We start from the raw sequence: 115343 nt of genomic DNA on the forward strand, positions 1-115343 counted from the left end.
AGAGATGGCGATAGCAGTAAGTCATGGCAACACCGTACCTGATGGCTCACGTGTTGCACTTGGTCATTGAGACCGCCGATTCATCTATGTTTGAATATGATTTAAGCTGAGCTTCTAGCGTTTTTATTTGATTGGAAAGATAGAATGCCTGGTCATCAAAATCGACTTCTGATACAGCCTGCTCTTGGTACAAAACAATTTGTTGGAAATTAGGCGGTGTTTCTTTCATTTCCTCATTTAGCTCTTTTTGCAAATAATTAATCTCCTCGGTAAAATCCATAATTATATTGGCTTTTTGCCTAATGTTTTGATGAATGGAGTTCATGATTCCATTTCTCACGTCTATATTACTTATTTCAAACGTTAGGTCGCTATTGGTATATACTATTTTGTCACTGCCACAGTCTCCACATTGAACGCCACCCTCACTAAGCTCTCTATTTAGCGAGTTAAGCTCTGTAATAAGCTGTTCTAGCTTAGACTTTCTGTTAATCTCCCTCTGTCGAGATCGCTTAAGTCTTGATATGTTTTTATTTATTTCAGATAGTCTTTTTGTTTTTTCTTGAACAACTTCAGAGTCATATGTTCTAGAAACTATCTCAGCAATATTTGGGTTCTGTCTAATTATTGATATTTTCTTTCTAATGTCTTTAAGCTGTATTTTAAATGACCTAACCTTTTCCTTTGTAGCCTTTATGTCATCAAAATTTAGCTGATTGCCAGATAAGCCGGCTAAATCATAAACCATAAGTTTAAAATCATTTTTATTAAATTGCGCTTTGCTTATAAGTCCAGACGGATTTCTGTTGTCTTGGCCAATAAAAAATAACTCGTATAGTAAGCTCAAATCTACGAGCGCATGTCGACCTTCTTTTTTGATCTTGGGCACTGAGAAAACAAATTTATCTAAAAAATACCTTGCTTCACTAACTGAATTGAATATCTGTATCGCATCCTTAGTCTTTATGGCAATAGAGTTTCTTTTCCTCAAGAACTCATAGTTAACATTGCCTATCTCAACCTCGCAATAGAAATATTTATCTTTATAGTTGAAAGAACTTGGGAAGATAGATTCATAGCCTAATGAAAACATTAGACCTTGCATGACTAGAGTTTTACCCCTGTTGTTATCATCACTAAAGATGACATTCAGGCCATCAGTCAATCTACTTTCCACAAACGCTTCTTCTGAATCGCCAAATGCAATTTTCTTAATGAGCATCTGTCAGCCCTGTCTTTACTAGAGAAATCATATACAGCAAAGTTTCCTTTGTTAAGTGCTCTGTTTTCACATTAATTGTTGACATCAAATTCGAATAGACATCAAAAATATTATCATCGGGATTTTCCTTTAGTAAGCTTATCAATCTTTCTGTTACTTTCCAGAACTCCCTGCAACCATTTTTGTCAAAGAACGCCCGACTTAGATTCTCATTACATTCCTGAATCAGATCCTTTCTTTCTTCTTCATCCTTATCGAGTAAAACGTCAAAGAAGCTCAAAGGTATTCCCGGAAAAGAAAACACGTCAATCCCAACTAGTCTGCTAATCAAAAGAGTGTTTATATCAGCCTTTCTAATATGGCGATTAAATTTAAGAACCTCAGAAGGGTGACTTATTTTTTCGTTCTCAATATATGAGTTCTTAAGAGCTGATTGGGCATTTCTGATTTCTAAAAATATTCGGTTATATATCTCTTCAGGAATAGACCTCTTATTCTTAAATTTAGAGATTTTCTTTATATATGTGCTAACTCTCTTATTGTCTTCAACAAAGCATATCTTCGATAAGAAATCCAAAAATAGAGGCGGAACTTTCCCTGATTTGTCTCCATTTATCTTTTCTTTCAGCTTTTTCTCAATGCCTTTTTTTTGCTCTTTATTAATGTTTTCGTAACTGTAAATATTTATAGAGGGGTTGATTAAATAGTCTCTTTTTAATCTAGGGATGAATAATATATAGTCATGAAAACTAATGGTTGAGATATAATTGTCGTATAGCGTGGATAGGCTCTCACCAATTTTAGAAGGAGGTAGGCTTCTATGGTTCTTACTTTGAACATCCCAGAGCTTGCTGAAATCCGCATTAGACCCTGTTACGTCATTGAAACAATCCACAGTAACTAGTTCAATTTCTTCACTATCGCTTCTCATACCCAGCAAATACAACAAAGACTTGGTCTCAAAGTCTGAAGATTTCTTGTTGTTTATTTCGGTATTTTTAAAGGTATACAAACGATTCTTCCCTGTTTCTAAGCTTCGTTCTTTTACATTTTCTGAATTTAGTTGCAATAGGTATTGCACAGCACGTTAGTATGTTGGCTCGAACGAGTGCGCATGTTCAAGTATGTGATACTTTTAGCATGCAGAGTCTATAAGGCACTAAAAAATTATTAAAAATAACTATATAGAATCGATCATTGTGCATGCTCATACCCTCAATGCTTACTGTCTTACCTGCATGTCCGTTTTGGGTTGGAACCCGTCAGCTTTCTTGAGCCCTATTCGGAATACCTTTTGTATCAATCTGCCACATTCCGTTTCACTTCTCTATCCAGCGTCCTCCCGCCTTTCATCGGACGAGCGGCGAAACGCATCATTCCGCATGATTTTTAGAGGCTACTAAACCGCCCGCAGCCTAGCCCCGACGCGGCTTCTCGCCCTCTGCAGCGCTGCATCAAATCCAACCCATCTAGCGCGCAGGCGGGGCGCAAGGAACCCGAGCCTTTCTCTCCCTATCGGCATGCGAAGGCCAGGCTTGAACGATGCTCGTCCGTTTCAGCCATGAACAGCGCATGGCGCGTCCGGCTAGTTGGCGGGTCTGGTTGCTGTTGGGGCGGGGCTTGGTGGCTTCGGTCTTTCATAGGGTTGGTGGCGTGGTGGTATACGAGGGGAAATCGAACAGGGGGTATTCCCCTGAGCACGCCATCCCCGTATCGGAATCGAGGGGAGATCGGGAATGTCGGGAGCCGAAAACAGGCGTAACGCCATGATTCAGGGCGCTTTATGGCGTTCCAGGGAGTATCGAGAAAGAAAACTTGGTGCCCCCATCAGGATTCGAACCTGAGACCTTCCCCTTAGGAGGGGGACGCTCTATCCAGCTGAGCTATGGGGGCGGGAGGCAGGACAGCACTACCGCTGTTCGTCGAGCGAAGCATGTGTCTCGAGCGGCGCATAGTATAAGCGCCGGATTCGCCGAGATAAACCCGCCGTGGCCATTGCGTCGGGACGCTCTGCGTTGGCGTTGATACAATGCCGCCTTTCCGATTCGAGCCATCCCTATCTCATGCCTAGTTCTGATGACGCTTCCGAGCTGCCCGCCGCGAGCCCGCGACACGGCAACGATATCCCCGTGGGGCAGGACCGGATCTTCGACGGTCTGGCCGACAAGTTCGCCAATAGCCTCTACGCCACGGCGCGCGGCCAGATCCGCCTGGCGGTGCTCGATCAGGTACTGTCGCACGCCTTGCCGCAGGACGGCGCGCCTGCGCTGGATGTGGGCGGTGGCCTCGGCCAGATGAGCGTGTGGCTGGCCGAGCGGGGGCATCGCGTCACCCTGGCGGAGCCTTCCGCGGAGATGCTGGGGCGTGCGCGAGCCGGATTTGGCGAGTTGTCCATCCAAGCGCTGCAGGCGCCGATCCAGGCGTTGCCGGAGCTGGCGCCGGGGCCATGGCCGCTGGTCGTGTGTCATGCGGTGCTGGAGTGGCTGGCCCAGCCGCGTCAGGCGGTTGCCACGCTGAAATCCCTGCTGGCACCGGGCGGTCGCCTGTCGCTGATGGTGTTCAACCGCGATGCGCTGCGTTTTTCCAACGTGGTCAAGGGCAACCTCGACAAGGCGCTGGAGGACCGGCTTTCCGGCACCGGCCAGCGCCAGCGGTTGACGCCGATCTCGCCGCTGACGCATGCCGATATCGAACGCTGGTGCCGGGAAGAGGGGCTGGTGATCGAAAGCGTTGCCGGTATCCGGATCTTTCACGATTACCTGCGGGAACGCTCGCCGAGCGAAGCCCAGCTCGCGACGATCATCGAGCTCGAGAAGCGCTACTGCCAGGTCGAGCCCCACTGGCGCCTGGGGCGTTACCTTCACTACATGATTCGGCACGCCGACAGCGCGGGCCCAGAGGAGAAGTTCTGATGTCGACGCAACCCCCGGCGTGTCAACTGCTTGCCCGCCAGGACGCGGATTATCGCGGCTGGCTGTGGGTGGCGCCGCCCCGAGATGGCTGGCTCGAGTCCGGCGAGGGCAGCGTCTGGAGCGCGGAACTGGATGTCTGCGACGCCTGGCGCCAGACCGGGCGACCGGCCTACGGCGCCCTGAGCGGGCCGCCCGCCGAGGTGCCGGGCGCGGTGCTGTTCTGGCCCAAGAGCCATGCCCTGGGTGAATGGTGGCTGGCGGCACTGAATGCCGCCTTGCCGGTCGGCACGCCGCTGCAGGTCGTCGGCGAGAATCAGGGTGGCATCAAGCGGGTGCCGAAGATACTGGAAGGCTTTCAGCAGGAATGCCGCAAGCTGGATACGGCGCGTCGCTGCACGCTGTTCGCCACCCGCACGGTCGAGCCCGCTCGCGATCCGGATGCGGTCTGGCAGACGTTCACGGCAGAGGGGCTGACGCTTGAGACGCATCCCGGCGTCTTCGGCCATGGCAAGCTCGACGAGGGCACGCGGCTGTTGATGGAGACGTTGCAGCAGTCGCCGTTGCCGGCGCGCGGTGGTGCATCGCTGCGTGCGCTGGACGTCGGCTGCGGCGACGGCATTCTGGCGGCGTGGCTGGCACGGCAGGGCTGCGAGATCACGGCGGTGGACATCAACGAGTTCGCGGTCGAGGCGACGCGTCGCACGCTGGCGGCCAATCAGTTGACCGGCACGGTCGTCCAGAGCGATGTCTATCGCCAGTTGGAAGGCACCTTCGAGGCCATCGTCAGCAATCCGCCGTTCCATCAGCAGCGTGCGGTGGATTACGGACCCGCCGAGCGATTGATCCGCGAGGCGCCGGCGCATCTGGTCGATGGCGGCAGCCTGACGCTGGTCGCCAATGCGTTTCTGCCGTATCCGGACTGGCTCGAGGCCGCATTCGGCAGCTTCGAGATCCTGGCCGACAACCGGCGCTTTCGCGTCTATCGCGCCATCAAGGTGCGGCGTTAGCCTGTAGCTCGCGGACGGCCTGACGGGCGCGCCGATCGGCGGCCCGGACGTCTTCGACCTGAATGCCGATCAACTCCAGCCGGGGCCAGGGAATCTCGTTCCATGACTCGCTTTCCAGCTGGATGGCGGTCTCCAGCAGTGCGCCCACCGGGCCGGCGCGGGTCAGCAGCGCCGTGGTGATCGAGGCGTGCAGCGGCAGCGACTCGACGAGTTCCACCAGCGGGCGATCGAAGAAGGCTTCCAGATAGGAAAACAGCCCCGAGATGAAGGCTTTCTCGGCCAGCGCGGGTTCGCTCGCCGCGAGTTCCCGGCACAGGCAGGCGCGCGCCAGCGCCGATTGCGGCAGTGACGCCGGCTTGTCTTCCACCTCGGAGAGTGCCAGCAGCGTCGCCAGGCTGCGGATGCGCTGCGGGCCGACCAGGGCAACGGCCTGTTCCAGGGAGGTGACGTCGGCCTGGCGCTGTTTGGTGTTGTTGACCAGCCTGAGCAATCGCACGCCAAGCGCGGGATCCCGCTCGATGGCGGCGAAGATGTCGTCCGCGCTCACGTCCGGCTTGCTGAGCGTGGCGATGAGCTCGAGTATGGCGATGCGATCGGCGGCCACGGTGTTGCCGTGGACGAGCTGGGGGCGGGCGAGAAAGTAGCCTTGGAACAGGTCGCAACCGGCGCGCTGGCAGCAGCTGAGTTCGGCTGCCGTCTCCAGCTTTTCGGCCAGTATCTTGAGATGCGGGTAGCGTTGGCGCAGTTGCCGCACGATACGCTCGAATGACTCGTCGCAGTAGTACGGGTACTCGAGCTTGACGATATCCACCAGCGGCAGGCAGGGGTGTTCGATGTTTCCCTCGGCGTAGTCATCCAGGGCGATCATGAAGCCTTGTTGGCGTAGCAGCGCCAGCCGGTCACGGATGGTGTCGTCGAACGGGATGTCCTCGAGTAGCTCGATGACCAGACAGGCAGGGTCGAAGGGCAGATCATCGAGCAGCGTCGCGGCAGTGAAGTTGACGAACAACGGCTTCCCCTGGCTGACCGTCTCCAGATCGCTCTGGGTGAAGGCGTTCAGCAGAACCGTGCTGGTCGCCCGGTTGCCATCGAATGACATCGGCATCGGCCCGCCATCGGTCGGTCGAAACAGCAATTCGAAGGCGAAGACCTCGAGCGAGGCATCGAAGATCGGCTGCCGTGCGAACAACACCGAGGCAGCTTGAGATTCGGAAGCGTTCGGCATGGCTTTCCTTGATGGGTCCCGGTCATTTTGATCTGTCGGGCCAGGTTGGCCGGCCCTTTTTCCCTCTATCGACCGCTTCGCGGATTTGTTGAGTTACCGGCGCGTTTTCAGCGTCTTCTCGTCTCAGTGGTCGGAATCCGAATAGGCGATGTCGGTGACGATATAGTGCGTCTCGCCACCCGGGGCGGCGACCACGACGTCGTCATCGAGCCCCTTGCCCAGCAATGCCCGGGCGAGAGGGGCGTCGACGCTGATCCAGTGCTTGTCGGTATCGGTCTCGTCGTGGCCGACCAGGCGCACCGACAGTTCTTCGCCCTCGTCGTCTTCCAGCGTCACGTAGGCGCCGAAGTAGACCTTGCCGGTATCGGCCGGCAAGCGGTCGACGACCTGCAGCTCGTCCAGGCGCTTGCGCAGGTAGCGAATCCGCGCGATGACGCGATTGAGTTCCTTCTTGTTGTAGGTGTAATCCGCGTTTTCGCTACGGTCGCCCAGGGCGGCGGCTTCACCGACTTTCGCCGATAGCTGGGGGCGTTTGACACGTGACAGATGGTCGTGAATGCCCTGCAGCCGATCGAATCCCTGCGGGGTGATCAGGTTGCTTTTCTTTTCCTGACGCGGGTCTTTCTTGGGGTCGCGCCAGCGCGTCATGTTTCGCCCTTGCATATCACGTCTCTCGATGCCTGAAGATCCGGCTAGCGTAACGCGAATCCGCCGATCGTCACCACGACGATACCCGCAGCCAACGCCGTGCGGCCGGGTCGTTGGCAATGATTGCCAGTGAATGGGCAGCGGGTGAAGCAAACGGCAGCCGATGGTAGCGAAACCCTGGCGACCGGCAGCCGCCGTCGCGGATGGCGTTGTGCATGTGGCGAAGCGTAACGAAAAGAGCGAAAGGATTTTGCCTGGTTAATCCGGATTAACGAGGCGGGGAGGCCGGTCGCTATACTCAATATCGAAATGACAACGAGAGGCGACAATGCAGAATTCGATCCTCATTCCCATGGGAAAAAAGTCGGCATCCATGGCGGCCTTGCGCAAGGCAAGAGGCATCGCCCAACATGATCATACTCGACTTTACCTGCTGCATGTCGTCGAACCCAGAGAGACGGGAGACGTGCTGGGCGCTGCGACAGGCGCTGCCACGCATGCACTGGATAAAGAAGATGTCGCGCGTGCCGAAGCGTTTCTGGAAGAGCGCTGGAATCGTTTGAACGAGCCGATGGCGGCGGTGAATTTTCTGATAAAGGACGGGAAGCTATCCGAAACGATCGCTGAAGAAGCCCGTCGGCTGAAAGTCGATACGATCATCATGGGAACGTCGAAATCCTCTCCGAAATGGGAAGGCATGATCGGCAAGATCAGGAAGTCGACGCCGTGCAAATTGACGATCGTGGATGAAGAGGAGCACGTCGTTCTGGAGTACTCGCCTGGCTCATCTGACACCTGACGCATTTGACTCGCCTGGCTCGCGGAACCGGGACCCATGACGCGGTACCGGCTCGGCAGATTCTCGACAGATTAGTGCATGAACGTATGCTTCGGCATGTGATCGGCATGGAAATGATTGAGAATGTGCTCCAGCCCGTTGGTCAGAAGGGCACCACCGACCGGCGGGCCATGACCCGTCGTCGCCATTGCTGGTGCCAGCTGCGCGAGAAGCTTGATGGACTCGAACGCCTGCCCCCAGTCCTGTGTGAAGTAACGCGGTGGCCCGCTCAGTCTGGTTCGTTGCAGGATGACCTGACCGAGCGATTCCTGTTGTACGGTCACGAAGGCATCCCCCGCGATCAACGTCTTGTCTTCCTGCCTGAATAGCGAAACATGGCCCGGCGAATGGCCTGGTGTCGCCAGCCAGCGCCACGAATCCAGCCCGGGAACCGAGCCGTCTTCCGGCAACGGAGAGAGGACCTCGTTGAAATGGTAAGGGCCTCGCGAAAACAGCGGGGAAAGGCGCGAAATGACGCCGCCTCCCGCCGAGGCGTCCGCCGGTGGGTAAGGTTGCGAGCCGGTCAGATACGGGAACTCCAGCGGATGCGCATACAGCGGCACCTGCCAGTGGCGACTGAGCGCCAGCGCCGAGCCGATATGGTCGAAGTGGCCATGCGTCAGAATGATCGCCGCGGGCGGCCGATCGCCGAAAAGCCGTTTGGCCCAGGCGATGATTTTGCCCTCCTGCCGGGGGAGTGCGGCGTCGACCAGCACCCAGCGATCCTGGCTCGGCTCCGCCACGAAGCAGACATTGACGAACTTGAGCGTCAGTTGCGTCACACCGGGGGCGACCGGCGAACTTTGATTGTCGCGGACGGAGATCAGGCCCAGGGCAAGGTTCTGGCGGGTTTCTTCGTTCATGGCTTATCTCGTGCTGGACGACAGGATGAATCGATTCGATTAGACAAAAGGGCGCCCAACGATTCGCTAGCCGCTTGCCTTGGGGTCGGCCTTGTCGGCCTTCTCGTTGATATTGGCCTTGTGGGCCTTCTTCTCCTTGGCCAACTGGGCGCCGGGAACGGGTGTCTCCTTTACCGTGTCGTTATGGGCTGGCGTGTGTCGCGACTTGGCGGACTTCTGGTTGTCGACGTTTGCATCCGGACGATAGGGTGTCGGCTCCTCGTGATGCGAGCCCGCCGTTTGACGGCTTTCGGCGCCATCAGGGGTATCCTTGCCCATCGCCTTTTTGGCCTGCTGGCGCTCTTTGGCAGAGCCCTCGGCGTTATCTGTTTCACGACTCATCGCGTTGCTCCTGAGCGGAAGGCATTTCCCGAACCAGGCTCGATCCTCGTTTGAATCGAGCCTGATCATCTTGTTTTCCAGTTTAATACCAACGCGGAAGGCGGGATTAACCGGCATCAATGTCGTTCGGGTTTCCCGGCGGATATTCCGTCTGTTGCCTGCCAGATGAAAAGAATCGACCCATGTCGATGAGCCAATGTCCGCGACTGATGCCGCTGAGTGTTGCCTTGTCTGATCATCGCTCGCCGGCTTTTCGTACAAAGCCTAAAAAGCCAAGGATTACGGCTTCGATAAATGGCTCAAGGCTTCAAGAGAGAGCGATAGCTGTAGAGGGTATAAGTCACGATCATGGGCAGGGCTATCGCGAGCCCGACGAGAAGAAACAGCTGGCTAGCATGCGGGGCGATCGCGCCTTCATCCGCCGGGCTGCCAATCACGAGATCGGGATAGACACAGACATAGACGATCGAGGTCAACAGCATCACCGAGCATGCTGCCCATGAAAAGGCTGCTGCGCGGGTATTGGCAAAGCTCTTGATGGCAATGGCGCTCACGATGCCGATGGCGGCGAAACCGGCGATGACGCCGCCTCGTTCTCCCACTCGCGCGGCGAGCAACGGCTGCTCGATCAGGCAGATGACGATCCAGATAACGAGCACGAGAAACGCCACGATGCCCAGTATCAGGCGATAGGTCGACTGCGCATCGGTGCTGGCCCGGGGGAGCGTTATGCGCAGCCAGGCACTGCCCAGCACGGCATAGCCCAGAATGAACACGGCGCCGCCAAGGGCACTTTCATATTGCCAGATGTCGCCATGTCCGGGTTCGTCCGAAAGCCCCTGGCCCATGAGAATCTGCGTGGCGATGGCGCCCTGGAGAAAGGCGGCGACCAGGGCAGCCACGAACAGCAGGGTGTGAAAGCGTTCGGGATGGGAGAATTTTTCATAGAATTCAAACACGATGCCGCGCACGAACAGCAGCATCAGCAGCACGACGATCTCGATGTAGAAGGCTGGCAGTATCGCCGAATAGAGCCCCGGAAAGGCGCCATACAGCGCGGAAACCGCGAAGACCAGCCAGGTCTGGTTGGCATCCCAGAACGGGGTAACGGAATGGACGGCGTGTTCCCGAGTCTGCTTGTGGCCGAGAAAAGGCATGTTCAGACCCACGCCCAGCGTGTAGCCATCCAGCAGGAAATAGAGGGAAAGCGCCAGGGCGATCAGGATGTAGAGTACCGTTGCCAGCGTATCCATCAGGCGGCCCCGTTATCTTTCGCCAGCATGGCGCGCGGTGAACGCCGCGTGAGCTTGAAGAACAGGTAGGTTCCCGCCCCGGACACCAGCGTGTAGATCGTCCACAGCACGGCCAGGCTGGCGATGAGCTGCCAGGTGCCATAGGGCGTCACGGCTTCCCGTGTCGTCATCTCGCCGTAGATGATCCAGGGCTGGCGGCCGGCCTCGGTGGTGATCCAGCCGGCTTCGATGGCGATGAGGCCCACCGGCAGGGTCAGGGTCATCGCCCGCAGGAACCAGCGGGTATCGAAAAGCGACCGCCGATGGCGGAGATAGAGCGACACCGCGACGATGCCGAGCATGGTGAAGCCGGTATAGACCATGAGCCGGAAGGACCAGAAGACCAGCGGCACGTTGGGGCGTTCGGCCTCGGGCCAGGCGGTCAGCGGCTGGATCTTTTCCGTCAGACTGTGGGTGAGATAGAGGCTGCTGAGCCGGGGGATCTCCAGCGCGAAGCGGTTGCTTTCGCTGGCGCTGTCCGGCCAGGCGGCAACCACCATTGGCATGCCGCCTTGCTCTGGCTTGTGCTCCCAGTAGGCCTCCATGGCTGCCACCTTGACCGGCTGGTTCTCGAGCGTATTCAGCCCGTGGAGATCGCCCGCCGCGATCTGCAGCGGCACCACGAAGGTCAGCATCCATAGCGCCATCGACAGCATCTTGCGGGAGACGGGGTCGGTGCGGTCCTTGAGCAGATGCCAGGCCGCGATGGCGGCCACGACGAAGGCCGTGGCGATCATCGCGGCCAGCGACATGTGAACGAGCCGGTAGAGAGACGAGGGGCTGAAGACGACGGCCAGCCAGTCGACGGGCACGAAGGTGCCGGCCTGGTGCAGGAAACCGGCCGGTGTCTGCATCCAGCTGTTGGAAGCCAGGATCCAGAACGAGGAGAGATAGGCGCCAACCGCCACCATGATCGCCGAGAAACAGTGCATGCGCGTACCGATCTTGCCTTCGCCGAAGATCATCAGGCCGAAGAACGTCGCCTCCAGGAAGAACGCCGTCACCACTTCATAGCTCAGCAGCACCCCGTTGATACCGCCGGCGGCGCGGGTGAACCCCTGCCAGTTGAGCCCCAGCTCGAAGGCCATGACCACGCCGGATACCACACCGGCGCCGTAGTTGGCGGTGAAGTGGGGCAGCCAATAGCGGTACAGCGCCATGTAGATGGCATCGCCTTTCCACGCCGCCATGCAGCGCAGAAAGGCGAGATAGGTGGACAAGCCGATGCTCAGTGCCAGAAAGATGATGTGGAACAGCAGGGTACTGGCGAACTGCAGGCGAGCGAGATCGAGCGTGTCCAACGGGAACATGGCTGGTTACCCTTTCAGGAACGGCGCATCGGTCGCCTATCGATCGGTCGCCTATTGATCGGTCACTTATCGATCGGTCGCCTATTGATCGGTCACTTATCGATCGGTCGCTTATCGATCGGTCGGCCACCTATTGAAAGTCGCTGGGTTTGCCCGTGCGATCGGAAACCGGCCGTTCGACATCACGGTCAAGGCCCGCCGTGAATGTCTTCAGCCCGCCGATCAAGGGCGTCAGCGCGTGCCACAGCTCTTCGTCCTTGAGCAGGCGGAAGGCGCCACTGAAGCCGGGCGCCTTGTCATGTTCGCGCTCCGAGCGAATCTCCGTTTCCATGGCGACGAAGGCATCCCGTGCGGCGTAGACCGTCTTGTGGAACTGCCCGGGCGGGATGCTGGAAAGCGCGATCAGCAATGAAGAGAGATTCTGAATGGCATTCAGCGATCCCTCGCGGCTGAGCGCGTTGGTGAGAATCTGCGCCAGTTGGGTATTGCTGCGGACCAGATCGTTGGCGAAGCGCAGGAAGCCATGCTCGTGGAGGCCTTCGAGCAGGCGTTCCCACTCCTGCTGGGCGCTGGGATCGAGATCGCCGTTGGGCGGGGGCGTGTAGTCGATACGTTCTGCCATCAGCTCTTCTCCGGATGCGATTGGTGTTGCGGTGGCTGACGATAGTCCTCCTGCATCCATTTGACCTCGACCGGGACGCCGTCGATCGGCGTGGGATGGCCGTAGCGAAAGTTGTTATGGGGGAGAGGAGGTTCGCCTTTCTCTCGGGGCAGCGGCTCCAGCCTGACGGCGGTTTCCTTGTAGGCCGGCGTATCGACGTCAGGGTCGTGATGTTCGCCCGTCAGCAGATTCAGGCCCGGCTTGCCCTGATGAATCGGCATGAACAAGGTATGACCACTGACCCGGTCAGTGACGCAGACCTTCACTTCCAGACTGCCGCGACGGGACGAGACGCGGACCCAGCTCCCGTCTTCGAGATCCATCTCGCGTGCCGTGTCCACACCGACTTCGACGAACCACTCGGGAACCTGTTTGACGGTGCCTTCCGTCTGGCCGCTCTGGTTCATGCTCTGGAAGTGCTCCAGCAGGCGGCCATTGTCGAGCATGAACGGGTAGTCGTCGTCGTTGGATTCCGCCGGGGGACGCCATTCGAGCGGATAGAGCTTGGCCTTGCCGCCTTCCTGCGGAAAACTGTCGCGGAAGAGGTAAGGGGAGTCGGTGCCGTCGGCATCGACCGGCCACAGCAGGGAGTTCCAGCCGGCCAGACGTTCATAGGTGACGCCGGCAAAGAGCGGCGAGATGGACGCGCACTCGGCCATGATCTCGGCAGGGTGACTGTAGTCCCAGGCATAGCCCATCTTGTTGGCCAGCTCGGTCAATATCCGCCAATCGGGGCGGCTGTCACCCAGCGGCGGCATGACTTCGTAGAAGCGCTGGATGCGGCGCTCGGTATTGACGAAGGTGCCTTCCTTTTCGACGCTGGGGCAGGCTGGCAGCACCACATCGGCGAACTGCGCCGTGCGGCTGACGAACATGTCCTGGACGACGAGGAAATCGAGCTTGCTGAAAGCCTCGTGGACGTTGTTGGTGTCGGCGTCGGAAAAGGCCGTCTCCTCGCCCATCACGTACATCGCCTTGAGCTCGCCTTTCTCGGCTGCCTGCACCATCAGGAAGTTGCCTTCGCCCACCTCGCCGGGAAGTGTCTCCTTGTCGACGCCCCAGCCCTTGGCCCAGCGCTCGCGTACCGACTCTTCGGTGACCGAGTCGTAGCCGGGATAGGTATTGCGCAGGCAGCCGAAGTCGCTTGCGCCCTGCACGTTGTTGTGGCCGCGCATGGGGTAGCCGCCGGTGCCCGGACGGCCATAGTTGCCGGTGGTCAGCAGCAGATTGGCGAAGGCCGAGCTGGTGTCCGTGCCGTGAACGTGCTGGGTGATGCCCATCGCCCAGACGATGCAGAGCCGCTCGGCGCGGCCGACGGTTTCCGCCAGTTCGGTCAGTGTTTCCAGCGAAAGCCCGGTGACCTCGGCGGCGAATTCGAGCGAATAGGGTTCGAGCGAGCGACGAAATTCGTCGAGACCCGAGACGCGGCGTTCGAGAAAGTCGAGATCGGCGTAGCCATGATCGAACTGGTAGCGCGTGATCGCCAGCACCCAGGCGAGATCGGTGCCGGCATGGGGCTGCAGAAAGCGGTCGGCACGTTCCGCCATCTCGTGTTTGCGGGTATCGACGACGATATGCTTCTGCTTGCCCTGCTTGTGCGCCGACTTCAGGCGCGAGGCGATCACCGGGTGGCTCTCGGCGGTATTGCTGCCCACCATGATGACCACGTCGGCCAGTTGCAGGTCCTCGACCCGGCCGGCATCCGCGCCGTAGCCCGTGGTGCGCTTGAGGCCGGTGGAGGCCGGGCTCTGGCAGTAGCGCGACGAATTGTCGATGTTGTTGGTGCCGATGATCTGGCGGGCCAGCTTTTGCGCCAGGTACGCCTCTTCGTTGCTGGCCTTGCTGGAGCCGATGATGCCGATACTGTCCGGGCCGTAGGTATCGCGTACCTCGAGCAGGCGGCGGGCCACCAGATTCAATGCCTCTTCCCAGCTCGCTTCGCGAAAGGCGCCGTTTTCACGAATCAACGGCGTCTTCAGGCGCTTGTCCGAGTTGACGAAATCCCAGGCGAATTTGCCCTTGATGCAGGTCGAGATGCCGTTGACCGGGGCATCCTCCACCGGCTGAATCTTGAGAATGTGACGATCCCGCGTCCACATCTCGAAAGAGCAGCCCACGCCGCAATAGGTGCAGACGGTCTTGGTGCGCTTGATCTCCGGCTGGCGCCATTCCATGTCCATGACCGAAATGCCGGTGATCAGCTGGGCACCGGTGGTCTTCTCGATCTGCTTGGTCAGATCGATCATCGAGCGCTTGAGCGGCTTGGGCATGAACGTGAACGGGCCGGTGTTCTCGTCCATGGTGTTTTCCAGCAGGGCGTTGCACGGGCAGACCGTGACGCAGTGGCCGCAGTGAACGCAGCTCGATTCATCGATAAGTTCGCCGCCATCCCACAGCACGCGCGGATTCTCCATGCTGTAATCGATCGACAGCGTCTCGTTGACTTCGATGTTCTGGCACGCCTCGACACAGCGACCGCAGAGAATGCACTGGTCGGGGTCGTAGGTGTAGAACGGGCTGGAGGTGTCCTTCTGATAGGGCTTGCGCTGATAGTCGTAGCGCTGGATGTCGATTCCCATGTCGGCGACCGTATTGTGCAAGGTGCAGTCGCCGTTGTTGTTCTCGCATACCGTGCAGTAGAGCTCATGCTTCGACAGCAGACGATCCATCCCCTCTTCGCGCGCCGCTCTTGCCTTCGGGGAATCGGTCGCGATCTCCATTCCTGCTTCGCTTTTCACGGCGCAGCTTCGCTGGAGTTCCCCGTTGACCTCTACCCAGCAAGTGTCGCAGGTCTGCAAAGGGCCTAGCGTCTTGAGATAACAAACGTGAGGAATATCGATGTCATGTTGCTCGAGGAAATCGACGAGAGAGACGCCCGATTCTCCCGTCAGCATCTTGTCGTTGACATATAACATGCACTGCGCCATTGCTCGTCCACCCGGTCACGGTCGTTTAGCACTTTTGTAGGAAGAGGAGGCGCTGAATCAATGAGCGGGCGCACAAGCGCAAGGGTACGGATGAATGCCAGATGTACGGAGCGCAGAAACCGGCGCCTGTCGCGGGCGGGCAGGGGCTCCGAGCAAACCCCGCCCCGGCGTCGCTCCCGATCGTACCCTCGATCACTCGTCCGCAGGCATTGACTCAGTGCTTCCTTAGCTACGCTCAGCCTAGTCAGGATTCACTGAGAGGCGAGGATGCGAACGGGCGAACGTTGATCTGGATTAAGGCAGCGTTTGGGTCTGGTCGCCAGCGGAAAAGACTCACGGATCCAGGAACAGATCGCCTGGCGATTCGATGACATCCAGATGCGGATACAGACCGAGAACATGAAAGGCTTTATCGAAGGTAGACAGACGCGTACTGACCGCGATATCGAAGAAATTGTTCATGCTGGAAAGCGTCAATCCCATGGCGCCGGCGAAGTCATCCCGTGACCAGCCTTTCTCGATGAGGCCGTTCGAGATAGCTACCTTGAAGCGAATGCTGATGGGAGGGTGCCAGACATGCCTTGCCTCATCCACCTCCACGCTGTGAGACACGTATTCTGAATTGGCGAGGCAATCCCTGATGATTGCGCTCAGGTTCTTAACGGTGAGCTGAGACAGGTCTTCGAGAATTTTCGAGGTGGCGACGAATCTGGGGAATTCTCGGCATAGCGCGATATAACCAGCATTGTCTTTTGATACTTGGATGGCGTATTTCATGAAAATCTATCAAAAGAGGTTGGGTTAATTGGCAACCTGTAAATGATAGTTTCAAATTATGACATGACCCATAACATGGATTAGTTTTTTTTAATGGAAGGTGAGGGGCTCGACGCGACGGATACGCGCAAGCGCGCCAGGACAGTATCCGTCGCGTTCGCGCCTGGGGCACCGTCGGTTGGCGGATATCGGGCTTCAGTCGATGCGGCCGACCTGATCAATGACGAGCCCACTGCGTGGTCTGGCGGGCATGCGAGTCAGGGCTATCGAAAGGTCCTGGTCGGGGACGCGATAGCTTAATTGGTGGGCGAACTTGTCGATGGTCAAGTCCATCAGCGCCAGCGTGATCCACTCTCCGGGGCAGCGATGGCCGGTCGCATGCTCGCCGCCGCCTTGCGGGATCGTGGCAAAGCGATGGCAGTCTTCGCTTTCCTGCTCGAAGCGCTCCGGCAGGAAGCGATCGGGTTCGTTCCAGCGGTTGGGATCGTGATTGGTGCCGTAAAGATCCAGCACGACTTGCCAGCCGCGATGGAAACGATAGTCACGCCAGACGAAATCCTGCCTGACTCGCGCGATGAGGAAGGGGAAGAAGGGATAGTAGCGCCGAACCTCCTCGATGAAGCCACGGCGATAGAGGCTGCTTCCTGCCGTCTGCTGCAGCTTTGCGAGGCTGTCGGGGTGTTCATGCATCGCCAGCACGGTGAAGACCATATAGCGCGCGACGGCCACGATCGGGCGGATCAGATTGAGAAGCTCGACGGCCACGATACGGCTGGGAAGGGGGGCGCCGGTCTCGTCCCGGAAATCGGCAAAGGCAGGCAGGGGAAGGACAGAATCCGCCGATTCGGGGCGGCGCCGATAGTCGTCGATCATCGATATCAAGGTGTTTTCGGTCTGGTGGCGGGCGCGACGGGCTTTCCAGTACCTGGGGCCGACGCTGCCTCCTCCTTCTATCATCAGCACGAGGTTTTGCGTCATTTCCGCCACATGCTTCTCTTTCAGCGCGATACCGCACCAGTCGCAGGCGGCGCGACAGAGCATTTGATGGAACTCGTCGAGCAATACGAGAGACGCACCGGATTGCCAGTGCGGCATTTGCGCCTGCCAGGTCTGCTCGACGAGATGGAGCAGGTCGTCGATTCTCGCCTGGGACATGAAGGCGAGAAACATCGCCTTGCGCCGCCGATGGGATTCGCCTTCGAGCCCCTGGACGCCGCCAACGCCAAATAGCGTCTTCTGCATCCGTTTGGGGGCCGCCTGCTCTCGGGTCAACCGATTCCGGTCGTAGAACAGCCGGGCGGCTTCCTCGCCCCGCAGGAACAGGGTCTTCTGCAACATGAGCCGGGAGCGGAATACATCGCTGCCCAGCCGGTCACACTGCGATCCGATATAGCCGTACCCTTCCTGTATCAACGCAAGCGTACAGTCCCGGTTTGCCCGGGGAGCTTCCTGGTAACGGCTCATTCATCCATCCCGATCGAGATACCTTGGCTAGGCTAAGAAGCGTTGCGAGAACGGTCAGCCACGGTCCTCGCTCTTGCTGAACCGTGGAGGCTCGTGACCCAACGCCGTCAAGGCGGCAATCAGCGCAATCGACTATCGAATCAGTGCGATTTGGATGCCGTGGCGGCACGTTGCCTGGTGCGACTACAGCTATGCAGATAGGCCGTATGGAAACCGGCCAATGTCAGTAGCGCCGGATAATCGAGAAGACGAATGTTGCGCGAGTCTTTGTCCCGGGTTAGTAGGCCTTTGGCTTCGAGCTGGCTCAGACAGCGGCACACATGGACGTTGGTCATGCCTAACAGATCACCGATGACCTGCTGGGACAGAGGAATAGTCAGATCCCTCATTTCAGAGCGAGAAAAATTGAGTCGTGCATGCAGCTCGAGAATGAAATAGGCGAGCCGTGTCGTTGCATCATGACTGATCAGATTATTGAGTCGATCTGCCATGATGTTGCACTGATGCATGGTAGCGGCAAGCATCGCATTCACCAGGCTGTGATCCTTCTGCATCGCCTGATCGAGCTGGGACTTGTGCATCGGAATGACCAGACCGTCGGTCAGCATGGTGACCTCGTCGAAGCGACCGCCAGTGTGATAATCACGTAGGCCAACGATGTCACCTGGCAGATAGAGATCGATGATCTGGCGCTTGCCCTCTTCTGTGACGCGACAGGAACACGCCCAACCATCTTGAATCGCCAGCAGATATTTGGCATTCAGGCTGTGGTTCTTGATGACGCTTCCCTTTTTGAAGCGGCGAGGTGCCTGCTGTAGCTCGGCCAATGTTTCGCGGTTGCTGATCGACAGCGGTGCATGATGAGAGAAAATTTCGAAATAGAGTGAATAGTCATGCCACAAATGGGAGTTCGCCGAGACTCGTCGGGAAAGCTTGGATGTTCGGCCAGTAACTTCGGCTAGCGAAGACATAGTGATTTACCTCGGCAAATGTTCTGTCAGATGATCCGGCAGGATTGGCTTTAGTCTTTCTTCGAGAATCGTTTTGGCATCGTTGATCCGCTCAATGACGTTCCATGCGAAACGCCGGCACGGCTGATCGTCGCTTGACTTTGCCTCTTGGCGATATGGTTGACAGAACTTCACTATCCGCCACATAGGAAAGAACAAGATGAGTGATTCACAATCCTATTCTTCATCGGGCTGTTCAGAAGACCGTGCCGTACCTTTCAGGTCATCAAATTTCAGGTCATCGCATTTCAGGTCATCAAAAACACCCTGTTTCAAGGCAGAGCCCTGAAGCCCTGCCTATTTGCGCTTCGGCCAAGCTCAATGACCTTGGCTTTTGCCACCCTTGTGGCCAGCCTCGGAGGCCTTCTTCGGATCGTTCTTGAAGTTGCCGGAACTTTCCTGACCGCCCTTATGGCCAGCTTCTGCCGCCTTCTCGGGATCGTTCTTGAAGTTGCCTGAGCTTTTCTGGCCGCCTTTGTGGCCGGCTTCCGAAGCCTTCTCACGATCATTCTGAAAATTACCGGGATTACGGTTAGTCATTTCAACTCTCCCTTTCCTTAGGTTCAGTACAAATGATGGCGTATCGCCGTCAATACTCAAGATAGTGGAATCTGATTAATGGTCGAGTTAATCAGGTTTTTAAATGTTATTAAGTGTGATTAGGAAACGATGTTTCTTTATTTTCCGAGGGTCATGCTCGGTTTAATGCGATGCAAGTGATTGTTTAAAGGTCAGGATTGCGCAGGTCGTTTAAAACATGATCCAGGTTAAATGTTGCGCGAATGAAAAATGGGCGCTATTTAACCATCATGAACATGGAGGGCAACCAGGGAGGAAAACATGAAGGAAGGAGGCGGAGGCTCGTGTCGGCAAGCGACGGCCTCATGGAGACCAACTGAAGCCGAACTTTGCTCGGATGAGCATCGCTGGTGCACGTCGGTGACCGCCTGACAGGTGACGATCACAGTGACCCATTGTCGCACTTGATGTGCATGGCTTGTTCCGAGGTCGGCTTGTTATGATGCCGACTCTCGACGGGAAGGCTGAGGAGTAGGTAAGCATGCTGAGCGTATTGATGTTCTTGCTGATTTTCGTGGGCGTCGCGATTTCCGTCTATCAGGTTTACGACATCTACTATGCCCAGAACTTCGAAGATGACGAGCGCCAGGCGAACAGCGACAGCCCGCTTGGTCAGCTGTCGCGACAGGCGGCGCAGTATGCGACGACGGGAGAGTCCAAGGGGTTTCTGGAACTCGTCGGTCGGCTATTCGGCGCACGCTTCGACAAACGCCTCGTGCTTTCTGCGGCCTCCCGCCCCAATGCATCGCAATATCTGGCGGCGTTGCTACGTCGTCAGCGTCAGATCGTCTCCAATGGTCAGGTCCGTGTGCGTCATCCGCTCTCCTGGAAGACCAGCCCGCCCGCCAGCGACAGTCGCCCCGTGCTGTTGACGCTGGTGCTGATCAATTGTCTGGTGGTGATGTTCTTCGGTGGGCTCAGTCTCTATACGATTGCCTATCAGGTTCCCGTGGCGTCGCTGGCATGGATGAACAGCGAATGGATCCTGATGTTGCTCATCTACGCCGTGATTGCCATGACGCACGGCATTTCCCGGCTCGATGCCTACCTGCACGACCTCTATCTGATCGGTACCTTGAATCGCCCGGTGGGGTAACGGCCTTTTCGATCACGGCGGGCCTGACACCGCTCGCCGGCTTTCCGTACATTCTCTGGCGGACAGTCGGCGAGCGGCATTTTGGCGGCCCGGTTTCTGAGCTGTCATTGTTTGATGTATCCAAATGTATCTCGCTTCAAGACTTATAGCTCCACGTATCGTTCTCCTGGATAGCACTGAATCATTGTTGAACCGTGCTGAAGAGATCCCTGCAATTAAGTGCCTCGAACAATCCCGTTGCCGTATTTACCCTGCTATCTAACCGATGTTATGTAACTCCTTTCGCTAACATGCTGTCATGCTTGAAAAATTTAAGAAGGCACGCGTGAATGGGTCAGCAGGAAGGCTGTATTGCCCACCATTTCAGTCGCTATGCAACACTCTCTGAAAACGATCGTCGCCAGCTCGACGCACTGGAAGGTGCTGCGACTGATGTCACCAAGGGACAGGTGATTTGGCACGAGGGCGACTTCGTACGTGATTTCTGCGCATTGCGACGAGGGTGGGCTTATTCGTTTCGCTACATGGAGGATGGCACGCGGCACATCCTCGACATATTTCTGCCCGGCGATGTCATCGGGTTGCATGAATTTCCGTTCAAATATCGGCTTTCCAGCGTCGCCATGCTGGAAGATGGCGAGATTTGCACTATCGCCAACCGCCAGTTGCTGGGCTTGTTACGTGAGTCATCGAGTCTCATGTCGGTCTGCTTTGCAGTCTGTTCCTATCGGCAGGCTGTGCTGAGCGAGCGACTGGTGCATCTCTCGCGCCGCAGTGCTCGTCAGCGCGTAGCTTATTTGCTGCTCAAGATATTCTGCCGTCTGCAACGTAACGGTGGTGATCCGAGTGAGTGCTTTCGCTTGCCGTTGTCTCAACAGCAGCTTGCCGATGCACTTGGGCTATCGCCGGTTCACGTCAGTCGAACGTTGACGGCGTTTCGGCAAGAAGGGGTGATCAAGCTCGCCCGAGGCTGGGTGACCGTGCTCGATATGCCCACGTTGGCCCGCGAGAGCGGCGTAATGGGGTGCCTGCGGGATCGCGTCGCTTACACTGCCTGATCGATCCTTCTGCCTGCAGGCTTCACTTCGGCTTCGCCTTAACCAATGAGGAGCGAGAAGTGAGGGGCGAAAAGCAAACGCCAGACGACAAAACTCGCCCTCGTGGCTAACGAGAGCGAGCCGAGATGAAGCTGGGCGTCGAGTCCTGCTAGACCGCTGCGCGGCGCGTGGCGCGGCTCAGTGCGCTGGTCATTTCGATCGCCATGGTCAGATCCGCCAGTTCCCGCGGGGAGAACGCATTCAGCGCCAGTTTGCGCGTGGCCGGATTGGCGGGGCGAAAGTGGGTGAAGGACTCACACCAGGCCAATGCGGCTTTTTCACGCTCATCGAATTCGTCGGATTCCGCCCAGGCAGTCAGCGCCTGCAACTTGCTGGGAGAGATGCCCAGTGCTTCGGCCTGTTCGCGACGAAAATGCGTGCAGCTCAGGCAACCGTTGATCTGCGAGGCACGCAGCTCCGCCAGGCAGCGAATGGACGGATCCAGTGAGCAGGCGTGCAGTGATCTCGCTGATTTGTCGATGTTTTTGACATCGATCGTTTGCCACTCGTTAGCGTTCATCTCGGTCTCCTGAGTTCAGGTGTCAAGCGATTAAACGACTATCGTTCTCAAGTTTCCACAGCCTTGATTGGAATGTTTAATAGCAGTTAAAGATTGAAACTATGGTTTAGGCAGGGTCAGGAAACAGAACGCCCCGCCTGGCGGGGCGTCAGACAGGCTAGCGGCGGCCGATCAACAAGCCGATCACGGCGCCAGCCAGCGTGGCTGCCCCGATACTGGACCACGGATGTTCACGCACGTAACGGTCGCACTCGTTGACCGACTGATTGGCGGAACGCTTGACCCGGCGATTGCGCTGGCGGGCCTGGTCCGCCATGCGAGCATATTGCGCTTCGCTCTGCAGTCGTGCCTCTTCGATCGCGTCTTGTGTGTCGTCTCGCAGGTCACGTCCCAGTGCCTGGGCCTGATCGCCGATATCGTCCAGATCGGCACGAATGCGATCGGTACGGGCTTCACGGTCTTCACGCTTGAATAGGCTCATGTTTCACCTCCCTGATGGATTATGGGCCTGAGTGCGTATGACAGCGTAGACGCTGTAAAGTGCCCGTGCCGCCGGAAATCCTGCGATCGCTCGTTGGTCGGTGCCTCGTGGAGTCGGCCGGGCGGCAAGCGTCAGGTATAGTCGATGCGCGGATTTCAATGGCGGAAACAGGAAGTCGACGTGTCGTTGCAACTCTGGTTGTCTCTCTTGGCGGTTTGCGCTCTGGGTGCCATGTCGCCGGGTCCCAGCCTGGCCATGGTCATGCAGAACACGGTCGGTGGCGGCCGCTGGTGTGGCGTGATCGCCGGTGTCACCCATGCGTTGGGGGTCGGTCTCTACGCGGGGTTGACCGTGCTGGGGCTGGCGGCGGTCATCGTTCACCAGCCCTGGCTGTATCGGCTGGTGACCTGGGGCGGCGCGCTCTATCTGGCCTGGATGGGCATTCAGGCTCTCCGGGCCAGCGGTAACGGCGGCTTCAACGTTGCCGAGCGCGCGAGCGACTGGCGCCGCGCCATGCGCGATGGCCTGCTGGTGGCGCTGGGCAATCCCAAGCTGATCGTGTTCTTCGTCGCACTGTTGAGTCAGTTCGTCAGCGCCGATCTGAGTATGGCCGGGCGCTGGCTGATCGTGGCCACCGCCACGCTGGTGGACGGCGGCTGGTACGTGCTGGTGGCGCTGTTGCTATCCCACTCCCGCGTGCTGCCGTGGCTGCAGCGACACGCGGCGTGGATACACCGCCTGACGGGCATCGTCCTGCTGGGGTTGGCGGCTCGTGTGGCTCTGGGCTGAGTCTGCGTCCGGGCGGCTCACTTCATTCAGACGCTTTCCTTTTCATTCAGACACTTTCCTTCAGACGCTCGAGGATCGCGGGCACGGGAGCGTTGGCCGGCAGTACTCCGAAAATCGGCGACGCGCTGGCAAGCCTCGTGGTGCAGAAGGTGTCGGCGATGGCATGAGGGGCATGACGAATCAGCAGGGCGGCCTGCAGCGTCTGCGCCATGCTTTGCGCTAGCCAGCGCGCCTCGGCCTGCAGCCGTTCGGCGCTGGCCGTCAGTCGGTCGCCGAGCGAGTCGACGGCGGCATCGAAGGCGGAATGGTGGCCCCGGGCCAGGTTGAGTTCCCGTTGCAACGCTTCGATGCTGGCCGGGTGCCGTTCCAGGATTCTCAGCACGTCCAGGCAGATGACGTTGCCGGAACCTTCCCAGATCGAGTTGACCGGGGCTTCGCGATAGAGCCGCGCCAGCGGCGTTTCCTCGACGTAACCGATGCCGCCGAGACATTCCATCGCCTCGGCCATGAACGCGGGGCCGCGCTTGTTGTGCCAGAACTTGGCCAGCGCGGGGAGCAGGCGTGCCAGGGCGGCTTCATGCTCGTCGCCCGCGGCGCGGTCCATGGCACGGGCGCCTCGCATCGCCAGCAGCAGGCTGGCCTCGGTTTCGATCTCCAGGTCGGCGACGACACGCTGCATCAAGGGCTGGTCGGCCAGCCGGCGATCGAAGACCTGTCGCTTCTGCACGTGGTTCCAGATTTCTCTCACTGCCTGACGCATCATGCCTGCCGGTGCGGTGGCGGCATCGAGCCGCGTCTGCTGCACCATTTCCAGGATGGCCGGCACGCCGCGACCTGGCTCGCCGACAAGCTGCGCCCAGGCGCCGACGTATTCGATCTCCGCCGAGGCGTTGGCGCGATTGCCGCATTTGTCCTTGAGCCGCTGAATCTCGATGGCGTTGCGCTGGCCCTCCAGCGTGAATCGCGGCGCCAGAAAGCAGGAGAGCCCATCGTCGGTCTGGGCCAGCGTCAGGAAGGCGTCCGACATTGGCGCGCTGCAGAACCACTTGTGCCCCTCGAGCCGATACCATTCGCCGGGGCCGGGCGACGACACCGGCCGCGCCCGCGTGCTGTTGCGGCGCACGTCGCTGCCACCCTGCTTTTCGGTCATGGCCATGCCGAAGGTGTTGGTCGTCTTGTACCAGGCGGGGAGGGCCGCCGGTTCGTACGCTCGGCCCAGCAGCCGGGTCCGCCATGCCTCGCCGTCGCGCAGATGGCGCAGCACGGGCATGGCGGCGTGGGTCATGGTGATCGGGCAGCAGAAGCCGGGTTCGGCCTGGGTCAACAGATAGAGCGCGGCGACATGCGCCTGGTGCCCGCCGTCATGCTCGCGCTCCCAGGCGACGGCGTGCCAGCCCTCGCCAATCGCGAGCGCCATCAGTGCGTGATAGCCAGGGTGGTAGTCGACCTCGTCCAGGCGCCGCCCATGACGGTCGAAAGCGTGCAACTGGGGCGGGAATCGGTTGGCCTGCTCGCCCCAGCGTTCGACTTCTGCCGAGCCCAGGCGCTGGCCCAGCGGGGCCAGACGCTCGCTCACCCAGTCCGGTGCGAAGTGCGACACCGCCTCGCGCAATGGGCGATCGTCTCGCCACAGGTCGCGTTCGGGCTCGGGGGCTGGCTGATTCTCGACCCGGTGCGTGGTCAGTTCGGTGCGGGGTGCATAGTCGGCCATGTGAATTCTCCGAGTGGGCTGACTCGAGCATAAACCGGACATTCGGCGCCGTGGGCTTCCTTCGACCAATGCGGCATGCCGACGGCGCCACTCGTACCGCCAGTGGACCGGGTCGAAGCCACCCGTGATACGCTGCGGTTCCGCTCTTCTACAGGCAGGTTTTCCATGAGCCCGTTTTCAACGAGTCCGTGTTCAATGAGCCCGTTTTCCATGAGCCCGCTTTCCATGAATAAGCGGATCATCGCGGACGAGCAGGTCCAGCTCGTCGATCCGCGCAACCGGCCCTGCGGCAGCGTCTCGCGAGCCACGATGCGGCGGTTGAACTGCTGGCATCGGGCGACATACATCATCGTGCGCAATGGAAAAGGCGAAATCTGCGTGCAGGAGCGAACATCGATCAAGGAGACGCATCCGGGCTGGTTCGACCTGGCCGCGGGCGGCGTGGTGGGGGCGGGCGAGGCGTCCCGGCCGGCGGCGCGGCGGGAGCTGTTCGAGGAACTCGGCATTCGCGGCGTCAAGCTGATGTCCGGTGGCGAATTCATGTTCCAGGAGGCCGGGCTGAATCTCTACGGCAGCCTCTACTGGGTTAATTACGACGGGCCGCTTCGCCTGCAGCCGGAGGAGGTCGCCGCCGTGCGCTGGTTGCCGATCCCGGAGGCGCTGGCGCTGGAAAAGGCGACGCCGGACACGCGGGTGGCATTGTCGAAGGCCGTCTCGCTCGATCACTGGTGAAGTCGCGGCTGGCGTGGCACTCTTTTGGCCGGACCGGCTTCCTGAATCCTTGGCCGGACCGGCTTTCTGATCAGCCACCGTGTTCAGAGGGATGTGCAGAGAAAGCGCGATGCCTTGCGCTCGCGCTTCGGTCCCAACGATTTGACACTAGCGTTTCTCGGGTCGACTCATCGATGTCGTTATATACGCAAGATTGCCGGACACACGCCGGCGAACCCTTCAATCTGCGCGCGCTGCGCGGCCAGGTGCTGCTGGTCGTCAACGTTGCCAGCCGCTGCGGGTTCACGCCCCAGATGGAGGGGTTGGAAAAGCTCTATCGGCAATATCGCGACCAGGGGTTCACCGTACTGGCGTTTCCCTGCAACCAGTTCGGACGCCAGTCGCCGGAATCCTCGGCCATGTTCGCCACGTTCTGCGAACAGCGCTACGCGGTCACGTTTCCGATGATGGAAAAGATCAAGGTCAACGGGCGCGAGGCACATCCGCTGTTCGTGCATTTGCGACGTCACGCCCCCGGCGTGCTGGGAAGTACGCCGATCAAGTGGAATTTCACCAAGTTTCTGGTGGGGCGTGACGGGCAGGTCATCCGTCGCTTCGGGCCGCGCGCCGCACCGCGATCGCTGCGTCATGCCATCGAGGACGCGCTGGAAACGCCGTTCTCGGCTTGAGTCGGCGTACCCTTGGGTATCGCTAGCCGGGCGGGCGTTCGCCTCGGGCCACCATGACCCGGATCGCCAGTTCATTGAAGCGCGGCCGGCTCATCATCGTGGTCAATCCCGAGAACAGCGACCATAGGGCCTTGCGCCAGCCGCCGAGCTTGCGGTTGTGGCGAACCAGCCGCGTCAGCAGCGCCGTTTCGTCGAACGCGCGCCATTCGCCCGCCATGGAGAGCTGATTGCGCGCCATGACCGGCGACATTTCCAGCCGATAGACCCACTCCAGCTGTTGCAGCGTCAGCGCGCTGGCTTCGATCTCGCGGATCATGCGGGCGTATTCGGACTCGCGCGGCTCGCGCTCGAGCCATAGCGGCGACAGCGCCAGCCACAGCGCGCCGCGCCGGAGGACCAGGTCTTCGATTTCTTGCTCGTGGTGCATGGGGCTTTCTCTGCTTTCTGGGCTCTCTGGGCTCTCTGGGCTCTCTGGGCTGGCTCGGCTTGCCGGTGGTTATCTTCGAATACCCGCAGCGGTGAGACAAGCTTGGGCGCTGGTTGTCGAATAACGGCGCGCTGCGAACTGGATCATAGCTGGCCAAGCGAGTTCGTCCCCCTTTTTTACCACCCTGTTAGAATGCGCCCGGATAGCATTCGACCTGCTAGAATTCGACCCATGCCATTTCCCGGCAAGACTCGCCGGGCTTTCCGTTTCGCAGTAGAAGACGAGGTTAGACGTGATCATCAAGCCCAAGGTTCGCGGTTTCATCTGTACCACGACGCATCCGCTCGGCTGCGAGCGCAACGTACTCGAACAGATCGAGACCACCCGCGCCAACCTGAGCGATGGCAAAGCTGGCCCTCGCAACGTGCTGGTCATCGGCGCATCCAGCGGCTACGGGCTGGCGGCGCGTATTACGGCGGCTTTCGGCTACGGCGCCGATACGCTGGGCGTATTCTTCGAAAAGCCCGCGACCGAGACCAAGCCCGGCACTGCCGGCTGGTACAACTCGGCGGCGTTCGACAAGTTCGCCAAGGCCGAGGGGCTCTACAGCAAGTCGATCAATGGCGATGCGTTTTCCCATGAAGTCCGCGACAAGGCGATCGAGCTGATCCGTGAAGACATGGGACAGATCGATCTGGTGGTCTATTCGCTGGCATCGCCGGTGCGCAAGCTGCCGGACAGCGGCGAAGTCAAGCGCTCCAGTCTCAAGCCGATCGGCGAGACCTACACGGCGACCGCCATCGATACCAACAAGGACACCATCACCGAGGCTTCCGTCGAGCCGGCGACCGAGCAGGAAGTGGCCGATACCATCGAAGTCATGGGCGGCCAGGACTGGGAGCTGTGGATGGATGCGCTGGACAAGGCGGGCGTGCTCGCGCCGGGTGCCAGGTCCGTGGCGTTCAGCTATATCGGCACCGATATCACCTGGCCGATCTACTGGCACGGTGCGCTGGGCAAGGCGAAGGAAGATCTCGATCGCGCCGCCGGCGAAATCGACCAGCGCCTCAAGGCGACCGGCGGCGGTGCCAACGTGGCCGTGCTCAAGTCCGTGGTGACGCAGGCCAGCGCCGCGATCCCGGTCATGCCGCTCTACATCTCCATGGTCTACAAGGTGATGAAGGAGCAGGGCGTTCACGAGGGCACCATCGACCAGCTCAACCGCCTGTTCGCCGAGCGCCTTTACGCCGATGGCGAGCCGGAAGTGGACGAAGCCGGGCGTCTGCGCCTGGACGACTGGGAGCTGCGCGACGATATCCAGCAGGCCTGCAAGGATCTGTGGCCGCAGGTCACCAGCGACAACCTGTTCACGCTGACCGATTACGCTGGCTACAAGCATGAGTTCCTCAAGCTGTTCGGCTTCGAGCGCGATGACGTGGACTACGATGCCGAGGTCGATCCGCTGGTGAAATTCGACGTCGTTCAGGTTTGATCGCGCGCGACCTCACCGCATGAAACATCGGTCATGAATCGGTCATGAATGCACAGGGCACCCCGCGCCAGGTGGGGTTCGTCATGCTGCCGGGATTCTCCCTGCTGGCGCAGGCCTGCGCCATGGAGCCGTTGATCATCGCCAATATGCTGGCGGAACGGCGGCTCTATACCGCCACCACGTTCGGGCTCGACGGCCGGCCGGTGAAGAGCGTGACAGAACTGGCGCTCTCGCCGGAGAGCGTGGCCGGCAGCGATGCGCGCCATCTCGACATGCTGTTCGTCTGCGCGCCTACGCCGAACGGCATGGGCGCGGCGGAAGAGGCGGGCGAGCCGTTGATCCACTGGCTGCACCGGCTGGCGAGCCGGGGCGTGACGCTGGGCGGTATCGCCGGCGGCACCCACTGGCTGGCAAGAGCCGGCGTGCTGGATGGCTATCGGGCCTCGATCCCCTATGCCAGTGCCGATGCGTTCATGCGGGCGTTCCCGACGATCCATGTCTCGCATCAGCTGTTCGAGATCGACCGTGACCGCCTCACCTGCGGCGGCGGTACCGCGGCGATGGACATGCTGATGACGCTGATCGGGCAGCAGCAGGGCGCCGGGCTGGCGCAGCGGATCTCCGAGCATTTCGTCTGCGAGCGGATTCGCATGGCCGACGAGCCGCAGCAGTTGCCGCTGCGCTCGCGTCTGGGGCACGCGCCGCAGAGTCTCATCGATGCCGTGGCGCTGATGGAGGCCAACATCGAGGAGCCGCTGACCACGCATGAACTGTCGGCGCACCTGGGCCTGTCGCGCCGCCAGCTGGAGCGGTTGTTCAAGAAGCACCTGCAGGCCGTGCCCAGCCGTTACTATCTGAACCTGCGCCTGCAACAGGCGCGCCGGCTGCTCCGTGAAAGCGATCAGGCGGTGGGGGAGATCGCGCTGGCCCACGGATTCTCGTCGGGGGCGCATTTTTCCACCGCCTATCGCCATCATTTCGGCATCAGCCCGCGCGATGAGCGACTGGGACAGGCCGGAGGCGAACCATGAAGTATCAGGATATCGGGGGCGGCGGCAGCGCCCTGATCGATGGCCATTGGCTGGGCTCCGCTCGCCGGGTGATATCACCCAATGCCAATGAGCGGCCGGCGGGCGAGATATCGGCCGTAGTGCTGCACGGCATCAGCCTGCCGCCGGGGGAGTTTGGCGGCGACGCCATCGAACGGTTGTTCACCAATACGCTGGACCCGGAGGCGCATCCGGCCTTCGCTGCGATCGCCTCGCTGCGGGTCTCGGCGCATCTGCTGATTCGGCGCGATGGCGAGTGTGTCCAGTTCGTGCCGTTCGACCGGCGTGCCTGGCATGCCGGCAAGTCGCGCTGGCTGGATGAAAGGCTGCCGCGCCAGGGGAAGTCTCTCATCCAGCGCCAGAGGCAGCTGCGCGAAGGGCTCAATGACTTTACGGTCGGCATCGAACTCGAAGGCACTGACGAGATACCCTATCGAGAGGCGCAGTACCGTGCGCTGGCGAGGGTTCTGGGCGCGCTGATGCAGCGCTATCCCGCGATCTCGAGCGCGCGGATTACCAGCCACGCGCACATTGCGCCACTGCGCAAGACCGATCCCGGCCCTACGTTCGACTGGGCCTATCTGCGGCGTTGCCTGGCGGAGATCGTTTGAATGCTATGCTTTTGTGGGGGTGTCGTGTGCATGGATTGCCTGCGATCCTGACGTTGGGCATTTGGCTACAGGAACGGTACTCGCTTCCTGTGCGAGATTGACCTTCAAGTTGCTGAAGTTGGGGCATTTACGCGCCGCCTCTAGCACAATCGATGTGTCCGCGAATTGGCAGATGCGGGCGTTTGCGGTATCTTCTTCGCCTGATTTCTCGCGTCACGCACGCCTGCTGTAATTTCATTACGGCCAATAAATCTCGGAAAACGGCCCCAAAAGAGCCGTGCCGGCACCGAAGAGCGCATATTCCCAAGCCCCGCTGCGGCTACCCGCCCCGGTCGGGCGAATGGCAAACCTTTTCCCATTCGGAGAGTTGTCTATGAGTCTGGAGACACGAGAAGATCTCGATCCGGTCGAAACCACGGAGTGGTTGGATTCCCTGGCTTCGGTCGTCGAGCATGAGGGCGAAGAGCGCGCTCGATACATTCTGAGTCGGCTGGCGGACCGCCTGCGTCGCGATGGCTCTTCACCGCCGTTTTCCGGTACCACGCCGCACCGCAACACCATCCCCAAGCATCGTGAAGCCAAGATTCCCGGCGACATGTTCATCGAGCGCAAGATCCGCTCGGCGATTCGCTGGAACGCCATGGTGCAGGTCCTGCGGGCCAACAAGAAGCACAAGGGGCTGGGCGGTCACATCGCCAGCTACCAGTCGAGCGCCACGCTCTACGAAGTGGGCTTCAACCACTTCTTCCGCGCCGACAACGGCGACCACAAGGGTGATCTCCTCTACATCCAGGGGCACGTGACGCCGGGTATCTATGCGCGTTCGTTCCTGGAAGGTCGTCTGACTCAGGAGCAGATGGACAACTTCCGTCAGGAAGTCGACGGCAATTCGCTGCCGTCCTATCCGCACCCCTATCTGATGCCGGATTACTGGCAGTTCCCGACCGTTTCCATGGGTCTGGGGCCGATCCAGTCGATCTATCAGGCCCACGTGATGAAGTATCTGCATTCGCGTGAGCTGGAAGACATGAAGGACCGCAAGGTCTGGGCATTCCTGGGCGACGGCGAGTGCGACGAGCCGGAATCCCTGGGCGCGCTGCACCTGGCGAGCCGCGAGAAGCTCGACAACCTGATCTTCGTCATCAACTGCAACCTGCAGCGTCTCGACGGCCCGGTACGCGGCAACTCCCGCGTGATCGACGAGCTCGAGGGTGTTTTCCGCGGTGCCGGCTGGAACGTGATCAAGGTAGTCTGGGGCGGTCTGTGGGATCCGCTGTTCGAGCAGGACACCAAGGGCATGCTGCAGAAGCGCATGGACGAGGCGGTCGACGGCGAATACCAGAACTACAAGGCGCAGGGCGGCAAGTACACCCGCGACAATTTCTTCGGCAAGTACGAAGAGACCGCCGAGATGGTCAAGGACTACTCCGACGAGGAGATCTTCCGTCTCAATCGCGGTGGTCACGATCCGCAGAAGGTCTACGCGGCCTACCATGAAGCGGTCAACAACGCCAACGGCCGGCCGACGGTCATCCTGGCGCATACCGTCAAGGGTTACGGCATGGGCGGCGGCCACGGCGAAGCCGACATGGAAGCCCACCAGATCAAGTCGATGGACGTCGATGCGCTGAAGGCGTTCCGTGATCGCTTCGGCATCCCGGTCTCCGACCAGCAGATCGAAAGCGGCGACATTCCCTACTACAAGCCCGAAGACGACAGCCCGGAGATGAAGTATCTGCATCTCCAGCGCGAGAAGCTCGGCGGTTTCCTGCCGGCGCGCAGAAACGACTTCGAGGCGATGGAAATTCCCGGTCTCGACGACAAGATGTTCGCCACTCAGCTCAAGGGCACCGGCGACCGCGAAGTCTCGACCACGATGTCCTTCGTGCGCGTGCTCAACGGCCTGGTCAAGCACAAGCAACTGGGCTCCCGCATCGTGCCGATCATTCCCGACGAAGCGCGTACGTTCGGGATGGAAGGTATGTTCCGTCAGCTCGGTATCTACGCCGCGGAAGGGCAGAAGTACGAGCCGATGGATGCCGGCCAGATCATGTATTACCGCGAGGACCGGAAAGGCCAGATCCTCGAGGAAGGCATCACCGAGGCTGGTTCCATGTCCGCCTGGATCGCGGCGGCCACGTCCTATGCCAACCATCATCTGCCGTTGATTCCGTTCTACGTCTACTACTCGATGTTCGGCTATCAGCGCGTGGGCGATCTGGTCTGGGCTGCGGGTGATCTTCAGGCGCGCGGCTTCATGGTCGGCGGTACCGCTGGCCGTACCACCATCAATGGTGAAGGCCTGCAGCACCAGGACGGCCACAGCCATATCCTGATGTCCACCGTGCCGACCTGCCGCGCTTACGATCCGTGCTACGGTCACGAGCTGGCGGTCATTCTGCAGGATGGTCTGAAGCGGATGTTCCAGGACAAGGAAAACTGCTTCTACTACCTGACGGTAATGAACGAAAACTACTCGCACCCGCAGATGCCGGAAGGTAGCGAAGAAGGCATCGTTCGCGGCATGTACCTGCTCAAGTCGGGCGAGAACGCCAGCAAGAAGAAGGCACCGCGGGTTCAGCTCATGGGCAGCGGCACGATCCTGCGCGAAGTCGAAGCGGCCGCCGAACTGTTGGCGGAAGACCACGGCGTCGTGGCCGATGTCTGGAGCGTGACCAGCTTCAACGAACTGCGTCGCGAAGCGCTGGAGTACGATCGCCAGCAATTCCTCGACTACGATGAGAAGCGCGAGAAGCCGTGGGTCGTGCAGCAGCTCGACGGTGTCGAAGGGCCGGTCATCGCATCGACCGACTACATGAAGCTCTACGCCGACCAGATCCGCGCCTGGGTGCCGACCGACTTCCACGTGCTCGGAACCGATGGCTTCGGCCGGTCGGATACCCGTGAGCAGCTGCGTCGCTTCTTCGAAGTCGACCGCTACTACGTGACGATTCAGGCACTGCGTGCGCTGGCCAAACGCGGCGAAATCGACGTCAAGGTCGTCAACGATGCCATGAAGAAGTACGGCATCGATCCCGCCAAGCCCAGCCCTCTGTTGTCTTGAGCCCTGCGGTTGGTCTGGACCGGAGTATCACGTCAAGGCGCTGCCGCCCTGCGGGGCGGTAGCCAGATTGCCTGAGTGAGTCGACCTGCCCCCGGGCAGGTCGACAGATGATAAAGGAGCGCGACCTTGAGTAGCGAAATCATCAAAGTTCCCGACATCGGCGGCAGCGACGATGTCGAAATCATCGAGATCGCGGTGAGCGTCGGCGATGTCATCTCCGCCGAAGACACCATGATCACGCTGGAATCCGACAAGGCCAGCATGGACGTTCCCGCGCCGAAAGGTGGCAAGGTCGTCAAGATTCTGGTGAAGGAAGGCGACACCGTCTCCGAAGGCGACGACATCCTCGAACTCGAAGCGGAAGGTGAGGGTGACGACGCTGGCCAGGACGACGCCGAAGAAGCGTCCTCCGGCAAGAGTGCCGAAGAAGCCGAAACCGACGATGCCAGCGGCGAAGCCGAGAAATCGGAAAGGCCGCACGGAAAGTCGAAAAAGTCTTCCGGCGGCGGCAAGCGTACCGTCGAGATCAAGGTGCCGGACATCGGTGGCAGCGAAGGTGTCGAGATCATCGAAGTCGCCGTCAGCGAAGGCGACGAGATCAGCGAAGAAGACACCTTGATCACGCTGGAGTCCGACAAGGCCTCCATGGACGTGCCGAGCCCCTACAGCGGCAAGATCGTTTCGCTGTCGGTCAAGGAAGGCGATAGCGTCTCCGAGGGCGACCTGATCGGCACCATGGAAATCGCCGGCGAAGGCGACGATGAAGACGACGCCGACCAAACTGCCTCGACAGAGGAATCCGATAGCACCGACGGTTCCGAGGAACAGGGCAGCGCGGAACAGGACGCCGAAGATCAGGGCGAAGAAGAAGGCGGTGACGAAGGTGGCCGCAAGGAAATTCGCGTCCCTGACATCGGTGGCAGCGAAGGCGTCGAGATCATCGAGGTCGCGATCAGCGAAGGCGACGAGATCAACGAAGAAGACACCTTGATCACGCTGGAGTCCGACAAGGCCTCCATGGACGTGCCGAGCCCTTACAAGGGCAAGGTCGTCGAAGTGTCGGTCAAGGAAGGCGACAGCGTCTCGGAAGGCGACCTGATCGGCTATGTCGAGGTGGCCGGCGCTCCGGGGGCGGGCGCCAAGAAGCCGGCGAAGAAGCCGGCCGAAAGCGGTGCCAAGAAGGGCGGTGAATCGAAGCCGGCCCCGGCCAAATCCGACGCCGGCAAGCAGTCCGACGCCAAGCCGCAGAAGGACGTCAGCGGTGAACCGAGCCCGGAAGCCCGTCACAAGCATGGTGACGACAAGACCGAAGGCGCTCACGTTCACGCGGGACCGGCCGTGCGCAAACTCGCTCGCGAGCTGGGCGTCGAACTCAGCGAAGTCAAGGGTTCCGGTCCCAAGGGCCGCATCCTGAAGGATGATGTCGATGGCTTCGTCAAGCAGGTGATGAAGCAGCGCAAGAGCGGCGGCGGTGCTGCGCCTGCAGCGGCCACCGGTGGGGCGGGCATTCCGCAGGTGCCGGCGATCGATTTCAGCCAGTTCGGCGAGATCGAAGAGAAGCCGATGAGTCGTCTGATGAAGGCAGGTGCCAACAACCTGCATCGCAGCTGGCTCAATGTGCCGCACGTCACGCAGTTCGACGAAGCGGACATCACCGAGCTCGAGGCTTTCCGCAAGTCGATGAAGGCCGAGGCGGAGTCTCAGGGTGCCAAGCTGACGCCGCTGCCGTTCATGATCAAGGCGTGTGCCTATGCGCTGCGCAAGTTCCCGCAGTTCAACTCGAGCCTGCATCCGGACGGCGACAAGCTGATCATCAAGCATTACGTGCACATCGGCGTGGCGGTCGATACGCCGGATGGCCTGATGGTGCCGGTGATTCGCGACGCCGACAAGAAGTCGCTGATCGACCTGGCCAAGGAGTCGGTCGAGCTGGCGAAGAAGGCCCAGAACAAGAAGCTGTCTCGCGAGGAGATGAGCGGTGCCAGCTTCACCATCTCGAGCCTGGGCTCGATCGGGGGCACGGCCTTCACGCCGATCGTCAACACGCCTGAAGTGGCGATTCTGGGTGTCTCCAAGTCGTCGATGAAGCCGGTCTGGAATGGCAGCGAGTTCGCGCCGCGGCTGATGCTGCCGCTGTCGCTCTCCTATGACCACCGGGCGGTCAACGGTGCCGATGCGGCACGCTTTACCGCCTTCCTGGCGCAGGTGCTGTCCGATATCCGCCGTATGCTGGTCTGATTCAGCGAGCGGATTCATCGAACGCCAACGGCTCCTTCGGGGGCCGTTGGCGTTTTTCGTGGGCCATTGGCGCTTTTCGCGGGCCATTGGCATTTTTCGTGGGCCATTGGCATTTTTCGTGGATAGCGGCGCGAACATCGATAGGGTGGAATTCGTCGATGCACTCTGTCATACCGCCGTGTCGACAGTGTGTTAGGCCAAGCGAGTCTTGTGCGCCAACCGATCGGCAGGTATCGTCTTGAGCCATTGACAGTGTCGTCTGCGTTGCGCCTTTAACGCCGCTGCCGGTCTGAAAATCGATACCATTCTTCACTTCAAGGAGCTGTATCAATGCGTTTGATCCTCTTGGGCGCCCCTGGCGCTGGCAAGGGTACCCAAGCCCAGTTCATCTGCGAGCATTTCCACATCCCGCAGATTTCCACCGGCGACATGCTGCGCGCCGCGGTGAAGGAAGGCAGCGAGCTGGGGCTCAAGGTCAAGGAGACGATGAACAGCGGCGGCCTGGTGTCGGACGATCTGATCATCGCCTTGGTCAAGGAACGCATTGCGCAGCCCGACTGTGCCAACGGTTTTCTGTTCGACGGCTTCCCGCGCACCCTGCCGCAGGCGGATGCGATGAAGGATGCCGGCATCAAGCTAGACCATGTGGTGGAAATCGCCGTCGACGACGAGGAGATCGTCAATCGTCTCTCCGGGCGTCGCGTTCATCCCGACTCCGGCCGTGTCTATCACGTCGACTACAAGCCGCCCCAGGAAGAGGGCAAGGATGACGTGACCGGCGAACCGCTGATCCAGCGCGACGACGACAGCGAAAAGACCGTGCGTCATCGTCTCTCCGTCTATCACGATCAGACCGAACCGCTGATCGGCTATTACCAGGAGTGGGCGGCGAAGGATGCCGAAGCCGCGCCGGCCTATCATCGCATCGCGGGTGTCGGCAGCGTCGACGAGATTCGCGATCAGGTGCTTGCCGCACTGGAATCCTGAGAGACGAACGCATGATCGTCTGTCTTTCGCTCCGCCTTCTGGCGGAGCGATCGTTTTGATCTCCTGATGGCGATATACTCGCCGACTTCTTTTTGCTGCCACCCTCCGAGAAGCCGATGCCGACGTTACTGGCGCTGGACGCCTCTTCCACTGCCTGTTCCTGTGCGCTGATTCGGGACCAGCTCATCGTTCAGCGTTTCGAAATCGCCCCGCGCGAGCATACGCGCCTGTTGTTGCCGATGGTCGACGAGGTGCTGGCGGAAGCGGGGGTGTCGCTCGGTCAGCTCGACGCTATTGCGTATGGGCAGGGGCCGGGCTCGTTCACTGGCCTGCGGATTGCTGCCGGCATCGCTCAGGGGCTCGCCTACGGTGCCGACCTGCCGCTGATGGGCATCTCGACCCTGGAGGCGCTGGCGCTGGCGGCCCATCGCAAATGGCACGCCCGTCATGTGATCGCGGCACTCGACGCCCGCATGGACGAGATCTATGTGGGCGCTTATCACTGCCTCGATGGCGTTCTGACCGTTGCCCTCGAGGAGCGAGTCATGCCGCCTTCGCAGCTGCGGCTGCCCAAGACCGACCATGCCATCGAGTGGTTGGGGATAGGCAGCGGTTGGCAACTTTTGTCCGGCATCCCTGTCGATGTACAGGCTGCACTGGCGCAAACCCTCCCCGACGAACTACCGGCGGCGGAGGATCTCGTTCGTCTGGCTGCCACGTCATGGGAGCGTGGCGCGCGAGGCAGTGCGCCTCACGAGGTCATTCCCGTCTATCTGCGCGATGAGGTCGCGTGGCGTAAGGCGTGACAGTTCGAGGCCCATTTGAATGGCCTCTTCGTACAAGGATATCGAAAGATAATGGATGCTTTTCAACTGGCAGTGCTTGCCATCATCCAGGGCTTGACGGAATTTTTGCCCATTTCCTCCTCCGCTCATCTCATTTTACCGTCTCAGCTGTTTGGTTGGTCCGATCAGGGGCTGGCCTTCGATGTCGCCGTCCATATCGGTTCTCTGGGCGCCGTGCTGTTCGCTTTTCGTCAGGAGATCTGGCGTATCCTCCACGCCTGGTTCACCCAGTTCGGCGAGCGTGGGCAGACGCCCGAAAGCCGTCTGGGATGGGCGGTCATCGTCGCAACCGTTCCGGCGGTGATCATCGGTCTGCTGATCGAGGATTGGGTCGAGAGCGCAGGGCGATCGGTGCTGGTCATCGCCACGACGACGATCGTTTTCGGCGTGCTGCTGGGGATTGCCGACAAGCGCGGCAGCCGGGTACGACCGATCGAGAAGATGACGCTCAAGACCGCGCTGCTGATCGGACTGGCTCAGGCCATCGCCCTGATTCCCGGCACTTCGCGTTCGGGCATCACCATGACTGCCGCGCTGATGCTCGGTTTCACCCGTCAGGACGCGGCACGTTTCTCGTTCCTTCTCTCGATCCCGCTGATTCTGGCGGCCGGGTCGCTCAAGGGGCTCGAACTGGTACAGTCCGGTACGCCAACCCAATGGCATGAAATTCTGCTCGGCGTGGCATTGTCGTTCATGGCCGCCTGGGTCTGCATCAAGCTTTTCCTAGCCGCGCTGGACAGGATCGGCATGATGCCGTTCGTGATCTACCGCCTATTGCTCGGGGTCGCGCTGTTCGTATGGGCGACGTGAGCGGCAACGTGCCGTTGGTCGTGGTTGGCGAGTCGCTGACCGACCTGGCCGAACGCTATGGGCTGCCCTGGGCGCCGTCGGCGCCGGAGAGCGGGCTGGCCTTGCAGCGCGCCGAGCATGGCCTGGAGATCGCTGGCAACCCCAAGCGCTATGGCCATCCGATACGCGCGGATTTCGTCTCCGGTGCAGCCGCCCATCGCCGCCGCTTCGGTGGCGGTCGCGGCCAGCTCGTCGCCAAGGCATGTGGTTTCGGCAAGGGCGTGGTGCCCCGGATCGTCGATGCCACCGCCGGCCTTGGGCGGGACGCTTTCGTGCTGGCATCCCTGGGAGCCGAGGTTTTGATGATCGAGCGCGTGGCGGCGGTTCACGCCCTGCTGGATGCCGCATTGACGCAGGCAAAGGCTGACGAGGAAGTCGCCGAGATCGCCGGGCGTCTATCGCTACGGCACGCCGATAGCGCAATGGCGCTGGCGGAGGCGGTGCGCGACTGGCCGCACGCTCCCCAGGTCGTGCATCTCGATCCGATGTTTCCGCATCGCGAGAAGTCGGCGCTGGTCAAGAAAGAGATGCGCGTCTTTCGCGAACTGGCCGGGGATGACGACGACGCTCCGCGCTTGCTGGAAGCGGCGCTGGATGTCGCCACGCATCGCGTGGTGGTCAAGCGCCCCCGCAAGGCGCCTCCCATCGAGGGGCCGCCGCCGCAGCACGTCATCGAGGGGAAGACGAGTCGCTATGACCTCTATGTGCATCGTTCACTGAAATCTTGAGGCCCGGCTCGGGCGAGTCCGGCTGGCTCCGATGACGCTTGAACAGGATCAGCCAGAGCGCGATCCCGATGAACAGACCGCCGACAGCATGAGCCCAGGTGACCTGCTCGCCGAGAAAGAGCGTGCCCCACAATACCCCGAACATCGGCACCAGCATGGTGACCGTCAACGGCTTGATCGGCCCCAGCGCTTCGACGAGCCGGAAGTAGAGCAGGTAGGCCAAAGAGGTGCAGGCAAGGCCCAGCGCCACGACGGCCCACCAGACGTTGGCCGACGACCAGAGGCGTGTACTGTCGTCCAGCCATAACTGCGCGACCATGAAAGGGCTCAGCAGCAGTGTGGCACCAAGCTGCGATCCCAGGGCGATCAGGCGGGAGTCGAGGCCGCCTCGCTGCGCGATCCAGCCTTTCACCAGGAACCCGCTGAGTCCGTAGCAGCCGGCCGCCACCAGGCAGGCCCCAGCGCCGATCACCAGTCCACCACTGATCGCCACCGGGCCGGTGCCCACCAGCACACCGACGCCAAGCATTCCCGCCGCAACCCCGATCAGTCGATCTCGTGTCAGTGGTTCATGAAAATGGATGGCGCCGATAACGACACCCATCAACGGTGTCGAGGCGTTGAGCATCGCTGAATAGCCGGCGGGCAGATACTGCGCCGCAATGCAGAACATGCCAAACGGGATGCCGGAATTGATCATGCCGATCGCCAGCGTTGCCTTGAACTTGCCGTCGAAGCGCCAGCTCGTGCGCAGGAGCACCAGGATCATCACCAGTCCCAGCGTCCCCAGGAACACCCGAAAGAAGGCGGTCGGGAACGCCCCTAGTGCTGGCGTTGCGATACGCATGAACAGAAAGCTGGCGCCCCATAGAGCGGATAGCAGCAGCAGGCGGCCAAGCGATGATAATGGCATGTCGAAAGGGTCTCCGAACGTGATCGCGGCTAGCGTAACCGGGTCGTCCGTCGCTGTCTGGTCGTTTTCGGCATTGGTGTCTGGCAATGGGTGCGTAATCGGGTTTGCCGACACGACGCGGTCGGAGAACGGTTCATTGCCGATCGGAGAATTTTGTCGAGATCCCGCAAGACAACTATGCTCAAGGATCAGCGGAACGACTCCGCTGCAATAACCGTGATCAAGGAGCCGAGATGTACGAAGATCAAGTGAAAGGACGCACCGAAGAGCTCAAGGGCCATGCTCAGGAAGCTGTCGGCAGCTTCACCGAAGATGACGACCTGCGTCACGAGGGCAAGGCACGCCAGACTGCGGGGAAGTTGCAGGCCAATTACGGCGAGAAGCTCGACGAAGTCCGTGAAGCTACCGTCAAGAACCCGATCAGCGCGTTGGCGATTGCTGGCGGCGTGGGCGTCTTTCTGGGGATTCTTCTCGGTCGACGTTGAGACCTGCCCCCGAATGGTTTGCCAACAGATGGCTTTCGACCCCGGCGCCAGGCCGGGGTCGCCGTTTGAGTTCATCGTGCACTCGTCGCTTGAAACGGGCAACGACGCGCGAGCTTTTCGCTATCGGTACACCAGCCAACGGAGCTTGCAGGATCGTGAATGAGACTGGAAAGTGTCTTGCTCGTTACCACATGGGCCGTTCGCTGTGTTGACCCCACTCCTTTATCTCGCCGCGGCAGTGGCAGAAATCGCCGGCTGTTTCGCCTTCTGGGCATGGTGGCGGCTGGATCGATCGCCCCTGTGGATGGTTCCCGGCGTCATGAGCCTGATGCTGTTCGCCTGGCTCTTGACCCTGGTGGATAGCGACTACGCCGGCCGCGCTTATGCCGCCTATGGCGGCGTCTATATACTCACGTCGCTATTGTGGCTATGGGTTGTCGAACAGCGCATGCCCGATCGGTGGGACGTGGCCGGTGCGACGATCTGTCTGGTCGGCGCAGGTGTCATACTGTTCGGGCCGCGTGGTTGAGAGGCGCCGGGAGGCATGGCATTGCCCCGACGTTGGCGCTCAATACGGTGGTCACGAGCCGCCACTAAAATCCGCTGACATTTGACGCGAAAAAGTCTTGAGGCCAGTCTCTGACGAGGTCATTATCTGCGGCCTCTCGACGGTCCCCCGTGGATCGGGCGGGGGACCAAGACCGGGGTGGCATCGGGTCGGGGTGCGCTGAAGAGTTGCCCACTTATTTGACAAGCCCTTGACCACTACCGATAAGACCTTATCACTGTTGACTTTTCCCGATCTGGAAGGAATTCATGAGCAAAGTCCTGATTGTTGGTGCCGGCGGCGTCGGTGGTGTCGTGACCCATAAGTGTGCACAGCATCCCGAGGTGTTCAGCGAGATCTGTCTTGCCAGCCGCAACGAAGCCAAGTGCAAGGCGATCGCCGAGCAGTTGCCGCGTCCGATCCAGACCGCCCAGGTCGATGCCGACAGCGTCGAAGCCCTGGTCGCGCTGATCGAGTCGTTCAAGCCGGACATTCTGATCCATGTGGCCCTGCCGTATCAGGACCTGACCATCATGGAAGCCTGCCTGCAGACTGGCGTGCCGTATCTGGATACCGCCAACTACGAGCATCCGGACGAGGCCAAGTTCGAATACAAGGAGCAGTGGGCGTTCCAGGATCGCTATGCCAAGGCGGGCGTGATGGCCACGCTGGGCTGCGGCTTCGATCCGGGCATGACCAACATCTACTGCGCCTATGGTCAGAAGAACCTGTTCGACGAGATCCATCGCATCGACATTCTGGATGCCAACGGTGGCGATCATGGCTATCCGTTCGCGACCAACTTCAACCCGGAGATCAATATTCGCGAGATCACCGCGAATGGCCGTTACTGGGAAAAAGGCGAATGGATCGAGACCGCGCCGCTGGCCGAGAAGCGCAAGTTCGACTTCGACGGCATCGGCGAGAAGGACATGTATCTGCTCTATCACGAAGAGCTCGAATCGCTGTCCCAGAACATCAAGGGACTGGAACGCATTCGGTTCTGGATGACCTTTTCCGAGAAGTACATCACGCATCTGAAGGTGCTCGAGAACGTCGGCATGACCAGCATCGAACCGATCAAGGTCGATGGCGTCGAGATCTCTCCGCTGCAATTCCTCAAGCAGGTACTGCCGGATCCGGCGTCGCTCGGCCCGCGCACCAAGGGCAAGACCAACATCGGCGTCATCCTCGACGGCATCAAGGATGGCAAGCGTCGCAAGGTGTACATCTACAATATCTGCGATCACGAGAAGTGCTACGAGGAAGTCAAATCCCAGGCGATCTCCTACACCACCGGCGTGCCGGCGGTGACGGGCGCGATGCTGATGCTGCAAGGCATCTGGAAAGGCGAGGGCGTGTTCAACGTCGAACAGCTCGACCCCGACCCGTTCATGGAGCGCATCGGCGAGATGGGGCTGCCGTGGCAGATGGTCGAGCTCGACCCCGACCAAGACCCGCTGGCCTGAGCACGAGATGACTGACATTTCCAAGGCCGAAGGCTATCCCTTCGACATTAGCGCTTGCCCGTCACCGGCCTACGTGGTCGACGACGCCTTGCTGCGCCGCAATCTGGAGCTGCTGGGCCGGGTGCAGGCCGACAGTGGCGCCAAGATCCTGCTGGCGCTGAAGGGGTTCGCCATGTGGAACACCTTCCCGCTGGTCAGCCAGTATCTGGTCGGGACCACCGCCAGTGGGCAGGACGAGGCCCGCCTCGGCGCCGAGACGTTCGGCGGCGAGGTGCATGTCTATTCTCCGGCGTTTACCGCGCCGGAAATGGACGTGGTGCTGCGTTACGCCGATCATCTCAGCTTCAATTCGCCGCGTCAGTGGCGCCATTTCCGCGAAACCGTGCAAGCGGCGCCGCGCAAGGTATCGTGCGGGCTGCGCGTCAATCCCGAGCACTCCACCGGCGAGGTCGCGCTCTACGATCCCTGTGCTGCGGGCTCGCGTCTGGGCACGCGGGCGGCGGATCTCTCCCCGGAAGATCTCGTCGGGCTGGAGGGGCTGCATTTTCACGCCCTGTGCGAGCAGAACAGCGATGCGCTGGAAGAGACGCTGGCGGCGTTCGAGGCCAGGTTCGGGCAGTATCTGGGCGGACTTCGCTGGGTAAACTTCGGCGGCGGCCACCACATCACGCGTGCCGACTACGATGTCGAGCGGCTGGTACGGGTGATTCGCGAGTTCCGGTCGCGTTATCCGCATCTGGAGGTCTATCTCGAGCCGGGTGAAGCGATCGCCCTCAACACGGGTTATCTCGTCTGCACCGTGCTGGATATCGTCGAGAACGACGGCCCCATCGCGATTCTGGACACCTCGGCGACGGCGCATATGCCCGACGTGCTGGAGATGCCGTATCGGCCGGAAATCATCGGTGCCGCCAAACCTGGCGAGAAGGCCCACACCTATCGCCTGGGCGGCACGACCTGCCTGGCCGGCGACGTGATCGGCGATTACGCGTTCGATGCGCCGCTCGAGATTGGCGATCGCTTGGTCTTCACCGACATGGCGCACTACACCATGGTCAAGACCACGACGTTCAACGGTATCCGGTTACCGTCGATCTGCCGGATCGACGAAAAGAGCCGGGAGATTCGCACGGTCAAGACCTTCGGCTACGTGGACTACATGCAGCGGCTGAGTTGATCTCGAACGAACGGCACGCCGTACCGACGCCTCGCACCTGAAATGCGGGGCGTTTTTTCATGGCTGGACGGGCGCGTGTTGCGCCGCCGCGAGCGGCGGAGATGACTGGTACTGTGTGATGATATCCAGCAGCTCCTGGCCAAAGCTGGGTAGAACATGATCTTCGCGGATCAGCACGCTGCGTTCCCGGTACGCCCAGGCGTCACTCAAGTGGCGCACGCTCAGTCGCATGTGGTCCCGATAGCGCAAGGCACAGGATTCCGGGAGAATCCCGACGCCGACGCCGGCCTCGATCATGCGGCACGCCGATTCGAAACCGAACACCTGAATCCTGACCGGCAGCGGCTTGCCGAACTCCAGCGCCTTGCTTTCCAGGTAGTGGAAGAGCGTGCTGCCTTCATGCAGCGTGACATGCGGGTAGTCCAGGGCGTCTTCGTAGGTGATTTCCTCTCGCTCGGCCAGGGGGTGGTCGAGCGGGGTCGCCAGTACCAGCCTGTCCCGGCTGAACGGCAGGGTCTTCAGCCGCGAGGGCACGTCGACACCGACCATGATGCCGAGAATACCCATGTCGGCGGTGCCGTCGAGAACGCCGCGAATGATGTCGTTGGTCAGGCGCTCCTGCAGGTCCACGGTGATACCGGGGCGTGACGCGAGGAAATCGGCGAGCACCTCTGGCATGAACTCGATGACGGCCGTCGTGTTGGCGAATATCCGCAGATGGCCGACGGCATCGCTGGCGTAGCCGGAAAATTCGCTCTTGACGCGCTCGACCTGGCGCAGGATGAGGCGCGCATGTTGCAGCAATCGCTCGCCGGCGGGCGTCAGTTCGACCCCTTGGCTGCTGCGGTAGAACAGCCGACTCTCCAGTTGCGCCTCGAGTGACTTGATTCGGCCACTGACCGCCGCCGTCGAGAGATGCGCGCGCTGGGCGCCTGCCGTCAGGCTGTTCTCTTCGGCGACATGAACGAAGATGCGCAGGTCAGCAAGATCGAAATGCATGGGGCGGGTTCCTTCAGCGCTCGGTAGGTCGCGACAGCGACTCGATGATCTTGCACTCGCCGATGGTCTCGGCCCGACAGGCTCCTTCCAGACGATCCAGCTCCTGCTCCAGCGCCTGGAGATCCCGAATGCGGTCGCGGACATGCTCGCGCTGCTGATGGATGATGGCATCCACCTGGTGGCAGGGAGCCTCGCGTTCATCCGAGAGACGCAGCAGCGCTTTGACGTCGTCGAGACCCAGCCCCAGGTGACGACAGCGCCTGATGAAGCGCAAACGGTCCCGTTCGACCGACGAATAGAGCCGATAGCCCGACGCCGTACGCGTGGCGGCGGGCAGCAGATCCGCCTTCTCGTAGTAACGGATGGTGACCGCTTTCACACCGGTCAGCCTGGCAAGCTGGCCGATCGTGTAGGGCTCGGGCGGGGTAGCACAGGCATGATTCATCGGCTTGACTCTATAGCGACTATAACCCCGATCCTATCAGGAGTGATGAATGGGAGTGTAATGATGGATGCCTGCTGCGAAAACAAATCCAGTGAACTGGCCCTGGAGAGAGCGGCGGCCAGCCTGGTGAAGGGCGGCTTCATGCTGATATTCGGTGTCGCCGTGATCGGCGAGGCCATCTACAAGAGCGTAGCGGGCGCCGCACCCACCGCAGAGGCGATGGGAGTCGTCGGGGTGATTGCACTGATGGCGAACAGCATCTGCTTTTTGATGCTCTATCGCTTTCGCAGCGACGATATCAACATGCGTTCGACCTGGCTTTGCTCGCGCAACGATCTGATCGCCAACACGGGCGTGATCATTGCAGCGGTGCTGGTCGGTGCAACCCAGACGCGCTGGCCGGACGTGGTGGTCGGCCTGATCATTGCCGGACTGTTTTTGCATTCCGCGTGGCGGGTGCTTGGCGAGGCATCACGAGAGTGGCGTGCTTCCGGGCCTCGTGCGGTCAAGGCAGAAGGTGAGGGGAGCGAATCAGTCGCAAAGCGCGATACCTGTCAGCAGTCATCGTGCTGCCGCTGACAGATATTGGCTTATTGCCCAGCGTGAGCCGGCAAGCTTTTTCGGCAATCGTGCAGGCGGCGATCCATCGGGGAGCGGTCAACGTAGCTGGCTGTCTTTGCTACCGCGACGATTGTAATTGGTGCGATGGGTCTGGTGGCGGTCCGCTTCAGCCTGACAGGCGATGCACAGCCGAACGCCAGGTACCGCCTGACGTCGAGCCTCCGGGATTGGCGCCTCGCACGCTTCACAGATCGCCAGGCTGGGGCCGTGGTTTTGCAGTCGTTGGCGGGCTTCCTGAATGCCGTCTTCGACGGTGCTGTCGATCTGCTCCTGCACTGCGCCATCTTTCGCCCAGCCGCTAGCCATGAATGCTCTCCTTTTGAATCCTGTCGGCACGCTCTGGTCTCATCGACCATGGCGCCAGAGGGTCATGTTTCGCAAGGTCGCCATGATACCTGCGCGTAGCGCCGGGGGTCAGTCGACATCGACGAACTCATGGGTCGCCCGAGTGGCATGCTGGTGCGGCGTCTCATGTACACAGATGACGCGACACTTGGCAACGTGCGTCACCTTGTGCGATACGCTGCCGATCATCAGGCCTTTGAACTGTCCTACGCCACGGCTGCCCATCACGATGGCATCGACGCCCAGCCGTTCGGCTTCGGAAACGATAACGCGCGCTGGCGACCCCTGCTTGACGAGGAGATCGAACTCGCCGTTATAGCCGGGGAAGGAAGGGAGGGTATCCAGCGCGGCATCGAGAATGGCGCGGCCTTCCCGGTTGGCAGTCTCTACCGAGGCAGCCTTGATCGCCGCTTCGACACTCAACAATTCGGCGTCGTGCAGCTGTGGGTAGGGATCGCGAACGTTCAACAGGTACAGCTTCCCCTGTACCGGTGCCGCCAACTGGCAGGCGACGTTGAGCGCGATGTGGGAATCCTCGGAACCATCGATAGGGACCAGCAGCGACTTGAACATGGGCACCTCACCGTCGTGAAAGCGTCGAGCGAAAGCGCTCGGGTACCGCCTGGTCTCTGATCGTCGACGCGCGGCGGCTCGCCGACTTGCTTTGCGACTATCAACATATGCCATCCACGAGGAATGTCATAGTGAATAAATGTCGCACGACATGACGCGTCTTGACCGGCCTCGAAGCCCCTAGCGGCCCGTGCCGACATGACGCTGCGTTGCGACATCGTCCAGCCAGCTGCGAGGGCCGACGCTGTCGATGACGCGCAGTGACTCGCCACTGCTTTCGGCGGTGAGATGAGCGTCGGTGGCGACCAGCACGGTGCCCGGTTCCAGCAGGGGCAGCACCTTCCGTTTGAAACCCTCCGGCACGATCACCTGATTGACGATGTCGGCCGGCACCGCCTGGCCGGCTTCAGCTTCGTAGCCCGGTACGCCAATCGCAATCCACGTCGGCAGGGGTAGCTTACGCAGATATGCTTCATTCTCTTGAAGGCTCTGCTGCGGGCTCGGGGGCTGGAAATGCCCCTCGACGATATAGGCACGGGTACCCGTCATGATGTCGGGGCGGCCAAGCTCGACGCGCGAGCGTCCGATCTCGACGCCGTTGCGATAGACCACGATCATGCGGTCGCTGCGGCTCAATACCATGGAGACCGGGCCTTGGGTGGGCGGATCCATGACCCAGCGCCAGCTGCTTCCACTGGCCAGCATCGGCATATCGATATCGGCACCGGTGTCGGCATCGATGGGGCTCAACGGGCCCGGATGAACGACGGAGACGGGCGCCTGGCCCTCCTGTGCCACGACAACGGTCATGCCGATATTGGAAGCATCGAACAGCAGGCGTGCAAATTCGCTCGGCAGATGAATACAGCCGTGAGACTCGGGATAACCCGGCAGGCCACCGGCATGTAGCGCCACGCCGTCCCAGGTCAGGCGTTGCTGATAGGGCATCGGCGCGTTGCCGTAGAGATTGGAGCGGTGGTCCTTGTCTTTCTGCAGCACGGTAAAGACGCCGGTCGGTGTTTCGTAGCCTTCGCGACCACTGCTGATCGTGGTCACACCGATCAGAATGCCGTTGCGATAAACATAGGCGCGCTGTTCGGTCAGGCTGACGATGACGGCCATTGGCCCGCCGCGCTTGTCGTCGCCGCCCCAGATCCAGGCGCCCGGCGCGAGGTGGTCTACCGGTATGTCGACGGGGCTGGACTGCTTCTCGCCCCAGAAGGGCACCGCGAAGCTCGTTGACGAGACCAGCAGGGCGGCGGTCAGTAGCAGTATGGTTCCAAGACGCGACATGCTGGCTCCCCCAACGGTCTTCTCTTTCTCGATCTCGTGCGTGTTCTCGAGTCGTACGCTTTATCAATGTCGTACGCGCTAGCCGGTCTGGCAATCCGCTGACGCGAATCGGGTCAACGCGAGCTGAGGAAAGTGTCGTCAGGACTTTCGCGATCGTCGATACGGGCCTGAGCGCACTGCGCCAGTGCCGAATGCATCAGCCACTCCCGCTCGGGGTAATAGGAGAAGACGAACTGGCCTTCCTTGAGAACATCGATGACGTCACCAGCGACATCCGGGCGCAGGGCAGGACAGCCCCAGCTTCGCCCCAGCCGGCCCTGGCGTTCGCCGCTTTCAGGATCGACGTAATCGGCGCCATGGATCACGATGGCGCGACTCATGGCGGCGTCGTTGAAGCCGGGTTCCAGTCCGTCCAGACGCAGCGAGTAGCCGTTCTTGCCTTCATAGGTCTGGCGAGTGACGAACAACCCCAGGCTCGAGGCATGCGAGCCTTCCTCATTGGAGAATCGGTCCGGAATATCGCCGCCCGAGCCTTGGCCGTGCGCCACGACTTCACGGTATAAAAGCTTGTCGTGCTTCAGGTCGAAAACCCACAGACGCGGTGTCAGCGAAGAACGGCTGTAATCGATGACCGCGAGGCGCTGTGCCTGTTCGCCCACGCCGTGGCGCTGCGCGCACTGCATGGTCGCAAGCCCGAGGGCGATGACATCCGGGGCCGCATCCGGAGCGAGACGCTCGAGCGATGTCGCGGTGAGCCGAGACACTGTGTCGGCACGAGCCAGAAGGTCGGATGAGGCTGGTGGTGTCGCCGCGACCGCGGGTGCGGCCAGAATCGACGCCATGCCGCCTACCAGGAAGGACAAGGCAACCGAGCGGGATACCGAAGCCAGTGATCGGGATACCGAGGTCGGCAGGGATAGCGAAAAAGAGAGATTGATCATCGAAGCAGGACGAACCGCGCCGCTGGAGGGTCTTCAGCATGCGGGACGATGCGAAGCCAGGCAAGCACTGCGAGGTGGGGTTATGCCACTAAAGTCTAGATGTCATTACTTAGCCTTCTTCGTAAATTGGCGCGGATAACCAAGCCGCGACCGTTATCGGTCCGCCAAACGTACCGATAAAAGCACCTGCCGAATGCCCACAAGGCGTTCTTTCTGCTCCAGGGACCCTAGATGATCACATTCATTGCATCGATCCTGCTATTGATAGTGGGCTACTTCACGTATGGAAAATTCGTGGAACGCGTGTTCGTGACCGACCGCAAGCGCCGCACGCCTGCGTTCACCATGCGCGACAACATCGACTACGTGCCGATGAACACGACGCGCAACTCGTTGATTCAACTGCTCAACATTGCTGGTGTGGGCCCGATTTTCGGTCCTATTCTCGGCGCTCTCTACGGGCCGGTGGCGTTCTTCTGGATCGTGATCGGCTGTATCTTCGCCGGCGCGGTGCATGACTATCTGACGGGCATGATCTCGATCCGCAATCATGGCGCGCATCTGCCGCAACTGGCCGGCAAGTTCCTGGGCAAGGTCATGAAGCACGTCGTCAACGGCTTCGCCATCCTGCTGCTGCTGCTGGTGGGCACCGTGTTCGTGACGTCTCCTGCGGCACTGCTGGCCAACATGACGCCGCTGTCGATCACGCTGATCACCATGGTGATCTTCGCCTACTATCTGCTGGCAACGCTGCTGCCGATCGACAAGATCATCGGGCGCATCTATCCCTACTTCGGTGCGCTGCTGCTGTTCAGCGCGCTGGGCATCGGTCTCGGCATGATCTTCACTGGCGCGCCGATCCCCGAGCTGTCGTTCCAGAACATGCATCCGCAGGGCGCTCCGATCTTCCCGCTGCTGTTTCTGACCATCTCCTGCGGGGCGCTGTCGGGCTTCCACGCTACCCAGACGCCGATCATTTCGCGGACGACCGAGAACGAAGGCAATGGCCGCAAGATCTTCTACGGCATGATGATCACCGAAGGCGTCATCGCGATGATCTGGGCGGCAGCCGCCATGAGTCTGTTCCACGGCGATCAGTCGCTGTCGGACGTGCTGGCGGCTGGCGGCCCGGCGGCGGTGGTCAGCGAAGTTTCCACCACCATGCTGGGCGCCATTGGCGGTACGCTGGCGGTTCTCGGCGTCATCGTGCTGCCGATCACCTCCGGCGACACGGCATTTCGTAGTGCGCGCATGATCATCGCCGACTACCTGAAGATCGATCAGCGTCCGCTGGTGAAGCGTCTGCTCATCGCTGCACCGCTGTTCGTGGTCTCCTACGGGTTGACGCACATGGACTTCACGCTGCTATGGCGCTACTTCTCCTGGGCCAACCAGACCACGGCCGTCATCGCGCTGTGGGTTGCGACCATGTACCTGGTGCTGGCGCGTAAACCGCATCTGATCACGTCGATTCCGGCGACGTTCATGACCATGGCGACCTTTACCTATCTCGCCTATGCCCCGATCGGTTTCGGCCTGTCGCTGCAGATGAGTTACGTCGTGGCTGCCATCGGTACGTTGATCTGCATCGCGCTGTTCATGAAGCGCGTACGCCGCCTGAGCGGTGGCCTCTTCGCCGTCGACGAACCGGAAGTGCCGACCTTCAAGGATGGCAAGCCGGCCGAGGCGCTGGCGGCCAACTGATTCGACAGGCCGTCTCAGCAGACCGGCTGAAGCAAACGGGCCCGTGCCATTGATTGGCACGGGCCCGTTTCTTTTTGGTCTCGTACTGCTTGGTCTCGTACTGCTTGGTCTCGTACTGCCGAAGCAGGATGAGCCGATGACCGGCTCGGCAACACCGAGCCGGTCAGTCGATCACGACGCCTGGTAGAGCTTGTTCAGCGCAGCGTTGAGCGTCTTGCTGGGACGCATGGCTTCGCTGACCAGTTCGCCGTTGGGGTGGAAGTAGCCCTTGATGTCCACCGGCTTGCCTTGCACGGCATTGAGCTCGTCGACGATCGTCTTCTCGTTGTCGCCGAGCGTCCTGGCGATCTCTTCGAACAGCGACTTCAGCTCGCTGTCCTCGGTCTGCGCCGCCAGTTCCTTCGCCCAGTAGAGCGCCAGGTAGAAGTGGCTGCCGCGGTTGTCGAGCTCGCCGACCTTGCGCTTGGGTGACTTGTCGCTGTCGAGGAATTCGCCGTTGGCGCGGTCCAGAGTGGCCGACAGGATCTTGGCGCGAGCGTTGTCGAAGGTGCTGCCGAGATGCTCGAGCGAGGCCGCCAGCGCCAGGAATTCACCCAGCGAGTCCCAGCGCAGGTGGTTCTCTTCCAGGAACTGCTGGACGTGCTTGGGCGCGGAGCCGCCGGCACCGGTCTCGAACAGGCCGCCGCCGTTCATCAGCGGCACGATGGAGAGCATCTTGGCGCTGGTGCCGAGTTCCATGATCGGGAACAGGTCGGTCAGGTAGTCGCGCAGCACGTTGCCGGTCACCGAGATGGTGTCCTCGCCCTTGCGGATACGTTCCAGCGAGACCTTCATGGCCTCGACCGGCGCCAGGATGCGGATATCCAGGCCACTGGTGTCGTGATCCTTGAGGTAGGTCTCGACCTTCTCGATCAGCTTGGCATCGTGGGCGCGGTTGGCGTCGAGCCAGAAGATCGCCGGAGCGCCGCTTTCGCGGGCACGGCTGACGGCCAGCTTGACCCAGTCCTTGATCGGCGCGTCCTTGGTCTGGCACATGCGCCAGATGTCGCCGGCTTCGACGTCATGACTGAACAGTGTCTGGCCGTTCTCGTCGGTGACGACGACGGTGCCGTCGGCCGGAATCTGGAAGGTCTTGTCGTGGGAACCGTACTCTTCGGCCTTCTGTGCCATCAGGCCGACGTTGGGTACGCTGCCCATGGTGGTCGGGTCGAAGGCGCCATTCTTCTTGCAGTCCTCGATCACCGTCTGGTAGATCGTGGCGTAGCAACGGTCAGGAATCACGGCCTTGGTGTCATGCAACTGGTCGTCGGCGCCCCACATCTTGCCGGAGTCGCGAATCATCGCCGGCATGGACGCGTCGATGATCACGTCAGACGGCACGTGCAGGTTGGTGATGCCCTTGTGGGAGTTGACCATCGCCATCGGCGGGCGCTCTTTGTAGAGGGCGTCGATGTCGCTCGTGATCGCGTCGCGCTGTTCGCTCGGCAGCGACTCGATGGCGCTGTAGAGATCGCCGATACCGCTGTTGGGGTTGAAGCCGGCCGTCTTGAGGGCGTCGGCATGCTTCTCGAGGACGTCCTTGTAGAACTCTTCGACCACGATGCCGAACATGATCGGGTCGGAGACCTTCATCATGGTTGCCTTCAGGTGCAGCGAGAACAGTACGTTGCGCTTCCTGGCGTCCTTGATTTCGCTGTCGATGAAGTTGCGCAGGCGGCGGCTGCTCATGCGTGCAGCGTCGACGACTTCGCTTTCCTTGACCGCGAGGCCTTCTTTCAGCGTGATGCGGGTGCCATCTTTCTGCTGCAGTTCGATCTTGAGCTTGCCTGCCTTGGCGATCACGGCGGACTGCTCGCTACCGTAGAAGTCGCCTTCGTTCATGTGGGCGACGTGAGACTGCGACTCGCTGCTCCACTCGCCCATGCGATGCGGATATTTGCGGGCATAGTTCTTGACCGACTTCGGCGCGCGACGGTCGGAGTTGCCTTCACGCAGCACCGGGTTGACCGCGCTGCCCTTGGCCTTGTCGTAGGCCGCCTTGATCGCTTTCTCTTCGTCGTTCTTCGGCTCGTCCGGGTAGTCCGGCAGGGGATAGCCCTGGCTCTGCAGCTCCTTGATCGTGGCCTTGAGCTGGGGGCCGGAGGCGCTGATGTTGGGCAGCTTGATGATGTTGGCTTCCGGCGTCGTGGCCAGTTGGCCGAGCTCGGCCAGATCGTCGCTGACGCGCTGCTCGTCGCTGAGCAGATCCGGGAACTGTGCCAGGACGCGCGCAGCCAGGGAAATATCGCGAGTCTCGACGGTGATGCCGGCAGTCCCGGTGAAGGCTTCGATGATCGGCAGCAGAGAGTAGGTGGCCAGGGCAGGCGCTTCGTCAGTCAGGGTATAGATGATCTTCGGCGTATTGGACATGTCTATTCGTTAACCTCTCTTTGGCAATGGCACGAAGTGTCGAGCGCTTACGGAAACGTGAATGCGCGTCGCGCTCCCTGGGTGGACCGATGGGTGGTTCGATCCGTGGAGCGCGAAGCACCGCGATGGCGGCCTTCGAGACCTTGGTGAAGGGCGCCATCGCGATCTGAACTCGGTCGCGGCATCGACGATCGAAAGTTGTCGACAACCTGCGGTCGCGCCAGAGTATACCAGCGCCACGTGACCAACGCATTCACGCGGCGCTGCGCGGCGCGTTCCGTTCAGGGGAAGGAAACGATTTCCACCCAGTTGGTCTTGTTGCCGGTCGGCGCGTCGCTGACATGAACCAGTTCGCCGCTGGTCGGCTCGATGCGGTAGAGCGCCAGGTGATCGCTCAATTCCCCGGAGGCCACCAGATAGCGGCCGGTGGGATCGATCTCGAAACCGCGAGGCTGCTTGACGGTGGGCTGGTTACCGACGAAATGCAGTTCGCCGGAATCCGGATTGGCCCGCAACGTACTCAGCGTGCTGCTGGTGCGCTCGGAAAGGTACAGATGACGGCCGTCCGGAGTGATGTGCAGGTCGGCCGCCCAGACGCGTGGCGTCTCGTCGCCGTCAGGAATCTCTTCCTGAGGCATGCCCGGCGCCAGATTCATCCCTTCGGGAAGCCCTTCGCAGATGGCGATCTGGGTCAGGGTTCCGTTTTGCGCGTCGAGTTCGAAAGTCGTGACGGTAGCGCTGAATTCCCCCAGGACATAGACGAACCGACCGTTGGGCGAGAACACGAAATGACGCGGGCCGGTGCCGTCGGCCGTGCTGGCCGCGGGAGGGTCATTGGGGACGAGGGCGCCATCGGCGAAATGGAACTGGGCCAGCCGGTCGTCGCCCAGGTTGGTGGCGAAGACATGGCGATTGTCCGGCGTGGCCTGGATCGCATGGGCGCGGCTGCCGGTCTCCAGTGTCTGCGTGGCATCGCCGGCGACGCCGTTGTCATCGATGGGGCTGACGCTGACCAGATTGCCGCCGTAGGAGGCCGCCAACAGATAACGTCCGGAGCGATCGGTCGCGATGTAGGCCATGCTGCCATAGAGCGCGCCGCTGCCGAGCGGGGTCAGTGCGCCGGTGCCCGCTTCGATGCGATAGCTCAGCACGCGCAGCGGATCGCTGCGGATGGCGGCGTAGAGCGTCTGCTTGTCGGGGCTGATGGCCAACGGCATGACGTTTTCGGCCGCCTCTGTCGTGGTCAGCGGGATCAGCCGTTCGGTCTGGCGATCCAGGCGATAGCTGCCGATGGTTCCGTCGCCTGCGTTGGCGGCGTAGACGACGGTATCGATAGCAGGTTCGGCTGGGTTCATGGCGCTTTCCTTATCTTTATGAACAGAGCTTGATAGACAAACCTTCCTTTTAGCATCGCCGGCGTGCCGGCGTCGATTGCCGATAAGTCGTGCCCGCCGTTACCATCAGCGCTTCGCCTCGAGTCGGCTCTGCAGCAGATTGAGTATCGCGCGCTCGTCCGGCCCGGTCAGCTCGTCGTCCTTTTCCAGTTCGGTTTCCACCAGCTTGCGGAAATGATCCAGCGTGCGTCCATCGAGATAGCTCTCCACGACACGCGGATCGATGTAGCTTGCTTTGGCGATGCTCGGCGTATTGCCCAGCGTCCTGGCGACCCGCTCGACGGCCTGGCGAACGTTTTTCTCGTTGATCTTGTCGTTCTCGCCCGGGCCGACCTCCTCCAGCGCCAATGCGGCGATCGAGGTGCCGGCCCAGGTACGAAAATCCTTGGCGCTGAAGCGTTCGCCCATGACCTCATGGATGTAGTCGTTGAGATCATGACTGTCGACCCGGACTTTGTGGCCGTCTGCGTCGAAGTACTTGAATATCTCGTAGCCGGGAATGTCGTCGAGCTCGGCGACGATCTTCGCCAGACGCTCGTCTTCCACCACGCGGTGCTGTTGCTGCCCGCTCTTGCCCTGGTAGTCGAAGATCAGTTCGTCACCTTCGATGGTCAGGTGTTTCGAGCGCATGGTGGTCAGGCCGTAGGAGTGGTTCTCCTCGCGATAGCGCTCGCTGCCGGGGCGAAAATAGGCGCCATCGATCAGCCTCACCATGCAGGCGAGCACTTTCTCCCGCGGCATGCCGTCGAGCGCGAGGTGCTGGCCGGTCGTTCGGCGCATGGGCGTGAGGCGCTGCGCGAATTCGATCATCCGATCGAACTTGAGTGCCTCTCGTTTCTCGCGCCATTTGGCGTTGTAGATGTACTGCTTGCGACCGGCCGCGTCGCGACCGGTGGCATGGATGTGGTGACGCTTGTCGAGCACGATCTCGACGTCACGCCAGGCCGGTGGAATTGCCAGCGAGCCGATCCAGTCGCGCCAGGCCTTGTCGGTCATCGTCTTGCCATTCTGCAGGCGATAGGTGAAACCCTTGCCGCAGCGATGACGGGTCGCCCGCCGGGGGGAGGTCGTGGTCATGGCAAGCTCCTTTTGCCGGAACCGATCGATGTCGTCCGCCGTCGGTGGCGGAACAGGTTCGAGATCAGAATAGACCAGCCTCGGCAAAAGGGTCGCCGTTGGCCCGTTTGACGTAGACTTGGCGTGATTCGATTCGTGGACAGGGGGCGAGATGACAGGGCGGTTTCAATGGATGTGGCGACGAATGCATCGTTCGCTGTGGTATCGCGCATCACTCTATTCGCTCGCGGGCGTCGTCACGGCGTTGATCGCCTGGGTCGCCACGCCTTGGCTGGGCATCCCCGCGGTGGTCAGCGTCGGGGCGAGCGCGGTGGACAGCATTCTCAATATCATCGCGTCGAGCATGCTGGCGGTGACGACCTTCTCGTTGAGCGCCATGGTCACTTCCTACGGTTCGGCGACCAGCAATGTCAGCCCGCGGGCGACGCTTTTGCTGATCGAGGATCGGGTCACGCAGAACACCCTGGCGACCTTCATCGGCGCCTTTCTGTTCAGCCTGGTCGGCATCGTCGCGCTGGCGGCCGGTATCTACGACGAAGATGGCCGTACGCTCTTGTTCGCTGCCACCCTCGTGGTCATCGTGCTGGTGGTCTACCAGCTCATCAAGTGGGCTGGCTATCTCACGCGCCTGGGGCGGGTCCGAGACACCATCGGCAAGATAGAAAACGCTGCCCGTGGCGCGTTCGAGAGGCGCATGGAAAACCCTTATCTGGGCGGCCAGGCGATGCCGGCGACCCTGCCACCGGATCTGGTGCCGGTGCGGGCGGGCAAGGTGGGTTACGTGCAGCACATCGATATGCCGCTGCTCGATTCGCTGGCGGAGGATGCGGCGGAGTCGATCTATGTCCAGGCGCTGCCGGGCACCTTCGTCGATACCCAGGCGGTGCTGGCCTTGACGCCAAAGCTGGGCGACGAGCGTGCCGAGAAGATCACGAGCGCCTTCACCGTCGGGCCGGCGCGACGCTTCGAACAGGATCCGCGCTTCGGCCTCATCGTTCTGTCGGAGGTGGCTTCCCGCGCGCTCTCACCGGGGATCAACGATCCCGGCACGGCGATCGATGTCATCGGCTGCGGGGTGAGAGTGTTCACCCCCTGGCTGCAGCACGCCGCCGGCAGCATCGAAGAGAAGCCTCGGCCAGTGCGTCATGTTTACGTCGAGGCGCTCGACAGCGCGGATCTGTTCGACGACTTTTTCACGCCCATCGCTCGCGACGGTGCCAGTACGGTCGAGATCGGCATCCGTCTGCAGAAGGCGCTGAAAGCCCTGGCCGCGGTGGGCGACGACCACATCAAGCGTATTGCCCGCGAACACATGACGCTGGTGATCAAGCGATTCGATCAGGGGCTTGTGCTCGAGGAGGATCGGCAGCGCGTCAGAGAAATCGAGGCATCGGCGGCACCGGCGCTCGGGCCCGACCGGTAAGCAGGATATATCGTCCGGCATTTCGAGGGCGCGAAGGCGTCAATCTGTTCTAAAAACGACATCGAACTGTCTAATAGCGTTGTGTCTGTCGCAGAGAGATAAAAACGCATGCGTCCCGACTTCACAGGGCTTACAGTCGAAACGAGACCGAAAAGGCTTCAGGAAAGCCGCTCGAGGTCTTCGTCATGGTCGCTCGCCAACGCGTGCCTCGCCACGTACCGAGACTGACAGGCGCCAGGGAACCGCAATAACAATAACCACCGATACATCCTTGGAGGAGACGTGAAATGGCAACCCATCCCTCTCGAGGCGCCGCCCCCAAAGGTGCTGTGCCGGAGCCCCAGACTCTTGGCTTCCTGCTGCTGGAAGATTTCACCCTGATCTCGCTGGCATCGGCCATCGAGCCGTTGCGCATGGCCAACCAGCTCGCTGGTCGCGAACTGTACCGCTGGTACGTGATGACCATGGACGGGGCACCCGTGCGGGCGAGCGACGGTATGCAGGTGACGCCGGATGCCAGCGCTCACTCACCGCTGAGGCTCGACTGGCTGGTGGTCTGCGGTGGTGTTGCGCCGCAGCGCTCGGTGACGCCGGCGCTGCTGACCTGGCTGCAGGGCCGCCAGCGCCAGCTGCGCCGGGTCGGCTCGGTGTGTACCGGCAGCTGGGCCCTGGCCCAGGCCGGTTTGTTGAACGGTTATGACGCCAGCATCCATTGGGAGTGCCTGGCCGCGATCCAGGAAGCATACCCGCGCACGACCTGGAGCACGCGGCTGTTCTCGATCGATCGCGATCGCTTCACGGCTTCCGGCGGCACTGCGCCGCTGGACATGATGCTCAACATGATCGGGCGCGACCATGGCCGGGAGCTGTCGGCGGCCATCTCCGAGATGTTCATCTACGAGCGGGTTCGTGGCGAGGAGGATCAGCAGCGGGTGCCGCTCAAGCATGTGCTGGGCACCACGCAGCCGAAGCTTCTCGAGATCGTGGCGTTGATGGAGGCCAATATCGAGGAGCCGATCGAGCTCGACGAACTGGCCAGCTATGTCGATGTCTCCCGGCGCCAGCTGGAACGCCTGTTCCAGCGCCACCTGCACTGTTCGCCCTCGCGCTATTATCTCAAGCTGCGGCTGACGCGAGCCCGGCAACTGCTCAAGCAGACGCCACTGCCGATCATCGAGATCGCCTCCGCCTGCGGCTTCGTCTCCACGCCGCATTTCTCGAAGTGCTACCGGGAATTCTTCGGTACGCCGCCGCGAGAGGATCGCGGCGAGACGTTGAAGATTCGTCGCCTCGAACCTGCCGTGATGCCGCTGATGGATAACGACCCACTGATGCAGTCCAGTAGCGCGACGGTCGCGTTAAGTCATGCCCGGGGGGAGCCGACCTACGCCAGCGTAGCGCTGGGGTGACGGGCTTCCTGCAGCTCTAGGTCACGAACGGCGAACCGCCGGGAGGATCTTGCCGGCCGTGTCGGATGCGGCCGCGCTTTCCCTCCAACGGCCTTCTGCTGACTTGCGTCACGCGATCTGTGGTGTGGCCGGTATCCTCTCGCTCCCATATTTCCGCCTGTTTCCACACCTTCTTTCTTGACCGCGACATCAGGCGCGCGTTTCGACTTCTACCCTTTCCTACCTTTCCTGGCCGGTCATGGCGCGGACATCCCAGACCGGCCAGCGACGATTCGACGCGGGCAAAAAACGTGATCCAGCGTAGTATGAAAAAAATGGTCAAGATATATTAAGGAATGTAAATTTTCCTGGTTTTGGCCGTTTCCACGAGGAAGGGATCGAGTCGACCCATGCCCCAGGATTTCGCCAAACCAGGCGTCCGGTAGCCAATTGCCGTCCGCGCATCGGCCCGATGTCGTTCCCGGTGACGGGAAGCCTGCCACTGACGTTCAACGACCGCAAAGGAGCCATTGATGAATCCCTCGACGCTGATAGGCATTTTCGCCAGCATCGTGCTGCTGATCTGCGTCCTGTTCTTCACCGCCGAATCGCCCGAAAGCTTCATCAATTTGCCGGGGCTGGCGCTGGTGATCACCGGCACTTTCGCGGCCACCTTCATCAGCTATCCGCTGAAGGAGGTCTTGCGGGTGGTGCGTCTGGTCGGCGTGGTATTCAAGCGTGAAGACACTCATGTGCGTGCCGATATCGATGAGCTCGTCAGTCTTTCCAGGCTGTGGACCCAGGGCAACGTGCGCGGGGTCGAAAACCAGCTCGAGTACGTGCGCAACCCGTTCCTCCGCTCGGGTATTCAACTGCTCATCGCCAATACCCGGGAGGATGAGATATTCGACGTGCTGCAGTGGCGTATCACCCGGCTCAAGGCGCGAGAGCAGGCGGATGCGCAGATCTTTCGCACCATGGCAACGTATGCGCCGGCGTTCGGCATGATCGGGACCCTGGTCGGGCTGGTGAACATGCTGGAAGTGGTCGACGCCGGGCAGCTCGACATCATTGGCCCGCGCATGGCCGTGGCCCTGTTGACGACCTTCTACGGCATTCTGATGGCCAACCTGGTGTTCAAGCCGATCGCGGTGAAGCTCGAACGCCGCACGGAAGAGCGGTTGATCACCATGAACATGGTACTGGAGGGGATCTCGCTGATGAGCAAGCGCCGCCTACCGTCATTCATCGAAGAGACTCTCAACTCCTTCATTGCCAACTACCACGACGAGCTGAGCGATCGCAACGTGAAGCCGCGCCCCGCCTCGGCACAGGAGGAGTAGCCTCATGCAGAACCGTGCAATGCAGCAGCTGCTGGCGCCACCGAGCACGGCCGGAGGAGAGGAAGAGGGCTGGCTGACCAGCTATCTGGACGTGCTGACGCTGCTGCTGACCCTGTTTGTCCTGCTGCTGGCGATTATTCCCAGGGGGCAGGGAGAGGACGTCACGGCAACCGAGGTTGCCGCCTCGGCGGCGAGTGCGGGCACTGGTATTCAGCCGCAACACGAGGGGTTGAACCCTCGCCTTGCCAATCTCGATATTCCCGGCGTTCACGTCATTCAGGGACAGCGGGGCGTTACCCTGCGCATCGATGACAACCTGCTCTTTCCTAGCGGGCGGGCGACGCTGATCGACCAGGGCCGAACGACGATCGCCAGCCTGATCGGCGAGCTGAAGGCGTTCGACGGCGAGATTTCCGTCGAAGGGCATACCGACGACGTGCCGATTGCGACGCCGCAATTCCCTTCCAACTGGGATCTGTCGGCAGCGCGGGCGATCGCTGTGGTGCGTTACCTGGTGGGGCAGGGCGTCGATGCCTCGCGCCTGCGTGCGATCGGTTACGGCGATACGCGTCCGGCGGCCAGTAACGCGACGGCGGCGGGGCGAGCCTCCAATCGCCGGGTCGATATTCTGCTGACCGCATCGACGTCGCCATGATCTCCGGGCATGACTCGGCCAAGGCAGCGATAGAAAAATGACGATAGGACAATATCGATAGACGGTGGCGATAGAACGATATCGATAGAACGATGGCAATGACCAGCAACAGGCGCTTCCCTCGCCTCGATGGGCGAGGTTTCCGGAGCGATTGCTCATTTGATCATTAAGCATGGTTATAGCGTGACGAGACATTCCCCAGAAGAGATGGCCCATGAACCCAGCATCGCGGAACTGGCCAGTGGCGGGCTGCTGACCTGTGACGTATCGGCAACCCTTGGCGATGCCATTCAGCGCATGCATGCCGCCAGGGCGAGCTGTGTATTGGTGACGCAGGACGATGATATCTGCGGCATCTGGAGCGAAGGCGACGTCCGCCGTCTCGACTTTTCCGATCCCGACCTGCTCGACGCGCCGATCGCGCAATCGATGAGCAGCCCGGTGGTACGTATCGCCCACGGTGCCGGCCTCGACGAAGCCGCCCTGCTGATGAAGCGACGGTGCCTTCGCCGCCTGCTGGTGGAAGATGACGAGGGGCATCCGCTGGGCATCGTCACCCAGTCGGATATCGTGCTCGGCCAGCGCGTCGAGCATTACCTGACGATGCGCGACATCGGCTCGATCGTCATCCATCCGCCGCTGGTACTGGCGGCGTCGCTGCCTCTGGATGCCGCCATCGCGCGAATGCGCGAGGCGAACGTCGACGCGACGGTGATCGACTACGGTAACGGCGCGCTGGGGATTTTCACCGAGCGTGACATGGTGACGCTGCTGGCCGAAAGACGTCTGGGCTGTTGCCTGGGCGAGGCCGGGAGTCCGACCCTGCTGACCAGACCGCGAAGCATGGCGCTGATGCATGCCGTGGAGCTTTTGCGAAAGAAGGCCTTTCGCCATCTCGGTGTGCTCGATGAACAGGGTGAGCTGTGCGGGCTGCTGTCGTTCGGCGACATCATGGCCGGTCTCGAATACGAAGTCGTGCTGCAACTCAAGGAGACACTGAAGGTGCGCGATCATGCGCTGCGTGCCTCCTCTGAGCATCTTCGCCTCGCCCAGCGGGTCATCAACGCCTCGATGGATGGCATCATGATGACCGACGCCCATGGTGTCATCCAGTCGGTCAATCCCAGTTTTACCGTACTGACCGGCTACAGCGCCGAGGAGGCTGTCGGCAATCGCCCCAGCATGCTGAGTTCCGGGCGCCAGACACCGGAATTCTACCGCAACATGTGGAGTACCCTGCTGGAGCAGGACTATTGGCAGGGCGAGATCTGGAACCGGCGCAAGAACGGCGACGTCTATCCCGAGTGGCTCACTATCACTGCGATTCGAGACGACGAGGGCCAGATCCTGCAGTTTGCTGGCATATTCAGCGATATCTCCGACCGCAAGCGCCGGGAGGCGCAGATTCACCGGCTGGCCTATTTCGACGACCTGACCGGTCTGGCCAATCGGCGGCTGTTTCTGGATCGTCTCGAGCAGGCGCGCGCCAACGCCCATCGCCACGGCCATCGCATGGCGGTGATGTTTCTCGATCTCGATCTGTTCAAGCGCATCAACGATACCCTGGGGCATCACGCGGGGGATCAGGTGCTGTCCACCATCGCCAGGCGTCTCCAGGCCACGGTCGGCGAGGGTGAGTCGGTGGCACGACTCGGCGGTGACGAATTCACCATATTGATCCATGAGGTGGAAAGTCTCGACGGGCTCGAATCGCTGTCGGCAAGGTTGATCGAGAGCATCGGTCGTCCGTTCGAAGTGCTTGGCCATCTGCTCAACGTGTCGACCAGTATCGGCATCAGCGTCTACCCCGAAGACGGCCAGAACGGCGAAATGCTGCTCAAATACGCCGATACCGCGATGTACCGCGCCAAGGAAGCGGGCCGCAACCAGTGGTGCTTCTACCAATCGCACATGGGCCAGAACGACCATCAGGCACTGACGTTGGAACAGAGCCTGCGCCGGGCGCTCGACAATGATGCGCTGGAGGTGGTCTATCAGCCCCAGGCGGCGCTGGAAGACAAGCGCCTGGTCGGCTTCGAAGCGCTGCTGCGCTGGAACGACCCTGAACTGGGCGTCGTGTCACCGCAGCAGTTCATTCCGCTGGCCGAGAAGCTCGGCATGATCGATCGTATCGGCCGCTGGGTATTGGAGCGGGTCTGCGCCCAGTTGCACGCCTGGCGGCATTTGCCGCGCGTGCCGGTAGCGGTCAACGTCTCGGCGCTGCAGCTCAGCGATCGCCGCTTCGTCGATGACGTCGAAAAGTGTCTGGAGCGTTATGCGCTGTCGCCCGAACTGATCGAGCTGGAACTGACCGAGAGCGCCTTGCTGCCGAATGCCGAGACGACACATCGGATGTTGCAGCGCCTGCGGGATCGCGGCATTCGCCTGCTGATCGATGATTTCGGCACCGGCTATTCGTCACTGTCCTATCTGCGCCGATTGCCGGTCAGTGCACTCAAGATCGATGCGAGCTTCGTCCGGGAGCTACCTGACAGCTACGAAGACGGCGAACTCATCGGCGCGATCCTCGCCATGGCCAACGCGCTGGGGCTAGATGTGATCGCCGAAGGGGCGGAAACCGACGCCCAGGCCGATTTCCTGCGCGCGCAGGGCTGCAAGATCGTTCAGGGCTACTGGCTGTCGCGGCCGCTGGATGCGGCTGCCGCCGGCGAATGGCTGGATCGCCTTCCTGCCGACGATGTCTCGCCATAGGTGTCGCATCACGATATCGGCGATCGTGGCGCGCCGTGACCACCGGCGCGTCCTTGCATGAAACGGCAACAGCCCCTGAGGCATGAAACGGCAACAGCCCCTGAGGGGGCGGTTCACATCAGTGAGCGCGCCACGATCACCACCACCCCGAAAGTCAGTACACCACCCATCACCGGCCAGCCGAGCGAGCGGGTTCGCCACCAGATCGCCAGTGTCACTCCCAAGCCGATGAGGGTCGCCAGCCAACCGGCGGCATCCGGCGTACGTGGCACCAGCGATACGCCGAGTACCGCCGCGATCATCATCGGCCCCAGGATCACCAGCCATTTGGGCAGGGCATCGACGGGGCCATTCTCACCGCTGCGCGTCAGTCGCCGCTGCATCCAGAGCAGCGGCAGCAGCCGGATCAGATAGGTACCGACTGCGGCAATGAGCATGCCGATCCAGAGTTCGAGGTTCATGATGGACGCCTTTCTTTAGTCGTTCCCTTGTCCGTTCCGAGCGTTTCCGGCAGACGGACCATGTAGAAACAGAGCGCACCGCAGGCGGCGGCCAGCGGGATGCCGATATTGGTCAACCCGACCAGCGTGCAGACGAGCGCCGCGGCGACGCTGACACTCAATGCGGCAGCCCAGCGGCGCGAGGTGAATCGCGGCACGATCAACACCAGAAACAGTGCCGGGAGCGCGAAAGGCATGACCTCGCCAAGCAGCGGCCAGCGGCTGGTCAACCACTCGCCGGCGACCGCACCCAGCAGAGAGCCGGCGATCCAACTGAGCCAGGCCAGCATGGCGGCGCCGAAGAACCAGCCGACACGCTGGGATTCCGGCAACTGCGGCAGCCGGCTATGGGCGAGGGCAAAGATCTGGTCGGTCAGTCCGTGCATCAGCCACGGCCACCAGCGGCTCTTGGGTAGCCAGGGTGCGATGTTGGGCGCGTAGACGACGTGACGCACATTGATCAGCAGCGTCATCGCCACGGTCAGCCACAGTGGAGAGCCGCTGGCAATCATGCCGACGAACAGGAACTGCGAGGCGCCGGCATAGATCAGCGCCGAGATTGCCAGCGTTTCCGCGGTGCTGAATCCGGCCTGTGCGGAAATCAGGCCAAACGAGATCGCCACCGGGATATAACCGCCCAGTAGCGGAATCGCTTCACGCACCCCTGTCAGCCAGCCATGAAGCCGACGTACTCCCCCGATATCAGACATTCGATTCTTCTTCCTTGGCAGGAACGATAACGACCAGCAGCGTTGCAGCCATGTCGCGCAGGCGACAGTCCTCAGCCTGACCGACTGTTCTATCCAACGCGCTCTCGCGCGTCAATCTCGCCTAGCGTCGCCGACACGGTCGGAACCGACCGTCGTGATGAGAACAGTCGGCGTGACGCAATCGGAACACTCGGATTCGCTTTCGGTCGGCGGAGCGGTTGGGCGGGGGGATATGCTGCGCGGAACAGTCGCCCTTGAGGCTTCACCGAGAAGTCTCTTCACAATGCCAATACCGAGGGCGCGCAACCGAGGAGGAGTACCGCATGTCGACGTCATCCCTGCACGACGATGCCATCATCATCGACGGTCTGATCATCGCCAAATGGGATCGAGCGCTGTTCGAGGATATGCGCAAGGGCGGTCTGACCGCCGCCAACTGCACGGTTTCGGTGTGGGAGGATTTCGAATCCACCGTCGATAACATCGTCAGCGTGAATCAACTGATGCGCGACAACGCCGAGCTGGTGCGCCCGGTGATGACCACACGTGACATCACGCGTGCCAAGGAGGAGGGCAAGACCGGCATCATTCTCGGCTTCCAGAATGCTTACGCCTTCGAGGACAAGCTGGGTTACATCGAGATATTCAAGAAGCTCGGTGTCGGCATTACCCAGCTCTGCTACAACACCCAGAATCTGGTCGGCACCGGCTGCTACGAACGCGACGGCGGGCTTTCCGGCTACGGCCGCGAGGTGATCGCCGAAATGAACCGGGTCGGCATGATGTGCGATCTCTCCCACGTCGGTTCCAAGACTTCGGAAGAGGTCATCCTGGAATCGAAAAAACCGGTCTGCTACTCCCACTGCCTGCCTACCGGACTCAAGGAACATCCGCGCAACAAGCGCGACGATGAACTCAAGTTCATCGCCGATCACGGCGGTTTCGTCGGCGTCACCATGTTCACCCCGTTCCTGCGCGCTGGTGTCAATGCCACGGTCGAGGACTACGTCGAAGCGATCGTCTACATCATGAACATCGTCGGCGAAGACGCGATCGGCATCGGCACCGACTTCACCCAGGGCCAGGACGAAGCCTTCTTCGAGTGGCTGACTCACGACAAGGGCTACGCCCGCCGTCTGACCCGCTTCGGCGAGATCATCAATCCCAAGGGCATCCGCACCATCGGCGAGTTCCCCAACCTGACCCAGGCGCTGCTGGATCACGGCCTTTCCGAGCCGGTGGTGCGGAAGATCATGGGGGAGAACTGGGTTCGAGTCTTGAAGGATGTCTGGGGCGAGTAGCAGCGACGAGCTTCGAGCCGCGAGCAGCGAGCAAGTTAGTGAGTTTTTGAGTTTGGTGCTCGATAACGCGAAAGCCCAAAGATCTTGCTCGCACCTTCTGTTTTAGCGTCCGAAGCCGACGATTTCTTGCTCGAAGCTCGAAGCTCGAAGCTCGAAGCTCAAAGAACAATTTCCGAGGTAAACGAGATGACTGCAATGGCCCCCGAACTGCCGATCGATGTCGATAGCGAGACCGGTGTCTGGACTACCGATGCGCTGCCGATGCTCTACGTGCCACGGCACTTCTTCATCAACAACCACACTGCCGTCGAGCAGGCACTGGGCGTCGAGGCGTACGCGAAGATTCTCTATGACGCCGGCTACAAGTCGGCCTGGTTCTGGTGCGAGAAGGAAGCGGAGCTTCACGGTATCGAGGGCGTGGCGGTGTTCGAGCACTACATGAATCGCCTGTCCCAGCGCGGCTGGGGGAAATTCGTCACCGAAGAGATCGATCTCGACGCGGGCACCGCCAAGGTACGTCTGGAGCACTCCTGTTTTGTCTACCAGCTCGGCAAGACCGGCAAGCGCGAAGAGTACATGTTCACCGGCTGGTTCGCCGGCGCCATGGACCAGATTCTCGAGGCCCGCGGCAGCGATATTCGTACCCGCGCGGAGCAGACGCAGAGCGGGGCTGAAGAAGGCCATGACGTGGGCTATTTCGAGGTCACGTCTCTCTAGAAAAGACGTGAAGGCGATAAATAGTTCAGTAAATTCGTGAGTAACGAGATCGACTTGGAAAGCCGGTGAGAAGTCCGCTTTCGAGTCGGTCCATGTGAGGTGATTGCGATGGCATACGAGGCATTGTTCAAGCCGATACAGATCGGCAAGTTGACCATTCGCAATCGCGTGGTCAGTACCGCACACGCCGAGGTCTACGCCACCGACGGCGGCATGACCACCGAGCGTTATGTCAAATACTATGAAGAGAAGTCGAAGGGCGGCGTGGGGCTCGCCATCTGCGGCGGCTCCTCGCCGGTTTCCATCGATAGCCCCCAGCAGTGGTGGAGTTCGGTCAACGTCTCGACCGATCGCATTATTCCGCATTTTCAGAATCTCGCCGATGCGGTGCACAAGCACGGCGGCAAGATCATGATCCAGATCACCCATATGGGGCGCCGCTCCCGCTGGGACGGCCACCACTGGTCGACCTTGATGTCGCCTTCCGGCATTCGCGAGCCGGTTCACCGCGCCACCTGCAAGACCATCGAGGAAGAGGAGATCTGGCGCATCATCGGCGATTTCGCCCAGGGTGCGCGTCGGGTGAAAGAGGGCGGTCTCGACGGCTGCGAACTCTCCGCTGTCCACCAGCACCTGATCGACCAGTTCTGGAGCCCGCGCGTCAACAAGCGCACCGACCAGTGGGGCGGCAGCTTCGAGAACCGCATGCGCTTTGGCATGGAAGTGCTCAAGGCGGTGCGCGCCGAGGTCGGCGACGATTTTTGCGTCGGCATGCGCATCTGCGGCGACGAGTTCCACCCGGACGGCCTCTCTCAGGACGACATGAAGCAGATCGCCGCCTACTACGACGCCACCGGCATGGTCGATTTCTTCGGCGTCGTCGGTTCCGGCTGCGACACTCACGACACGCTGGCCAACGTGATCCCCAACATGTCCTACCCGCCGGAGCCGTTCCTGCATCTGGCGGCGGGGATCAAGGAAGTGGTCTCGGTCCCGGTGATCCATGCCCAGAACATCAAGGACCCGACCCAGGCCGAACGGGTGCTCGAGGGCGGCTATGTGGATCTGGTCGGCATGACCCGCGCCCATATCGCCGACCCTCACCTGATCGCCAAGGTCAAGGCCGGCAACGTCGACCGGATTCGTCAGTGCGTCGGCGCCAACTACTGCATTGATCGTCAGTACCAGGGGCTCGATGTGCTCTGCATCCAGAATGCGGCGACCTCGCGGGAGTACATGGGGCTGCCGCATATCATCGAGAAGACCACCGGACCTCTCCGCCGTGTCGTCGTCGTCGGTGGCGGCCCCGGCGGCATGGAAGCGGCACGGGTCGCTGCCGAACGTGGTCACGACGTCACATTGTTCGAGGCCCAGCCTCAACTGGGCGGGCAGATCACGCTGGCGGCGAAGGCACCACAGCGCGACCAGATCGCCGGCATCACCCGCTGGTACGAAATGGAGCTTGCACGGCTCGGCGTCGATATCCAGTTGGAAACACGCGCCGATGATTCGATGATCCGCGATCGGCAGCCGGACGTGGTGGTTCTCGCCAACGGCGGCCACCCGTTCCTGGAGCAAGTCTCCGAATGGGGCGCGGAGGAAGGGCTGGTGGTCAGCAGCTGGGACATCCTTTCAGGCAAGATCGAGCCGGGCAAGAACGTGTTGATCTACGACACCATGTGCGAATTCAGCGGCATGTCGACGGCGGATTACTGTGCCAGTCAGGGCGCCACGGTGGAGATCGTCACCGACGACACCAAGCCCGGCGTGGCGATCGGTGGCACCACCTTCCCGACCTACTACCGCAGTCTCTACCAGAACGCCGTGGTGATGACCGGCGACCTGGCTTTGCAAAAGGTCTACCGCGAAGGCGACAAGCTGGTGGCTCTGCTGGAGAACGAATACACCGGCGAGCACGAGGAGCGGGTAGTCGACCAGGTGGTCGTCGAAAACGGCGTGCGTCCGGACGAATCGCTCTACTACGCGCTCAAGGAGCGTTCGCGCAATCGCGGCCAGATCGATCTCGAAGCGCTCTACGCCATTCAGCCACAGCCGACGCTTTCCGAAAGTGGCGAATTCGCGCTGTTCCGGCTGGGGGACTGCGTGGCGCCGAGGAATACGCACGCGGCGATCTATGATGCGTTGCGGTTACTGAAGGATCTGTGAGCCACGAGCGGAAGAGCTGTAAGAAAAATCAAAAGCGAAGCCCTTGATTTTGCAGATGAAAGCAGTTGTTCCTGGCTTACGGCTTACGGCTTCTGTAGAGGCGTCCAAACGAGGAGCAGAACATGCTGCAGACGCTACTCCCTATTCTGATCTTTGCGGCGCTGATCGTGGGTGCTATCGGTGCGTCGCATCGCATCCGCCTGTGGCGCCAGGGCCAGCGGACATCGGTCGTGTGGCGGAACATTCTGCGTGTGCCGAAGCGCTACCTGAATGATCTGCACCACATTGTCGCTCGCGACAAGGCGATGGCGCACACCCACGTGGCGACGGCCGGAGGCTTCGTCGCGGCGATGGTGCTGGCAATCGTCGTCCATGGCTTCGGCTGGCGCAATCCGATTCTCGGTGGGCTGCTGCTGGCAGCGAGCGCGGTCATGTTCGTGGGCGCGCTGGCGGTCAATCGCCGTCGAATCCATCCTCCAGCCAAACTCTCGAAAGGCCCCTGGCAACGGCTTTCCAAGAGCTTGCTCGCCTATTCGGTGGGGATGTTCCTGATCAGCCTGCCGCTGGTGGGCATCGGCCCCGCACTTTTTGCCGGCAGCCTGTTCGCCATCGTGCTGATCGCGCTGGTGGGATGGGGCGTGCTGGAGTTGGTCGTCGGCATGGGCTGGGGCGGACCGATGAAGCACGCCTTCGCCGGCTCGATGCACCTGGCGTTCCATCGTCGCCCCGAGCGCTTCGATGATCAGCATCCCGGCGCGACCTTGAAAAAGACGCACGATGTCCATCGCGGCAGCCGGTCGACGGCGCTGTTCCCGCTCGACCTGACCGCGTCGAAGCTGGGCGTGGAAAAGCCGGCGGATTTCCAGTGGAATCAACTGCTGGGCTTCGATGCCTGCGTGCAGTGCGGGCGCTGTCAGGCGGTCTGTCCGGCATTCGCGGCGGGGCAGCCGCTCAACCCCAAGAAGCTGATTCAGGACATGGTCGTCGGCATGGCCGGTGGCTCTGATGCGCACTATGCCGGATCTCCATATCCGGGGATCGAGGTGGGCAAACACCAGGGGGCGCCGGAACAGGCCATCGTGCCGCAGCTTGTCGAGGCAGAGACGCTGTGGGCCTGTACGACGTGTCGAGCCTGCGTCGAGGAGTGCCCGATGCTGATCGAGCATGTCGACGCCATTGTCGACATGCGCCGCTTCCTCACCCTGGAGCGAGGCGAAACGCCGGAAAAAGGCGCGGTGGCGATCGACAATCTGATCGCCACCGACAACCCCGGCGGACTGGACAACGCCTCGCGTCTCGACTGGGCGGCGGATCTGGAGATTCCGCGCATTCAGGATCGCCCCGAGGGCGTCGACGTGCTGCTGTGGCTGGGCGATGGCGCTTTCGACATGCGCAATCAGCGCACGCTGCGTGCATTGGTGAAGATTCTGCGCGCCGGTGACGTCGACTTCGCCGTGCTCGGCAATGAAGAGCGCGACAGCGGCGACGTCGCCCGGCGGCTGGGCGACGAGGCGACCTTCCAGCGTCTCGCCGAGCGCAATATCGCCACGCTCTCGCGCTACCGCTTTCAGCGCATCGTCACGGCGGACCCGCACAGTTTGCACGTCCTGGGTCGCGAGTATCCTGCCTTCGGCGGCGAGTATGTCGTCAAGCACCATTCCACCTTCATCGCCGAGCTGTTCGATGCCGGCCGGTTGAATGTCGCAACGCCCGAACGACGTGAAACGATCACTTACCACGATCCCTGCTATCTGGGGCGCTACAACGGCGAGTTCGCCGCGCCGCGCCAGATATTGTCGGCGCTGGGGCTCGACGTGGCCGAGATGGAACGGTCCGGGTTCCGCTCGCGCTGCTGCGGCGGCGGTGGCGGGGCGGCGCTTTCCGACGTGCCCGCCGATCTCCCAGGTCGCGCGCGCATTCCCGACATGCGCATGGAGGACGCGCGTGCCACGGGGGCCACTACGGTCGCCGTCGCCTGCCCGCAATGCACCGCGATGCTGGAAGGCGTGGTCGAGCCGCGGCCGCAAGTCAAGGATCTGGCCGAGCTGGTGGCCGATGCGCTGGTGACGCCGGCATCGGGCGAGCCCGAAGCGAGTGTCGCTGTCTCGAGCCCGAGTCGCGAGGAGGAACCGGCATGAATGTCAGACGCATCGACCCCCACGCCGAACGGATCCGGCGCAATCGGCTCCACCCGCGCCATCAGGAGTTCGTGCATCCGGCCTGGCGCTGGACCGGCCCCAATGGCGTGACACGAATCGATCCGCATTCGCTCGGCGCCGTCGGCCCCAATGGCATCAGGCGAATCGACCGCAGCGGTGCCGTCGTCGAGGCGCAGCCGCCGACATCATCGCCAATCGAGAGCGGGCCTTCGCGCCGCATGGTAGTGATCGACGATCCGGCCGGCTTCGTCATGGTGGTGCCGGAGTGCCCGGAAGGACGACTGAGCGATCACGATCGGGACCTGTTGGGTCTGGCCAGGCAGTTGGCCGATGGGCAGTCGCTCGCTGTCACGGCGGTCACATTCCAGGGCGCGGTGGCGGGGCTGGAAGACGCCGGCGCCGACCGCTGGATCGACCTGTCGGCATGCGTCGAAGGTGACTGTTACGATCCGGAATCGCGTCTCGCGGCGCTGGTGAGCGTGGAGAGGGCAATGACGCCACGGCATTGGCTGTTCGCGGATAGCTTCCCCGGTGGCGGCGATCTTGGTCGACGTCTGGCGGCGCGGCTTTCCCGCTCTTCCAGTCATGGCGCCAACGCGCGAGCGGCGACGCGGGTATGGCAGATCGCCGAGGGTCTTGGCCTGTCGCGGGCGGGAGGGAGGCAGGATATCCAGCGCGAACTCCCGCTTATTCTGCTGGCACTGCCCGAGTGCGCCGAGCCGGTCAGCGAGACACGGCACGAGGCGCGGCCAATATCGGTCGACGCGGCCGGCTCCATGAGCTCGGACATGACCGCGGTCGGAGTCGTCGATCTCGGCCGGGTCGCGGTGGATCCGCAGCAGATTCCGCTGGCCCAGGCGCCGTTCATTCTCTCCGCCGGTCGTGGTATCGGCGATTGGGCGGGCTTCCATCACGCCGCAGAGGTGCTGGGGGCCAGCGAGGGCGCCTCGCGGGTGGCCGTCGACGACGGCAACATGCCCCGCACCCGGCAGGTCGGGGCGACGGGAACGTTCGTCTCCGCCAGTTGCTACATCGCGGTGGGGATCTCCGGCGCGGTCCAGCATCTTCAGGGCATCGCCAAATGCCAGCGGGTCGTCGCGATCAACCGCGATCCGGGTTGCGATATGGTCAAGCGTGCCGATCTGGCGCTCATCGCCGATGGCGATGCCGTGCTGGCGGCCGTGTGCGCACGGTTGGGGAAGCCGATGGCCGATGTCACCACCACCGAATCTCGCGGGGAGCACTATCATGACGCCGCCTGACGCTGCCGCATGCCCGGTCGTGGCGCTGGTCTCCAGCGGACATCATCCGGTTTCCGGACGGCCGGGACGCGCCCGGGAGGATGCGCGAGCCGTCGAGATGGGCTTGACGCTGGCCGGGGCGCGCCTGCGACTCGTCCACGCAGGCAACGCCGATGAGCCTGCGCTGCGCGACTATCTGGGTATGTATCATGGACTGGACGATTCTGCCGCCCAGGGAGAGCTGGCGCTGCTACCGATGACGACCGCCGACGATGCCGTACCGTTGTTGGCGACATGGCTGGCGAACAGCGGCTGTCGGCTGGTGCTTGCCGGGCAGCGCGCCGAATGTGGCGAGGGCTCCGGGTTGCTGCCCTATCTGCTCGCCGAACGGCTGGGATGGACGATCGTATCCGGCGCCGCCACGATCGAAAGGGTCGGCGCGGATCGCGTCACTCTGCTGCAGGTGCTGCCGCAGGGGCAACGCCGCCGACTGGAGGTGTCGCTGCCTTGCTTGATCACTGTCGATGCTCTGGCACCCCCTCCGCGCCAGAGCGCTTTCGGCCCGGCAAGACGGGGCCGCATTCATGTGGTCGACGGGCTGACCGCCGAAGAGGATTCGGCCAGCGGCGAATGGCAATGGCAGCCGGCACGAGCCCGCCCCAAGCGGCTCAAGGTCGTCAAGTCTGGCAATGCGCGGGATCGCTTCCGGGCCGCGGCGGCCAAGTCATCGGCCGCCGGTGGCCAGGTGCTGACCGATCTGACCCCCGAACAGGCGGCCAATAGGCTAATTGCCTATCTGCGTGAAGAGAAGATACTGAACGATGAGATGTCGTAATCGAGCAGCTTCGGCATTCTCGAGGAGGGCAGCTGGCCAGTGGACGACATGATCGCTCCTTTGCCAGCGCGAGAGGTGAATCAACGACCGAACGGGAGACGAGACATGATGATCGTCGATCTTATCGATGGGGAAGATTTTCGTCAGCGGCTGACCTCGCTGGGCGTGCGTATCCCTGAAGAGGCATGCCCCGAGACCTGTGCCCGGCTGGCGGCGGGTTGCCATCGTGCCAGGGGTGTCGAAGGGCTGGAGCCGGCCATTCGCGACCTGATGCAGCACACCGACGTGATGTTGCCGTCGGTCCGGGAGGCGATAGAGCGCCATCTCTTGCCCGCGTTCAACGGCGCCTGAGCGCGCACCGCGATAGCCGCCGATTTTCCGGTATCGCCGACCCTTGCCTATGCTGAAAGATCGAGCAACGCGATAGAGGATAGAACGCATGGCAATTGGTATCTGCACTTGGACGCTAGGTATCGACGATCTGGATCTGCTGCTGGACAAGGTGGTCGAACTGGGCTTCGACGGTGTCCAGATCAACGAACTGTGGGAGCGCGATACGCCGGCTGCGATCCGAGAAGCGCTCGATCGGCGTGGAGTGGCCCTGTTGGCGGTGGACGCTCAGCGAATCGGGCCGCAGGCGGGCGAGGCGCCAGATGTCGCGCAGGGCATCGATGCCTATCGTCAGGTGATCGACCGCGCCGCCGAACTGGGAGCGCCCATTGTCACGTTACCGATCCTCTCGTTTTGGGTCCAGGGGCATCCGACGCCCTTCGATGCGCTGGTCGAAGCGTGTCGGGAACTGGCTGGCTACGCTAGCGAGCGGCAGATCCAGCTCGTCTACGAAGTCGCCAACCGCCAGGAGGTACCAATGATTCACACGGCGGAAGAGGGCAATCGTCTGGTGCGGGCCATCGATCGTCCCGAACTGGGGCTGATTCTCGATAGTTATCATATGAATCTGGAGGAGTCCGATCCCGTCGCCGCGATCGAATCGAGCCGTGATACGTTATCGATCTATCACGTCTCGGACTCGACGCGCGGCGGCATCGGTAGCGGGATGGTGAACTTTTCGGCGCAATTCGAGGCGCTGGAGCGGATCGGGTTCGAGGGGCCGGTAATCATGGAGTGCTTGCCGCCGATGCATGATCCGGGTTCGCCAGTGGCAAGCGATGGCAATCGCCGTATTTTGGAAGATGAACTCTCCCGCTCGCTGGAGATCTGGCGCAGCTACGCGGCCTAGTCCGTACCTCTTGCGTCGGTGACAAAGGCTCGCGGCCGACGCTGCCCTTCCAAAGCGTTCCCCGTGAACAGCTCTCAGAGCCTCCGCAAACCCCACATGAAGTAGACGCCGCCGATCAGCGCGGCGATCAATCCCGCCGGCAATTGGTAGGGGAAGAACAGGTTCCTGCCCAGCCAGTCGGCGGTCACCATTACCAGCATCCCCAGTAGTCCGGCACCGAGCAGTTGGTGGCGGGCGCCATGGAAGCCCATCAGGCGTGCCATGTGCGGGGCCATGAGCCCGATGAACGAGAGCGGGCCGATCACCAGCGTCGCCGCGACCGTCAGCAAGGCCACCAGCGCGAGCAGCACCAGGCGGCTCCGGTCCACGTCCATGCCCAGCGCCTTGGCGGTGGGGGCGCCCAGCGGCAGCAACGTGAGCCAGCGCTGCAACGGCAGCGCCAGCGCGAACAGCATGATCGCGATGACCAAGATCCAGGCGCTGGAGGTAAGGCTGGCGTAGTAGGTCGAGCCGCCCAGCCAGGAGAGCAGCTGCTGCGCACGCGGATCTTCACTGGCCAGCACGATGGCGCGCATGGCATCCAGCAGTGACGAAATGGCGATCCCGGTCAGCAGCAGCCTTTCCGGCGCGAAGCCACTGCGACGGTTGCAGACGATCAGGACCAGCAGGGCCACGGTCGCGCCGCTGAATCCCATCACGGACCCGCTGAGCGGGGCGATGCCCAGAGGCAGCAGCATCAGCGCGATGACGCCGATCGCCACGCCGGCGCTGATGCCCAGCACTTCCGGGCTGGCCATGGGGTTGCCGGTCATCCGCTGCAGCAGCGTGCCGGCGACGGCCAGCATCAGCCCGGCCGCTGCGGCGGTGGCGACGCGAGGCAACCGCCAGTCGACGATCAGCGCCAGGTCGTCGATACCGGCCAGGCTGAGATATTTCGAGTGGCTGTCAAGCATGAAGCCGACGACGAGGGCCAGTGCGCAGGCGACGAGTGTCATTGCGCCCAGCACCCACAGGCGATGGCGAGGATGCGCAAGGCGCGGCAGCGTCAGGCCCGTGCTGGGTGTCGGCCGGGACCCGCCGACTTTGAGGCGTGGCAGAAGCCAGAGCAGCAGCGGAGCGCCGAGGGCCGCAGTCATTGCGCCCGTCGGCAGCAGGGAGGCGGTGAACGGCGCGAGCTGCTGCACGGCGAGATCCGTCACCGCGAGCAGGAGAGCGCCCAGGATCATCGACCAGACGAGTCGCTGGGGCAGCGTGCGGGCGCCGGACAATCGCGCGATAGCCGGCGAGGCCAGACCGATGAAGCCAATCAGCCCGATCGCGCTGACCACGCAGGCCGTGATGAAGATGCCCAGCCCCAGGCCGGCGAAGCGTAGCTTGCGTAGCGAGATGCCCAGGCTTCGAGCGCCATCCTCTTCCAGATCGAGCAGCGACAGTGGGCGCAGCAGCAGAAGTGCCAGCAGCACCACGATACACAGACGCAGAAGCAAAAACTGCGTGTCGTGCCAGTTGTCCTGAGCGAGCGCCCCCGCTCCCCAGATGAACAGCCCCGACAGGCTCTCCTGATGGAAAAGCAGCAGCGCACTGTTGATGGCGCTGAAGTAGAGGCTGACCACCATGCCGGACAGCACCACCACCATCGGCGCCAGCCGTCGCTTCCAGGAGAGCGCGAAGACCAGCAGCGTTGCCGCGATGCCGCCCAGTAGCGCGATCCATTCGCGTCCGGCCAGCATCCAGCTCGGCGCCCATAGCGTGGCGATGACCAGCGCCAACTGCGCGCCGCTGGTGACCCCCAGGGTCGCCGGGGAAGCCAGCGGGTTGCGCAGTACCTGCTGCATCAGGCAGCCCGCCAGCGCCAGGGCGGCGCCGCCCAGCAGCGCGACCAGCAGCCTCGGGGCGAAGGTGTAGTGCATCACCATCTGCCGGATCTGGTCATCGTCAGGAGAGAGGATCGCCTGCCACCAGTGTCCCGAGAGGTCGGCAAACTGAGTCTGCAACGTGGCGGCCCCCAGGCACACCGCCAACAGCAACAGGGCCAAGGCGAACCAGGCCGGCGAGCGGGCACGAAGCGTCATGGCGCGCCTTCCTCGGTTGCCGGGTCCGCGGGCGGGATCCTGTCGCTGACGGCGACCAGCGAGCGGGCGAGCCGCTGCAGGGAGGTCAACCCGCCGTAGGGCCAGATGGGCTCGATGAAGCTCACGCGACCTTCACGCACCGCCGGCAGGTGCTGCCAGATCCGATTGTCTTTCAGTGCCTCGCCGACACCGCGTGGATACGGTTCGATGACGACGATCCGTGCATCGGGTCGCTCGGCCAGGCGGTCGATCGGGATGCTGGCATAACCCCAGGCATTGGTGGGGCCCGTCCAGGCGTTGGTCAGATCGGTGCGGGAGAAGAGCGTGCCCACCATGTTGCCGTGGCCGAAGACACGCACGTGCTGCGCGTCGCTGAACTGGACGATGTAGAGCGGCGCCTTGAAGCCCTGCAATGCCCGGGCCGTCTCTTCCAGCACCTGATCGGTTTCGGCGATCAACGCCTCCGCCTGCGGCTCGCGATCGGTCAGCTGCGCGATTTTGCGGGTCATGGCCAGCGTCGCTTCGTAAAACGGCGCGTCGGTATAGAAGTTGTCGATCATCCTGACCGGCATCAGCCGTTCGAGACGGGCATTGTCGCGGGAGAACAGCGCGCTGGTCAGCAGCAGATCGGGCGGATTCTGGGCCAGCAGTTCGAGATTGGGCTCGTTGCGCAGGCCGATATCCAACGTCGAATCAGGAATCGGGGGTGCCTTGACCCAGGCGTTGTAATTGGGGATATCGGAAACGGCATAGGGCACGACGCCAAGCGCAATCAGCGTTTCCGCGACCGTCCAGTTGGCGGCGGCGATCCGCAATGGCGGCGAACCGGCATTCGCTGGCGTGCTCGCAAGCGCGGTAGCCAACCCCAGCAGCACGGTCATGGCGAGTGCAAGGAGAGCAGGGATAGGACGGGCACGCGACAAGATGACGGGTTCCTGGCAACGGGAAACGATGACGCAGACGCCCGCTGACTCGAGAGGGCGCTGGAAGCGGCGTTGGGCGGTGATGGTAGATCGAATGACAATCGTTATCAATCGAGGAAAGTGAGCGAAAGCGAATTGCTGATACACATAGTAATGATTGTTATTTACAATGATATGCGAGAATAATCGCCGGTCGGACGCCGCCGGCTTCCACCACGTCATGAACGGGCACTCGATCCGATGAAATCAGGGAACACCTTTGCCGCCGTCGGCGGTTCGTTGCTGTTGATCTACGCCGGAAATGCTCTCGCGCAGGAGTCGACAGTCAACAACGATACGGTGGTCGTTACCGGGACAGCGCTCAAGGTCGATACGCCGCTGCTGGAAACGCCACGCGCGACCTCCGTCGTCAGCGACTCGGAACTGGAGAAACGATCGGTCAACAGATATGACCAGGTGCTGCGTTATCGTTCCGGCGCACTGTCTTCGCCCTATGGTAACGACGCCAAGGCGGACTGGTTCTTTTTTCGGGGGTTCTCGGGCGAGGATTCGACCTATCAGGATGGCTTGCGTCTGTTCCGCGAGGCTGGCTACCTGTGGTGGAAGACCGAGCCGTTCGGCCTCGAACGGGTCGATTTTCTGAAGGGGCCGGCCTCGATTCTCTATGGTGAGGCGCCTCCCGGCGGTATCGTCAACGCCGTCAGCAAGCGGCCGACGGAAGAGACGCAAGGGTTGTTCGAGATCCAGGGCGGTAACAAAGGGCATCGCCAGGTCGGCATCGATACGTCCGGTCCGGTCACCGACAGCGGTGATGTGCGCTACCGTTTTGTCGGTCTGTTTCGAGATCAGGACGGTGAACTCGATGGCACCGATAACGAGCGGGTCTATTTTGCTCCGAGCCTGGCGGTGGATCTCTCCGATGACACCACGCTGACGCTGCTGGCCAGCTATCAGCGCGATCACGGCACGCCCGCCAACGTATTCTATCTGCCTTACGGCTCCGTCAATGATACGCCTTTTGGCAAGGTGGATCGGGATACGGACCTCGGTGACAACGACAACGATCGTCTCGAGCATGAGCAGATCGCGGTTGGCTATGAGCTCGAGCACACTTTCAACGATACCTGGGAATTCCAGCAGAACGCACGTCTCGCTTCCCTGGACCTGTTTCTGCGAACCGCTTACCCCTCGTATATGCTCGATGATCGTACCGCGCAGCGTGGCCTGACCTATCGCGACGGTAGCTACGACGCCTTTACCATCGACAACCGCATGATCGGTAGCTGGTATACGGATAACACCGAAAACACGTTGTTGGTGGGCTTGGATTATCAGCATCTGGATGCCGACTATCTCAGTCGCGACAACTTCGCCTACGACACCATCGATATCTTCGATCCTCACAATAGCGGTGTCGGTGAACCCGGCGATCCGACCTACTACGATCAGGGCAAGGAGCAGATCGGCGTCTATGTGCAGGATCAGTTGCGCCTCTACGATCGCTGGATTCTGCTCGCCGGGGCACGGCACGATAGCGTCGACGTGACCAACAAGCAGGACGGCGGCGAAGACCAGAGTTATGACGATACCCAGATGTCCTACACCGGCGGGGTCATGTATCTGGGCGACTACGGGCTGTCGCCGTATCTAAGCTACAGCGAGTCATTCACGCCCAATATCGGCAATGACCTGAACGGTGATGCCTACCAGCCTAGCGAGGGTAAACAGTGGGAGCTAGGGCTCAAGTACGCGCCCAATTGGCTGGACGGCTATGTCACCGCGGCCGTGTTCGATCTCAAGGAGAGCGACACGCTCTATCCCAGTGGAGGGGCTTCCAGCAACCAGGGCGGGGAACGTCACTCGCGCGGTTTCGAACTGGAGGGCGTGGGCTACGTCACCGACAATCTTCAGGTTACTGCGGCCTATACTTATACCGATGTGACGTTGGATGTCAGCGATACCCAGAAAGAGCTTCGTGCCGGACTGATTCCGCGCCATCAGGCATCGCTATGGCTGGATTACGACTTTGCACAGGGTGCGTTGAAGGGGGTGGATCTGGGTGCTGGGGTGCGTTATATCGGCACCAGCGTGGACTCGCCTCAATACAGTGACACGAAAGTGGCGGCCTACACGCTGTATGACGCGATGGCGAGCTACGATATCGATTCCCACTGGACCGCTCAGGTCAACGTGACCAATCTGACGGATGAAGATTATGTCAGCGGCTGTGACTACTGGTGCTACTACGGTGAGTCCCGCAGCGTTATCGGCAGTCTGAAATATCGTTGGTAATACAGTTTCCGCACCGAACGAGAGCCCGGCCCAACGCCGGCTTTGTCGCCAATCTCAGGCGCCCCGGACGGGGCGCCTTTTTCGTTGGTGAGTCCGTCGGTGGGTCCCGGACTGGACGAGATAGAACTATTGCGAAGCGACCTGCAAGTGGCTCGATGTCTCGATGCCGAGATTGGCCCTCAACGTTTCGCTGTACCAGTCGATGAAGTCGATCACGCCGAATTCGTAGGTCTTCGAATAAGGTCCCGGCTGATACGCCAGCGAATTGATGCCGAGCTGGTTTTCCTCGGCAAGACGCCGGTCCTGGTCGTTGGTGGCATCCCAGACCTGGCGCAGGCGCTCCGGGTCATAGTCGACCCCTTCGACGGCATCCTTGTGAACCAGCCATTTGGTGGTGACCAGTGTCTCCTGCGGGCCCAACGGCAATACGCGGAAGACCACGGCGTGATCGCCCATGAAATGGTTCCACGAATTGGGCAGATGCAGGATGCGCAGCGAACCCATGTCCGCGTTGGGAATACGCCCCATCAGTTTGTTGCAGCCGGGTTTGCCATCCAGGGTCATCGAGACGACGCCGTCGATCAATGGCGTGCGGGTGAGGCGGTTGCGCTTGCCGAATCGCGCCAGTTGCCAAGGTACTTCGCAGGCGGTCCAGTCGGCCTGCTTGCGGGCGACCAGATCGCGATATTCGCCGGTGGAGCGCGGATCGTCGGTGTCGTCGAATTCGATCAATGAGTTGAGCAGTTCCGGGTGCGCGCCATTGCAGTGGTAGCACTCGCGGTTGTTCTCGATCACCAGCTTCCAGTTGGCGCGCTCGACGATGTTGGACTCCACCGCGACCTTGACGTTATCCATCTCGTAGGGCGAGAGGTAGTGTTCCAGCGAGACGAGAAAATCGTCGATCGGTTCCGGGTCGTCGCTCAGGTTGATGAACACGAATCCGCCCGCGCTCCTCACCGCCACCGGTTTGAGACCGTAGGCGCTCATGTCGAAATCGGTGCCCATGTCGCTGCCGGCGAACAGCAGCCGGCCGTCGAGTTCGTAGGTCCACTGGTGGTAGGGACAGACCAGCTTGGCGACCTTGCCCTTGTCCTTCAGGCAGAGTCGCGAGCCGCGATGGCGGCAGACATTGTGAAAAGCGTGGATGCGATTCTCGGCGCCGCGCACCACGATGACGGAGTTGCTGCCGATCTCCACCTTGAAGAAGTTGCCCTTGGCGGGAATCTCGCAGCTCATGCCGGCGAACAGCCACTGTTTCTCGAACACGTTCTGCATGTCCAGTGCGAACAGGCGCGGGTCGTTGTAGAACGGCTGCGGCAGCGAGAAGGCAGGGGCACGCTGGTCCAGCATGTCGGCCACGGCCTGACGGGTACTGGCGAGAGAATCCTCCAGGCTATCGCGTGGAAGTGGTGACATGGTCGCATCCTCATCAATGACAGATATGGGTCGTTTCCGTATGTCGCGGCGGGAACGACATGAATGGCAGGTGGCGGCGATGATTCATCCTTTGGGCGAAGTGTCGCTTAGGTGTCGGCCATGAGATTGTCCACCCGCGACATTCGTCGATGTCAGGCCGACCGGCAGGTACAAATGCTCACTGCGGCATCACCGGTCGATACCGGAGTGCCGATGGCACTGCGTGGGCGTCACGATAGGTAAGTTTTCGTTTCTGCATCGAGGTTTTGGTGGCGGCTGGGGTTGGTTGGCATGCCTGTGTCGCTGATGGGCAAGTCGGCCGGCCTCGGCGTGCGCAGAATCCGCTCATGAGGATAATTCACCGGAAGCGGCGGTGCGGGCCGATGTCGTCTCGCCAGCGCCATCTTCCTCCGATCGAGCGCGGTGACGATGCAATTCTTCAATCCGGTCAATACGCAAACCTGGACCAACGGCCGCCATCAGGTGCGGTGCGTCAAGGTCATTCAGGAAACCTGGAACGTGCGGACGTTCTGTTTCATGGCCGACCAGCCGGTGATGTTCTTCTTCAAGCCGGGGCAGTTCGTCACGCTGGAACTGGAGATCGCCGGGCAGCCGGTGATGCGCTCCTACACGATTTCCAGTTCACCCTCGATACCCTACAGCTTCTCGATCACGGTCAAGCGCCTGCCGGGTGGCCAGGTTTCGAACTGGCTCCATGACAATCTCAAGGTCGGCGACCCGATGGTCGTTCACGGGCCAGTCGGTGATTTCAACGTCATCGATCACCCGGCGGAGAAAGTGTTGATGCTATCGGGAGGGGTCGGGATCACGCCGTTGATGTCGATGACGCGCTGGTTCTTCGATACCAATGCCGCCGTCGACCTGGAGTTCATCCATTGCGCTCAGGCGCCCAACGACATCATCTATCACCGTGAACTGGTGCACATGTTCTCGCGCCTGCCGGAGTTCCGCCTGCATATCGTCTGCGAGCGCAGCGACGAGCTCAGCCAGGCCTGGTCCGGATTCCGGGGCTACCTGACGCGGCAGATGCTGACGTTGATGGCGCCGGACTATCTCGAGCGGGAGGTATTCTGCTGCGGACCGACACCTTTCATGAAGGCGGTGCGTCAGGTGCTGCTGGAAGACGGCTTCGACATGTCGCGCTACCACCAGGAGTCCTTCGGCGCGACGCCGCTGAGCGTCCAGGAGGACGTGCTGGAACTGGCTGAGCAGGCCGAAGCCGACGCCGAAGAGGTCGATACGGCGACGCTGATGCCGGTGGAGTTCACCGGCAGCGGCAAGAGTATCCGCGTCAGCGAGAACGACACGATCCACTCGGCGGCGGCCAAGCTCGGCCTGCATATTCCCAAGGCCTGCGGCATGGGCATCTGCGGCACCTGCCGCGTGATGAAGCTGGAAGGCGAGGTCGAGATGGAGCACAACGGCGGCATCACCGAGGAAGACGAAGCCGAAGGTTTCATTCTCTCCTGTTGCTCGAAGCCGAGAGGCAAGGTCGTGATCGATTTTTGACCCGTTGTGCCGGCGCGGTAAGCCATAAGCTCCAAGCTGAAAGAAGAGCAAATCGTTGGCTACGGGCTACGGGCTACGGGCTGCGGTCTACGGGCTACGGGCTACGGGCTACGGGCTAGAAGAAATTGCGAGCTTTCCGCGGGGGCAATGCGGTTTTTTCCGCTCGCGATTTCGACTATTGGATGCTGGCACTGTCGTCGTTGCGTCACCCGATGGCGCAACGAGAAAGCCTCGGAGCGACGAGCGCTCTTACGCTGGCTACGGCATGCCTTCCTCGAAAGACCGTGATGAGAGAGACCATGATTCGAGCGGCCATCGAGAGGGCATCCAAAGATCAGTCACAGGAGTTTACGCCATGTCTTCACCCGCCAATCGCGGCGTCGTCTTTCGCGGCGCCGGCAAGGTCGCCGTCGAAAGTATTCCCTTCCCCGAGCTGGCCCTCGGTAGCCGCCAATGCCATCACGGCGTCATCCTCAAGGTCGTGACGACCAACATCTGCGGCAGCGACCAGCACATGGTGCGTGGTCGAACCACGGCGCCCGAGGGCATGGTGCTGGGTCACGAAATCACTGGCGAGGTGATCGAATGCGGTCGCGACGTCGAATTCATCAAGGTCGGCGACATCGTTTCGGTCCCGTTCAACGTCGCCTGCGGCCGCTGCCGCAACTGCAAGCGTGGCGATACTCATATCTGTCTCAACGTCAACGGTGACCGTGCTGGCGGTGCCTATGGGTACGTCGACATGGGCGGCTGGGTCGGCGGCCAGGCCGAATACGTGATGGTGCCTTATGCCGATTTCCAACTGCTGGTCTTCCCCGACCGGGAGCAGGCGATGGAGAAGATCCTCGATCTCACCATGCTCTCGGATATCTTCCCCACCGGTTTCCATGGTTGCGTGACGGCTGGCGTCCAGCCGGGATCGACAGTCTATATCGCCGGTGCAGGTCCGGTCGGGCTGGCTGCCGCGGTTTCCGCGCAACTGCTGGGTGCCGCCTGCGTGATCGTCGGCGACATGAACGACAAGCGTCTGGAGCAGGCGCGAAGCTTCGGTTGTGTCGGGCTCGATCTCAAGCAGGACGCCAGCATGTCCGAGCTGATCGAGTCCGTGCTGGGCGTTCCCGAAGTCGACGCCGCGGTGGATGCGGTGGGCTTCGAGGCCAACTGCCACGGCCATAACCATGCGCATGAACAGCCGGCGACGGTGCTCAATGCCGCCATGGAGATTACCCAGGCCGGTGGCCGGGTCGGGATTCCGGGGCTCTACGTGACCGAGGATCCCGGCGCGGAGAGCGAGGACGCGAAGCAAGGCAATCTTTCGATGAAGTTCGGCCTCGGCTGGGCCAAGGCGATGTCGTTTCACACCGGGCAGACACCGGCAATGCGCTACCAGCGCCAATTGATGCAGGCGATCCTTCACGACAAGGTGCAGATCGGCCGTGCCGTGAACGTCCAGACCATTTCGTTGGACGAAGCGCCGCAAGGCTATGCCGCCTTCGATGGGGGCGCGGCCAAGAAATTCGTGATCGATCCGCACGGGACGCTCAAATAGCCACGAGCCACGACCAGCACCGATTTCGGTGCGCGATGAAAAGCAGCCGGCACCGTTTTTGAGCGGTGTCGGCTCATCGGTATTTGGCGAGCCAGTTCGAACGGGTCACAATCGGACACGATTCCAAGAGACCCACGAGAGCCGACGATGAATGAGCCGATCCCCCATCTCGAACGATGTGCCTGGGCGCAGACCCATCCGCTGAATGCCGAGTACCACGACGAGGAGTGGGGCGTTCCCGAGTACGACAGCCGCGCGCTGTGGGAAAAGCTGATACTCGACGGCTTTCAGGCCGGCCTTTCCTGGCTGACCATTCTCAAGAAGCGCGATGCCTTCCGGGAAGCTTTCGAGGGCTTCGACCCCGAGCGGGTCGCCCGCTTCGACGACAACGATGTCGAGCGACTGATGGGCAACGCCGGCATCATTCGTTCGCGTGCCAAGATCGAAGCGACCATCGGCAATGCCCGTGCCTATCTCGCCATGCACGACAACGGCGAAGACTTCTCCGAATTTCTCTGGGGCATGGTCGGCGGCAAGCCCATCCAGCGCTCTTTTGAAAGCGACGGCCCCGTTCCCACCCAGACGCCGCTTTCCCTGGAGATGTCCAAGGCGCTCAAGAAGCGCGGTTTCAAGTTCGTCGGGCCGGTGATCGTCTATGCCTGGATGCAGGCCGTCGGCATGGTCAACGATCACGCCGATGGGTGCCATCGGCGCGAGCTTGTGGAGGCGATGGCATGACCAAGTGACTGAATCGAAAAAGAGGGATATCCGCGGGTGAACATCGGGCCTTTCCGGCAGGTTAAAGCCTGCCGATCAATGTGTTTGCCGTGCGAAGTAATGGCTTCTATACCAGCTAGGTGTCAGGAAGCCGGGGCTTTCCGGCGCTGCCGATGGCAGCGACGTTGCCCTGGAAGGCAGACCACACCTGGAAGGAGTCATATCATGCGCGTTTCCCAGTTCGTTTCTCTTGTTGCCATTGCGCTTCTCTCCACCGGCGCCATGGCACAGTCGGATGACAAGGACAGCCAGAGCGCCGAGGGCCAAGATCCCGACATGCAGGCGGACACGATCGAGGGTCAGAATCAGGGAGCGACGTCGCAATACGAAATGAGCAGCGAAGATGATCAGACCAGCGATGATGTCGATGCTGGCGATTCCGGTTCGCCCTCCGCCCGGGAACAACTCATGAAGGGCACTCGGCAGGAAGAGAAAGCAACCCCACCAGCGGAGAGCACTGGCGAGCAGCATTGACCGCCCGTCGTCTGACTTGTCGGCAGGTCTTGTGCCATTGCCGGCTTCAAGACACAATGCGCTCAGCACGGAAGGGGAGTATCCCACGGGCAGGATCGTCGATCCTCCCCGACGATAGCGTCGTCAGCACGGGCCACATGCCCCGGCGCTATTGGTCGCTCTGTCAGCCATGTCCTGACTCGGACAGGGGCAATCAGAGTGACGGGAGAGACTTTCGGTGACGTTCACCGTCTACCGGAGGTTTCTCTATGCACGTACCCGTCTGGGTCTGGCTGGCGACTGTCGCCGGCATTGCCGCACTATTCATCTTCGATTTCTACGCCCATGTGCGTAAGCCCCACGATCCCTCCTTCAAGGAAGCGGCCTGGTGGTCGGTCTTCTTTATCGCCTTGGCAGCGGTTTTTGGTGGCGGTCTGTGGTGGGTCTGGGGCGCGCAGCACGGCGCCGAGTATTTCGCGGGTTTCATCACCGAGAAGAGCCTGTCGGTCGATAATCTCTTCGTTTTCCTGATCATCATGGCCAAGTTCGCGGTGCCGCGCGCCTACCAGCAGAAGGCGCTGCTGATAGGCATCGTGATTGCGCTGGTCCTGCGTGGCATCTTCATCGCCGTCGGCGCTGCGGCCATCGCGCAGTTCAGTTGGGTGTTCTATCTGTTCGGACTGTTTCTGCTCTACACCGCGATCCAGCTGGTGCGCGAGGGCACGGGCGGCCATGACGAGAACGAGGAGTACGAACCCAATGCCATCGTGCGCTGGATTCAGAAACGTCTGCCGGCTACCGATGAGTTCGACAGCGATCGCCTGCTGACGGTCAAGAACGGCAAGCGTCTGGTGACGCCACTGTTCATGGTGGTGGTGGCACTGGGAATGACCGACGTACTGTTCGCGCTGGATTCGATTCCCGCGATCTACGGGCTGACCAAGGAGCCCTATATCGTCTTCACGACCAACGCCTTCGCCTTGCTGGGGCTGCTTCAGCTGTACTTCCTGCTCGGCGGTCTGTTGACGCGTCTGGTCTATCTCAGCCTGGGACTGTCGTTCATTCTGGCCTTCATCGGCGTCAAGCTGATCATTGAGGCGATGCACACCAACAGCCTGCCGTTCATCAACGGTGGTCAGCCGCTGCACCTGGTGCCGGAGATCCCGATCTGGCTGTCGATGACGATCATCCTCGGCACCCTGGTCATCACCACCGTGGCCAGTCTGATCAAGAGCCGTAACCTGAAGTCGGCGCCGTCTCATCAGGAGTAAGGTTGCCGTAGAGCCGGTGCAGCAGGCCGCGCATCCCCTCCATGGGAATCGCGGCATCCGGCCCGGGCGGGAACATGCCGGGCCGGAAACCGTTGTCGATGAACCCTCGGAGCAACGTCGGATCGTCGCTGATGACATGCAGCGGCACGTCCCGGCCGGGGTTGTCGCCAATGATCGCCGGTGCAGCCTGGTGATCGCCGAGCACCATTAGCAGCGTCCGGTTCCTGCTGCTGTCCTGGCCCAGGTAGCGGCGGGCAAAGCCGCTGGCGGCCTGTAGCGCATAGTCGATCGCCGGGGCGTAGTTTCGGCGCATTGCCGCCGTGTCCTGCCACAGCGTGGCGTAATCCTCGCCCGCACCTTCCCAACGATCGAAAACCCGGCCGTCGCCGATCGACGTCCAGTCATCGATCACATCGATCACCGGCGACCACGGGGCGTGGCTCGAGAGCGTGGCCAACTCGGTGAAGGTCGGATCGTCATGGCGTGACAGGACGTAGTCCTCGACCCGTTGCCAGGTGAACTGGTCCGGCATGCTTGCCCAGCCCATCGCAGGCCCGCGATAGCCCATGCTTTCCGAGGTGTGGATGTCGTCGTAACCGTAGAGATCGCCTTCCGGCCACTCCCGGATGATGCCCGGCATGAGGGCGATGGTGTCGTGCCCGGTAGCCTTGAAATCGTCGATCAGAGTCGAATGCGGGCTGTTGATCATCAGCTCGAAGCGCAACTGGGACGTGACCGGCAGGCCGCTGGTGAAGGTGGCGTGATTGAGCCAGGACTGCCCGCCCAGCGTGGCGGCGGTGACGCGCCCGGTGACGACCGAGAGGCCGGCGTCGGCGAGCTGGCTTTCGACCTTGCCGAGGCGTGGCTGAATCTCGGCCTCGAACGGTGCGCGCTCGATGGCGGCGACGCCGTAGGATTCGATGAAGCTCAGGATGACGTCGGTATCGGCCAGTCCCGGCAGTGGCTGTCCTTCGGGCCCGGCGTAGGCGAGGTCGTCTTCGTACAGCTGGCGGCCGAATGCCGCCATTGCCTGGCGAGTCTCCCGTGCACGCTGCCATTCGAAGGCCACGAAGCTCACTGCGGGATGGCCGATCCTGGCTGTCAGTCCCGTCGTCTCGTCGCGGTGCATGGCGTCGATGCGGGCCAGTCCCGCACCTCCCAGCAGAATCAGCAACAGCGCGAACCCGCGCGACGTGTTGCGGCCATGAAAGCCCTGCAGCAGTTTCGCCAACACGAGGCCAAGGGCGAGCAGAGCCAGGCCAATGACCAGCAGGCCGGCGATTGCCAGCGGCAGGCCAAGATTGGTCACGACCAGCTCGATCAGAATGGGGATCAGCTTGATGTCGGTATAGACGTTCAGCGACCGCCCCTGCATGGTCTGAGTCAGGGCATCGCCGGCAGCACCGAGCACGATCGCCAGCGCTGCAAAGGCCACCAGGCCGGCGATCCAGCGTCGCCAGGGAGTGGGCGGCAACAGCGCCAGCAGCCCGACGACCAGCGGTGCTTCGAGTGCGATCCAGTGCCGTGGCGGGAACCCGGCCCAGAGCAGTTCCGGCGTCAGCAGCAAGACATTGAGCGACAGCAGGGCCAGCACCAGGCACCAGCGAGGCGCCCGGTCGAGAAAAGACATCATGGCTCGTCCTTGAGTCGGGTCCGGCGATTCAGCATAGCATCGGTCCGTCAGGGTGGGATGAGGCGCTGTGCCAGTTCATCGAACTTGCCCATCGAACTTACTCATCGAACTTACTCATCGAACTACGCAGCGGACAAGCTTTCGGATGGCACGTTAAACTGGGCGGTGAGAATCTTGAATCCAAACCGGGGCGACGAGGACGATCCAATATGGCATCTGCGCAAGAATTGATCATTGAGCCGGCGAATGGGCGACAAGCCGATGCCTGCGTCATTCTGCTTCATGGGTTGGGGGCGGACGGTCATGATTTCGAGCCGCTGATACCGGCGCTGGGGTTACCCGATTCCCTGGCCGTTCGCTTCGTGCTGCCCCACGCGCCGCAACTGCCGGTCACCGTCAACGGCGGCATGACGATGCCGGCGTGGTACGACATTCTCGAGATGAATCTGGGGCGGCGGGTCGATGTCGAGCAGCTGCGGACATCGGCCAGGCGGGTCCACGGGTTGATCGACGAACAGATCGCCGCCGGCATCGACAGCCGTCGCATCGTGATCGCCGGCTTTTCCCAGGGCGGGGCGGTGGCTTACGAGGCGGCGCTCTCCTATCCGAAGCCACTGGCAGGCCTGCTGGCGCTGTCGACCTACTTCGCCACGGCCGACAGCATCGAACTGGCAGAGGCCAATCGTCGCCTTCCCATCGAAGTCCATCATGGCTCGGCCGATCCGGTCGTCCCGGAATCGCTGGGTCGGGAAGGCGCGGAAAAGGTCGAGGCGCTGGGGTATCCGGTCAATTACCGGACCTACGAAATGGGGCATAGCCTCTGCCCGGAGCAGGCACAGGACATCGCGGCCTGGTTGACCGCGACGCTGGGATGATCGGAGTTCGCCATGAACAGCATGGATAGCCTCGAGCGCGAGGGAGCCGATCGGCGCCTGTCCAGCCCCTCGGCCCGGCGCAATCGGGAGCCGATCCTGGCCGTGTTGCGATCAGCGTTGCCTCAGACGGGGCGGGTGCTGGAAATCGCCAGCGGCAGCGGCGAGCACGCGGTCCACTTTGCCCGCCATCTGGCGCCACTCTGCTGGCAGCCTTCGGACCCCAGCGAGACGGCGCTGGCATCGATCGCGGCCTGGCGCGAAGCCGAGGCGCTGGGCAATCTGGCGGCGCCTGTCTGTCTCGATGTCACCGAGCAGTGGCCGGTGCTGCCGGATCTTGTCGCGATCGTCTGCATCAATCTGTTGCACATTTCGCCCTGGGATGCGAGCGAAGCGCTGTTTGCCGAGGCTGGCCGGCGACTTCCGGCGGGTGGCGTGCTGGTGGTTTACGGGCCTTTCCGGCGCCATGGCAAGCACACTGCGCCCAGCAATGCCGCGTTCGATGCAGACCTGCGCTCGCGAGATTCACGGTGGGGCGTTCGCGATCTCGAAGCGGTCGAGGCCTTGGCCGGCGACAATGGGCTGAGGTGCGAGGCGACCCATGAATTGCCGGCCAACAATCTTTGTATCGTCTGGCGGCGCTGATGCGTCGTCTGCGGTGCTGAGCTCGCTTCGATTTCCTGACGCGTCAGGAAGATATCGCCGCAGGCACCCGCAACTCGACTACACTCAGCACAGACATTTTCAACACGACATTCAGTGGCCGACAAGGAGTGACGCCATGTCAGATTTTTCCGAAGAGTTTCGTATGCCCAAGGGGTGCCCCAATTGTGGCAATCACATGATGAAGGTTTCCCAGGCCAAATCCGCGGACGACCATGTCTATTGCACCTCCTGCAACGCGGAGGTCTGCTCCTGGGAAGAGGCCGAGCGGATCATGGCAGAGACGCCGCGCAGCGAATCCGAGCAGTTGATCGAAGACGTCATGAACAACAAGAAGCCTTCCGAAGACGACTATTGAAGCGCGATGCGGTGAGTGTCGAACACAAATGCCCCGGCTTGGCCGGGGCGTTTGCGTCTGGGTTTCAAAAGGAATGGATCTAGAGCAGTTCTTCCGCCGCCAGGGCAAGCCTCGAGCGCTCGACGCTCTTCAGGGTGATGTGACCGGCATGGGGCCAGTCGCGAAAGCGTTCCACCACTGCGGCCATACCGCAGGTATTGGCCGTGAGATAGGGCGTATCGATCTGGCCGACGTTACCCAGGCAGACGATCTTGGTATTGCGCCCGGCACGCGTGATCAGGGATTTGAGTTGCTTGGGCGTGAAGTTCTGAGCCTCGTCGATGATCAGGAAAGTGTCGTTCAGCGTGCGTCCGCGCATGAACGTGGGTGAGCGGATCTGCACGCGCGAGCCGATCAGCTGGCGGGTCGCGCCATCGTTCCAGCTGGACGAGCCCTCACGCTCGTCACGTAGCAGGTTGTCCATGTTGTCGTGGAAGGCGCCCATCCACGGCGACATCTTCTCTTCCTCGGTGCCCGGCAGGAAGCCGATATCCTCTCCCATCGGAATGGGCGCCCGCGTGAAGACGATACGTTCGAACTGCTTGCCATCCAGCGTCTGCTGCAGCGCAGCCGCCAGCGTCATGAAGGTCTTTCCGGTGCCCGCGCTACCCGCGAGGGTGAGGAAGTCGATGGTGGGGTCCATCAACAGGTTGAGGGCGAAGTTCTGACGGCTGTCGTGGGCATGCACGCCCCAGACGCCGCCGTGATGCCGGTAGTTGGTCAGCAATTGCAGCGTCGCCTTGCTGGGTCCGTGGCTGCGCACGATGGCTTCGAATTCCGCGCCGTTGTCGCTGTCGGAAACGAGCATTCCCACATGCCAGTCCTCGGGAATGCGGCCTTCCAGGTGGTAGAAGGTGTGACCGTCGGCGCGTTCGACCATGACTTCGACGTCCAGCGACTCCCACAGACTGCGACCGTCGCGGCCTGCGTCGGCGTAGACCTTTGCGCCTTCGATCATCGCGTCGAGGTCATCGAACGCCTTGTCATTGAGATAGTCTTCGACCGGCACGTTGAGTGCCGTGGCCTTGACTCGCAGGTTGATGTCCTTGGTCACCAGGATGACCGAGGCATCCGGCCGTTCATCGCGGAGCCGGCAGGTTTCGGCGAGGATGCGGTTGTCCGGCGAGTTTTCCAGTGTCTCCAGCGGCGCCAGGTCTCGGTAGCAGAGGAAACGCAGGCGGCCGGCAGAGCCGCCGGTCACGCGAGGAATGGGGATGCCTTGCTGGATCTCCTGGGGGGTAACGTGAGCGGTGAGGTCGGATAGGGTACGGCTGATTTGTCGGGCCGTGCGCGCGATCTCGCGCATGCCGTTCTTGTGTTTGTCGAGCTCCTCGAGCACCGTCATCGGAATGACGACGTCATGCTCTTCGAAGTGGTAGAGGGCTGTTGGGTCGTGGATCAGGACATTGGTGTCCAGTACGTAGAGCCTGTTCGCTTTCTTGTCGATTCGCACCATCGGCAAAAGCACTCCTGTGAGTTCAAGGCTTCTCGACCCTGACAGAGTGCGGTGACAGCTCGATGTCGCCCGACTCACTCCGTCAGTGCCACTATCGTTGGAACGTAAAGACTGTCTCGGCTTTACCTCTCTGACGGATGAAGTCGTTATCAGAATGGCCCCACGACGCCGAAAGCGCTACTCCCTTTTCTCACATCCGCAACAAAAACCGGTCGCGTGATCTCCTGGCGGCCGGCACCTATCCCTGCGCTGGCGAGGGAGAGCCAGACGGCAGCAACGAAAAAGCCCTGCCGAAGCAGGGCTCGATGAACGGGAGACCCGTAATCTCAGGTGTTGTCGTCGGCGTCGTCGCCTTTCTTGACTTCCACCTGCGCGATAGCCGGTTCGTTTTCACTCCGCCGATCCAGCTTGGCCAGCAGATTTTCCGATTCGCGCTTGAAGGCGGCGAGGGCATCGCCACGCAGGCTCTGGGATTCCGGCAGTTTCACGCGCATGGCATCGACCTGGTGATTGTTGACCAGTACCTCGTAGTGCAGGTGAGGGCCGGTAACGCGACCGGTGCTGCCCGAGAGCGCGATCTTCTCGCCCATCTTGACGTGTTCGCCGGGTTTGACCAGGGCCTTGCTCAAGTGAAGGAAGCGAGTCACATAACCGTTATTGTGCCGAATGGTAATGTAACGACCGGCAATGGGGTGGTTGACCACGCGTTCGACGACACCATCGGCCGGCGCGTCGACGGGCGTGCCGCTGCGCATCGCGAAGTCGGTGCCTTTATGCGGGCTGATGCGCCCGGTGACCGGGTGATGCCGACGCAGGTTGAACGAGGAGCTGATGCGGTAATGACCCTGGAAAGGGTAACGGTTGAAAGCCGGGTCGAGGCTGTTGCCATCCGGGGTGTAGAAATGGTCGTCGGCGCTGTTGCGAAGCACCGTCAGATTCATGCGCTCGCCCTCGTATTCCGCAGCTAGCACCTTGGAATCCAGAGGGTGCCCGTCGATCATGTCGGACTCTACCAGTACCCGGAACCGATCGCCGGCCCGTGCGTCGCGACGGAAATCGAGCTTCTTGGACAGCACATTGGTGAGCTCGGAGACCTCCGCGTTGGAGAGCCCCGTCGATTGAGCCGATAGTGCGAACGAGCCATTGACCGTGCCGCTGAACATGCGCTGAGCGGCTTCACCGGCTTTCTCGATCGGTGAATAGGCAAAGTCGGCCGATTCATCGTCGCGCTGGATCAGGTAACCCTCACGAGGATCCTTCATCACGCGCAGTGCCAACAGCTGGCCGTTCTCGTCGAGCTTGTAGTCGAAGCTATTGCCGACACGCCAACGGGTCAGAACCTTCTGATCCGGTACGGTGTTGAGGATCTGCATCACGTCGCTGTACGCGAGACCCAGCGTTCTTTCGGCAGTCAAAGCGAAGGAGTCGCCGCTTTGAATGGTATAACTCTGCCATTCCGGAACGTAGGTTTCCCTGGAAGCGATCTCGTCACCCAGCTCGGTATCGCCGGAGGGGTCCATCGTATTGTCGAACGACCAGTCTTCGTAAGACGTGCCCCCGATGTCGCTGTCATCGTCGTCGGATGCGGTTTGTACGTCTTTCGCAGGCAGCTGCATTGCTACCTGTTTGACGTCGGGCTCGATCGCCGGCTTGATGATGGGGGAGATCGTCTGCGCCTGCGAAGGCGTCGTCGAGCCTTCGTCAGCCTGCGCTTCGGAGATGAAATCGACCTGCATTACCTCCAGCGGCTTGAGTTGAGCCAGGGGAATGTCTTTCGTTAAATCGCCGAAGGAATAGGCGGGTTCTGCCGCCTCTTTCCGGGTGGCCGAATTGACGATCGATTGAGAAATGGTCGTCGTCGCGAGTGGAGTTTGCTGTTGTACGTCGTCGGCATCGCCGAAAACGCCCATGATTTTTTGCGTACCCAGCACGGTGACCATGGTGGCGACCGGAAGCAATAACACTTTGTGCGTGCGGGGTAGCGAATGAAATATTCGCAGCATGAAAATGGGGGCCCGGATAAAAAAGGATGACAAATTTAAATAAAGGCCGGGGAACCATACCCTAAGCTGGTGTTAATTGCCTAGTCTGTATTTAAGTACAGTGCCTGAGGCCGCGGCTCACGGGGCCTTGGCGAGATTGAGGCATCAGCTGAAAGTGTGGGGACGAGAGTTGCCGAGCGTAAGGTTATGTAAGGTAGTGGTGCATAGCTTTGCACCATCATGGTGCATGATAAAGCGCTGTTTTCCAGCCGAATCTTCATCTGTAAAAGGTTTGTAGGGATTTTATTGATCCAGAAGATTGCCAGGAGTAGAGCGATTTTTCGGCAACGTAACCACAGGTCAGTCACGATCATGGCGCTGACGCTTAATCTGGCGGCAAAATACCGAATCGAAGAAAAGCTGGGCTTTCAGGCATTTCTTCTGCGCATGAAGGTTCGAGGCTAACGGGAGAGTGTTGTGCCGAAAGTGACGTTGCTGCAGTGGCAAATGCTGGCGGCGGTAGCCGATAACGGTGGATTTGCCAAGGCCGCAGAAGTGATTCATCGAAGCCCGTCGACGCTCAATCACGCGATCCACAAGATCGAGGAGCAGCTGGGGGTGGCGCTTTTCGAGCCCAAGGGACGCCAGGTCGTGCTTACCGAGGCAGGAACCCTCCTGCTGCGCCGAGCGCGGCAATTGATCGAGAACGCTGCTTCGCTGGAAGACGTGGCCGAGCGTCTCGCCGGCGGGCTCGAGGCGGAAGTCACCTTGGCCGTGGATCAGGTCTTTCCGGCAGATGCGCTGGCCGAGGCGTTGACACGGTTCTCGGACGCGTTCCCGCACGTGCGCGTTCAGTTGCAGGAGACCGTCCTCAATGGTGCTGTCGAAATGTTGTATGAGGGGCATGCCGACCTCGTCATTTCGGGGGTCAGCGCCCAGGGCTTCCTGGGGCAATCCATCGTCGACGTGCCTTTCATCGCGGTGGCGCATCCCCGGCATCCCTTGCATCAGCTTGAGCGCGAGCTGGATTTGCGCGATCTGGAACGGCACCGGCAACTGGTCATTCGCGATTCTGCAGTGCGTCACCGGCTCGATGCAGGCTGGCTGAAGGCCGAGCAGCGCTGGACGCTGGGGCACCTATCGACATCGATCGACATGCTGGAGCGGGGGCTGGGCTTTGCCTGGGTGCCGGAAACGCGGATTCGCGCGGCGCTGGACCAGGGGCGACTGAAGGCGCTGCCGTTGCGCGCAGGTGGCGTGCGCCGGGTATCGCTGCAGCTCGTGCATCGTGACATCGATGGCGCCGGCCCGGCGACGCGTGCCCTGGCCGAGGCGCTGATGGCCAGCGTAGTCGCTACCTGCCCACAGGATGCCCGGCCGCAGAACTCGAATGCATCGATGCAGCCGAACGAATGAGCCGAGTTATTACGCTCGATCTCTGACCGAAGAGGTCTATCCTGTCAGCCATTCGGCATCTAACGGCACGCGTCACCGAACGGCGCGCACTGGCATTGACAGGAGAGACTCATGGGATTGCTTGTCGACGGAGAATGGCGAGACCAGTGGTATGACACCAAGAGCCACGGCGGCGAATTCGTGCGCGAGTCCGCCAAGCTGCGTGACTGGATCACGCCTGCCGGCGAGCCGGGGCCGCAAGGGCAGCCAGGGCTTGCGGTGGAAAGAGGACGTTATCATCTCTACGTATCGCTGGCCTGTCCGTGGGCGCACCGCACGCTGATCATGCGCAAGCTCAAGGGGTTGGAGGCGGAGATCGGCGTCTCCCATACCAGTCCGTTGATGCTCGACCAGGGCTGGAGCTATCGGGTGGACGAGGGATCGAGCGGCGATGAGGTCAACCATGTCGACTACCATCACCAGCTCTATACCTTGACCGACCCTCGCTACACCGGCCGGGTGACGGTGCCTGCGTTATGGGACCGGCAACAGCGGCGCATCGTCAACAACGAATCGGCAGAGATCCTGCGGATGCTCAACTCGGCATTCGATGAATTGACCGGCAACCGTCTGGATTTCTATCCCGACGACCTGCGTGACGTCATCGACGAGGTCAATGCGGACGTCTACGACAACGTCAACAACGGCGTCTACAAGACCGGCTTCGCAACCGAGCAGGCGGTATACGAGAAGCATTTCGTGGCGCTGTTCGACTGTCTCGACCGTCTGGAAGCGCGGCTCGAGAGCCAGCGGTATCTGGCGGGTGAGTGGTTGACCGAGGCCGATATCCGGCTGTTCACGACGCTGGTACGCTTCGATGCGGTCTACCATGGGCACTTCAAGTGCAATCGCCAGCGCATCGCCGACTTTCCGAACCTGTCGAATTATCTGCGCGAGCTATATCAGTGGCCGGGCATCGCGGAGACGGTGGACTTCGACCACATCAAGCGCCACTACTATTATAGTCACCCGACGATCAATCCGACCCGGATCGTTCCGTTGGGGCCGTCGCTGGCGCTGGATGCGCCGCATGACCGTGGGCAACTGTCCGGGCAGGGGATTCGCGGCGCCGAATGAGAGCCGGTTCACGACCTACTACGCGCTGGCAGTGGCCGTGTCAGCCACGGGCATGGCGTTGCAGCCAGCGATCCAGCGCGTTGGCGAACTCCCGGCGATCACCATCGGTATAGGCGTTGGGCCCCTGGGTATGTTCGCCGCTGGCGCGCAGCGTCTCCATGAAGTCCCGCATCTGCACTCGCGCCTTGATATTGTCGATACTCAGGCTTTCGCCGCGGGTGGTCATGACCTCGGCGCCACGTTCGATCACTTCCTGCGCCAGCGGCAGATCGCTGGTGATGACCAGGTCGCCGGTCGCGACAGCCTCGACGATCGCGTTGTCCGCGGCATCGAGTCCATGGGCCACCATTCGCGATTTGACCCAGGCCGATGGCGGTAACGGTAGCGCATGATTGGCGACCATCCAGGTCTGGGTGCGGGTGCGTTCGGCGGCCCGAATGATGATGTCGCGAGCGACGCGGGGGCAGGCGTCGGCATCGATCCACAGGGTGGGCTTGGGTGTCGGCATGGCGGGAAGGCTCGGCGTGTTCGTGTTGAAGATAGAAAACATCAAAGGGCGTTCAGTCTACGGCGTTCGGCTCAGAGCTTCATTCGGGGTTCCGTTGGCGACCCTTTCTGTAGGATTTTTACGTTCGGGTGGCGAAACGCCTACGCCGATGGTATAGTAGCGCTTCCTCGCATGTGTTGACCCCACCATCCTGCCGATATGTCTGTAATCGACGCCATCGACTTGTGAATCGATGCCCAGCACCGGACGTATCTCGTACATGACGCGCGGCCAAGCCGTTTTTCGCGTCCGGATGCAACGATGGAGCGCCTAGATCGGTTGATGTTTCAAGCAACCGGGCGCATCAAGGTCGCCACATATGCTATCGCTCCCGTCATCCGCGGGGCGACAAGCGCAATGCCAGGTGCGACCGGCATTCCGTGGTGATCACGCCACCGATGCCATGACATTTTCGCCGGTGCCTACCGGCCACTCCAAGGTGTGAAATGACCTCGACTGTTACTGTTTCGCCTAGCTTTGGCGATCTGGCGCTATTGCCGGAAGTACTGACTGCCCTCGAAACCCTGGGCTATGAAACTCCTTCACCGATCCAGACGCAGACGATCCCTGCGCTGCTGGAAGGTCGCGACATGCTGGGCCAGGCGCAAACCGGCACCGGCAAGACTGCGGCGTTCGCGCTGCCGTTGCTGAGCCGGCTCGACCTCGGTCGGCGTGAACCGCAAGTCCTGGTGCTGGCTCCGACGCGGGAACTGGCGCAGCAGGTCGCCGTGTCTTTCTCCAAGTATGGCCAGAATCTGAAAGGGCTGGAAATCGCCACCCTTTGTGGCGGTCAGGATTATCGTGAGCAGTTGACCGCGCTGAAGCGGGGGGCGCAGGTCGTCGTGGGAACGCCCGGTCGAATCATCGATCACCTGGATCGTGGCAGTCTCAAGCTCGATGGTCTTTCGGCGCTGGTTCTCGACGAAGCCGACGAAATGCTGCGCATGGGCTTCATCGACGACGTCAAGCGTGTGGTATCGGACACGCCGAAAGATGCCCAGCGGGTGTTCTTCTCGGCTACGCTGCCGAGCGAGATCGAGCGTATCGTCAACCGCTACCTGGTCGATCCGGTCAAGGTGACCATCGAATCCAAGGTCAGCACCGGCGAGAACATCGAACAGCGCGTGGTGCGTGTCGAAGGCCCCAGCAAGCTGGAAGCACTGGCGCGTATCCTCGAAGTCGAAACGGTCGACGCGGCTATCGTGTTCGTGCGTACGCGTGCTGCCTGTACCACGCTGGTGGAGCAGCTCACCGCTCGTGGCGTCAACGCCGCCGGTCTCTCGGGCGATCTCGACCAGAGCCTGCGTGAGCGCACCGTGACCCGTCTCAAGCGTGGCAAGGTCGACGTGCTGGTCGCGACCGACGTCGCGGCTCGTGGTCTCGACGTGCCGCGTATCACGCACGTGGTCAACTATGACCTCCCGCAGGACTCCGAAGCCTATATTCACCGCATCGGTCGTACCGGCCGTGCCGGTCGTGACGGTGTCGCCATCACCTTTGCCGGCGGTCGTGAAACCCGCAAGGTGCGCTGGGTCGAGCAGGCGACCGGCCAGGCCATGACCGAGATGCCGCTGCCCGACGAAGCGGCCATTCGTGCCCACCGCGACGACCGTTTCAGTGCGCGACTGCGCGAGATGCTCGAAGCCGGTGCCGATCATCAGCGTGCGCTGATCGAGAAGCTGGTCGAGGAAGGTCATGACCCGATCGATCTGGCGGCGGCATTGGCCACGCTGGCGCGAGCCGGTGAAGCGCCGATCGGACGTATCACCAGCTCGCCGTCGCGCCGCGACAATGGCCGTGATGGCGGTCGCGATAGCGGTCGTGAACGCGCGCCGCGCCGCCGCGAGAGCACGCCGCGTGAAGGCATGACTCGCTACCGCGTCTCGGTAGGCCACAAGGATGGCGTCAAGCCGGGCCAACTGGTCGGTGCTCTGGCCAATGAAGGTGGCATCGAAGGGGGCCGCATCGGTCGTATCGATATCCGTAACGCCTTCTCCGTGGTCGAGCTGCCGAGTGGTCTGCCGCCCTCGATTCTGGCCAAGATGTCACGGGCCCGCGTCGGCGGCCGTCCGCTGGAGATCTCTGAAGATCAGGGCGCGCCCGAGCGTGCACCGCGTCGTCGCAGCGATGGCGATGCGCCGGTTCGACGCTCTCGCGCTTGAACTGCCGACGACTGATCCGTTAGCGGGGCCCAGCCCCCTGGTAGTATCGAGACGCCGCCCACATAAAGTGGGCGGCGTTTTATTTTGCCTGTCGCTCGCACATCGCTGATCGGTCGCCCTGCAGGTAAAACAAGCCAGGTAAACGAACCAAGTAAACAAGCCAGGCGAGGACATAGTCCCTATGTCGGGCAGTCAGTGACGAACTTTGTATGCAATACTCGTTATCGCTGAATCGTGGCATGTCCCGATTCGATCCTGTTACGTCGCGGAAATGAGTCGATGGCCAAGACACTCAAGGACCAGTTATACGATGCGCTGCTGCGCAGCATGGCGAGCGGACACCTGGAGCCGGGGTTGGTACTGCTCGAAGGCAACATCGCTGAAATCTTCGGCATGAGCCGCTCCCCGGTGCGCCAGACTCTGGGGCGTTTACATCAGGAGGGTACCATCAGCCGCTTCGAGGGGCGGGGGTTTCTGGTGGGACGCGATCCGCACACGATCGTGCGCCGCTCGCTGACCGCCGCCGATTTTCGTGCGGCAGGCGGGCGGGCTTCGGTCAAGCGCACGGACTCCTGGCGCGCTCTGGCGGAAAAGGTCGAACACGATATCGTGCTCTGCTCGATGAAAGGGCGTCTCGAGCTCAACGAGCTGCAACTGGCCAAGTCGCTGGACGTGAGCCGTGCCACGACGTATCGCATCCTGCTGCAACTGCAGTCGCTGGGGGTAGTCGAGAAGATCAAGTACAGCAGCTGGAACGTGGTGCCGCTGGACGACGCACGGCTGCATCAGCTCTACGATGCCCGACGACAGCTGGAGCCGTTCATGATCGCGCGCGCCTGCGACCGGATTCCCGACGCCGCGATCCGCCGCTATCTCGACAGGTTGGATCAGGCGCAGACCCGATATCCCGAGGTTCAGGCCAGTCAGCTCGATGCGTTGGAAAACGACCTGCATCACGAGGCCCTGGAGCATGGCGGCAATGCCGAGATCCTGATCATGCTGCAGCGCACGCGGCCAATCCTGCTGATCAGCAAGCACTTGCTGGGCGGAGAGATCGAATTGCCACCGGGCGATCCATTCTTTGACGCGCATCGACAGGTATTCGAAGCCATGCAGTCACGCCGCCCCGCGCTGGCCGGCTCGGCATTGCATCAACATCTCGAGGCCTCGGAGTCGCTGGTCCAGGAGCGCCTGGCCAACTTCCGCCATTCCGGCGAGCTGGAGGCACCGGGCTATCTGCGCTGGCTCAGCCAGCGCTGAGCCGAAGCCCACAAGCGGGCGGGCGCCCGCCAATGTCAGTCGACGGCCATGCCATTACGACGGCGGAGTTCCCGGATCAGCGCGCTGTGGTCCAGTTCGCCATCGCCGTGGCCCAGCATGTCGCCGAACAGCGCATCGGCCTGGATGCTGACCGGAAGGTCCAGTCCCAGGCGGGTCATCTCTGCCATCGCCGTCTGGGTATCCTTGTATTGCCACTTGGCAGGACCGCCGGGGGCAAAATCTCGTTCGAGCATGCGCTGGCCGTGCATCTTGAGGATCGTCGAATCCGCGAAGCCGCCCATCAGCGCCTCACGCACCTGTGCGGGATCGGCGCCGCCACGTTCCACCAGCAGCAGCGCTTCCGCCACCGTGGCGATCGTGTTCGCGACGATCATCTGATTGGCGAGCTTGGCAAGCTGGCCGCTCCCGGCAGGGCCGACATGGGTCGGGCGGCCGAGGTTCGCCAGCAAGGCCCGGCAGCGTTCGAACGCGTCCGCCTCGCCGCCGGCCATGATCGCCAGCGTGCCATCGATGGCGCCGCGCTCGCCGCCGGAGACCGGGGCGTCCAGGTAGCCGACGCCGTGGCGGTTCGCGATCTCCGCCTGGTGCCGGGCGGTATCCACGGGAATCGAGCTCATCACGATCAGGCTGCTGTCGGGCGACATCTTGGCGATGACGCCATCCTCGCCCAGCAGAATCTCGTCACAGACCGGCCCGGCGCTCAGCATGACGATGACGACATCGGCGTCGCGGGCGGCGGCCACCGGAGAACCGGACGCTTCCACGCCGGCGCGCTGCAACGGAACCAGTTTGTCCGGCGAGCGATTCCAGGCGCGTACGCGATGGCCCGCCGCCGCCAGACGGCTGGCCATGGGCGCGCCCATGATGCCGGTGCCGATGACGGCAACGCTCCGGCTATCGGGGTGGGCGTGACGGTCCGAACGTGTGTGGGAATGGGGCATGACAAAGCTTCCTGAACGGGATCGAGCGCCGGATCCGAACCCGGCGCGTCATTCGGCGGGGCGGGGAAGAATGCGACCGGGCGACATCAGGCCGCGGGGGTCCAGCAGATGCTTGAGTCCCCGCATGATGTCGTATTCCGGCTCCGACAGCATCTCCATGAAGGCGCTCTGCTTGAAGCGGCCAATACCGTGCTCGGCGCTGATGCTGCCGTCGAAGTCGTCGACGATCTCGAATAGCCGCTCCTCCAGCTCGTGCAGCAGCGTCGAACGCTCGTCGGCCCCCAGCCCGGGCGGCGGCAGAATGTTGAAATGCAGGTTGCCATCGCCGATATGGCCGTAGGCGATGATCGTCGCCTGCGGACATAGCGCCTGGATCTCCTCGGAAGCGCACTGATGGAAGGCGCTCAGCGAGGAGATGGGTATCGAGACATCCGTGCGCAGGTGCTCGCCGCGATTGCGCTGCCCCTCCAGCATCGCCTCGCGAATGTGCCAGAGATTCCGGGCCTGGGCTTCACTGGCGGCGAGCACGCCATCGGTGAGGGCGCCCGCTTCGAATCCGCGTTCGAAGAGCGTCTCGATCATGGCGTCGAGGTCCAGCGGCCCGCTGGCGGCGACCTCCATCAGCACATAGACCGGTGCCGGGGCATCGAGCGGATCGCGCAGATCGGGGGCTGCCTCCATCGCCAGTTCGAGACAGGTGCGCGGCACCAGTTCGAACGCGGTCAGCAGATCGCAGCAACTGCGTCTCGCCAGCGCGTAGAGCTCCAGCACCGCGTCCACGTTCGGACACGCCAGTAGCGCCGTGCGGCTGACCTGAGGGCGGGGAAACAGCTTGAGGACTGCACCGGTAACGATGCCGAGCGTGCCCTCGGCGCCGATGAACAGCTGCTTCAGATCGTAGCCGGTATTGTTCTTGTGCAGCGCCTTCATGCCGTTGTAGATACGCCCGTCCGGCAGCACGACCTCCAGCCCCAGCACCAGTTGCCGCATCATGCCGTAGCGCAGCACATTGAGGCCGCCGGCGTTGGTCGAGACATTGCCGCCGATCTGGCAACTGCCCTGAGCTCCCAGCGAGAGCGGAAAGTCACAGTCGGCCGCCTCGGCGGCATCCTTGACCGATTGCAGAATGCAGCCGCCATCGACGCTCATGGTGAAGTTGATGGGATCGACATGGCGAATCGCTGCCATGCGCTCGAGGCTGACGACCAGCTCCGGATGATCCGCATCCGGCAGTGCGCCGCCGACCAGCCCACTGTGGCCGCCCTGTGGCACCAGCGGGATGTCGTGGCGATGGCAGTAGCCGACCACATCGGCCACCTGGCGCGTCGTCGAGGGGCGGGCGACGGCCAGCGGCTCGGCGCCATGATGGCCTGGCCAGTCGACGCGATAGCGCTCCATGTCGTCGGCCTCGGTCAGCAGCCCGCCCTTGCCCAGTAGGGTAGCCAGATCGTCGAGCAGTGCAGCCTGCGGGGTCATGAACCACCTCTCCAGAGATCATCGAAGGGGACATCGTCGAAATCATTCAGCATCATCGAAATCACCTGGCCTCAGCGATACCACAGCACGATCTGGGGGAAGAGCAGGAACAGCGCCAGCAGCGCGATCAGCGTGAAATAGAAGGGCAGCAGGCTCTTCACCAGGCTCTCCATGCCGACCTTGCCCACGCCGCAGCCGACATAGAGCACCGTTCCCACCGGTGGCGTGATCAGGCCGATCCCCAGCACGAACGACATCAGCACGCCGAAATAGACCGGATCGACCCCCAGCTTGACCACCACCGGCGTCATTAGCGGGGCCAGAATGACCATCGCCGGGGTCAGGTCCATGAAGAAGCCGACCACCAGCAGGAATCCGGTCAGAATCAGCAGCAGCAGGAACTGGTTCTCGGTGATGGCCGACAGGCTGACCACCAGTTGCTGCGGAATCATGTTGGCGGTCAGCAGCCAGGCCAGCACGCTGGCGAACGCCAGCAGCAGCATCACGACGCCGGTGAGCTTGCCGGTAGCGATGCAAAGCTCGAAGAAGCGCTTCAATGTCAGGCTGCGATAGATGAAGAACGACACCACGAAGGCGTAGACCAGGGCGATCGCCGCGCTCTCGGTCGGTGTGAACACGCCGGAGAGAATGCCCCCGACGATGATGACCGGCAACAGCAGCGCCAGCAAGGCCTCCTTCAATGCCGCGAACAGCTCAGGCACCGAGAACGGCTGGCCGCGCCCGTTCTTGCGCGATTGTACGTAGGTAGTGGCCGCCAGCCCCAGCGTGATCAGGATGCCGGGCACGATCCCCGCCATGAACAGCTGTGAAATCGAGGTGTTGGTGACCACGCCAAACAGGATCATCGGGATCGACGGCGGAATGATGATGCCCACTACCGAAGCGGCAACCACGATGGCCGTTGCCATTGGCGCACTGTAGCGATGCTGCTTCATCGGCTCGATCATCATGCTGCCGACGGCGGAGGCATCGGCCACGGCGGAGCCGCTGATGCCGCCGAAGAACATTGACGTGAGCACTGCCACCTGGCCGAGGCCACCGGCGACGAAACCGACCAGGGCGCTGGCGAGACGGACCAGTCGAGTGGCGATACCGCCCGCGCTCATCACTTCCCCGACCAGAATGAACAAGGGAATCGCCAGAAGAGGAAAGGAGTCCAGCCCGTTGACGGCCTGCGACACGATCGGCGACAGCGCATAGCCGGATTCGAAGAAGATGAACAGGCTGATGGCCGCGAGACCGAACGAGATCGGCATGCCGATGACGATACAGATGGCAAGCCCTATCAGAATGCTCCATAGAATCATGATGTCTTGCTCCGGAACGGGGCGCCTCTGATCAATTCGACCAAGGCAATGGTGTTGGCGATCATCGTCAGGATCGCCATCACTGGCATGGCGCTATAAAGGAAGGTCTGGGGAATGCCCAGCATCGGCGTGGCGCTGGTGTAGCCCGAGATCACTTCCTTGAACCCCAGCAGAATGCAGATGCAGACGATGTAGACGATGGCAATGCTCAACAGAGCGGCAGCCTTGCGTAGTCCGCCAGGCGCCTTGTCGCGGAAGAAGGTGACCGCCACATGCTCGTTGCCGAGACTGCCTACGCCTGCGCCCAGCAGCACCAGCCAGATGAACAGCACCCGGGAGAGTTCCTCGGCCCAGGTGTAGGAATAGTTGAGGACGAAGCGTCCAAAGACGTTGGCCGTGACGCAGAAGACCACACCGAGCACGAGCAGCCCGGCAGCGATTTCCAGCGTTTGGCGGAGCCAGCCCAGGAGACCCCGGGTGGCGGGGGAGTCGGCATTCATCATGACCTCCATGATCACGCAGGGCTAGCCGCAGGCGTCCGTGACGCCTGCGGCGAATCGGCACTTACTTCGACTGAGCCTGGGACTCGGCGCGGATACGGTCGATCAGATCGCCGCCAATCTTGTCCCGCCACTCGTCGTAGACCGGCGCCAGATCCTCCTGGAAGGTCGCGATCTGTTCCGGCGTCAGCTCGGTGATCTGCATGCCTTCGTCTTTCAGTTCCTGCTTGATCTGGTCATTCATGACGCGGCTGACATGACGCTCGTAGTCGCCCATCTGCTTGGCGGCCTCACGCAGCAGTTGCTGATAGCTCTCCGGCAGACGGTCCCAGAAACGCTCGGAAACCAGCGTGATGAAAGGCGTGTAGACGTGATTCGTTTCGGTGGCGTACGGCTGTACCTCATTGAATTTCGACGATTCGATGGTGATCCACGGGTTTTCCTGACCGTCGACGACACCCTGCTCCAGTGCAGTGAACAGCTCGGCGAAAGACATCGGTGTCGGATTGGCACCCAGCGTGCGCCAGATGTCCAGGTGGATCGGGTTCTGCATGGTGCGAACCTTGAGGCCATCCAGATCCGAGGGGGAGGCCACCGGCTGCTTGCTGTTGGTCAACTGGCGATAGCCATTCTCGGCCCAGCCGATGGCCACGAGGCCTTTGGTCGAGGCGTCCTCCAGCATCTGCTGGCCGATCTCGCCGTCGAGCACCTTGTCGGCGATTTCCGGCGTCGGGAACAGGAACGGCAGGTCGAATACGGCAAACTGCGGGAACATGCTCACCATCGGCGAGGTGGAAGGCGCCGTCATTTCCAGCGTGCCGGCCTGAAGCGCGCTGACCGACTGGAGATCGTCGCCGAGCTGGGCGCTGTGGAAGGTCTGCACCTCGATATGGCCGTCACTACGCTGCTCGACGATCTTCTTGAAGTATTCCAGACCGCGATACTGGGCACTGGACTGGGTCAGGCCGATATTGAACTTGAGGCTGTAGTCGTTGCCGTCCCCTTTGACGACATCGCCCTTGACCTCCGGAATCGGGGGCATTTCGGTGGCGGCGACGGCCGACAGGCTGGTCAGGCTCAGAACGGTTGCCACCATCAGCGAGGTCAACGGAGAACGGGCGCGACGGGATCGCGTGGCGGAAGGCGATGATGTGATTGTTGTCATCTTCAGCTCCAGAACGTTAGTGAAGTGAATAGCGCAATTGGCGTGCATGGCGTGAGTGACGTGCAGTCCGGCGCCGCGGGTTTCGGCGGCGTCCGAATGCTCGGGTCGGCGGCGCCGTCATTGCCAGGCGCTGCCATCGGGATATCGATGAGCGGCGAGGGAGTCCGCCTTCATGGTGACGCCGTAGCCGGGGGCATCCGGCACCAGGTAATGCCCGCGGCGGATTTGTACCGGGTCGACGAAATGTTCGTGGAGATGGTCGACGTATTCGAGCAAACGGCCTTCCAGCGAGCCGGAAACCGCGATGTAGTCGAACATCGAGATGTGCTGGGTGTATTCGCACAGGCCCACGCCGCCGCCATGGGGACAGACGGGAATGTCGTACTTTGCGGCCATCAGCAGCACCACGATCACTTCGTTGAGGCCACCCAGCCGGGCAGCGTCGAGCTGGCAGAAATCGATCGCATCGGCCTGGAACAGCTGCTTGAACATCACCCGGTTGTGGCAATGCTCGCCGGTGGCGACGCCGATCGGCGCCAGGCGGTGGCGGATTTCGGCATGACCCAGCACGTCGTCGGGGCTGGTCGGCTCCTCGATCCAGTGAGGACGAAACTCCGCCAACCGGCGCATGTTGGCGATCGCCTCGTCGACGTCCCACATCTGGTTGGCATCCATCATCAGCAGACGCGCTTCGCCGATCTCTTCGCGCAGGATGCGGGCGCGTCTTCGATCCTCCTCGATGTCGCCGCCGACCTTCTGCTTGAAGTGGTCCCAGCCATCGGCGATGGCATCGCGGCAGAGCTGGCGCATCTTCTCTTCCGAGTAGCCGAGCCAGCCAGCCGAGGTGGTATAGCCCGGATAGCCATGCTCGCGCAGTGCGGCTTCGCGTTCGGCCTTGCCGGCCTCGCGACGCTTGAGCAGGCCGATCGCCTCTTCCGGGGTCAGTGCATCGGTAACGAAGCGAAAGTCGAGACACCGCACCAGCGCTTCCGGGGTCATGTCGGCGAGCAGCTTCCACACCGGCTTGCCTTCATGCTTCGCCCACAGATCCCAGATCGCGTTGATCATCGCCGAGCAGGCCAGATGAATGACGCCCTTTTCCGGCCCCAGCCAGCGCAGCTGACTGTCGCCGCTGGTCAGCTCGCGCCAGTAGGCGCCCATGTCGGCGGTGATATCCGAAAGCGAGCGCCCCTCCAGGCGGGAGGCGAGAGATTCCACTGCCCTGACGCAGATCTCGTTGCCCCGGCCGATGGTGAAGGTCAGGCCATGGCCGGTAATGCCGTCGTCGGCGTCGGTATGCAGGATGACATAGGTGGCCGAGTAATCCGGCGCGGCATTCATGGCATCCGACCCGTCCAGCTCGCGGGAGGTCGGGAAGCGAATGTCCTGAACTTCGACCCGTTGAATCGTGGGCATGCTGACGAGATTCCTTGCCTTATGGATGAAGGTTGTCACGGTTTCCATGAAATACTTCGAAAAATACTGGACGCCAATTCGATATCTTTAGTCGTAGGATTGCCCGTGATTGGCGCGGTTATTTCAGGAAGTTAATCATGAAATCTGGCTGTCTTTTTGGAATGTATCGTCAGACTAATTGGCGCTCGCTGGCGCTGACCAATCTTTTTTTTTGCAACCTCGATAACCGGGGGTTATTGTCTTTGACCAAAGGCTTATCCGGATCGGAATGATGTCCAACGATAGTCGTAATCACGTCAAGGGTTGGCTGCGTATCAAGCATCTCGCGCTGCTTGTCACGCTGGACGAAAGTCGCAATCTTCACGCCACGTCTCGCCATATGAACATGAGCCAACCGGCCGCCAGCAAGATGCTCAAGGACATCGAGACGTTTTTCGGCATGACGCTGTTCTATCGCCAGCCTCGCAGCATGGAAATCACCGATGCCGGGCGGCTACTGGTGCGTTACGCCCGGACGATCCTCAACGACACCGATCGTCTGATAGACGATCTGGTATCGCTGCGTGAAGGGGGGCACGGCAAGCTGGTCATTGGCTCGGTACCCGGCGCGGCACCACTGCTGTTGCCCAAGGCGATCACCACGATCAAGTCTCGACGACCGCAGCTGGCGGTCAGCCTTTTCGAGAATTCCAGCGATCGGTTGCTGGCGGACCTGGAGTACAAACAGCTGGATGTCGTCATCGGACGCGTGACGGAACACGCCCAGCACCACCTGTTCGACTTCCTGCCGCTACAGGCTGAGCCGGTTTCGATCGTGGTGAGGGCGGGGCATCCGCTGTGCGAGCGTCCGCCCGGCCTGGGCGAGGTCGTGCGCTGGCCCTGGGTGCTGCATCCCATGAGCAGCCCGATGCGAGGACTGTTCGAGGTGGCGCTGGCCGAAGCCGGAGTCGCGACGCCGCGCAATGTGGTGGAAACCACCTCGACGCAGACCACGCTGCAACTGGTCAGCTCGTCGGATGCCATCGCCCTGTTGCCGACATCGGTGCTCAAGACGGCCGTTTCGGCGGGCAAGTTCACCGCGCTGCCGCTGGTGATCGGTGAACCGCTGGGCTACTACGGCGTGTTGACCCGCAAGGGAGAGGAGATATCCGATGTGGTCGGCGAGTTCATCGATACGCTGTTGATGCGCGACGAACCCTGAATTTCCACTGCCGACGCCAGGGCGGCGTCGGCAGCAGAAGCAGAAGCGATGGCTTCGGACTCACGCCGAACCGGCGTCAGCGTTGACCGAGGTGAGCCAGCAGCGCGCGGATACCGAAAGTCCACGGCGGCAGGCGGTCGCTGCGATCGACGACGTTGCTCAGCGTGCCCAGCCTTGGTGTCGAGATGGTCACCCGGTCGCCGATATGATGGGTGAAGCCCTGGCCTTCGCCGTCACGGTCCTGAATCGGCGAGAACATGGTACCGAGAAACAGCATGAAGCCATCCGGGTACTGGTGATGAGCGCCGTAGGTCTGCGCCACCAGATCCAGCGGATCGCGGCTGATCTCGCGCATGTCGCTCTGTCCTTCCAGCAGGAAGTCGTCGTCCGCCCCCTCGATGCGCAGCGATACCTGGGCATTGCGCACGTCATCGATGCCGAAGTGGTCGTCGAACAGCCGGATGAACGGCCCGATCGAACAGGAGGCGTTGTTGTCCTTGGCCTTGCCCAGCAGCAGGGCGCTGCGACCCTCGACATCGCGCAGATTGACGTCGTTGCCCAACGTGGCGCCACGCACTTTCCCCTGGGCGTCCACGGCCAGCACGATCTCCGGCTCCGGATTGTTCCACTCGGAGGCGGGATGCAGCCCGACGCGGGCGCCGTGGCCGACCGCAGACAGCGGCTGCGCCTTGGAGAACACCTCGGCGTCGGGGCCGATACCCACTTCCATGTACTGCGACCAGCCGCCACGCGCCTGGAGTTCCGCCTTGAGCGCCATCGCCTCTTCCGAGCCCGGCTTGATCCGCGACAGATCGCCACCGATCAGGGATTGAATCTCCTGACGCAGTTCGGCAGCGCGCTTGAGATCGCCGCCCGCCTGCTCCTCGATCACCCGCTCCAGCAGGCTGACCGCAAAGGTCACGCCGCACGCCTTGATCGCCTGCACGTCACAGGGGGCCAGCAGGTAGGGCGCACGCGGCGCGTCCCCGTGGCTGTTGGCGAGCACGTCCGTCAGCGTGCCGACGCTGTTGCCCGGCGCCTCGCGAGCGAGCCAGGCGGCATCGTCGCGCTCCAGCAGGTCGGCCATGGTCGAGACATGCTCGGAAAGATCGACCAGCACGTCGCCGCGCAGGGCCACCAGCGCCGGGCCGGCGCGGCCATCATCGCTGGTCAGCCAGACGCGTCCTACCAGCAGTGCCTGATCGGCATCTTCGGGAAGACAGTTGTCTTGAAGGCGGCCGGGATCATTGGGTTGGGTCATGAAAAACAGAGCTCCTGTCGAGTCGAAAGGGATGTGTGCTTGTTAGCCGAAGGCTGTCTTGCCGGCCAGGGATGAGTCTGCCACGGCGTTGCGCATGGCATCGACGACATCCGTCGGCAACGGGATGCCGTTGTCGAGATAGTCCCGGCGCCGGGCCAGGCCAGACTGGCCGGGCAGACGCACCGGCCTGGCGGGGTCGCGCGGTCGGCTGTCGAGGCAGCGTCTGGCGACATGGTCGGTCTCGTCGAGAAACGACTCGGTGCCGCCGAAGCGGGCCGGATCGATCACCATCACCATCACCGAAGCGCCCCAGCCCTCGGGGGCATCCTTGCGGCCGTAGCCGGAAAGGGCGGAGGTCAGCGCCTCGACCATCAGCCCCAGTGCGAAGCCCTTGTGACCGAAGGCGAGTTCGCCCAGCGGCAGAATGCTTCCTGCGGGCGAGGCGAAGTAGTCCTCCGGGTCGTCGCTGATCTCGCCGTGGCCGGTCAGAATCGCCGGATGATCGAGCTTGCCGCCGGCAGCGTGCGTCTTGCCTACGGTGCCGTTGGTGATGGTCGACATGCTGACGTCGATCAGCATCGGCTGTTCGCGCCCCGGGATGCCGATTGCCAGCGGATTGGGTGTGTAGACCCGATCCAGCCCGCCATAAGGGGCGACGGAGGCGACCGCCGGGTCCGAAGTCAGGATCAGCGGCACCAGGTTGGCCTCGACCAGCGGCTCCAGATACGCCGCCAGGCAGGCGATGTGATGCGAGCGCTTGAGGCTGACCATGCCGATGCCGAACGTTTTTGCAGCCTCGCGACAGTGGTCCAGCGCACGCTGGACGAGGTACGGCCCCAGCAGGTAGTGGCCGTCGAACAGCGCCGCGACCGGGCTGTTCTGCTGGATCTCGAGCCGCTCGTGATCGCCGCAGGCATGGCCCGCCTTGAGATCCTTGAGATAGCCGTTGGCCAGCTTCACCCCGTGGGTGTGGTGGCCGAGCAGGTCCCCCTCGACCAGAATGCATGCGGTGGTTTGCGCCACCTCCGGGCTCGCGCCATTTTCCTCGAACAGGGTAACCAGCGTCGAATGCAGGGCGGCAGCATCATATCGGGTCATGAGGACCTCGGCTTGTGACTGGGTTGTGGCGTGCTACGCCAGCGGCGGAACAGGCGGATCAGTGAAGGCAACAGCCAGATCAGGATGACCATCGCGCCCAGCGCGGCGCTGATCGGCCGCTCGAAGAAGGCCAGCAGATCGCCGTTGGATTTCAGCATCGAGCTCATGAAGCTGTTCTCCAGGGTACTGCCGAGCACCAGTCCGAGAATGGCGGGGGCCATCGGGAAGTCGTTGCGGGCGAGCACGAAGGCCACCAGCCCAATGATCAGCATGATCCAGATATCGGTGATCGAGTTGTTGATGGCGAAGGCGCCGACGATGCAGAAGCTCAGGATCACCGGCATCAGGATCTTGCGCGGTGTCAAAATGAACACCTTCGACGCGCGGATGGCGAGATAGCCGATCGGCAGCATGATCAGGTTGGCGACGAAGAACACCGTGAACAGGGCATAGACCTGGCCGCCGCCATTCATGAAGATCGTCGGGCCGGGGTTCATGCCCTTCATGTAGAGCACGCCGATGACGATGGCGGTAATGGTATCGCCGGGGATACCGAATACCAGCGCCGGGACCCAGGCGCCGCTGATGCCGGAGTTGTTGGCGGAACTGGCGTCGACGATGCCCTCGATATGGCCCGTGCCGTATTTCTCCTTTTCCCTGGAGCGGCTCTTGCCGAGGGCGTAGGCGATCCAGGCGGCGATGTCCGCTCCGGCACCGGGGAGCGCGCCGATCAGCGTGCCCAGGGAGCTGCCACGCAGCACGTTACGCCAGTAGGTCTTGATGTGCCCCGGCGCCTTGAGAAACACGCTGTCCTTCGCTGTCACCGGGACATGGCGTTCCTCGACCCGCGAGCCGTAGAACATCATGATCTCGTTCAGCGCGAACATGCCGATCATCACCGGGATGAAGTTGATCCCGGCCATCAGGTCGGGAACGCCGAAGGTGAAGCGGGGCGCACCGCTCATCATGTCCAGCCCCACGGTCGACAGCAGCAGGCCCACCGTCAGCGACAGGAAGGCTTTGACCCGGGATCCGATGGCGATGAAGATCGAGCTGCTCAGCCCCAGCAGCGCCAGCCAGAAGTATTCGAAGGAACTGAAATTGAGCGCCATTTCGGCCAGCGAGGGTGACACGAACACCAGCACCATCGTGCCGAACAGCCCGCCAATGACCGAACAGACCAGGTTGGTGCCCAGCGTTTCGCGGGCGCGTCCCTTCTGCGCGAGTCGATAGGATTCACCGACGTAGGCCGCCGATGCCGGCGTGCCGGGAATGTTGAGATAGGTGCCGGGAATATCGCCGGCGAAGATCGCCATCGCCGAGGTCGCCACGATCGCGGCGATGGCCGGGGTGGCATCCATGTAGAACGTGATCGGCACCAGCAGCGCCACCGCCATGGTGGCGGTCAAGCCGGGTATGGCCCCGACGAAGAGCCCGAAAACGGCCGCCGCGACGATGACCAGCATCGTCTGCAGGTTGAATACCATTGCCAGGCCTTGCAGGAAATCGTCCATGGGCAGTCACCAGGCGAATGTGAGGGTTTGGGAAAACAGCGTACCTTCCGGTAGCGGGATCAACAGGTAGCGCGAGAACAGCACATAGATTGCCGCGGCAACGATGATCGACACGAGCAGCGATAGCCACAGCCTGGCGCCCCGTATCAGCATCAGCACCAGCATGCTCGCCGCCATGCACAGCGCCGCGCCCAGAAATTCGCTGGCCAGGATGTAGAACACGACCAGCGCGCAGGGCAGCAGCGAGATCAGCAGGCCGCGGTAATCGTAGCTCGCCACTTGGGAGTGGGGACCGGCGAACGCGTTTTTGAGCTGGCCCACCCGAGTCAGTGCCAGCACCAGTCCGCCGATCACCATTCCCCCGCCGATCAGCGAGGGGAACAGCGACGGGCCGAACTGCAGCGCCGGCATGGTCGGATAGGTCTGGGCGACGGCAATGACCACGCCGCCGCCGATCATGAACGCCAGTCCGAGCAGGAAATCTCTCATGAGGTCGTCTCCCGTTCGGGTCGTCGGATCACTTGGCCAGGCCTACCTGTTCGACGATTTTGCCGAAGCGCTCGTCCTGTTCGGCCATGAGCTTGCCGAAATCGTCCGCGCCCCGCCATTCGGTGCCGAAGCCCTGCTTGGCCATGAAGTTCTGGTAGGTGTCGCTGTTGTAGGCGGCTTCGACCGCTTTCTCGAGGGTCTCGACGACGGCCGGATCCATCCCCTTGGGACCAGCGATACCGCGCCATTCACCGATGGCGTAGTCGCTGCCGATCGCTTCCTTCAGGGTCGGGACGTCGGGAAAGCTGTCGAGCCGTTCCGGCGCCATGATCGCCAGGCTTTTGGCCTTGCCGGCGTCGATCATCGAGCGCCCCTCGGGCACCGAACTCGGGACGATATCGATGCTGCCGGCCGCCATCTCGGTCATCGCCGGGGCCGAGCCCTGGCTGGGTATCCACGAGACGCGATCGGCCTCCATTCCCTGATCCAGCAGGAAGCCGGCGAAGGCCAGGTGCCAGACGCCACCCTGCCCGGTACCGGAAGCGGTATAGGTTCGAGCGGGCTCGCTCTTGACCTGCTCGACCAGCGATTCGACCGAGTCGAACGGGCCATCGGCGGCCACCTGGATGCCGGCGTAGTCGTAGTTGATCTGGGCGATCGGCGTGTAGTCCTGGTAGGTGAGCTGCGTCAGCCCCTGCCAGTGCATCATGTTGATCTCGCCGGTGATCAGGCCGAGCGTATAGCCATCCGGCTTGGCCATGGCCATGGCGGTGTGTCCGACCACGCCACTCCCGCCGGTCCGATTGACCACGTTGACTGTCTGGCCAAGCTCCTCTTCCAGCGCGGCGGCGATGGTTCGAGCGGTCGCGTCGGTGCCCCCGCCGGCCGCCCAGGGAACGATCAACGTAATCGGCTTCTCGGGATAGTCGGCCATTGCCGGCAGCGGCAGCAACAATGACAATCCCAGCAATCCTGCGAGATGACTTCTGGTTATTGACGTCTTCATGGCGTGTTCCTTGGCGGGGGATTTTTTGTGCGGTTATGAGCCTGCATTTCGCTCAATGAAGCTATGGTTTATGACCATTGAGTGCAATATGCGTATTGACTAGACATTGGTATAACGGCGAAACCCTGACCATGCCTTTCTGGTGATGCGACATGCTGAAAACGGATCGGATGAAGGCGGTTTTATTCTGGCCAATCAATGTTGTCAGGCCGATCGTTGAGAAAGCCTTCGTGTCGAACGATGACTCTCGCCGCCAGATTACGCCGGTTCGCTTCGGAGGTATTTGCTCCGAAAGTCTATGTTGTACTTATTTTTCATATGTTCAACATAGGCGTCAGGTGATAAACGGTGGTCGTTGTGTCGCGAGGCGTCGCGTCAGGTCGGGTGGCGGAATCCGTTTGCCCAGCGGAGGCACCCGGCACGCTTTGTCGCATTGCGCAAAGGTCGTGGACGTTTGTGATCGAGCCGGACAGGATGATGAACTCGAGACGTCCCGCCAGGGTGGTCGAGACGTCGTGGTGGCAATGACCGATTAGCGATGGAGAGGAGAGTACGATGCGCCTGATACAGTGCCTGAACGACGATCAACTGACCGTGGCGATGGTCGTCGATGAACGGGAGGTCCAGGTCGTCGACGCCGACGAGGGCGTCTATGGTCTGGCCAGACGCGCCATCGACGAGGGCAAGACGCTGACCTCGGTAGTCGAATCGGCGCTGATCGAGCAGCGTCTCGACTACGCGCAGATCGTTGCCGAGCGACGGCTGCTGCCGCCTTTGACGCATCCGGATCCGGCGCATTGCCTGGTCACGGGGACGGGGCTGACGCATCTCGGCAGCGCCGATACCCGTTCGGCGATGCACGCTGCCGCTATGTCCTCGTCTGAAGGCGGGGTCGACGAAAGTGAGCTCACCGACTCCATGCGCATGTTCCGCATGGGCATCGAGGCCGGCAAGCCGAAGGCGGGAGAAGTCGGGCCGCAGCCGGAATGGTTCTACAAGGGGGATGGCGACTGCGTGGTGGCGCCGGAAACCGACATTCCGTCCCCGGCGTTCGCCCAGGATGCCGGCGAGGAGCCGGAGCTGGCCGGGCTTTATGTCGTCGGCCAGGACGGCACGCCCTGGCGCGTCGGTTACGCCATCGGCAACGAATTCTCGGATCACGTCACCGAGCGCTTCAACTACCTGTGGCTGGCGCACTCCAAGCTGCGCGCCTGCAGCTTCGGCCCGGAGCTCTTCATCGGCGAACTGCCGGAAAACCTGGAAGGCACCAGCCGCATCGTGCGTGACGGTCGCACGCTATGGGAAAAGCCGTTTCTGACCGGCGAGGGCAACATGGCCCACAGTCTGGCGAACCTCGAGCACCATCACTTCAAGTATCGCAACTTCCGCCGTCCCGGCGACGTGCATGTCCATTTCTTCGGCACGGCGACGCTGAGCTTCGCCGACAAGATCGTGGTCGAACCTGGCGATCGCTACGAGATCGACCTGCCGGCCCTGGGGCGCCCGCTGCGCAACACGCTCGGGAGCGAGCAAGATTTCGGCTATGCAGCCGCGAAAGCGCTCTGAGCGTCCGCCAACCCAACGCACCGATGCTTCAGTACCGACCGGGCCAGCGATCGTTTACGCCGCTGGCCCGTCGGCCAAGTCAGTGACAAGTTTGTGAGAGCCTCGATCATGACCGAACGTCCCCGCCGTACCCCCGATCAACTCCGTTCGCGCTGGTGGTTCGATAACCCTGACCACGCCGGCACCACGGCGCTGTGTCTCGAGCGTTACATGAACTACGGCATCACCCTGGAAGAGCTCTCTTCCGGCAAGCCGATCATCGGTATCGCCCAGTCCGGCTCCGACCTCACGCCGTGCAACCGCCATCACATCCAGCTGGTGGAGCGGGTCAAGGCAGGCATCCGCGCGGCGGGCGGCGTCCCGTTCGAGTTTCCGCTGCATCCGATTCACGAGAACGTACGCCGGCCCACCGCCGCGCTGGATCGCAATCTCGCCTATCTCGGCCTGGTCGAGGTGCTTCACGGCTATCCGCTCGACGGCGTGCTGCTGACCACCGGCTGCGACAAGACCACGCCGGCCTGTCTGATGGCCGCCGCCACGGCGGATATCCCGGCGATCGTGCTCTCCGGCGGGCCGATGCTCAACGGCTGGCGCGGCAAGGATCGTGTCGGTTCCGGCACCATCGTGTGGGAGCTGCGCAAGCGTCTCGCCACTGGCGAGATCGACTACCCAGAATTTCTGGCCCGAATCGCCGATTCCGCACCCTCGGTGGGTCACTGCAACACCATGGGCACGGCATCGACCATGAATTCGATGGCCGAGGCGCTGGGCATGAGCCTGCCCGGCTCGGCGATGATCCCCGCCCCCTACAAGGAGCGGCCGATGGTGGCTTACGCTACCGGGTCGCGCATCGTCGAGATGGTGTGGGAAGATCTGCGCCCGAGCGACATCCTGACGCGTGAAGCGTTCGAGAACGCTATCGTCGTCTGTTCGGCGCTGGGCGGCTCGAGCAACGCGCCGGTCCATATCAACGCGATCGCCCGTCATGCGGGGATCGAGCTGACCAACGACGACTGGCAGCGGCTGGGCCACGACGTGCCACTGCTGGCCAACGTGATGCCGGCCGGCGCCTATCTCGGCGAGGAGTTCTATCGGGCGGGCGGTGTGCCGGCGGTGGTGCATGAACTGCTGGCGGCAGGACGGCTTCACGGCGACGCGCTGACCGTCAATGGCCAGACGCTGCATGCCAACTGCTTCGGCCAGGAAACGCAGGATGAAGACGTCATCCTGCGCTACGCCAAGCCGCTGGTCGAATCGGCAGGTTTCCTCAACCTCAAGGGCAATCTGTTCGA

Annotated in this window: 99 protein-coding genes, 1 tRNA gene and 1 pseudogene (1 of these 101 running past the window's edge); 52 read left to right on the top strand and 49 right to left on the bottom strand. The window is 61.6% G+C overall.

Annotated features, from left to right (window positions below; all coding sequences use genetic code 11):
• Window positions 1-46: 46 nt before the first annotated feature.
• The 3 genes from BC443_RS02345 to BC443_RS02355 all read right to left on the bottom strand — a co-directional run bounded on the left by BC443_RS02345 (window position 47) and on the right by BC443_RS02355 (window position 3115).
• Window positions 47-1222, bottom strand: coding sequence for a hypothetical protein (locus BC443_RS02345; RefSeq protein ID WP_071230239.1), 1176 nt, complete (start codon window positions 1220-1222; stop codon window positions 47-49).
• Window positions 1212-2234 carry a hypothetical protein gene (locus BC443_RS02350; protein WP_071230240.1) on the bottom strand — a complete coding sequence of 341 codons (1023 nt, stop codon included), beginning with the start codon at window positions 2232-2234 and terminating at the stop codon, window positions 1212-1214. Before BC443_RS02350 ends, BC443_RS02345 begins: the two co-directional genes overlap by 11 nt.
• 804 nt (window positions 2235-3038) lie before the next feature.
• A tRNA-Arg gene (locus BC443_RS02355) sits at window positions 3039-3115 on the bottom strand.
• Between the two features lie 170 nt (window positions 3116-3285).
• Between BC443_RS02355 and BC443_RS02360 the strand changes: the two genes are divergently transcribed.
• Window positions 3286-4134, top strand: coding sequence for a methyltransferase domain-containing protein (locus tag BC443_RS02360; protein WP_083387169.1), 849 nt, complete (start codon window positions 3286-3288; stop codon window positions 4132-4134).
• Window positions 4134-5141 (top strand): methyltransferase, encoded by a 1008-nt coding sequence (locus BC443_RS02365; RefSeq protein ID WP_071230241.1) that lies wholly within the window; start codon window positions 4134-4136, stop codon window positions 5139-5141. The genes BC443_RS02360 and BC443_RS02365 overlap by 1 nt, the downstream gene beginning before the upstream one ends.
• On the opposite strand, the gene BC443_RS02370 is transcribed toward BC443_RS02365, so the two are convergent.
• A complete protein-coding gene (locus BC443_RS02370; protein ID WP_071230242.1) occupies window positions 5125-6366 on the bottom strand; it encodes an HDOD domain-containing protein in 1242 nt (413 codons plus the stop codon). The two genes, BC443_RS02365 and BC443_RS02370, sit on opposite strands and share 17 nt — an antisense overlap.
• Before the next feature lie 123 nt (window positions 6367-6489).
• Window positions 6490-7029, bottom strand: a complete 540-nt coding sequence (gene greB / locus BC443_RS02375) for a transcription elongation factor GreB (RefSeq protein WP_083387170.1) — start codon at window positions 7027-7029, stop codon at window positions 6490-6492.
• A 313-nt stretch (window positions 7030-7342) separates the two neighbouring features.
• Here greB and BC443_RS02380 point away from each other — a divergent pair, with 313 nt between their 5' ends.
• Window positions 7343-7813 carry a universal stress protein gene (locus BC443_RS02380; RefSeq protein WP_071230243.1) on the top strand — a complete coding sequence of 157 codons (471 nt, stop codon included), beginning with the start codon at window positions 7343-7345 and terminating at the stop codon, window positions 7811-7813.
• Window positions 7814-7884: 71 nt separating this feature from the next.
• Here the strand turns inward: BC443_RS02380 and BC443_RS02385 are convergent, their stop codons facing one another.
• From BC443_RS02385 to BC443_RS02430, 10 genes and pseudogenes are all read right to left on the bottom strand, one after another.
• Window positions 7885-8715, bottom strand: a complete 831-nt coding sequence (locus tag BC443_RS02385; RefSeq protein WP_071230244.1) for an MBL fold metallo-hydrolase — start codon at window positions 8713-8715, stop codon at window positions 7885-7887.
• Window positions 8716-8781: 66 nt separating this feature from the next.
• Window positions 8782-9096 carry a hypothetical protein gene (locus BC443_RS02390; protein WP_071230245.1) on the bottom strand — a complete coding sequence of 105 codons (315 nt, stop codon included), beginning with the start codon at window positions 9094-9096 and terminating at the stop codon, window positions 8782-8784.
• Between the two features lie 299 nt (window positions 9097-9395).
• Window positions 9396-10349, bottom strand: a complete 954-nt coding sequence (locus BC443_RS02395) for a cytochrome d ubiquinol oxidase subunit II (RefSeq protein WP_071230246.1) — start codon at window positions 10347-10349, stop codon at window positions 9396-9398.
• On the bottom strand, window positions 10349-11698 hold the full coding sequence (locus tag BC443_RS02400) for a cytochrome ubiquinol oxidase subunit I (protein ID WP_071230247.1): 1350 nt from the start codon (window positions 11696-11698) through the stop codon (window positions 10349-10351). Before BC443_RS02400 ends, BC443_RS02395 begins: the two co-directional genes overlap by 1 nt.
• Window positions 11699-11828: 130 nt before the next feature.
• On the bottom strand, window positions 11829-12320 hold the full coding sequence (locus tag BC443_RS02405; protein WP_071230248.1) for a hypothetical protein: 492 nt from the start codon (window positions 12318-12320) through the stop codon (window positions 11829-11831).
• Window positions 12320-15274: a formate dehydrogenase subunit alpha gene (gene fdhF / locus BC443_RS02410; protein WP_247643199.1), complete on the bottom strand. Its 2955-nt coding sequence runs from the start codon at window positions 15272-15274 to the stop codon at window positions 12320-12322. The genes BC443_RS02405 and fdhF overlap by 1 nt, the downstream gene beginning before the upstream one ends.
• Before the next feature lie 345 nt (window positions 15275-15619).
• On the bottom strand, window positions 15620-16063 hold the full coding sequence (locus BC443_RS02415; protein ID WP_071230250.1) for a hypothetical protein: 444 nt from the start codon (window positions 16061-16063) through the stop codon (window positions 15620-15622).
• A 195-nt stretch (window positions 16064-16258) separates the two neighbouring features.
• A complete protein-coding gene (locus BC443_RS02420) occupies window positions 16259-17527 on the bottom strand; it encodes a cytochrome P450 (RefSeq protein WP_071230251.1) in 1269 nt (422 codons plus the stop codon).
• 140 nt (window positions 17528-17667) lie between these two features.
• Window positions 17668-18498: a Crp/Fnr family transcriptional regulator gene (locus BC443_RS02425; protein WP_083387171.1), complete on the bottom strand. Its 831-nt coding sequence runs from the start codon at window positions 18496-18498 to the stop codon at window positions 17668-17670.
• 357 nt (window positions 18499-18855) lie between these two features.
• A pseudogene (locus BC443_RS02430) lies at window positions 18856-19051 on the bottom strand (general stress protein); the annotation flags it as partial.
• A gap of 546 nt (window positions 19052-19597) precedes the next feature.
• Between BC443_RS02430 and BC443_RS02435 the strand changes: the two are divergent.
• Entirely contained in the window at window positions 19598-20212 is a 615-nt protein-coding gene (locus BC443_RS02435; protein WP_071230254.1) for a hypothetical protein, read from the top strand.
• 329 nt (window positions 20213-20541) lie between these two features.
• The gene (locus BC443_RS02440; protein WP_071230255.1) at window positions 20542-21270 is read left to right on the top strand and encodes a Crp/Fnr family transcriptional regulator; all 729 of its coding nucleotides are present in this window, start codon (window positions 20542-20544) and stop codon (window positions 21268-21270) included.
• Between the two features lie 148 nt (window positions 21271-21418).
• Here BC443_RS02440 and BC443_RS02445 read toward each other — a convergent pair whose 3' ends face one another.
• Window positions 21419-21829, bottom strand: a complete 411-nt coding sequence (locus BC443_RS02445; RefSeq protein ID WP_071230256.1) for a carboxymuconolactone decarboxylase family protein — start codon at window positions 21827-21829, stop codon at window positions 21419-21421.
• A 157-nt stretch (window positions 21830-21986) separates the two neighbouring features.
• Window positions 21987-22310, bottom strand: coding sequence for a DUF883 family protein (locus BC443_RS02450; RefSeq protein ID WP_071230257.1), 324 nt, complete (start codon window positions 22308-22310; stop codon window positions 21987-21989).
• Window positions 22311-22490: 180 nt separating this feature from the next.
• Between BC443_RS02450 and BC443_RS02455 the strand changes: the two genes are divergently transcribed.
• Window positions 22491-23099 carry a LysE family translocator gene (locus BC443_RS02455; RefSeq protein ID WP_071230258.1) on the top strand — a complete coding sequence of 203 codons (609 nt, stop codon included), beginning with the start codon at window positions 22491-22493 and terminating at the stop codon, window positions 23097-23099.
• A 46-nt stretch (window positions 23100-23145) separates the two neighbouring features.
• On the opposite strand, the gene BC443_RS02460 is transcribed toward BC443_RS02455, so the two are convergent.
• Window positions 23146-24810, bottom strand: coding sequence for an acyl-CoA dehydrogenase family protein (locus tag BC443_RS02460; protein ID WP_071230259.1), 1665 nt, complete (start codon window positions 24808-24810; stop codon window positions 23146-23148).
• A gap of 225 nt (window positions 24811-25035) precedes the next feature.
• On the opposite strand from BC443_RS02460, the gene BC443_RS02465 reads away from it, so the two are divergent.
• Window positions 25036-25542, top strand: a complete 507-nt coding sequence (locus tag BC443_RS02465) for an NUDIX domain-containing protein (RefSeq protein ID WP_071230337.1) — start codon at window positions 25036-25038, stop codon at window positions 25540-25542.
• A 173-nt stretch (window positions 25543-25715) separates the two neighbouring features.
• Window positions 25716-26210 carry a glutathione peroxidase gene (locus BC443_RS02470; protein WP_071230260.1) on the top strand — a complete coding sequence of 165 codons (495 nt, stop codon included), beginning with the start codon at window positions 25716-25718 and terminating at the stop codon, window positions 26208-26210.
• 22 nt (window positions 26211-26232) lie between these two features.
• On the opposite strand, the gene BC443_RS02475 is transcribed toward BC443_RS02470, so the two are convergent.
• Window positions 26233-26637, bottom strand: a complete 405-nt coding sequence (locus BC443_RS02475; RefSeq protein WP_071230261.1) for a hypothetical protein — start codon at window positions 26635-26637, stop codon at window positions 26233-26235.
• Window positions 26638-26929: 292 nt separating this feature from the next.
• Here BC443_RS02475 and fabV point away from each other — a divergent pair, with 292 nt between their 5' ends.
• From fabV to BC443_RS02525, 9 genes are all read left to right on the top strand, one after another.
• Window positions 26930-28129, top strand: coding sequence for an enoyl-ACP reductase FabV (fabV, locus tag BC443_RS02480; protein ID WP_071230262.1), 1200 nt, complete (start codon window positions 26930-26932; stop codon window positions 28127-28129).
• A gap of 44 nt (window positions 28130-28173) precedes the next feature.
• A complete protein-coding gene (locus BC443_RS02485) occupies window positions 28174-29160 on the top strand; it encodes a GlxA family transcriptional regulator (RefSeq protein ID WP_071230263.1) in 987 nt (328 codons plus the stop codon).
• Window positions 29157-29789: a 1,6-anhydro-N-acetylmuramyl-L-alanine amidase AmpD gene (gene ampD, locus BC443_RS02490; RefSeq protein ID WP_071230264.1), complete on the top strand. Its 633-nt coding sequence runs from the start codon at window positions 29157-29159 to the stop codon at window positions 29787-29789. The genes BC443_RS02485 and ampD overlap by 4 nt, the downstream gene beginning before the upstream one ends.
• A 373-nt stretch (window positions 29790-30162) precedes the next feature.
• A complete protein-coding gene (aceE, locus tag BC443_RS02495; RefSeq protein WP_071230265.1) occupies window positions 30163-32853 on the top strand; it encodes a pyruvate dehydrogenase (acetyl-transferring), homodimeric type in 2691 nt (896 codons plus the stop codon).
• A 126-nt stretch (window positions 32854-32979) separates the two neighbouring features.
• On the top strand, window positions 32980-35091 hold the full coding sequence (gene aceF / locus BC443_RS02500) for a dihydrolipoyllysine-residue acetyltransferase (RefSeq protein WP_071230266.1): 2112 nt from the start codon (window positions 32980-32982) through the stop codon (window positions 35089-35091).
• Window positions 35092-35421: 330 nt separating this feature from the next.
• Window positions 35422-36078 carry an adenylate kinase gene (gene adk / locus BC443_RS02510; RefSeq protein ID WP_071230268.1) on the top strand — a complete coding sequence of 219 codons (657 nt, stop codon included), beginning with the start codon at window positions 35422-35424 and terminating at the stop codon, window positions 36076-36078.
• Window positions 36079-36194: 116 nt separating this feature from the next.
• Window positions 36195-36884 carry a tRNA (adenosine(37)-N6)-threonylcarbamoyltransferase complex dimerization subunit type 1 TsaB gene (gene tsaB, locus BC443_RS02515; protein ID WP_071230269.1) on the top strand — a complete coding sequence of 230 codons (690 nt, stop codon included), beginning with the start codon at window positions 36195-36197 and terminating at the stop codon, window positions 36882-36884.
• 51 nt (window positions 36885-36935) lie between these two features.
• Window positions 36936-37733, top strand: a complete 798-nt coding sequence (locus BC443_RS02520; RefSeq protein ID WP_071230270.1) for an undecaprenyl-diphosphate phosphatase — start codon at window positions 36936-36938, stop codon at window positions 37731-37733.
• The gene (locus tag BC443_RS02525; protein ID WP_071230271.1) at window positions 37721-38500 is read left to right on the top strand and encodes a class I SAM-dependent methyltransferase; all 780 of its coding nucleotides are present in this window, start codon (window positions 37721-37723) and stop codon (window positions 38498-38500) included. Before BC443_RS02520 ends, BC443_RS02525 begins: the two co-directional genes overlap by 13 nt.
• Here BC443_RS02525 and BC443_RS02530 read toward each other — a convergent pair.
• Window positions 38442-39413, bottom strand: a complete 972-nt coding sequence (locus BC443_RS02530) for a DMT family transporter (protein ID WP_083387177.1) — start codon at window positions 39411-39413, stop codon at window positions 38442-38444. The genes BC443_RS02525 and BC443_RS02530 overlap by 59 nt on opposite strands.
• Before the next feature lie 233 nt (window positions 39414-39646).
• Between BC443_RS02530 and BC443_RS02535 the strand changes: the two genes are divergently transcribed.
• The 4 genes from BC443_RS02535 (at window position 39647) to nspC (ending at window position 43091) form a co-directional block, all read left to right on the top strand.
• Window positions 39647-39898, top strand: a complete 252-nt coding sequence (locus tag BC443_RS02535) for a CsbD family protein (protein WP_071230273.1) — start codon at window positions 39647-39649, stop codon at window positions 39896-39898.
• Between the two features lie 205 nt (window positions 39899-40103).
• Window positions 40104-40427: a YnfA family protein gene (locus tag BC443_RS02540; RefSeq protein WP_210766230.1), complete on the top strand. Its 324-nt coding sequence runs from the start codon at window positions 40104-40106 to the stop codon at window positions 40425-40427.
• Window positions 40428-40714: 287 nt separating this feature from the next.
• The gene (locus tag BC443_RS02545; RefSeq protein ID WP_071230274.1) at window positions 40715-41914 is read left to right on the top strand and encodes a saccharopine dehydrogenase family protein; all 1200 of its coding nucleotides are present in this window, start codon (window positions 40715-40717) and stop codon (window positions 41912-41914) included.
• A 7-nt stretch (window positions 41915-41921) separates the two neighbouring features.
• The gene (gene nspC, locus BC443_RS02550) at window positions 41922-43091 is read left to right on the top strand and encodes a carboxynorspermidine decarboxylase (protein ID WP_071230275.1); all 1170 of its coding nucleotides are present in this window, start codon (window positions 41922-41924) and stop codon (window positions 43089-43091) included.
• Between the two features lie 57 nt (window positions 43092-43148).
• Here nspC and BC443_RS02555 read toward each other — a convergent pair whose 3' ends face one another.
• Complete coding sequence (locus tag BC443_RS02555) at window positions 43149-44090, bottom strand: LysR family transcriptional regulator (protein ID WP_071230276.1); 942 nt, start codon at window positions 44088-44090, stop codon at window positions 43149-43151.
• A 13-nt stretch (window positions 44091-44103) separates the two neighbouring features.
• Window positions 44104-44535: a helix-turn-helix domain-containing protein gene (locus BC443_RS02560; RefSeq protein WP_071230277.1), complete on the bottom strand. Its 432-nt coding sequence runs from the start codon at window positions 44533-44535 to the stop codon at window positions 44104-44106.
• A gap of 45 nt (window positions 44536-44580) precedes the next feature.
• On the opposite strand from BC443_RS02560, the gene BC443_RS02565 reads away from it, so the two are divergent.
• Window positions 44581-45114 (top strand): cation transporter, encoded by a 534-nt coding sequence (locus tag BC443_RS02565; RefSeq protein ID WP_247643200.1) that lies wholly within the window; start codon window positions 44581-44583, stop codon window positions 45112-45114.
• A gap of 78 nt (window positions 45115-45192) precedes the next feature.
• Here the strand turns inward: BC443_RS02565 and BC443_RS02570 are convergent, their stop codons facing one another.
• From BC443_RS02570 to BC443_RS02585, 4 genes are all read right to left on the bottom strand, one after another.
• The gene (locus tag BC443_RS02570) at window positions 45193-45462 is read right to left on the bottom strand and encodes a DksA/TraR family C4-type zinc finger protein (protein WP_071230279.1); all 270 of its coding nucleotides are present in this window, start codon (window positions 45460-45462) and stop codon (window positions 45193-45195) included.
• A 108-nt stretch (window positions 45463-45570) separates the two neighbouring features.
• Complete coding sequence (locus tag BC443_RS02575; RefSeq protein WP_071230280.1) at window positions 45571-46074, bottom strand: universal stress protein; 504 nt, start codon at window positions 46072-46074, stop codon at window positions 45571-45573.
• 180 nt (window positions 46075-46254) lie between these two features.
• Entirely contained in the window at window positions 46255-47367 is a 1113-nt protein-coding gene (locus BC443_RS02580) for a L,D-transpeptidase (protein ID WP_071230281.1), read from the bottom strand.
• Window positions 47368-47480: 113 nt separating this feature from the next.
• A complete protein-coding gene (locus BC443_RS02585) occupies window positions 47481-48308 on the bottom strand; it encodes a murein L,D-transpeptidase catalytic domain family protein (RefSeq protein ID WP_247643201.1) in 828 nt (275 codons plus the stop codon).
• Window positions 48309-48539: 231 nt separating this feature from the next.
• Between BC443_RS02585 and BC443_RS02590 the strand changes: the two genes are divergently transcribed.
• A complete protein-coding gene (locus BC443_RS02590; RefSeq protein WP_071230283.1) occupies window positions 48540-50012 on the top strand; it encodes a carbon starvation protein A in 1473 nt (490 codons plus the stop codon).
• Between the two features lie 171 nt (window positions 50013-50183).
• On the opposite strand, the gene BC443_RS02595 is transcribed toward BC443_RS02590, so the two are convergent.
• The 3 genes from BC443_RS02595 to BC443_RS02605 form a co-directional block, all read right to left on the bottom strand.
• The gene (locus tag BC443_RS02595) at window positions 50184-52421 is read right to left on the bottom strand and encodes an NADP-dependent isocitrate dehydrogenase (RefSeq protein ID WP_071230284.1); all 2238 of its coding nucleotides are present in this window, start codon (window positions 52419-52421) and stop codon (window positions 50184-50186) included.
• A gap of 281 nt (window positions 52422-52702) precedes the next feature.
• On the bottom strand, window positions 52703-53776 hold the full coding sequence (locus BC443_RS02600; RefSeq protein ID WP_071230285.1) for a beta-propeller fold lactonase family protein: 1074 nt from the start codon (window positions 53774-53776) through the stop codon (window positions 52703-52705).
• A 105-nt stretch (window positions 53777-53881) separates the two neighbouring features.
• Window positions 53882-54892 carry a DNA topoisomerase IB gene (locus tag BC443_RS02605; RefSeq protein WP_071230286.1) on the bottom strand — a complete coding sequence of 337 codons (1011 nt, stop codon included), beginning with the start codon at window positions 54890-54892 and terminating at the stop codon, window positions 53882-53884.
• Between the two features lie 184 nt (window positions 54893-55076).
• Between BC443_RS02605 and BC443_RS02610 the strand changes: the two genes are divergently transcribed.
• The 5 genes from BC443_RS02610 to BC443_RS19195 all read left to right on the top strand — a co-directional run bounded on the left by BC443_RS02610 (window position 55077) and on the right by BC443_RS19195 (window position 62413).
• A complete protein-coding gene (locus tag BC443_RS02610) occupies window positions 55077-56315 on the top strand; it encodes a DUF2254 domain-containing protein (RefSeq protein ID WP_210766231.1) in 1239 nt (412 codons plus the stop codon).
• Between the two features lie 287 nt (window positions 56316-56602).
• Window positions 56603-57724 carry a GlxA family transcriptional regulator gene (locus BC443_RS02615; protein WP_071230288.1) on the top strand — a complete coding sequence of 374 codons (1122 nt, stop codon included), beginning with the start codon at window positions 56603-56605 and terminating at the stop codon, window positions 57722-57724.
• A gap of 512 nt (window positions 57725-58236) precedes the next feature.
• Window positions 58237-59046 (top strand): MotA/TolQ/ExbB proton channel family protein, encoded by an 810-nt coding sequence (locus BC443_RS02620; RefSeq protein ID WP_071230289.1) that lies wholly within the window; start codon window positions 58237-58239, stop codon window positions 59044-59046.
• Window positions 59047-59050: 4 nt separating this feature from the next.
• Window positions 59051-59701 (top strand): OmpA family protein, encoded by a 651-nt coding sequence (locus BC443_RS02625; RefSeq protein ID WP_071230290.1) that lies wholly within the window; start codon window positions 59051-59053, stop codon window positions 59699-59701.
• A gap of 183 nt (window positions 59702-59884) precedes the next feature.
• Window positions 59885-62413 (top strand): EAL domain-containing protein, encoded by a 2529-nt coding sequence (locus BC443_RS19195; protein ID WP_210766232.1) that lies wholly within the window; start codon window positions 59885-59887, stop codon window positions 62411-62413.
• 113 nt (window positions 62414-62526) lie between these two features.
• Here BC443_RS19195 and BC443_RS02635 read toward each other — a convergent pair whose 3' ends face one another.
• Window positions 62527-62874: an AzlD domain-containing protein gene (locus tag BC443_RS02635; RefSeq protein ID WP_071230292.1), complete on the bottom strand. Its 348-nt coding sequence runs from the start codon at window positions 62872-62874 to the stop codon at window positions 62527-62529.
• Window positions 62871-63623 (bottom strand): AzlC family ABC transporter permease, encoded by a 753-nt coding sequence (locus BC443_RS02640; RefSeq protein WP_071230293.1) that lies wholly within the window; start codon window positions 63621-63623, stop codon window positions 62871-62873. The genes BC443_RS02635 and BC443_RS02640 overlap by 4 nt, the downstream gene beginning before the upstream one ends.
• 323 nt (window positions 63624-63946) lie before the next feature.
• On the opposite strand from BC443_RS02640, the gene BC443_RS02645 reads away from it, so the two are divergent.
• The 8 genes from BC443_RS02645 to BC443_RS02680 all read left to right on the top strand — a co-directional run bounded on the left by BC443_RS02645 (window position 63947) and on the right by BC443_RS02680 (window position 73282).
• A complete protein-coding gene (locus BC443_RS02645; RefSeq protein ID WP_071230294.1) occupies window positions 63947-64924 on the top strand; it encodes a dipeptidase in 978 nt (325 codons plus the stop codon).
• 186 nt (window positions 64925-65110) lie between these two features.
• Window positions 65111-65641 carry a DUF5943 domain-containing protein gene (locus BC443_RS02650; protein ID WP_071230295.1) on the top strand — a complete coding sequence of 177 codons (531 nt, stop codon included), beginning with the start codon at window positions 65111-65113 and terminating at the stop codon, window positions 65639-65641.
• 108 nt (window positions 65642-65749) lie between these two features.
• Window positions 65750-67807 carry a dimethylglycine demethylation protein DgcA gene (gene dgcA, locus BC443_RS02655; protein WP_071230296.1) on the top strand — a complete coding sequence of 686 codons (2058 nt, stop codon included), beginning with the start codon at window positions 65750-65752 and terminating at the stop codon, window positions 67805-67807.
• Between the two features lie 122 nt (window positions 67808-67929).
• Entirely contained in the window at window positions 67930-69945 is a 2016-nt protein-coding gene (locus BC443_RS02660; RefSeq protein ID WP_071230297.1) for a (Fe-S)-binding protein, read from the top strand.
• Window positions 69942-71228 carry an electron transfer flavoprotein subunit alpha/FixB family protein gene (locus BC443_RS02665; protein WP_071230298.1) on the top strand — a complete coding sequence of 429 codons (1287 nt, stop codon included), beginning with the start codon at window positions 69942-69944 and terminating at the stop codon, window positions 71226-71228. The genes BC443_RS02660 and BC443_RS02665 overlap by 4 nt, the downstream gene beginning before the upstream one ends.
• Complete coding sequence (locus BC443_RS02670) at window positions 71215-72042, top strand: electron transfer flavoprotein subunit beta (RefSeq protein ID WP_071230299.1); 828 nt, start codon at window positions 71215-71217, stop codon at window positions 72040-72042. The genes BC443_RS02665 and BC443_RS02670 overlap by 14 nt, the downstream gene beginning before the upstream one ends.
• A gap of 105 nt (window positions 72043-72147) precedes the next feature.
• Complete coding sequence (locus tag BC443_RS02675; RefSeq protein ID WP_071230300.1) at window positions 72148-72393, top strand: hypothetical protein; 246 nt, start codon at window positions 72148-72150, stop codon at window positions 72391-72393.
• A gap of 88 nt (window positions 72394-72481) precedes the next feature.
• Window positions 72482-73282, top strand: coding sequence for a sugar phosphate isomerase/epimerase family protein (locus tag BC443_RS02680; RefSeq protein WP_071230301.1), 801 nt, complete (start codon window positions 72482-72484; stop codon window positions 73280-73282).
• Window positions 73283-73356: 74 nt separating this feature from the next.
• On the opposite strand, the gene fhuB is transcribed toward BC443_RS02680, so the two are convergent.
• Complete coding sequence (gene fhuB, locus BC443_RS02685; protein ID WP_071230302.1) at window positions 73357-75354, bottom strand: Fe(3+)-hydroxamate ABC transporter permease FhuB; 1998 nt, start codon at window positions 75352-75354, stop codon at window positions 73357-73359.
• Entirely contained in the window at window positions 75351-76235 is an 885-nt protein-coding gene (locus BC443_RS02690) for an ABC transporter substrate-binding protein (RefSeq protein WP_071230303.1), read from the bottom strand. Before BC443_RS02690 ends, fhuB begins: the two co-directional genes overlap by 4 nt.
• 282 nt (window positions 76236-76517) lie before the next feature.
• Here BC443_RS02690 and BC443_RS02695 point away from each other — a divergent pair, with 282 nt between their 5' ends.
• Window positions 76518-78569, top strand: a complete 2052-nt coding sequence (locus BC443_RS02695; RefSeq protein ID WP_083387175.1) for a TonB-dependent siderophore receptor — start codon at window positions 76518-76520, stop codon at window positions 78567-78569.
• 126 nt (window positions 78570-78695) lie between these two features.
• On the opposite strand, the gene BC443_RS02700 is transcribed toward BC443_RS02695, so the two are convergent.
• Window positions 78696-79985, bottom strand: a complete 1290-nt coding sequence (locus BC443_RS02700) for an aromatic ring-hydroxylating dioxygenase subunit alpha (RefSeq protein WP_071230304.1) — start codon at window positions 79983-79985, stop codon at window positions 78696-78698.
• Window positions 79986-80408: 423 nt separating this feature from the next.
• Between BC443_RS02700 and BC443_RS02705 the strand changes: the two genes are divergently transcribed.
• The 5 genes from BC443_RS02705 to BC443_RS02725 all read left to right on the top strand — a co-directional run bounded on the left by BC443_RS02705 (window position 80409) and on the right by BC443_RS02725 (window position 85565).
• Window positions 80409-81515 carry a hybrid-cluster NAD(P)-dependent oxidoreductase gene (locus BC443_RS02705; protein ID WP_071230305.1) on the top strand — a complete coding sequence of 369 codons (1107 nt, stop codon included), beginning with the start codon at window positions 80409-80411 and terminating at the stop codon, window positions 81513-81515.
• A 355-nt stretch (window positions 81516-81870) separates the two neighbouring features.
• A complete protein-coding gene (gene fdhA / locus BC443_RS02710; protein WP_071230306.1) occupies window positions 81871-83064 on the top strand; it encodes a formaldehyde dehydrogenase, glutathione-independent in 1194 nt (397 codons plus the stop codon).
• Between the two features lie 147 nt (window positions 83065-83211).
• Entirely contained in the window at window positions 83212-83802 is a 591-nt protein-coding gene (locus BC443_RS02715; protein ID WP_071230307.1) for a DNA-3-methyladenine glycosylase I, read from the top strand.
• Window positions 83803-84006: 204 nt separating this feature from the next.
• Entirely contained in the window at window positions 84007-84315 is a 309-nt protein-coding gene (locus BC443_RS02720; RefSeq protein WP_071230308.1) for a hypothetical protein, read from the top strand.
• A 248-nt stretch (window positions 84316-84563) separates the two neighbouring features.
• The gene (locus tag BC443_RS02725) at window positions 84564-85565 is read left to right on the top strand and encodes a TerC family protein (RefSeq protein WP_071230309.1); all 1002 of its coding nucleotides are present in this window, start codon (window positions 84564-84566) and stop codon (window positions 85563-85565) included.
• Here BC443_RS02725 and BC443_RS02730 read toward each other — a convergent pair.
• Window positions 85522-87198: a hypothetical protein gene (locus tag BC443_RS02730; protein WP_083387176.1), complete on the bottom strand. Its 1677-nt coding sequence runs from the start codon at window positions 87196-87198 to the stop codon at window positions 85522-85524. The genes BC443_RS02725 and BC443_RS02730 overlap by 44 nt on opposite strands.
• A gap of 209 nt (window positions 87199-87407) precedes the next feature.
• On the opposite strand from BC443_RS02730, the gene BC443_RS02735 reads away from it, so the two are divergent.
• From BC443_RS02735 to BC443_RS02745, 3 genes are all read left to right on the top strand, one after another.
• A complete protein-coding gene (locus BC443_RS02735) occupies window positions 87408-88073 on the top strand; it encodes an alpha/beta fold hydrolase (protein WP_071230310.1) in 666 nt (221 codons plus the stop codon).
• Window positions 88074-88085: 12 nt separating this feature from the next.
• The gene (locus BC443_RS02740; protein WP_071230311.1) at window positions 88086-88715 is read left to right on the top strand and encodes a DUF938 domain-containing protein; all 630 of its coding nucleotides are present in this window, start codon (window positions 88086-88088) and stop codon (window positions 88713-88715) included.
• Between the two features lie 136 nt (window positions 88716-88851).
• On the top strand, window positions 88852-89091 hold the full coding sequence (locus tag BC443_RS02745; protein WP_071230312.1) for a hypothetical protein: 240 nt from the start codon (window positions 88852-88854) through the stop codon (window positions 89089-89091).
• 79 nt (window positions 89092-89170) lie between these two features.
• On the opposite strand, the gene BC443_RS02750 is transcribed toward BC443_RS02745, so the two are convergent.
• Both BC443_RS02750 and BC443_RS02755 read right to left on the bottom strand, forming a co-directional pair.
• The gene (locus BC443_RS02750) at window positions 89171-90586 is read right to left on the bottom strand and encodes a PhoH family protein (RefSeq protein ID WP_071230313.1); all 1416 of its coding nucleotides are present in this window, start codon (window positions 90584-90586) and stop codon (window positions 89171-89173) included.
• A 326-nt stretch (window positions 90587-90912) separates the two neighbouring features.
• Window positions 90913-92550, bottom strand: a complete 1638-nt coding sequence (locus BC443_RS02755) for a peptidoglycan DD-metalloendopeptidase family protein (protein WP_348769667.1) — start codon at window positions 92548-92550, stop codon at window positions 90913-90915.
• A 495-nt stretch (window positions 92551-93045) separates the two neighbouring features.
• On the opposite strand from BC443_RS02755, the gene BC443_RS02765 reads away from it, so the two are divergent.
• Together BC443_RS02765 and BC443_RS02770 are read left to right on the top strand one after the other, a co-directional pair.
• Window positions 93046-93984 (top strand): LysR family transcriptional regulator, encoded by a 939-nt coding sequence (locus BC443_RS02765; RefSeq protein ID WP_071230316.1) that lies wholly within the window; start codon window positions 93046-93048, stop codon window positions 93982-93984.
• 111 nt (window positions 93985-94095) lie between these two features.
• On the top strand, window positions 94096-95100 hold the full coding sequence (locus BC443_RS02770) for a glutathione S-transferase family protein (RefSeq protein WP_071230317.1): 1005 nt from the start codon (window positions 94096-94098) through the stop codon (window positions 95098-95100).
• Between the two features lie 40 nt (window positions 95101-95140).
• Here BC443_RS02770 and BC443_RS02775 read toward each other — a convergent pair whose 3' ends face one another.
• Window positions 95141-95608 (bottom strand): YaiI/YqxD family protein, encoded by a 468-nt coding sequence (locus tag BC443_RS02775; protein ID WP_071230341.1) that lies wholly within the window; start codon window positions 95606-95608, stop codon window positions 95141-95143.
• A 485-nt stretch (window positions 95609-96093) separates the two neighbouring features.
• On the opposite strand from BC443_RS02775, the gene BC443_RS02780 reads away from it, so the two are divergent.
• The gene (locus BC443_RS02780) at window positions 96094-97809 is read left to right on the top strand and encodes a DEAD/DEAH box helicase (protein WP_071230318.1); all 1716 of its coding nucleotides are present in this window, start codon (window positions 96094-96096) and stop codon (window positions 97807-97809) included.
• A gap of 279 nt (window positions 97810-98088) precedes the next feature.
• Window positions 98089-99069 carry a GntR family transcriptional regulator gene (locus BC443_RS02785; protein WP_071230319.1) on the top strand — a complete coding sequence of 327 codons (981 nt, stop codon included), beginning with the start codon at window positions 98089-98091 and terminating at the stop codon, window positions 99067-99069.
• A 35-nt stretch (window positions 99070-99104) separates the two neighbouring features.
• On the opposite strand, the gene BC443_RS02790 is transcribed toward BC443_RS02785, so the two are convergent.
• From BC443_RS02790 to BC443_RS02815, 6 genes are all read right to left on the bottom strand, one after another.
• On the bottom strand, window positions 99105-100031 hold the full coding sequence (locus BC443_RS02790) for an NAD(P)-dependent oxidoreductase (RefSeq protein WP_071230320.1): 927 nt from the start codon (window positions 100029-100031) through the stop codon (window positions 99105-99107).
• Between the two features lie 48 nt (window positions 100032-100079).
• Window positions 100080-101507, bottom strand: coding sequence for an FAD-binding oxidoreductase (locus BC443_RS02795; RefSeq protein ID WP_071230321.1), 1428 nt, complete (start codon window positions 101505-101507; stop codon window positions 100080-100082).
• A gap of 71 nt (window positions 101508-101578) precedes the next feature.
• A complete protein-coding gene (locus BC443_RS02800) occupies window positions 101579-102835 on the bottom strand; it encodes a TRAP transporter large permease (protein ID WP_139284229.1) in 1257 nt (418 codons plus the stop codon).
• Complete coding sequence (locus BC443_RS02805; protein ID WP_071230322.1) at window positions 102832-103335, bottom strand: TRAP transporter small permease; 504 nt, start codon at window positions 103333-103335, stop codon at window positions 102832-102834. Before BC443_RS02805 ends, BC443_RS02800 begins: the two co-directional genes overlap by 4 nt.
• Before the next feature lie 64 nt (window positions 103336-103399).
• Window positions 103400-104500 carry a TRAP transporter substrate-binding protein gene (locus BC443_RS02810; RefSeq protein WP_071230323.1) on the bottom strand — a complete coding sequence of 367 codons (1101 nt, stop codon included), beginning with the start codon at window positions 104498-104500 and terminating at the stop codon, window positions 103400-103402.
• A gap of 117 nt (window positions 104501-104617) precedes the next feature.
• Window positions 104618-105916 carry an L-fuconate dehydratase gene (locus tag BC443_RS02815; protein ID WP_071230324.1) on the bottom strand — a complete coding sequence of 433 codons (1299 nt, stop codon included), beginning with the start codon at window positions 105914-105916 and terminating at the stop codon, window positions 104618-104620.
• A gap of 271 nt (window positions 105917-106187) precedes the next feature.
• Between BC443_RS02815 and BC443_RS02820 the strand changes: the two genes are divergently transcribed.
• Window positions 106188-107117 carry a LysR substrate-binding domain-containing protein gene (locus BC443_RS02820; RefSeq protein WP_071230325.1) on the top strand — a complete coding sequence of 310 codons (930 nt, stop codon included), beginning with the start codon at window positions 106188-106190 and terminating at the stop codon, window positions 107115-107117.
• Between the two features lie 76 nt (window positions 107118-107193).
• On the opposite strand, the gene BC443_RS02825 is transcribed toward BC443_RS02820, so the two are convergent.
• Genes BC443_RS02825 through BC443_RS02845 form a run of 5 tightly spaced genes read right to left on the bottom strand, consistent with a single transcriptional unit; the run spans window position 107194 to window position 112485 of the window.
• Window positions 107194-108378 (bottom strand): fumarylacetoacetate hydrolase family protein, encoded by a 1185-nt coding sequence (locus BC443_RS02825; protein WP_071230326.1) that lies wholly within the window; start codon window positions 108376-108378, stop codon window positions 107194-107196.
• Window positions 108379-108420: 42 nt separating this feature from the next.
• Window positions 108421-109476, bottom strand: coding sequence for an Ldh family oxidoreductase (locus tag BC443_RS02830; protein WP_071230327.1), 1056 nt, complete (start codon window positions 109474-109476; stop codon window positions 108421-108423).
• Window positions 109473-110990: a tripartite tricarboxylate transporter permease gene (locus BC443_RS02835; protein WP_071230328.1), complete on the bottom strand. Its 1518-nt coding sequence runs from the start codon at window positions 110988-110990 to the stop codon at window positions 109473-109475. The genes BC443_RS02830 and BC443_RS02835 overlap by 4 nt, the downstream gene beginning before the upstream one ends.
• 6 nt (window positions 110991-110996) lie before the next feature.
• The gene (locus BC443_RS02840) at window positions 110997-111479 is read right to left on the bottom strand and encodes a tripartite tricarboxylate transporter TctB family protein (protein ID WP_071230329.1); all 483 of its coding nucleotides are present in this window, start codon (window positions 111477-111479) and stop codon (window positions 110997-110999) included.
• 28 nt (window positions 111480-111507) lie between these two features.
• Window positions 111508-112485 carry a tripartite tricarboxylate transporter substrate binding protein gene (locus BC443_RS02845; protein ID WP_071230330.1) on the bottom strand — a complete coding sequence of 326 codons (978 nt, stop codon included), beginning with the start codon at window positions 112483-112485 and terminating at the stop codon, window positions 111508-111510.
• Between the two features lie 555 nt (window positions 112486-113040).
• Between BC443_RS02845 and araD1 the strand changes: the two genes are divergently transcribed.
• The gene (gene araD1 / locus BC443_RS02850; protein ID WP_071230331.1) at window positions 113041-114051 is read left to right on the top strand and encodes an AraD1 family protein; all 1011 of its coding nucleotides are present in this window, start codon (window positions 113041-113043) and stop codon (window positions 114049-114051) included.
• 108 nt (window positions 114052-114159) lie between these two features.
• Window positions 114160-115343: the 5' portion of an IlvD/Edd family dehydratase gene (locus tag BC443_RS02855; protein WP_071230332.1), read on the top strand. Its footprint extends 616 nt past the window's final position; only the first 1184 of its 1800 coding nucleotides appear in the window; its start codon is at window positions 114160-114162; the stop codon falls past the right edge of the window.

Origin of the sequence: Salinicola sp. MIT1003 (assembly GCF_001858555.1) — a bacterium.
Classification (GTDB): domain Bacteria; phylum Pseudomonadota; class Gammaproteobacteria; order Pseudomonadales; family Halomonadaceae; genus Salinicola; species Salinicola salarius.

Coding starts and splice junctions, on each gene's coding strand:
- BC443_RS02345 (WP_071230239.1), bottom strand. CDS start 1,222: ATGCTCATTAAGAAAATTGCATTTGGCGATTCAGAAGAAGCGTTTGTG.
- BC443_RS02360 (WP_083387169.1), top strand. CDS start 3,286: ATGCCTAGTTCTGATGACGCTTCCGAGCTGCCCGCCGCGAGCCCGCGA.
- BC443_RS02365 (WP_071230241.1), top strand. CDS start 4,134: ATGTCGACGCAACCCCCGGCGTGTCAACTGCTTGCCCGCCAGGACGCG.
- BC443_RS02370 (WP_071230242.1), bottom strand. CDS start 6,366: ATGCCGAACGCTTCCGAATCTCAAGCTGCCTCGGTGTTGTTCGCACGG.
- greB (WP_083387170.1), bottom strand. CDS start 7,029: ATGCAAGGGCGAAACATGACGCGCTGGCGCGACCCCAAGAAAGACCCG.
- BC443_RS02380 (WP_071230243.1), top strand. CDS start 7,343: ATGCAGAATTCGATCCTCATTCCCATGGGAAAAAAGTCGGCATCCATG.
- BC443_RS02385 (WP_071230244.1), bottom strand. CDS start 8,715: ATGAACGAAGAAACCCGCCAGAACCTTGCCCTGGGCCTGATCTCCGTC.
- BC443_RS02390 (WP_071230245.1), bottom strand. CDS start 9,096: ATGAGTCGTGAAACAGATAACGCCGAGGGCTCTGCCAAAGAGCGCCAG.
- BC443_RS02395 (WP_071230246.1), bottom strand. CDS start 10,349: ATGGATACGCTGGCAACGGTACTCTACATCCTGATCGCCCTGGCGCTT.
- BC443_RS02400 (WP_071230247.1), bottom strand. CDS start 11,698: ATGTTCCCGTTGGACACGCTCGATCTCGCTCGCCTGCAGTTCGCCAGT.
- BC443_RS02405 (WP_071230248.1), bottom strand. CDS start 12,320: ATGGCAGAACGTATCGACTACACGCCCCCGCCCAACGGCGATCTCGAT.
- fdhF (WP_247643199.1), bottom strand. CDS start 15,274: ATGTTATATGTCAACGACAAGATGCTGACGGGAGAATCGGGCGTCTCT.
- BC443_RS02415 (WP_071230250.1), bottom strand. CDS start 16,063: ATGAAATACGCCATCCAAGTATCAAAAGACAATGCTGGTTATATCGCG.
- BC443_RS02420 (WP_071230251.1), bottom strand. CDS start 17,527: ATGAGCCGTTACCAGGAAGCTCCCCGGGCAAACCGGGACTGTACGCTT.
- BC443_RS02425 (WP_083387171.1), bottom strand. CDS start 18,498: ATGTCTTCGCTAGCCGAAGTTACTGGCCGAACATCCAAGCTTTCCCGA.
- BC443_RS02435 (WP_071230254.1), top strand. CDS start 19,598: ATGCTGAGCGTATTGATGTTCTTGCTGATTTTCGTGGGCGTCGCGATT.
- BC443_RS02440 (WP_071230255.1), top strand. CDS start 20,542: ATGGGTCAGCAGGAAGGCTGTATTGCCCACCATTTCAGTCGCTATGCA.
- BC443_RS02445 (WP_071230256.1), bottom strand. CDS start 21,829: ATGAACGCTAACGAGTGGCAAACGATCGATGTCAAAAACATCGACAAA.
- BC443_RS02450 (WP_071230257.1), bottom strand. CDS start 22,310: ATGAGCCTATTCAAGCGTGAAGACCGTGAAGCCCGTACCGATCGCATT.
- BC443_RS02460 (WP_071230259.1), bottom strand. CDS start 24,810: ATGGCCGACTATGCACCCCGCACCGAACTGACCACGCACCGGGTCGAG.
- BC443_RS02465 (WP_071230337.1), top strand. CDS start 25,036: ATGAATAAGCGGATCATCGCGGACGAGCAGGTCCAGCTCGTCGATCCG.
- BC443_RS02470 (WP_071230260.1), top strand. CDS start 25,716: ATGTCGTTATATACGCAAGATTGCCGGACACACGCCGGCGAACCCTTC.
- BC443_RS02475 (WP_071230261.1), bottom strand. CDS start 26,637: ATGCACCACGAGCAAGAAATCGAAGACCTGGTCCTCCGGCGCGGCGCG.
- BC443_RS02485 (WP_071230263.1), top strand. CDS start 28,174: ATGAATGCACAGGGCACCCCGCGCCAGGTGGGGTTCGTCATGCTGCCG.
- ampD (WP_071230264.1), top strand. CDS start 29,157: ATGAAGTATCAGGATATCGGGGGCGGCGGCAGCGCCCTGATCGATGGC.
- aceE (WP_071230265.1), top strand. CDS start 30,163: ATGAGTCTGGAGACACGAGAAGATCTCGATCCGGTCGAAACCACGGAG.
- adk (WP_071230268.1), top strand. CDS start 35,422: ATGCGTTTGATCCTCTTGGGCGCCCCTGGCGCTGGCAAGGGTACCCAA.
- tsaB (WP_071230269.1), top strand. CDS start 36,195: ATGCCGACGTTACTGGCGCTGGACGCCTCTTCCACTGCCTGTTCCTGT.
- BC443_RS02520 (WP_071230270.1), top strand. CDS start 36,936: ATGGATGCTTTTCAACTGGCAGTGCTTGCCATCATCCAGGGCTTGACG.
- BC443_RS02525 (WP_071230271.1), top strand. CDS start 37,721: ATGGGCGACGTGAGCGGCAACGTGCCGTTGGTCGTGGTTGGCGAGTCG.
- BC443_RS02530 (WP_083387177.1), bottom strand. CDS start 39,413: ATGCCATTATCATCGCTTGGCCGCCTGCTGCTGCTATCCGCTCTATGG.
- BC443_RS02535 (WP_071230273.1), top strand. CDS start 39,647: ATGTACGAAGATCAAGTGAAAGGACGCACCGAAGAGCTCAAGGGCCAT.
- BC443_RS02545 (WP_071230274.1), top strand. CDS start 40,715: ATGAGCAAAGTCCTGATTGTTGGTGCCGGCGGCGTCGGTGGTGTCGTG.
- nspC (WP_071230275.1), top strand. CDS start 41,922: ATGACTGACATTTCCAAGGCCGAAGGCTATCCCTTCGACATTAGCGCT.
- BC443_RS02555 (WP_071230276.1), bottom strand. CDS start 44,090: ATGCATTTCGATCTTGCTGACCTGCGCATCTTCGTTCATGTCGCCGAA.
- BC443_RS02560 (WP_071230277.1), bottom strand. CDS start 44,535: ATGAATCATGCCTGTGCTACCCCGCCCGAGCCCTACACGATCGGCCAG.
- BC443_RS02565 (WP_247643200.1), top strand. CDS start 44,581: ATGAATGGGAGTGTAATGATGGATGCCTGCTGCGAAAACAAATCCAGT.
- BC443_RS02570 (WP_071230279.1), bottom strand. CDS start 45,462: ATGGCTAGCGGCTGGGCGAAAGATGGCGCAGTGCAGGAGCAGATCGAC.
- BC443_RS02575 (WP_071230280.1), bottom strand. CDS start 46,074: ATGTTCAAGTCGCTGCTGGTCCCTATCGATGGTTCCGAGGATTCCCAC.
- BC443_RS02580 (WP_071230281.1), bottom strand. CDS start 47,367: ATGTCGCGTCTTGGAACCATACTGCTACTGACCGCCGCCCTGCTGGTC.
- BC443_RS02585 (WP_247643201.1), bottom strand. CDS start 48,308: ATGATCAATCTCTCTTTTTCGCTATCCCTGCCGACCTCGGTATCCCGA.
- BC443_RS02590 (WP_071230283.1), top strand. CDS start 48,540: ATGATCACATTCATTGCATCGATCCTGCTATTGATAGTGGGCTACTTC.
- BC443_RS02595 (WP_071230284.1), bottom strand. CDS start 52,421: ATGTCCAATACGCCGAAGATCATCTATACCCTGACTGACGAAGCGCCT.
- BC443_RS02600 (WP_071230285.1), bottom strand. CDS start 53,776: ATGAACCCAGCCGAACCTGCTATCGATACCGTCGTCTACGCCGCCAAC.
- BC443_RS02605 (WP_071230286.1), bottom strand. CDS start 54,892: ATGACCACGACCTCCCCCCGGCGGGCGACCCGTCATCGCTGCGGCAAG.
- BC443_RS02610 (WP_210766231.1), top strand. CDS start 55,077: ATGCATCGTTCGCTGTGGTATCGCGCATCACTCTATTCGCTCGCGGGC.
- BC443_RS02615 (WP_071230288.1), top strand. CDS start 56,603: ATGGCAACCCATCCCTCTCGAGGCGCCGCCCCCAAAGGTGCTGTGCCG.
- BC443_RS02620 (WP_071230289.1), top strand. CDS start 58,237: ATGAATCCCTCGACGCTGATAGGCATTTTCGCCAGCATCGTGCTGCTG.
- BC443_RS02625 (WP_071230290.1), top strand. CDS start 59,051: ATGCAGAACCGTGCAATGCAGCAGCTGCTGGCGCCACCGAGCACGGCC.
- BC443_RS02635 (WP_071230292.1), bottom strand. CDS start 62,874: ATGAACCTCGAACTCTGGATCGGCATGCTCATTGCCGCAGTCGGTACC.
- BC443_RS02640 (WP_071230293.1), bottom strand. CDS start 63,623: ATGTCTGATATCGGGGGAGTACGTCGGCTTCATGGCTGGCTGACAGGG.
- BC443_RS02645 (WP_071230294.1), top strand. CDS start 63,947: ATGTCGACGTCATCCCTGCACGACGATGCCATCATCATCGACGGTCTG.
- BC443_RS02650 (WP_071230295.1), top strand. CDS start 65,111: ATGACTGCAATGGCCCCCGAACTGCCGATCGATGTCGATAGCGAGACC.
- dgcA (WP_071230296.1), top strand. CDS start 65,750: ATGGCATACGAGGCATTGTTCAAGCCGATACAGATCGGCAAGTTGACC.
- BC443_RS02660 (WP_071230297.1), top strand. CDS start 67,930: ATGCTGCAGACGCTACTCCCTATTCTGATCTTTGCGGCGCTGATCGTG.
- BC443_RS02665 (WP_071230298.1), top strand. CDS start 69,942: ATGAATGTCAGACGCATCGACCCCCACGCCGAACGGATCCGGCGCAAT.
- BC443_RS02670 (WP_071230299.1), top strand. CDS start 71,215: ATGACGCCGCCTGACGCTGCCGCATGCCCGGTCGTGGCGCTGGTCTCC.
- BC443_RS02675 (WP_071230300.1), top strand. CDS start 72,148: ATGATGATCGTCGATCTTATCGATGGGGAAGATTTTCGTCAGCGGCTG.
- BC443_RS02680 (WP_071230301.1), top strand. CDS start 72,482: ATGGCAATTGGTATCTGCACTTGGACGCTAGGTATCGACGATCTGGAT.
- fhuB (WP_071230302.1), bottom strand. CDS start 75,354: ATGACGCTTCGTGCCCGCTCGCCGGCCTGGTTCGCCTTGGCCCTGTTG.
- BC443_RS02690 (WP_071230303.1), bottom strand. CDS start 76,235: ATGACCGTGCTGCTGGGGTTGGCTACCGCGCTTGCGAGCACGCCAGCG.
- BC443_RS02695 (WP_083387175.1), top strand. CDS start 76,518: ATGAAATCAGGGAACACCTTTGCCGCCGTCGGCGGTTCGTTGCTGTTG.
- BC443_RS02700 (WP_071230304.1), bottom strand. CDS start 79,985: ATGTCACCACTTCCACGCGATAGCCTGGAGGATTCTCTCGCCAGTACC.
- fdhA (WP_071230306.1), top strand. CDS start 81,871: ATGTCTTCACCCGCCAATCGCGGCGTCGTCTTTCGCGGCGCCGGCAAG.
- BC443_RS02715 (WP_071230307.1), top strand. CDS start 83,212: ATGAATGAGCCGATCCCCCATCTCGAACGATGTGCCTGGGCGCAGACC.
- BC443_RS02720 (WP_071230308.1), top strand. CDS start 84,007: ATGCGCGTTTCCCAGTTCGTTTCTCTTGTTGCCATTGCGCTTCTCTCC.
- BC443_RS02725 (WP_071230309.1), top strand. CDS start 84,564: ATGCACGTACCCGTCTGGGTCTGGCTGGCGACTGTCGCCGGCATTGCC.
- BC443_RS02730 (WP_083387176.1), bottom strand. CDS start 87,198: ATGATGTCTTTTCTCGACCGGGCGCCTCGCTGGTGCCTGGTGCTGGCC.
- BC443_RS02735 (WP_071230310.1), top strand. CDS start 87,408: ATGGCATCTGCGCAAGAATTGATCATTGAGCCGGCGAATGGGCGACAA.
- BC443_RS02740 (WP_071230311.1), top strand. CDS start 88,086: ATGAACAGCATGGATAGCCTCGAGCGCGAGGGAGCCGATCGGCGCCTG.
- BC443_RS02745 (WP_071230312.1), top strand. CDS start 88,852: ATGTCAGATTTTTCCGAAGAGTTTCGTATGCCCAAGGGGTGCCCCAAT.
- BC443_RS02750 (WP_071230313.1), bottom strand. CDS start 90,586: ATGGTGCGAATCGACAAGAAAGCGAACAGGCTCTACGTACTGGACACC.
- BC443_RS02770 (WP_071230317.1), top strand. CDS start 94,096: ATGGGATTGCTTGTCGACGGAGAATGGCGAGACCAGTGGTATGACACC.
- BC443_RS02775 (WP_071230341.1), bottom strand. CDS start 95,608: ATGCCGACACCCAAGCCCACCCTGTGGATCGATGCCGACGCCTGCCCC.
- BC443_RS02780 (WP_071230318.1), top strand. CDS start 96,094: ATGACCTCGACTGTTACTGTTTCGCCTAGCTTTGGCGATCTGGCGCTA.
- BC443_RS02785 (WP_071230319.1), top strand. CDS start 98,089: ATGGCCAAGACACTCAAGGACCAGTTATACGATGCGCTGCTGCGCAGC.
- BC443_RS02790 (WP_071230320.1), bottom strand. CDS start 100,031: ATGCCCCATTCCCACACACGTTCGGACCGTCACGCCCACCCCGATAGC.
- BC443_RS02795 (WP_071230321.1), bottom strand. CDS start 101,507: ATGACCCCGCAGGCTGCACTGCTCGACGATCTGGCTACCCTACTGGGC.
- BC443_RS02800 (WP_139284229.1), bottom strand. CDS start 102,835: ATGATTCTATGGAGCATTCTGATAGGGCTTGCCATCTGTATCGTCATC.
- BC443_RS02805 (WP_071230322.1), bottom strand. CDS start 103,335: ATGAATGCCGACTCCCCCGCCACCCGGGGTCTCCTGGGCTGGCTCCGC.
- BC443_RS02810 (WP_071230323.1), bottom strand. CDS start 104,500: ATGACAACAATCACATCATCGCCTTCCGCCACGCGATCCCGTCGCGCC.
- BC443_RS02815 (WP_071230324.1), bottom strand. CDS start 105,916: ATGCCCACGATTCAACGGGTCGAAGTTCAGGACATTCGCTTCCCGACC.
- BC443_RS02820 (WP_071230325.1), top strand. CDS start 106,188: ATGTCCAACGATAGTCGTAATCACGTCAAGGGTTGGCTGCGTATCAAG.
- BC443_RS02825 (WP_071230326.1), bottom strand. CDS start 108,378: ATGACCCAACCCAATGATCCCGGCCGCCTTCAAGACAACTGTCTTCCC.
- BC443_RS02830 (WP_071230327.1), bottom strand. CDS start 109,476: ATGACCCGATATGATGCTGCCGCCCTGCATTCGACGCTGGTTACCCTG.
- BC443_RS02835 (WP_071230328.1), bottom strand. CDS start 110,990: ATGGACGATTTCCTGCAAGGCCTGGCAATGGTATTCAACCTGCAGACG.
- BC443_RS02840 (WP_071230329.1), bottom strand. CDS start 111,479: ATGAGAGATTTCCTGCTCGGACTGGCGTTCATGATCGGCGGCGGCGTG.
- BC443_RS02845 (WP_071230330.1), bottom strand. CDS start 112,485: ATGAAGACGTCAATAACCAGAAGTCATCTCGCAGGATTGCTGGGATTG.
- araD1 (WP_071230331.1), top strand. CDS start 113,041: ATGCGCCTGATACAGTGCCTGAACGACGATCAACTGACCGTGGCGATG.